The organism is Schaalia canis (assembly GCF_003858455.1).
GTDB classification, from domain to species: domain Bacteria; phylum Actinomycetota; class Actinomycetes; order Actinomycetales; family Actinomycetaceae; genus Pauljensenia; species Pauljensenia canis.
Genome location: NZ_RQZF01000003.1, coordinates 1 through 115,343 on the forward strand (window position 1 = coordinate 1; position 115,343 = coordinate 115,343).

At 58.3% G+C, this 115,343-nt stretch carries 92 protein-coding genes, 1 tRNA gene, 1 pseudogene and 1 riboswitch (1 of these 95 running past the window's edge); of the genes and pseudogenes, 29 read left to right on the forward strand and 65 right to left on the reverse strand.

The genetic code is table 11. The features are described from left to right. From EII11_RS10465 to EII11_RS04095, 6 genes and pseudogenes are all read left to right on the forward strand, one after another. A pseudogene (locus EII11_RS10465) lies at positions 1-789 on the forward strand (hypothetical protein); the annotation flags it as partial. 140 nt (positions 790-929) lie between these two features. Next, positions 930-3,596 (forward strand): YfhO family protein, encoded by a 2,667-nt coding sequence (locus EII11_RS04075; protein ID WP_165867055.1) that lies wholly within the window; start codon positions 930-932, stop codon positions 3,594-3,596. A gap of 114 nt (positions 3,597-3,710) precedes the next feature. After that, on the forward strand, positions 3,711-4,550 hold the full coding sequence (locus EII11_RS04080) for an ABC transporter permease (RefSeq protein WP_240623056.1): 840 nt from the start codon (positions 3,711-3,713) through the stop codon (positions 4,548-4,550). Positions 4,551-4,555: 5 nt separating this feature from the next. Continuing rightward, positions 4,556-5,833: an ABC transporter ATP-binding protein gene (locus tag EII11_RS04085; RefSeq protein WP_124869006.1), complete on the forward strand. Its 1,278-nt coding sequence runs from the start codon at positions 4,556-4,558 to the stop codon at positions 5,831-5,833. Between the two features lie 256 nt (positions 5,834-6,089). Beyond that, a complete protein-coding gene (locus tag EII11_RS04090) occupies positions 6,090-6,878 on the forward strand; it encodes a rhamnan synthesis F family protein (RefSeq protein ID WP_240623057.1) in 789 nt (262 codons plus the stop codon). Between the two features lie 8 nt (positions 6,879-6,886). Further along, a complete protein-coding gene (locus EII11_RS04095; protein ID WP_124869011.1) occupies positions 6,887-8,944 on the forward strand; it encodes a glycoside hydrolase family 99-like domain-containing protein in 2,058 nt (685 codons plus the stop codon). A gap of 144 nt (positions 8,945-9,088) precedes the next feature. On the opposite strand, the gene EII11_RS04100 is transcribed toward EII11_RS04095, so the two are convergent. The 10 genes from EII11_RS04100 to EII11_RS04145 form a co-directional block, all read right to left on the reverse strand. Beyond that, complete coding sequence (locus tag EII11_RS04100; protein WP_124869014.1) at positions 9,089-10,045, reverse strand: glycosyltransferase family 2 protein; 957 nt, start codon at positions 10,043-10,045, stop codon at positions 9,089-9,091. Continuing rightward, positions 10,042-11,313 carry a lipopolysaccharide biosynthesis protein gene (locus EII11_RS04105; RefSeq protein WP_124869017.1) on the reverse strand — a complete coding sequence of 424 codons (1,272 nt, stop codon included), beginning with the start codon at positions 11,311-11,313 and terminating at the stop codon, positions 10,042-10,044. The genes EII11_RS04100 and EII11_RS04105 overlap by 4 nt, the downstream gene beginning before the upstream one ends. Before the next feature lie 6 nt (positions 11,314-11,319). Further along, positions 11,320-12,321, reverse strand: a complete 1,002-nt coding sequence (locus tag EII11_RS04110; RefSeq protein WP_124869020.1) for a glycosyltransferase family 2 protein — start codon at positions 12,319-12,321, stop codon at positions 11,320-11,322. Next, positions 12,299-13,852 carry a DUF2142 domain-containing protein gene (locus tag EII11_RS04115; RefSeq protein ID WP_124869023.1) on the reverse strand — a complete coding sequence of 518 codons (1,554 nt, stop codon included), beginning with the start codon at positions 13,850-13,852 and terminating at the stop codon, positions 12,299-12,301. Before EII11_RS04115 ends, EII11_RS04110 begins: the two co-directional genes overlap by 23 nt. Next, entirely contained in the window at positions 13,821-14,918 is a 1,098-nt protein-coding gene (locus tag EII11_RS04120; protein ID WP_124869026.1) for a UDP-N-acetylglucosamine 2-epimerase, read from the reverse strand. The genes EII11_RS04115 and EII11_RS04120 overlap by 32 nt, the downstream gene beginning before the upstream one ends. Before the next feature lie 31 nt (positions 14,919-14,949). Next, complete coding sequence (locus EII11_RS04125) at positions 14,950-15,306, reverse strand: DUF2304 domain-containing protein (protein ID WP_124869030.1); 357 nt, start codon at positions 15,304-15,306, stop codon at positions 14,950-14,952. Next, entirely contained in the window at positions 15,303-16,034 is a 732-nt protein-coding gene (locus tag EII11_RS04130; protein ID WP_124869721.1) for a glycosyltransferase family 2 protein, read from the reverse strand. Before EII11_RS04130 ends, EII11_RS04125 begins: the two co-directional genes overlap by 4 nt. A gap of 12 nt (positions 16,035-16,046) precedes the next feature. After that, the gene (gene rfbA / locus EII11_RS04135; RefSeq protein WP_124869033.1) at positions 16,047-16,910 is read right to left on the reverse strand and encodes a glucose-1-phosphate thymidylyltransferase RfbA; all 864 of its coding nucleotides are present in this window, start codon (positions 16,908-16,910) and stop codon (positions 16,047-16,049) included. A 67-nt stretch (positions 16,911-16,977) separates the two neighbouring features. Continuing rightward, positions 16,978-18,288, reverse strand: coding sequence for a nucleotide sugar dehydrogenase (locus EII11_RS04140; protein ID WP_124869035.1), 1,311 nt, complete (start codon positions 18,286-18,288; stop codon positions 16,978-16,980). Between the two features lie 67 nt (positions 18,289-18,355). Further along, complete coding sequence (locus EII11_RS04145; RefSeq protein WP_124869038.1) at positions 18,356-19,624, reverse strand: glycosyltransferase; 1,269 nt, start codon at positions 19,622-19,624, stop codon at positions 18,356-18,358. Between the two features lie 284 nt (positions 19,625-19,908). Between EII11_RS04145 and wecB the strand changes: the two genes are divergently transcribed. Beyond that, a complete protein-coding gene (gene wecB, locus EII11_RS04150; protein ID WP_124869042.1) occupies positions 19,909-20,973 on the forward strand; it encodes a non-hydrolyzing UDP-N-acetylglucosamine 2-epimerase in 1,065 nt (354 codons plus the stop codon). A 43-nt stretch (positions 20,974-21,016) separates the two neighbouring features. On the opposite strand, the gene EII11_RS04155 is transcribed toward wecB, so the two are convergent. From EII11_RS04155 to EII11_RS04180, 6 genes are read right to left on the reverse strand one after another with little or no spacing between them, the layout of a single operon-like run. Continuing rightward, positions 21,017-22,237 carry a glycosyltransferase gene (locus EII11_RS04155; protein ID WP_124869045.1) on the reverse strand — a complete coding sequence of 407 codons (1,221 nt, stop codon included), beginning with the start codon at positions 22,235-22,237 and terminating at the stop codon, positions 21,017-21,019. Continuing rightward, positions 22,234-23,529: a lipopolysaccharide biosynthesis protein gene (locus EII11_RS04160; protein WP_124869048.1), complete on the reverse strand. Its 1,296-nt coding sequence runs from the start codon at positions 23,527-23,529 to the stop codon at positions 22,234-22,236. The genes EII11_RS04155 and EII11_RS04160 overlap by 4 nt, the downstream gene beginning before the upstream one ends. After that, a complete protein-coding gene (locus tag EII11_RS04165; RefSeq protein ID WP_124869052.1) occupies positions 23,526-24,722 on the reverse strand; it encodes a glycosyltransferase family protein in 1,197 nt (398 codons plus the stop codon). Before EII11_RS04165 ends, EII11_RS04160 begins: the two co-directional genes overlap by 4 nt. A 4-nt stretch (positions 24,723-24,726) precedes the next feature. Further along, positions 24,727-25,785 (reverse strand): Gfo/Idh/MocA family protein, encoded by a 1,059-nt coding sequence (locus EII11_RS04170; RefSeq protein WP_124869055.1) that lies wholly within the window; start codon positions 25,783-25,785, stop codon positions 24,727-24,729. A gap of 1 nt (position 25,786) precedes the next feature. Beyond that, a complete protein-coding gene (locus tag EII11_RS04175) occupies positions 25,787-26,995 on the reverse strand; it encodes a DegT/DnrJ/EryC1/StrS family aminotransferase (RefSeq protein ID WP_124869058.1) in 1,209 nt (402 codons plus the stop codon). After that, positions 26,992-27,681: an acyltransferase gene (locus EII11_RS04180; RefSeq protein ID WP_124869061.1), complete on the reverse strand. Its 690-nt coding sequence runs from the start codon at positions 27,679-27,681 to the stop codon at positions 26,992-26,994. Before EII11_RS04180 ends, EII11_RS04175 begins: the two co-directional genes overlap by 4 nt. Positions 27,682-27,844: 163 nt before the next feature. Between EII11_RS04180 and EII11_RS04185 the strand changes: the two genes are divergently transcribed. The 4 genes from EII11_RS04185 (at position 27,845) to EII11_RS04200 (ending at position 31,965) form a co-directional block, all read left to right on the forward strand. Then, positions 27,845-28,519, forward strand: a complete 675-nt coding sequence (locus EII11_RS04185; RefSeq protein WP_124869064.1) for a glycosyltransferase family 2 protein — start codon at positions 27,845-27,847, stop codon at positions 28,517-28,519. Between the two features lie 4 nt (positions 28,520-28,523). Beyond that, complete coding sequence (locus EII11_RS04190) at positions 28,524-28,940, forward strand: DUF2304 domain-containing protein (protein WP_124869067.1); 417 nt, start codon at positions 28,524-28,526, stop codon at positions 28,938-28,940. 139 nt (positions 28,941-29,079) lie between these two features. Further along, on the forward strand, positions 29,080-30,378 hold the full coding sequence (locus tag EII11_RS04195; protein ID WP_124869070.1) for an LCP family protein: 1,299 nt from the start codon (positions 29,080-29,082) through the stop codon (positions 30,376-30,378). A gap of 411 nt (positions 30,379-30,789) precedes the next feature. Further along, positions 30,790-31,965, forward strand: a complete 1,176-nt coding sequence (locus EII11_RS04200; RefSeq protein ID WP_240623058.1) for an LCP family protein — start codon at positions 30,790-30,792, stop codon at positions 31,963-31,965. 126 nt (positions 31,966-32,091) lie between these two features. Here the strand turns inward: EII11_RS04200 and galE are convergent, their stop codons facing one another. The 4 genes from galE to EII11_RS04220 form a co-directional block, all read right to left on the reverse strand. Then, a complete protein-coding gene (gene galE / locus EII11_RS04205) occupies positions 32,092-33,078 on the reverse strand; it encodes a UDP-glucose 4-epimerase GalE (protein ID WP_124869076.1) in 987 nt (328 codons plus the stop codon). 204 nt (positions 33,079-33,282) lie between these two features. Further along, positions 33,283-33,840: a 5-(carboxyamino)imidazole ribonucleotide mutase gene (gene purE, locus EII11_RS04210; RefSeq protein WP_124869079.1), complete on the reverse strand. Its 558-nt coding sequence runs from the start codon at positions 33,838-33,840 to the stop codon at positions 33,283-33,285. A gap of 115 nt (positions 33,841-33,955) precedes the next feature. Beyond that, entirely contained in the window at positions 33,956-35,122 is a 1,167-nt protein-coding gene (locus EII11_RS04215) for a 5-(carboxyamino)imidazole ribonucleotide synthase (RefSeq protein ID WP_124869082.1), read from the reverse strand. Positions 35,123-35,458: 336 nt separating this feature from the next. Continuing rightward, complete coding sequence (locus EII11_RS04220; protein ID WP_124869085.1) at positions 35,459-36,784, reverse strand: ATP-binding protein; 1,326 nt, start codon at positions 36,782-36,784, stop codon at positions 35,459-35,461. Positions 36,785-36,889: 105 nt separating this feature from the next. On the opposite strand from EII11_RS04220, the gene EII11_RS10470 reads away from it, so the two are divergent. After that, on the forward strand, positions 36,890-37,048 hold the full coding sequence (locus tag EII11_RS10470) for a hypothetical protein (RefSeq protein ID WP_165867057.1): 159 nt from the start codon (positions 36,890-36,892) through the stop codon (positions 37,046-37,048). Here the strand turns inward: EII11_RS10470 and EII11_RS04225 are convergent. Both EII11_RS04225 and EII11_RS04230 read right to left on the reverse strand, forming a co-directional pair. Beyond that, positions 37,045-37,725 (reverse strand): response regulator transcription factor, encoded by a 681-nt coding sequence (locus tag EII11_RS04225; RefSeq protein WP_124869088.1) that lies wholly within the window; start codon positions 37,723-37,725, stop codon positions 37,045-37,047. The genes EII11_RS10470 and EII11_RS04225 overlap by 4 nt on opposite strands. Before the next feature lie 291 nt (positions 37,726-38,016). Continuing rightward, positions 38,017-39,015 (reverse strand): adenylate/guanylate cyclase domain-containing protein, encoded by a 999-nt coding sequence (locus EII11_RS04230; protein ID WP_124869724.1) that lies wholly within the window; start codon positions 39,013-39,015, stop codon positions 38,017-38,019. Positions 39,016-39,196: 181 nt separating this feature from the next. On the opposite strand from EII11_RS04230, the gene EII11_RS04235 reads away from it, so the two are divergent. After that, the gene (locus EII11_RS04235) at positions 39,197-39,910 is read left to right on the forward strand and encodes a Maf family protein (protein WP_124869091.1); all 714 of its coding nucleotides are present in this window, start codon (positions 39,197-39,199) and stop codon (positions 39,908-39,910) included. A gap of 208 nt (positions 39,911-40,118) precedes the next feature. Beyond that, a complete protein-coding gene (gene dapD / locus EII11_RS04240; protein WP_124869094.1) occupies positions 40,119-41,102 on the forward strand; it encodes a 2,3,4,5-tetrahydropyridine-2,6-dicarboxylate N-succinyltransferase in 984 nt (327 codons plus the stop codon). 359 nt (positions 41,103-41,461) lie between these two features. Here dapD and EII11_RS04245 read toward each other — a convergent pair whose 3' ends face one another. The 3 genes from EII11_RS04245 to fdxA form a co-directional block, all read right to left on the reverse strand. After that, the gene (locus EII11_RS04245) at positions 41,462-42,886 is read right to left on the reverse strand and encodes a citrate synthase (protein ID WP_124869096.1); all 1,425 of its coding nucleotides are present in this window, start codon (positions 42,884-42,886) and stop codon (positions 41,462-41,464) included. Between the two features lie 75 nt (positions 42,887-42,961). Then, positions 42,962-44,173, reverse strand: coding sequence for a succinyldiaminopimelate transaminase (gene dapC, locus EII11_RS04250; protein ID WP_124869099.1), 1,212 nt, complete (start codon positions 44,171-44,173; stop codon positions 42,962-42,964). Positions 44,174-44,441: 268 nt separating this feature from the next. Continuing rightward, positions 44,442-44,765, reverse strand: coding sequence for a ferredoxin (gene fdxA, locus EII11_RS04255; protein ID WP_124869102.1), 324 nt, complete (start codon positions 44,763-44,765; stop codon positions 44,442-44,444). A gap of 71 nt (positions 44,766-44,836) precedes the next feature. Here fdxA and EII11_RS04260 point away from each other — a divergent pair, with 71 nt between their 5' ends. Continuing rightward, positions 44,837-45,112, forward strand: coding sequence for a putative acetyltransferase (locus EII11_RS04260; protein ID WP_240623059.1), 276 nt, complete (start codon positions 44,837-44,839; stop codon positions 45,110-45,112). A gap of 236 nt (positions 45,113-45,348) precedes the next feature. Here the strand turns inward: EII11_RS04260 and typA are convergent, their stop codons facing one another. Together typA and EII11_RS04270 are read right to left on the reverse strand one after the other, a co-directional pair. Continuing rightward, on the reverse strand, positions 45,349-47,268 hold the full coding sequence (gene typA, locus EII11_RS04265) for a translational GTPase TypA (RefSeq protein WP_124869105.1): 1,920 nt from the start codon (positions 47,266-47,268) through the stop codon (positions 45,349-45,351). 298 nt (positions 47,269-47,566) lie between these two features. Next, positions 47,567-48,835, reverse strand: a complete 1,269-nt coding sequence (locus EII11_RS04270; protein WP_124869108.1) for a type IV toxin-antitoxin system AbiEi family antitoxin domain-containing protein — start codon at positions 48,833-48,835, stop codon at positions 47,567-47,569. 238 nt (positions 48,836-49,073) lie between these two features. Between EII11_RS04270 and EII11_RS04275 the strand changes: the two genes are divergently transcribed. After that, entirely contained in the window at positions 49,074-49,982 is a 909-nt protein-coding gene (locus EII11_RS04275) for a D-hexose-6-phosphate mutarotase (protein ID WP_124869111.1), read from the forward strand. A gap of 78 nt (positions 49,983-50,060) precedes the next feature. Here the strand turns inward: EII11_RS04275 and EII11_RS04280 are convergent, their stop codons facing one another. After that, the gene (locus EII11_RS04280) at positions 50,061-50,579 is read right to left on the reverse strand and encodes a PH domain-containing protein (protein ID WP_124869114.1); all 519 of its coding nucleotides are present in this window, start codon (positions 50,577-50,579) and stop codon (positions 50,061-50,063) included. 151 nt (positions 50,580-50,730) lie between these two features. Next, entirely contained in the window at positions 50,731-51,243 is a 513-nt protein-coding gene (locus EII11_RS04285; protein ID WP_124869118.1) for a GNAT family N-acetyltransferase, read from the reverse strand. 279 nt (positions 51,244-51,522) lie between these two features. Here EII11_RS04285 and EII11_RS04290 point away from each other — a divergent pair, with 279 nt between their 5' ends. After that, positions 51,523-53,067: an endonuclease/exonuclease/phosphatase family protein gene (locus EII11_RS04290; RefSeq protein WP_124869121.1), complete on the forward strand. Its 1,545-nt coding sequence runs from the start codon at positions 51,523-51,525 to the stop codon at positions 53,065-53,067. A gap of 380 nt (positions 53,068-53,447) precedes the next feature. On the opposite strand, the gene EII11_RS04295 is transcribed toward EII11_RS04290, so the two are convergent. Further along, positions 53,448-53,834, reverse strand: coding sequence for a cytidine/deoxycytidylate deaminase family protein (locus EII11_RS04295; protein WP_205649228.1), 387 nt, complete (start codon positions 53,832-53,834; stop codon positions 53,448-53,450). Positions 53,835-54,069: 235 nt separating this feature from the next. Then, on the reverse strand, positions 54,070-54,909 hold the full coding sequence (locus EII11_RS04300) for a potassium channel family protein (protein ID WP_124869124.1): 840 nt from the start codon (positions 54,907-54,909) through the stop codon (positions 54,070-54,072). A 170-nt stretch (positions 54,910-55,079) separates the two neighbouring features. Here EII11_RS04300 and EII11_RS04305 point away from each other — a divergent pair, with 170 nt between their 5' ends. Then, positions 55,080-56,816, forward strand: coding sequence for a 1,4-alpha-glucan branching protein (locus EII11_RS04305; protein WP_124869127.1), 1,737 nt, complete (start codon positions 55,080-55,082; stop codon positions 56,814-56,816). Positions 56,817-56,975: 159 nt separating this feature from the next. Here the strand turns inward: EII11_RS04305 and EII11_RS04310 are convergent, their stop codons facing one another. The 8 genes from EII11_RS04310 to EII11_RS04345 all read right to left on the reverse strand — a co-directional run bounded on the left by EII11_RS04310 (position 56,976) and on the right by EII11_RS04345 (position 65,231). Next, the gene (locus tag EII11_RS04310; RefSeq protein ID WP_124869130.1) at positions 56,976-57,746 is read right to left on the reverse strand and encodes a cytochrome b5-like heme/steroid binding domain-containing protein; all 771 of its coding nucleotides are present in this window, start codon (positions 57,744-57,746) and stop codon (positions 56,976-56,978) included. Between the two features lie 162 nt (positions 57,747-57,908). Beyond that, positions 57,909-58,259, reverse strand: a complete 351-nt coding sequence (locus tag EII11_RS04315; RefSeq protein WP_124869133.1) for a nuclear transport factor 2 family protein — start codon at positions 58,257-58,259, stop codon at positions 57,909-57,911. Positions 58,260-58,336: 77 nt separating this feature from the next. Further along, the gene (locus EII11_RS04320; RefSeq protein WP_124869136.1) at positions 58,337-59,584 is read right to left on the reverse strand and encodes an ATP-binding protein; all 1,248 of its coding nucleotides are present in this window, start codon (positions 59,582-59,584) and stop codon (positions 58,337-58,339) included. Between the two features lie 161 nt (positions 59,585-59,745). Then, complete coding sequence (locus EII11_RS04325; RefSeq protein WP_124869138.1) at positions 59,746-60,543, reverse strand: MerR family transcriptional regulator; 798 nt, start codon at positions 60,541-60,543, stop codon at positions 59,746-59,748. 294 nt (positions 60,544-60,837) lie between these two features. Further along, the gene (locus EII11_RS04330; protein WP_205649229.1) at positions 60,838-62,082 is read right to left on the reverse strand and encodes a hypothetical protein; all 1,245 of its coding nucleotides are present in this window, start codon (positions 62,080-62,082) and stop codon (positions 60,838-60,840) included. Then, positions 62,082-62,900, reverse strand: coding sequence for a hypothetical protein (locus EII11_RS04335; protein ID WP_205649230.1), 819 nt, complete (start codon positions 62,898-62,900; stop codon positions 62,082-62,084). Before EII11_RS04335 ends, EII11_RS04330 begins: the two co-directional genes overlap by 1 nt. Next, on the reverse strand, positions 62,897-63,997 hold the full coding sequence (gene ychF, locus EII11_RS04340) for a redox-regulated ATPase YchF (RefSeq protein ID WP_124869141.1): 1,101 nt from the start codon (positions 63,995-63,997) through the stop codon (positions 62,897-62,899). Before ychF ends, EII11_RS04335 begins: the two co-directional genes overlap by 4 nt. 208 nt (positions 63,998-64,205) lie before the next feature. Further along, positions 64,206-65,231 (reverse strand): 4-hydroxy-3-methylbut-2-enyl diphosphate reductase, encoded by a 1,026-nt coding sequence (locus EII11_RS04345; RefSeq protein ID WP_124869144.1) that lies wholly within the window; start codon positions 65,229-65,231, stop codon positions 64,206-64,208. A 460-nt stretch (positions 65,232-65,691) separates the two neighbouring features. Between EII11_RS04345 and xseA the strand changes: the two genes are divergently transcribed. The 3 genes from xseA (at position 65,692) to EII11_RS04360 (ending at position 68,500) form a co-directional block, all read left to right on the forward strand. Continuing rightward, complete coding sequence (xseA, locus tag EII11_RS04350) at positions 65,692-66,969, forward strand: exodeoxyribonuclease VII large subunit (RefSeq protein WP_124869736.1); 1,278 nt, start codon at positions 65,692-65,694, stop codon at positions 66,967-66,969. Between the two features lie 145 nt (positions 66,970-67,114). Then, positions 67,115-67,339 carry an exodeoxyribonuclease VII small subunit gene (locus EII11_RS04355; RefSeq protein WP_124869147.1) on the forward strand — a complete coding sequence of 75 codons (225 nt, stop codon included), beginning with the start codon at positions 67,115-67,117 and terminating at the stop codon, positions 67,337-67,339. Positions 67,340-67,567: 228 nt separating this feature from the next. Continuing rightward, positions 67,568-68,500, forward strand: a complete 933-nt coding sequence (locus tag EII11_RS04360) for a carbohydrate kinase family protein (protein WP_124869150.1) — start codon at positions 67,568-67,570, stop codon at positions 68,498-68,500. Positions 68,501-68,708: 208 nt separating this feature from the next. Here the strand turns inward: EII11_RS04360 and EII11_RS04365 are convergent, their stop codons facing one another. Continuing rightward, a complete protein-coding gene (locus EII11_RS04365) occupies positions 68,709-69,470 on the reverse strand; it encodes an isoprenyl transferase (RefSeq protein WP_124869153.1) in 762 nt (253 codons plus the stop codon). Positions 69,471-69,901: 431 nt separating this feature from the next. Between EII11_RS04365 and trhA the strand changes: the two genes are divergently transcribed. Together trhA and greA are read left to right on the forward strand one after the other, a co-directional pair. After that, the gene (trhA, locus tag EII11_RS04370; RefSeq protein ID WP_124869156.1) at positions 69,902-70,588 is read left to right on the forward strand and encodes a PAQR family membrane homeostasis protein TrhA; all 687 of its coding nucleotides are present in this window, start codon (positions 69,902-69,904) and stop codon (positions 70,586-70,588) included. A 176-nt stretch (positions 70,589-70,764) separates the two neighbouring features. Beyond that, positions 70,765-71,244 (forward strand): transcription elongation factor GreA, encoded by a 480-nt coding sequence (greA, locus tag EII11_RS04375; protein WP_124869159.1) that lies wholly within the window; start codon positions 70,765-70,767, stop codon positions 71,242-71,244. A 137-nt stretch (positions 71,245-71,381) separates the two neighbouring features. Here greA and EII11_RS04380 read toward each other — a convergent pair whose 3' ends face one another. Further along, the gene (locus EII11_RS04380; RefSeq protein WP_240623060.1) at positions 71,382-72,968 is read right to left on the reverse strand and encodes an AI-2E family transporter; all 1,587 of its coding nucleotides are present in this window, start codon (positions 72,966-72,968) and stop codon (positions 71,382-71,384) included. Positions 72,969-73,163: 195 nt separating this feature from the next. On the opposite strand from EII11_RS04380, the gene msrA reads away from it, so the two are divergent. Then, on the forward strand, positions 73,164-73,781 hold the full coding sequence (gene msrA / locus EII11_RS04385) for a peptide-methionine (S)-S-oxide reductase MsrA (protein ID WP_124869162.1): 618 nt from the start codon (positions 73,164-73,166) through the stop codon (positions 73,779-73,781). Between the two features lie 145 nt (positions 73,782-73,926). On the opposite strand, the gene EII11_RS04390 is transcribed toward msrA, so the two are convergent. The 3 genes from EII11_RS04390 to EII11_RS04400 form a co-directional block, all read right to left on the reverse strand. After that, positions 73,927-74,325 carry an FKBP-type peptidyl-prolyl cis-trans isomerase gene (locus EII11_RS04390; RefSeq protein WP_124869166.1) on the reverse strand — a complete coding sequence of 133 codons (399 nt, stop codon included), beginning with the start codon at positions 74,323-74,325 and terminating at the stop codon, positions 73,927-73,929. A 264-nt stretch (positions 74,326-74,589) separates the two neighbouring features. Further along, positions 74,590-75,483, reverse strand: coding sequence for a Bax inhibitor-1/YccA family protein (locus tag EII11_RS04395; RefSeq protein ID WP_124869170.1), 894 nt, complete (start codon positions 75,481-75,483; stop codon positions 74,590-74,592). 304 nt (positions 75,484-75,787) lie between these two features. Continuing rightward, positions 75,788-75,864, reverse strand: a tRNA-Leu gene (locus EII11_RS04400). A gap of 217 nt (positions 75,865-76,081) precedes the next feature. Between EII11_RS04400 and nhaA the strand changes: the two genes are divergently transcribed. Next, positions 76,082-77,473, forward strand: a complete 1,392-nt coding sequence (nhaA, locus tag EII11_RS04405) for a Na+/H+ antiporter NhaA (RefSeq protein ID WP_124869173.1) — start codon at positions 76,082-76,084, stop codon at positions 77,471-77,473. A gap of 285 nt (positions 77,474-77,758) precedes the next feature. Here nhaA and EII11_RS04410 read toward each other — a convergent pair whose 3' ends face one another. The 3 genes from EII11_RS04410 to EII11_RS10475 all read right to left on the reverse strand — a co-directional run bounded on the left by EII11_RS04410 (position 77,759) and on the right by EII11_RS10475 (position 79,877). Then, positions 77,759-78,718, reverse strand: a complete 960-nt coding sequence (locus tag EII11_RS04410) for a Ppx/GppA phosphatase family protein (protein WP_124869177.1) — start codon at positions 78,716-78,718, stop codon at positions 77,759-77,761. Between the two features lie 197 nt (positions 78,719-78,915). After that, positions 78,916-79,422: a DUF501 domain-containing protein gene (locus EII11_RS04415; RefSeq protein WP_124869179.1), complete on the reverse strand. Its 507-nt coding sequence runs from the start codon at positions 79,420-79,422 to the stop codon at positions 78,916-78,918. Between the two features lie 77 nt (positions 79,423-79,499). Next, entirely contained in the window at positions 79,500-79,877 is a 378-nt protein-coding gene (locus EII11_RS10475) for an FtsB family cell division protein (RefSeq protein WP_165867058.1), read from the reverse strand. 115 nt (positions 79,878-79,992) lie between these two features. On the opposite strand from EII11_RS10475, the gene EII11_RS10480 reads away from it, so the two are divergent. Then, entirely contained in the window at positions 79,993-80,223 is a 231-nt protein-coding gene (locus tag EII11_RS10480; RefSeq protein WP_165867059.1) for a hypothetical protein, read from the forward strand. Positions 80,224-80,567: 344 nt separating this feature from the next. Here EII11_RS10480 and eno read toward each other — a convergent pair whose 3' ends face one another. The 5 genes from eno to galK all read right to left on the reverse strand — a co-directional run bounded on the left by eno (position 80,568) and on the right by galK (position 88,967). Further along, the gene (eno, locus tag EII11_RS04425) at positions 80,568-81,848 is read right to left on the reverse strand and encodes a phosphopyruvate hydratase (protein ID WP_124869185.1); all 1,281 of its coding nucleotides are present in this window, start codon (positions 81,846-81,848) and stop codon (positions 80,568-80,570) included. A gap of 226 nt (positions 81,849-82,074) precedes the next feature. Further along, complete coding sequence (locus EII11_RS04430) at positions 82,075-82,641, reverse strand: hypothetical protein (RefSeq protein WP_124869188.1); 567 nt, start codon at positions 82,639-82,641, stop codon at positions 82,075-82,077. A gap of 247 nt (positions 82,642-82,888) precedes the next feature. Next, on the reverse strand, positions 82,889-86,572 hold the full coding sequence (gene mfd, locus EII11_RS04435) for a transcription-repair coupling factor (RefSeq protein ID WP_124869191.1): 3,684 nt from the start codon (positions 86,570-86,572) through the stop codon (positions 82,889-82,891). 155 nt (positions 86,573-86,727) lie between these two features. Then, on the reverse strand, positions 86,728-87,327 hold the full coding sequence (pth, locus tag EII11_RS04440; RefSeq protein ID WP_124869193.1) for an aminoacyl-tRNA hydrolase: 600 nt from the start codon (positions 87,325-87,327) through the stop codon (positions 86,728-86,730). A 362-nt stretch (positions 87,328-87,689) separates the two neighbouring features. Then, on the reverse strand, positions 87,690-88,967 hold the full coding sequence (galK, locus tag EII11_RS04445) for a galactokinase (protein ID WP_124869196.1): 1,278 nt from the start codon (positions 88,965-88,967) through the stop codon (positions 87,690-87,692). A 359-nt stretch (positions 88,968-89,326) separates the two neighbouring features. On the opposite strand from galK, the gene EII11_RS04450 reads away from it, so the two are divergent. Together EII11_RS04450 and EII11_RS04455 are read left to right on the forward strand one after the other, a co-directional pair. After that, complete coding sequence (locus tag EII11_RS04450; protein WP_124869743.1) at positions 89,327-89,869, forward strand: 2'-5' RNA ligase family protein; 543 nt, start codon at positions 89,327-89,329, stop codon at positions 89,867-89,869. Positions 89,870-89,895: 26 nt separating this feature from the next. Next, the gene (locus EII11_RS04455; RefSeq protein ID WP_165867061.1) at positions 89,896-91,422 is read left to right on the forward strand and encodes a YihY/virulence factor BrkB family protein; all 1,527 of its coding nucleotides are present in this window, start codon (positions 89,896-89,898) and stop codon (positions 91,420-91,422) included. 60 nt (positions 91,423-91,482) lie between these two features. Here the strand turns inward: EII11_RS04455 and EII11_RS04460 are convergent, their stop codons facing one another. The 13 genes from EII11_RS04460 to glyA all read right to left on the reverse strand — a co-directional run bounded on the left by EII11_RS04460 (position 91,483) and on the right by glyA (position 114,451). Then, positions 91,483-92,319 carry an exodeoxyribonuclease III gene (locus EII11_RS04460; protein WP_124869202.1) on the reverse strand — a complete coding sequence of 279 codons (837 nt, stop codon included), beginning with the start codon at positions 92,317-92,319 and terminating at the stop codon, positions 91,483-91,485. Positions 92,320-92,439: 120 nt separating this feature from the next. Next, a complete protein-coding gene (locus tag EII11_RS04465) occupies positions 92,440-93,363 on the reverse strand; it encodes a carbamate kinase (RefSeq protein ID WP_124869205.1) in 924 nt (307 codons plus the stop codon). Positions 93,364-93,497: 134 nt separating this feature from the next. Then, the gene (gene argF, locus EII11_RS04470) at positions 93,498-94,499 is read right to left on the reverse strand and encodes an ornithine carbamoyltransferase (RefSeq protein ID WP_124869208.1); all 1,002 of its coding nucleotides are present in this window, start codon (positions 94,497-94,499) and stop codon (positions 93,498-93,500) included. 138 nt (positions 94,500-94,637) lie between these two features. Further along, positions 94,638-95,849 carry an arginine deiminase gene (locus EII11_RS04475; RefSeq protein WP_124869211.1) on the reverse strand — a complete coding sequence of 404 codons (1,212 nt, stop codon included), beginning with the start codon at positions 95,847-95,849 and terminating at the stop codon, positions 94,638-94,640. Positions 95,850-95,970: 121 nt separating this feature from the next. Further along, complete coding sequence (locus EII11_RS04480; protein ID WP_124869214.1) at positions 95,971-97,704, reverse strand: serine/threonine-protein kinase; 1,734 nt, start codon at positions 97,702-97,704, stop codon at positions 95,971-95,973. Then, positions 97,704-99,401: an FHA domain-containing protein gene (locus EII11_RS04485; protein WP_124869216.1), complete on the reverse strand. Its 1,698-nt coding sequence runs from the start codon at positions 99,399-99,401 to the stop codon at positions 97,704-97,706. The genes EII11_RS04480 and EII11_RS04485 overlap by 1 nt, the downstream gene beginning before the upstream one ends. A gap of 74 nt (positions 99,402-99,475) precedes the next feature. Continuing rightward, complete coding sequence (locus EII11_RS04490; protein ID WP_165867062.1) at positions 99,476-100,897, reverse strand: RDD family protein; 1,422 nt, start codon at positions 100,895-100,897, stop codon at positions 99,476-99,478. Continuing rightward, complete coding sequence (locus EII11_RS04495; protein ID WP_124869222.1) at positions 100,890-103,361, reverse strand: transglutaminase TgpA family protein; 2,472 nt, start codon at positions 103,359-103,361, stop codon at positions 100,890-100,892. Before EII11_RS04495 ends, EII11_RS04490 begins: the two co-directional genes overlap by 8 nt. Then, entirely contained in the window at positions 103,358-104,665 is a 1,308-nt protein-coding gene (locus tag EII11_RS04500; protein WP_124869225.1) for a DUF58 domain-containing protein, read from the reverse strand. Before EII11_RS04500 ends, EII11_RS04495 begins: the two co-directional genes overlap by 4 nt. Positions 104,666-104,667: 2 nt before the next feature. Continuing rightward, complete coding sequence (locus EII11_RS04505) at positions 104,668-105,633, reverse strand: AAA family ATPase (RefSeq protein WP_124869228.1); 966 nt, start codon at positions 105,631-105,633, stop codon at positions 104,668-104,670. A 39-nt stretch (positions 105,634-105,672) separates the two neighbouring features. Further along, entirely contained in the window at positions 105,673-111,900 is a 6,228-nt protein-coding gene (locus EII11_RS04510) for an Ig-like domain-containing protein (RefSeq protein ID WP_124869231.1), read from the reverse strand. Between the two features lie 365 nt (positions 111,901-112,265). Continuing rightward, entirely contained in the window at positions 112,266-113,165 is a 900-nt protein-coding gene (locus EII11_RS04515; protein ID WP_124869234.1) for a bifunctional methylenetetrahydrofolate dehydrogenase/methenyltetrahydrofolate cyclohydrolase, read from the reverse strand. After that, on the reverse strand, positions 113,162-114,451 hold the full coding sequence (gene glyA, locus EII11_RS04520; protein WP_124869238.1) for a serine hydroxymethyltransferase: 1,290 nt from the start codon (positions 114,449-114,451) through the stop codon (positions 113,162-113,164). The genes EII11_RS04515 and glyA overlap by 4 nt, the downstream gene beginning before the upstream one ends. Positions 114,452-114,492: 41 nt before the next feature. Beyond that, positions 114,493-114,577: riboswitch (ZMP/ZTP riboswitch) on the reverse strand. 203 nt (positions 114,578-114,780) lie between these two features. On the opposite strand from glyA, the gene EII11_RS04525 reads away from it, so the two are divergent. Beyond that, positions 114,781-115,343 carry the 5' portion of a sugar transferase gene (locus tag EII11_RS04525; RefSeq protein ID WP_165867063.1) on the forward strand. It continues 967 nt past the right edge of the window, so only the first 563 of its 1,530 coding nucleotides appear in the window; it begins with the start codon at positions 114,781-114,783; its stop codon lies off the right edge, out of view.

The window sequence follows — 115,343 nt, forward strand, 5'->3', positions numbered from 1 at the left end:
GCCCAACCCGGCACACACACCATCTGCGTCACCGCCCTCAACCAAGGCGCAGGCCACAACACCCCACTCGGATGCCGCACCACCACCCTGGGGGGTGGACACCGGTCGGGTTTTAACCCAGCTTCCATCATTAGTGACGAGCAACTTTTTTCCCCCAACACGATGAACGCTGCCAGCATTCAAAGCTTCCTTAACGACAAGGGGCGCTCTTGCCGGGCCAGATCCAACGGTGTTCCCTGCCTTAAGCACTACACCGAACGGACGCTACCCATGACTCTGCCCTACTGCGCAGCTTTTAGGGCCGGGAACTCAGATTCCGCCGCCCAAATCATTGACAAAGCATCTAAAGCCTGTGGCATTAATCCGCAAGTACTTCTTGTTATGCTGCAAAAAGAACAGGGACTCGTGACCGCTTCGGGCAGTACTCTCACCCAAAGTCGCTACGAGCGCGCGATGGGGCTCTCCTGCCCAGATAGCGGTACCTGCGACCCTTCAAAAGCGGGATTTGCCAAGCAGGTTTATGGAGCAGCCGCCCGCTTAGTCAAATATACGAAAGAACCTCACCGATATAATTTTGCGGTAGGCAGAACGTCTCGCATCCAGTTCCACCCCTCCGCATCCTGCGGCGCCTCTTCAATCACCCCACAAAATAGTGCGACCGCGGCGCTCTACAACTACACCCCCTATCAACCCAATACTGCTGCGTTAGACAATATGAACGGCGTGGGTGACTCCTGCTCCTCCTACGGCAACCGAAACCTGTGGAGGCTCATGAAGGCATGGTTCTAGATACAAGCTTCTAGTAGACTGAATTTTCTGCATCTTTTGACGTGCTGCCCACCACTAACCTCGCTGACAGGCTGACAAAGGTCACCGCAATGTTTGATTGCCAACGTTTGAAACCTCTGCTACCCATAGTCGTTTTTTGGGTGGCAATTGCGAGCATGCTTGGCATCCAACTTGCTAAGCCCCTACTCGGTTATCAAGTTCTCACTGGCTATGACATGCTTGACCGCTTCAGCCCGTGGTCTGCGCTTCCTACCGCTCAAGACGAACACTATGGAAATCCATATATCACTGACCAGTTAGATTCACAGTTACCTTCCCTCTCTGAGATTACTCATCGCATATCCGAAGGCGACTGGCCCCTACACTCCAATCTTGTCCAGGGCGGCGCCCCCCTCCTCGCAGTCCCCTCCCTGGCTTTCCTCACCCCCACTCGTTTCCTCTGGCTTGTGCTCCCGATTTCTGTCGCGCCGGCATGGGTCACACTGGTAGAAGTAGCTTTCTCCGCTGGTTTCGCTTACCTATTTGCCCGCCGCCTTCGTTTTAGTCCCCTTGCTTCCCTAGTAACAGGCTTTGCCACTGCGTTTTCAGGTTTCTCAATCGCGTGGAACGGTTGGCCTCAAAGCACCGTCGTGGCCTTCATCCCCATGCTGTTATGGTCGATTGAGCGTTTTATCCAACAACGACGCGTCCGCGATCTTGTTCCGGTGGCGTTGGCCGTTACTTTTCTCATCCTGGGGGGCTTCCCCATTGTTGCGGGGCATTCACTCATCGTTGCCGGACTCTACGCTTTAGCGAGGAGTCTTGCTCTCACTGTTATTCCGACCTTCTCATGGAGGAGCCTCGCCTCATGTGGCACACTTCTGGGCGGGCTTCTTCTGTCCGTTATCACGGGATTTGGACTTTCTGCATTCCAACTCATCCCCTTTGCGACAACAATTGTTTCCGATGCCGATCTCAACTATCGCTCTAGTTGGGCGAGCATACAGGATTTGCCCGTGTACTGGTTGACGACGGTTCTCCCTCGTGGCCTTAATATTCCCTTTGCACCCCAAGATGCAGCGGCATTCATTGGTGCTGCCGTCCTTGTCAGCGCAGTTCTTGGTTGCCTAGCTTTTTTACGTGGGGGCCTTCCCCTGTCCGTCGCCTCGGTATTCATCGGCACTTGCCTATTCGTTGTCGCTTTTGTTTCCTACCAGAGCGTATTGGACTGGGGAAGCTTCGTTCGCGATCTGCCTTTACTGGCTAATAATCCCCCCGGTCGTCTTCGAGCACAGCTTGGCCTCCCCCTTGCTGTTTTCTCAGGCCTTGGGATCATGTGGCTCGAGGGCAAGTCTCCAACAGGTCAGTGGAGAGGTTGGAGGCTCCTCCAACCCGGTTTTTCGGTGACATCCGCCGCAACCGCCACCATGACGACGCTCTTCCTCGCCTATGCCATCAGGCACGCCTCACAGAGTGCTGATATCCCTCACCCTGACTTCTATGAGCAGGACGCCGCCATTGCCTTGATTCCCCTCGCTCTAATCTCAGCGCTCATGTGGATCGCCATCCGTCTTGAATTCTTGCGTTCACTTACTTTGTCAGCCTTGCTCGCCACGATCGCATTGCAACCTCTACCTGCATTGAACTACTTCTGGCCCGTAGCCGACGCTAACGAGGTATACCCCCATTCGGAAGCTCTTGATTACCTTGCGAGTAGGGTGGGACATAACCAACTGGCAACAGTAGGCCTGGCCCTGCGCCCGAATGTGCCGAATATCTACAATATCCGCATGGTGAATGGTCACGCTTTCGTCACCCCAGAATGGAAGGCCGCCCTGCAGAAGGCTGACCCCACAGTCTTTGTCAAGGGTGGCACCTACAGTTACCTCAATGCGACTCGCGATACGGCCTTTGATAATCCCGCTCTTGACAAGCTCGGCGTGCGCTATGTCGCTGCCGCCGCAACGGAACCTATTCCAGGAGTTCCTTCCTCTGTCGTTCCTCTCCCAGGAAGCTACGATGTCCCCGAGGGCGACCACTGGGCTACCATTCCCCCCTCAGGTCTGAACCTAGCCCTCACCGAGAATCTTGAAAAGGTTAACGGCATTGTCACTATTATTAACAATTCCACCGAGGTAAATATTACCGTTGAGGTAAGCAACGATTCCGGCCAGCGCAGAGAAAACCATCTGCAAGCCTTCCCTCATGGCGAGAGGATTCACATTCCTGTAGGCATCGCTCTTAACGATTTTGCTACCGAGAATGCGAACATCAAGGTACACATCAACGCCCAGCCATCGTCTGCTGCGCATGCTCCTCAAATCCAAACTGCCCCAGATGGACAGGCATTTTTCCTCAATCACGGCGATGAGCGATTCCCCTTGGTATACGCCGGAGAGAATACTCTGATTTGGGAACGCACCACAGCTTTGCCTCGTATTCGCTTTGAGGCGACTGGAAAGCCAGCTCAGCCTGCCAGCATTGATCCTGCGCTCACAATAAAGAGTGACACCGGCGATATTATCGACCTTAATGTCCAGACTGCCTCACCAGGACATGTTGTTATCGCCCAAGCCGCTGCCCGAAACTTCATTGCTACAGTAGATTCTCAACCTGTCGACATCATTAATCGAGGCGACGGCACCGTCGGCATAGCCGTCAGCGCTGGGGAACATAGCGTCACGCTTGAATACCAACCGCGCTACCTCCACGAGGCCTTTCTCATCTCCACCCTGAGTACGATGCTGCTCCTGCTGACAACGTTCGTACCCATGATTTATGACCGTCGGCGTCGTTCTCTTCCTGACACGAAGGAACAAAGAGTGTGATTTCACGCAGGTGCCGACTACACGCAATGGAAGACACACCAATATGATGGATCAGATGACAATAGCGGGATACCCTCCCGTTTTCACACAACCGATGGCTAGGTGAATGCTTCAATGGGTACTCAGATGACCAAGGGTACGCGCACCAAGCGAACCTTTTGGCAGCAGTGGAACCTTATCCATGCCTTCGCACAGCGCGACCTAAAATCAAAGTTCAACGCCACCGCCCTGGGGTGGCTGTGGTCGTTAGTGGTTCCTCTGACAACCTTGGGGATCTACACGCTCGTCTTCGGTGGACTATTCCAGATGCAAGCCCCTCAACTTGCCTCACGCCACGAAGGCATCGCGATTTTTGCCATCTGGCTATTTGCTGGACTCACCATATGGGGCTTCTTCCAGAACTCCATTAACGCCGGAATCAATGGGCTTGTCAGTTCAGGCGGACTCCTTCAAAAAGTTTACTTCCCTGCCTATGCGCCGATTCTTGGCGCTGGTTACGCAGTAGCAATCCAGTCCTTCATCGAAGTGGGAATCCTTCTGGCTGTCCTTGCCCTCCTCATGAATATTTCGTGGACATGGCTCCTCCTCATCCCCTTCTTTATCCTGTTGCTCCTCTTCGTTGCTTCACTGGCTACAGCCCTAGCCGTGTGGAACATCCACGTACGAGACCTCGCACACCTCGTGGGAGTATTCCTCCAACTCCTTTTCTACGCCACCCCCATCATCTACCAGCTCTCTCTTGTTCCCGAGCATTTCCACGGCATCCCCCTGCGCCAGATCATGGGAGTCCTTCCCATGGCAGAGTTCATTACTCTGTTCAGGACACTTGTCTATGATCTTTCCCCCGGCACAGCCATCCAATGGCTCGCATGCTTCTTCTGGGCATTTGTCTCTGCATTACTGGCCTTTTGGGTGCATCGTCGCTTCGGGGCAGACTTGGGCGAGAGGATCTAATAGTCATGTCTGATGGACTTACCTCAACCGATAGTGACTACTCGATCATTGTTCGCAATGTGTCGAAAGTCTTTGAAGTACATGCTGATCGTCGTAGCACTTTAAAAGAACGCGTCATGCGCGGAGCGGCCCGTCAACGCTCCGTTTTCCACGCCCTTGATGACGTGTCTTTTGTCATTAAAAAAGGCTCCACCTTCGGTCTCATCGGACACAATGGCTCGGGTAAATCCACCATGCTCAAAATCCTGGCAGGTGTCTACCAGCCCTCCAGTGGTTCGGTGGAAGTCTCCGCAAAAGTCGATGCCCTCCTCGAACTTGGCGCTGGCTTCCATGGCGAACTCAGCGGACGCGAAAACATCTACCTCAACGGTGCCATCCTCGGTCGATCCCGTAAAGAGATTGACGATACCCTCGATTGGATCATTGACTACGCCGATATCGGCGACTTCATTGACGAACCTGTCAAGGTGTATTCCTCAGGTATGACCGTGAGACTCGGATTCGCCGTCGCAGTGGCGGTGCGCCCGGAGATCCTTATCGTTGACGAGATTATTGCCGTTGGTGACGAAGAGTTCCAACGCAAATGTTTTGACCTTATGCGTCAGCTCCGCGCTCAAGGCACCACCATCGCCCTCGTCACGCACTCTCTGGGCCTCGCCCAAGAAATGTGTGACGAAGCGGTGTGGCTTGACCACGGACGGGTTCGTGAAATCGGTGACGCAGGCTCTGTTATTTCGGCCTACCTCGCTGACGTGAACCTCCGCGAGAATGCTCAACGTGCAGCTGAGGAGGGAGACGGCGACTTTGATCCCACCGCAGAAGGCGCCGATAACCAAGGAACCGGTCAGTGTCGAATGACTAGCGTCGAATTCCTTGATCACACCGGCCACCCCGTTCCCTTCTTCACCACGGGGGAAGCAGCCACCATCCGTATCCACCTTCACGCCAAAGAAACACTTAATGATGTTGAGGTGGGCCTTGCTTTCGTGACCAGTGGAACGATGAGCATCGCCGGGCCGAACTCGCGCGCCTCCGGCATCACATACACCATTAATGCGGGCTCAAGTTACGTCGACTACACCATGGACCCGCTTCTCTTTCTTCCCGGACACTACCTTCTTTCCGTTGGAATTGTCAGCGAAGGAACTATCTACGACTACTCCGACCGTCGAACAGAAATGCTCGTGCGCGCCAACTCGGTGGTTCAAGAACCTGGGATCGTTGCCCTCCCACCAGGACGATGGAGCGCCACCACCGTCCCTGACACCCACAACGTGAGATAACCATGTCAAACAGTCACGAAGAAGAAATCCGCCTTCTGCGTGCCGCACTGCGACACGCACAATCTGAACGCAACAGCCTTGAAAAAGAACTCGAAGCTGCTCGTAAAGAACTTTCCCGCCAAAGGCGGCGAGCCCAGGAAGCGTGGGATCAACTCCGGCTCCTACGTAGTTCTCTCTCTTGGAAGAGCACTGCCCCTTTGCGGAGGGTGACACACCGTTGATCAAGACACGACAGCGCCGACCATTAGTTTCATATTTGGCACCCCCTTCAACCATCCAAGTGGAGCAGGGGGATCTGAGCGCAATTAGCACGGAACGGATAGCACTCATCGCGCAGTACTCCGCTGCCCCCGATCAGCCGCGTTCTCTATCCGAATACGTGGCAGCCCTCGCGCGCGCAGGATTTACGCCCATCATCATCTCGACCTGCCCATCGGAAGATCCTCTTGAGTTCCCCCACGGGCTACACCCATCAACTGTGGTTCTGCGCCGCCCCAATATCGGCTATGACTTTGGATCCTGGGCCTCCGCCCTGGCTTTTCTCCCCCAGGTAAAGACTGCCAATACGGTGCTACTTACCAACGACTCACTCCTCGGCCCCTTTAGTGATATCCAACAGATCCTTGAGTGGGCGTGTGAGCCCGGACCGGATATTCGCTCCCTCACATCGTCACACCAATACGTTCTCCATCACCAAAGCTACTTCCTTGCTTTTCGTGGGGGAATCCTGGCGGATCCAGCATGGGAAGAGTTTTTTGCCAGAATCCGCGTTGAACCTGACAAGGAACGAATTGTCCTGCGTTACGAGATTGAGCTTTCCCGGGCGGCCTTCTCTGAAGGTTACTCAGTCGAATCTTACGTCTCGGCGCCCGAGCTTGGCTGCCCCGATGACAACCCCACTATCGAGGGATGGAAGGCCATACTTGACGAGGGGATCCCTTTCGTTAAACGCACTATGCTCACCCATCCCGACCTTGACACACAAGTTCGTGAAGTTCGTGCCGAGGTTGCCGCCCGTTATCTGACCAATATCGATCTTTGGTAGGAGTGCCCATGCGTCGTATTACACGGCAAGGAGTTGCCCGTCGACTGAACCACTACTCCAATAAGGCCCGCCATGCAGCGATAAACTTGCTTGAAACAGGCAACATTAAGGGGGATACTTCCGAACATCCTGCCGACTTCGTGTCCTATTTGCGCCGTCAGGGGGGCCGCCAGGATGAAGGTTTCCCTGCCGCCTGGAGAGTGGACGATCGTTTAGTCATCGACGAGCCTGCGCGCATTGCCGTCGTGCTTAACTGTTACTACACCGATCTTCTGCCCGAGTTACTTCAGCGGCTTGAATACATTCCCATCCCCTTCGACCTTTTCGTCACCAATGTCTCAGGCCAGAAGGTCACGTTGCCTCAGACTCTCGGAAACGCTCATCATAGTGTCGTCATTGACTGTGACAACCACGGTCGAGACATATTCCCCATGGTTCAGCTCGTTAACGCTCGTCTGCTTGACCCCTACGATCTGATCCTCAAGATTCATACGAAGAAGAGCCCCTGGCGAGCCGCGCATAATGAGCTGGCTGGTTCAGGTACTCAATGGCGCGATGAATTCCTCGATGCTCTATTGCCTTCCACTGAACGTGTCGAAGAACTCATGGCAGCCTTCCGTGAGAATCCCCGTCTTGGTGTCATTACCGCACCAGGCAACATCGTCGGTAAAGAGTTCTGGGGTGGCGATCAACGTATTGTTGAACAGCTTCTGCGTCGCATTGAATTGACAATCGATCCTGATTCCCTGCATTTCCCCGCAGGTTCCATGTACTGGTGCCGCGGTTTCGTTCTGCAGGGGCTACGCGCTTTCAACCTCATTGCCGATGACTTTGATCCCGAAGCTGGGCAGGTGGATGGAACGACCGCGCACGCAATCGAGCGGATTATTGGTATTACCACTGAGGAAGCCGGGCTTACGATGGTTACCTCCGATGCCATTGAGGCTGTCGAAGACCGCGAGGCCCTCCTCCCGCTCCTTCGTGCCTACTCTCCCGATAGTGAGCCGACAGCCCGCGCGACAGTCCTACCTTTCTATCTGCCACAGTTCCACCCCTCCCCGCATAACGACCGCTGGTGGGGAACCGGTTTTACCGAATGGCACAATGTTGTTGGCGCAATTCCCGCCTATGAGGGCCACTACCAGCCTAAGCAACCCACTGATCTAGGTTTTTACGATCTGCGTTTGGACGAGGTTCGTCAAGAACAGGCGGATATGGCCAAGGCCCACGGTCTTGCTGGCTTCATGTACTACTACTACTGGTTTTCGGGCGAGCGAGTGCTCAACCTTCCCATTGAACGCCTAAAAGAGTCCTCTGTCGACTTCCCCTACTGCATTATGTGGGCCAATGAGAATTGGACGCGCCGCTGGGATGGACGCTCCCAAGACATCCTGATTGGCCAAGACTACGATCAGGTACCCGCAGAGGACTTCATTGACGACATTATGGAGTTCCTTCTGGATCCTCGATACATCCGTGTTGACGGTAAGGCCATGATTGCCGTCTACCGGCCCGGTCAGATGCCTCATTTTGGTCAGGTCGCCCGAGAATGGCGCCGCAGAGCCCGCGAGGCAGGCGCCGGTGAGCTCATGATTCTCTCGGTGGCAGTGGCACGAGATTTTGGTGCTATTGATGCTGATTCACGTTCCGAGGTTGATGGCACTCTCGAGTTCCCCCCTCACGGGCTTCCGTGGGTCGCCGGTCCTGCCAAAGAAGCCCGCCTTGATGCACGTTACGCTGGTAATTTCATGAGCTACCAAGCCAGTGCCGACGCCTCAATGCAGAATGCACGCGTAATGGACGATGACGAGTTCCCTGGTGTGATGGTGACCTTCGATAACACAGCACGACGCCAGTGGAAACCCGACATTTGGTACGGTTCAAATCCCTACACCTTCAGGCGCTGGGTAGCCTCGCATCTGGACGCCCTGATGACGCGTCCCCCCGAATCACGAATCATGTTTGTCAATGCCTGGAATGAGTGGGCAGAAAGTGCCGTACTTGAGCCGACCACGCGTTTTGGCATGACCTACTTGCTTGCCCTACGTGATGCAATTCGAGGCTAACCCTCCTTATAGACGACACTCCTCGGCCTGGGTTTTACAACCTAGCCGGGGAGTGTCTTCCAATAGCCTGGCGCATGCAAATGGTGGTGCACGAAAATAGGTGTCACAGCTCCAGCCTTCTACGCCCTCCCAAGGCTTCTCTTCTCAGCGCGGGCCTGAGCGCCCTCGTAATCCGTCTGCCACCCCGCGTATCATCTGCCTGAGGCGTTCACCCCGACGATCGGCTAAAAGCGCGTTAAACGCCATGTACTTGCACAACCACAGCACATATCCCAGTGCCCAAGGAAACGTAAAAGTTCCCTGTCGAATCAGCGCTACCGTATTTCGCACAAGATAGTATGTGCGCACCGGCGCATGAATATGAATCGGTTGAGCTCGCCACCATAGTTTTGTCGTCATATCACCCAGGCTATGCTCCATCACTACACCCGGGATGGCGTACAGAGCAAAACCGTGGGCACCCGCGCGCAGCCCCCACTCCAAATCCACGTGATCGATGAACAATGACTCGTTCATGAGCCCAACAATCCTCAGGCAACGCACGTCAATCAAGCAGCCAGAGGCGATCAAAAAAGGGACACGCAGGGCCTGCGTTGCGAGTTCATCAGGACGAGCCCGTCTGGGCCCCCAACGTCGAGAGACATAGACGAGTTGATCCCCACCTTCCTTCATTTCGCCTACCAGCGGCCCCACAGCACCAGGGGGTGGAGAAATACTCACCATCGCCGTCAGCAAGTCATCCACCATTGACTCTGTCGGCTCAGAGTCGTCATCAGAGAGAAGAATATGGGTAGCTCCGCGTGCCAACGCACGATCAATACCAATATTTTGAGCACACGCGATACCCTCATTCGCTGCTAAAGCGACACACTCCCTGTTGTTTTCTGCATCGGCCCATCGTTCCAATGCCTCCACCGTGCTCGCAGCTGAGGCGTTATCCACCACGATGACACCTGCACATTGCGTTGACAGAGCGTCCAATAGAGACAATATGCTCTCTTCAGGGTGGTAGGTCACCACCACTGCATACACTGACGCTTCTGCGACTTTGGCTTCCACGGTCCTCTCCTGGGATCCTCGTTCGACTGTATCACCCGTCATTGGGTTTCCCCCGCCACTTCAGGACGAGGATCACCCTGCACTGACCTCGACGAACGCCCCAGAGCGTAGTACAGCGCCCCACCAGACACGCATAAGGCCACAATGGAGGCAGCAACAAATCCTGCTGTCCCGGCAACAACACCGCTTCCTGGGGTGATAGCAATGACAGCGGCAGAAGCCCCGAGTGAAAGCCCCCATGTGAGAGCCAGAGTTCCATACCGCTCCAAAGAGACGAAAACAGCCGCTTGAAGCAGTGCGCCACCCAGGAAAACAGTAGCAACCGATAAGACAACCACCAACAAGGCAGATGCCTCGTAGGAGGGGCCATAGATCAGACGGATAAGCCATGGGCCGGCAAGCCATGCTCCGCCAGCAACTAGCACAGATGTGATCACAATCCCGACGAGCAAGCGACCCTGAAGCTGAAGTAAACGGCGCCACTCCCCACGCGCCAGCGCCCTCGTGGTCATGGGAATAATGACAGCTTGCACCGGCGATAGAAGTACCAGAGGCACCCTCGAAATCACGACGACAGCGAAGAAAACCGCCAATCCCTCCGAGGATCCCACAATGACTGTGACGATGGTGGGATAGCCTGTCAAAATACCGGCAAGAAAAGCGTTCGCGAGAGCAAGTAAAGACATCCGGGTGATGATAGTGGTGATACCAAAGCGCTGCCCCTCCCCCTCCAAGAGTTCACGAGTGGGTCGAATAAAGGCAAGCCATGCAAAGGAGCCTGCTGCCGTGGCCACTAACGCCCAGCGAGGTAGGGGCACAACACTCACAGCAATCAAAGCAAAGAGAACGAGGAAACGGGAGACAGCCTCTCCAATAATGACCCCTGCGTAGGCCTTCTCTCGTCCACTTCCCAGCAGCGTTCCTCGAACAAAAAACTGGAAAGAAAATCCTACGTATGCGGCCCCCATAGCCAGGGTGCTCACAACGTCGCCATCAAGCACCGTCGTTCCCAAGCGGGTGAAGGCGATAAAAGGAATGGCTACTACCGAGGCGATAACGCCTACCGCAAGATACTGAAGAGCGGCAGGCGGAGCTCCTCGCCCCTGCGTTGCCGCATGGCTTGTCAAACGGGATACTTCCTGTTCAAGCAGCGACAGGATAGACCCTCCGCCAAAAAGAAGTCCCCACAGGGCAATAAATCGTGCATTGTCATCTGGGGTGAGCCAACGTGCGGTAACACTCAAGAAGAGTACGCCCAAGATGCTCGCAATAATGAGTGCGACGCCGATCGTGCCGATACGTTTAAACATCGGCGCTTATCGAGTGAATTGCTTAGTTGCCATTGCCAGACCACGCATCAGACCCGCTCCAAAAACAATGCCAAAAGGTAGGCACAGCGCCGTCACCGATGCCGATTGATGCAGTGTGGCACCACACCAACGCGCTCCCATGCCAGCGCTGATAGCGACACCTGCAGCGCCCGCAGCCATGGCACGCGGTGCGACAAATGCTCCGACAGCGCCCACAGCGACGGCTCCACATGCGGCCGAAAGATAGTAGGCAGGATTGGCATCTTGAGGAAGGTATCCATCAACAAAGGTCGTCCCCCTGTAGAAAGATTGGCGCACCCAACCTTTTAAAGAGTCCTTCCCATAGTAACCGCATCGAATTTGTGGGGTGAGGTTGATACCGCCGTTGCGCGCAAAATATCGTAAAAGTCCCGTGTCATCAGAGCTGAAAGAGTGTCCCTCAAAACGCGTAGTGAAGGCCTCCATCGCTGCACGCATGAGGTCTGAGCGCGCAAAGAATGCCCCCGTCCCCTTAGGGTACTGATCAAAATTATCCTCCGTAAGTACACTTCGACGTGGGTTCTTAAAGTATTCTCGCCACCAGACGCAGGTAATCCCAAACCAGAAAGATGTCCACGGGGATTCAGCGTTCAAGAGATCCACATGAGCACTCCATACAGGGTGGCTGCCTTCTTGGACCATCGCCCGCAAAGTGGTGAGGGTATCAGGGTAGAGACGAACGCGAGCGTCCATTAAAAGAACATAATCGGAAACTACTTCTTCCATTCCGCGTTGACGTGCCAGGAAACGTCCCATATTTTCCTGGCGAAGCAAGTGAATTCTGCCTTCACTGGCAAGTTCGTCAAGGAACACGGCATGTTCAAAGGTGGAACCGTCATCTATAACGATCAGGCGGGTGCTCACTCCCGCGTGGGCTGCTGATTCTTCAATGCTTTCCAGAGCGGCATGAACGTTGTCCTTTTCATTCCACACTGGCATAACGATGTCAAGACTCGTCAAATCTGGCATGAGATTTTTCCTTTTCTTGCGACGTGAAGATCAGATGCAGGGCGCAGGTGATCGCGACAAAGAATGCGACAGAGGAAAACATCCACCACGCCATAGGTGTGATCGGCAATGACCACCACCATTCTTTTTGGAAATTGAGATCATAGGAGGGGATATCAATGCCTGTCACATAGCGACGCATCAGTGAATGTAGAGCCACCGCATTCACTGCAGAGAGTAGCCCTGCAAAAAAGACCTTTTGCCCTGAAGTGAGATGCAGTGCCTGACGATCTGTTGAGGACACCCATACCATGAAGAAAACCGCCAATAGCGGTAACAAGTACCGTGGCTGGTAGACGTAGGCCTTGAGATATCCTTGGCTAACCATCATCACCACAGGGATGCCCGCCAATGCGCCGACAAGCACCACGGCCGAGAGAGTTTTACGTAGATCCAGACTCCGTGCGCCAATAAACAAGCCTGCGCCGACCACGAGTAGCGAGCCAATCGTTGCTGTTGCTTGCAAGGGTACGTCAAACCATCCCGGCCCCCATTCTCGCCCATAAAAACCGGCGAAATACTCGGGCAGACTGATAATGTTGCTCATCACCAAGCGCCGGAAAGGTACACCGTAATCAACTTGACTGACACCAATAGTCCCGGACTGACCCGAGCTGCGCATGATGATGACACCAATAATGCCAGCCACGGATGACACGACAAATGGAGTAATCCTCTTTTTTGACAGGGGAACGCGCGCGTAGAACGCGACCGCCACAACAAAACAATAAAACGCGGCATCGGCGCGACTGGAGCAGGCCACCAAGGCTCCAAAAGCAGCGAGGGCACTTAATAGCCACTGCTTTTTGCCATTCGCTTGGGCGGCAGAGAACAGTGCACTGGCAAAGATCGCGATCCCCGACAGCGACCAAGAAGTCGGGTTATTCGAGGCAAGGAAATATACGCCCATCGGCATCCACGCCAGCATCAATGCCATCAGTATCTCCGAGCGTTGAGCCCGTGAGCTCAACGCTATTACGGCTGTCACTCCAAGGACTGCCACCAGCACATTGAACACACGCATCCATAACACTGAGGCATTGATCGCCGAATCGACAGCAAAGAGGTGGTGGATATCGTAGAAGCCAGGCGGATAGTCGCCGTGATCGACGCGGGCAGTGTACGCAGTCACGTCATCAGCGAAAGAGAGGGTGCATTCCGCTGACTTCTTCGCCTGCATGGCATAGCACAAAGATGCTCGCGCAATCGGCTCGGGTACAGCAACCTCAACTTTATCGTTCACCATTCGTGTCAGACACTCACCGCTAGCTCCTCCTGAGGGGCACCAAATGGACGGCAGATGATAGTCATCGTCAGGCGAGCCACCCACCGGTGAGGCGAAAGCCCAGCCCACCAGGGAAATCGTCATGAAAAAGACAGTGATCAGGGGAAGGGAACGCGCAAACAGAACACGTATAGAAGTAAGAAGCTGACGGAGTCGCCTTCGAAGGATCTGCTTCCTATTCACCGTGGGGTCCTTCTTCAAGAACATCAACGATCATCTCAGAGGGATGGAATTTATCGAGACTGGAGGGACGCCTGTAGCTTTCCCAATTGGCGATGAACTCATCAAGCACATCGACATCCATCTTGGTGAGGACAATATTCTCCCCAAGCCCCTGATGACGTTCCGTGTAGGCCCGATGGACCGCGCAAGGAATACCCAGTGCGGCGCACTCTTCCTGAAGGCCACCTGAGTCGGTAATAACCAGTTTGGCCCGTAAGAGAATCGACTGGAATGCCGAATAGGCAAGCTTGTCGATGGGGATCAAATGATCGTTGAAGATGTCCCCAAATCCGTTCTCTTCAAGAAGCACCCGTTCCGAATGTCCAATAATCATCACAAGCGGAATCTTTGTTGAGAGTTCCTGTACGCGAGCGATTACTGCCCTATAGGCATCGCGATCGTGAACAAGCTCAAAACGATGGAGTGTCACGAGGCCGAACTCGTCAGGAAGTTCAGGTGCAGGGGCGATGTTTTCTCTGGCTGAGCGTAGAGCATCAACGACGGTATTAGCCTCGGTAACGACAACCCTCACCCCGCGACGCCCGATGCGGTAGCGCAAGTTCTGAGCCTCACGGCTAGTTGGGGCGAAGTGAATATGCGCCAGGCGTCCAACAATCCGACGATTGAGTTCTTCCGGGAAAGGACTCCGCCACGAGCCGGAACGCAATCCAGCCTCAATGTGAGCAACCCTTGCACCAATAGTTCGGCCAAGAATAGCCCCGATAACCGTAGTGAAAGTGTCGCCATGAACAACAACAATCCCCTTGTCAGCTTCCTTACGCAAAGTAGACAAGGAGCGCAGGGTGGTCACAGTCAGATCTGCCAGCCAACTGGGAACCTGAGACACCGTGGCAACTCCTTTTACCCGGTGCTTACGCACCAGGTAGCGGTCCGGCTGGCGCACTCCCAGATCTGCCAATGTTTCCTCAACGCCCTGAACGTGCTGTGCGGTGCTCCAGATTCGATAGTCAATGCCGCGCTTATCCAGCTCAACGATGACCGGAGCAATCTTGATGAATTCGGCTGTGGTGCCTGCGACAAAAACAATCATTTTTCTTTCCTCATGAGGTACGTAAGAGGCGTCAGCGTGAGGAGAGTTTTTCCTCAAGTTCGTGTACGCGGTGGTCAAGTTCAGCGATCTCTTCAACCAGCCGACGTTTGTCGTCTAGGAGACGAGACAGGTCCACCGAGTATTGAAGCGTGATAAACAGCAGCGTCAATCCGGCCAGGAAGAAGGCAAGGTTGAGAGGAATAATGATGCCAATGGAGCGTGCGGCATTGGCCATTGCATCAGGGAAAATACTGACGGTGAGGACAGCAAAGGCAATAGCAACCCACCATGTGGCATAGCGCTGTTTCATCCTCGCGTTCCGTAAGCTCATGAAGATGACCACGAAAACGAGAATGGAGAAGAGTATCCCCAGAAAATAACTCGTCATGCCTTCCTTCCTCCGGTTAAGGAACGGCGGGTGAGCGAAATGAGCAATGCAAACCACGCACGGATCAGGAAACCAGCAGCTTTAATCGGGCTTTGTGAGGGTTCCCCGCCCGCACGAGGCCGCATAGCAACAGGCACTTGAGATATGCGCAGTCCTGAACGCTTCGCGATGACCAAGGCCTCAATGGTGTCACCGAGATACTCAGCGGGATATTCCCGAGCAAAAATCTCGATTGCTCGTCGAGACATGAGCTTGAAACCTGAAGTCGTGTCTGTCAACGTCGTGCTACAGACTGCCGACAACACCGCTGAGAGTACTCTCATGGCCCACCAACGCGGCCCACTGACACTGTAAGTGCCTTTCCCTGCAAAGCGAGCTCCAATCACAACGTCTGCACCGCTGTTCCTCGCGTGTTCAATGAGTGTCGCGATTTCTCGTGGGTCGTGCTGCCCGTCGGCATCAAGTTGGAGTGCCCAGTCGTACCCGTGGCGATACGCATGGAGAAACCCCGCACGCATTGCACCGCCAACCCCGAGATTAAGGGGTAGATCAAGACAGGAAACGCCGCGTTCGCGGGCGACTTTAACCGTGTCGTCGACAGATCCATCAGAAACGACAAGGATATCCGCCCCTTGAGATAAAGGACGGAGCTCATCAAGAACGTCTCCGAGGACAGCCTCTTCGTTCCAAGCGGGAATAATAATGAGAAGCTTCGACGTATCCTGCATAGGTAACACGAACTACTCGGCCAGAAGATCCAGCAGATACTGCCCGTAGCCTGACTTTACAAGCGGTTCGGCGCGCTCACGCAGACCTTCATCATCAATGAAGCCCATGCGCCACGCCACCTCTTCAGGCGCGCCGATCTTCATCCCCTGACGCGATTCGATCGTTCGAACGAAGTTTGTCGCATCCGCAAGGGAATCAAAAGTCCCGGTATCCAACCATGCGGTGCCTCGGGGAAGTACCTCGACAGCAAGCTTTCCGGCTTCAAGATACACACGGTTGACATCCGTGATTTCATACTCACCTCGGGCAGAAGGTTTGAGATCACGGGCAATACTCACTACATCGTTATCGTAGAAATACAAGCCGGGAACAGCATAATGAGATTTCGGTTTCACAGGCTTTTCTTCAATGGAGATTGCCTTAAAGTCCTCATCGAACTCAACCACCCCATACTCTGATGGATTGGAGACGTGGTAGGCGAAGACGGCGCCGCCATCTGGGTCGACGTGACGGCGCAAACGAGTACCCATGCCCGGGCCGTAGAAGATATTGTCTCCAAGTACCAGAGCTGCCGAGTCATTGCCGACATGTTCAGCGCCGAGGACGAATGCCTGGGCAAGACCGTTTGGCTGCTCTTGGACAGCGTAGGAAATATTGACACCGAGCTGATTACCATCGCCTAAAAGGCGCTCGAACGCAGGCGCATCATGCGGAGTGGTAATCACCAAAACATCCTGAATGCCGGCCAGCATCAGGGTGCTCAGGGGATAGTAGATCATCGGCTTGTCATACACAGGGACGAGCTGCTTTGAGGTTCCCAAAGTGATGGGGTTCAGGCGAGTACCAGAACCTCCTGCGAGGATAATACCCTTCATTTAGTTTCAGCCTTCCATTCGTGAGTAAGCGATTATCTACCCAGCTCTATTATGCCCTCTTTACTCCTCATTCCTCGATAGAAGTGGGGATTGGCGCACCAATGACCATCCTGACATGCCCCCGCCAGCGTGCCGGATCCGTCACACGACGCCCATCGAAAAGAAGGCGTACTCCTGGCAGATCAGCGGGACAGAGTTCTCGATACTGGGCGTGGTCAGCCTGAATAATCACAGCATCAACCTCCTCGCCCATGTGGTAGACCTCCCAACCATAGGCGGCCAGTTCTTCGTCACTGTACAAAGGGTCATGTACTACGACCCTCGCCCCGCGAGCGCGCAGAGCATCAACGGTAGCGAATACGCCCGAAAAAGCCGTTTCCTTCACCCCACCGCGATAAGCACTTCCCAATACAGCAACTGTCAGTCCAGCCAAAGATCCTAGTGTTTGTTCAACGCGCTCCACCGCATACTCGGGCATCTGAGCGTTGAATCCCCGCGCTGTACGAACAATGCTCGCGTCAGGATCAGTCGAAAGATATAGACGCGGGTAGACAGGGATGCAGTGCCCGCCCACAGCTATACCCGGTTGATGAATATGACTGAAAGGCTGAGAATTGCATGCCTCAATGACGCGTTGAATATCAATACCTGCTTCATCAGCGTAGACAGCGAATTGATTGGCTAGTCCGATATTAACGTCACGATAGGTAGTTTCGGCGAGCTTTGCCATCTCTGCTGCCTCGGCACTACCCATATCCCATACGCCATTGGGGCGAGGAAGGTCGGGGCGTTCGTCAAAGTCAAGCACTTGCTCGTAGAAGGCAAGTCCAGCAGCAGCACCTTCAGCGCTGAGAGCGCCGATAAGTTTAGGGTAGCGGCGCAGGTCAGCAAAGATACGACCTGTAAGCACTCGTTCAGGAGAAAACACTAGGTGGAAATCCACACCTTCTTGTAAGCCTGAGATCGATTCGATCATGGGAGCCCAACGGGTACGCGTTGTCCCCACAGGCAGGGTGGTCTCATAGGACACGAGGGTGCCCGGGGTGAGGTGCTCAGCCAGAGCGACAGTGGCAGCATCCATCCACGAGAAGTCGGGGGCGCCGGACTCGTCAACGAAAAGCGGAACGACGATGACAACCGCGTCTGCCGTGGGGATCGCTTCGGCATAGCTGGTGGTGGCACGCAGGCGGCCCGCAGCTACCACCTCTGCAAGTGAGGAGGCGAGGTGGGCCTCCCCGGGGAAGGGTTCTTTCCCTTTGTTAATGAGAGCGACAGTGCGCTCAGAGATATCCACGCCAATGACCTCATGGCCTTTCGTAGCGTATTGGACGGCGAGGGGGAGACCGATCTTCCCACACGCGACAAGGGCAATTCGCATGACGCTTCTTCTTTCGTATGCCTTCAATAAACTGTGATTCCCGGTGTTCAACAGCGTGGTGTCTATCTTAGGAGGCAGACGGTAGCACCATCACACTGTCGAGAAGGTCAACAACCTGGCGACCTGTCGCTTCCATTGAGCGGTGCGCACACACCCATTGGCGCAGGTGAGCACGCCGACTGTCGGCCAAAGCCGCATCTTCGCTGATCTCAAGAACCTCACACATTGCAGCAGCAATAGCACTGACCTCGTAGTCGACAGCCCAGCCGAGGCGGTGGGTGCGAATGTCTTCGACTGCTGGCCCAACGCCAGCGTAAAGGGCCGGAATGCCTGAGGCGAGCGCGGAGAGAATCTTTGTAGGATAAGCGAAATCGTAGCCTCGTCCGGGAATGATGGATACGAGGGCAGCCAGTGCGCTGACGTGGAAACGTGTTGCGCGCTCCGGAGGGACCAGGGGTAGTTGAATGACAGGCGCGTTGGTGGAGGCCCGCCCCTGCTGGGCTTCAAAGGTCATGATCTGCTTTTTGATCTGCGCGATTGTCTCCCAGGAGCTGCCCTGTCCAAGGAAAACGAGTTGGGCGTGGGGATAACGTTCGCGCACGCGTGCGATGGCGTGGGCGAAGATCTCAGCCCCCTGCCATTCTGAGGCGGTACCTGCGTAGAGGAAGAAGGGGCCGGTAATGCCAAGCTCTTCACGTTCGACAGCGGTCAGTGGGGGTGCATCTGGGGTGAAGATGTTGGTGTCGATACCGTTGGGAATAACGTGAACGCGGGCGTCGGGCGCAAGCTCACGGACACGTCGGGCGACGCCCTCGGAGACGGCAATCGTCGCTGCTGCACCTGTGATCGTACAGCGCTCCATCCGGCGCACGAGGGTGGTCACAAGGGGATGTGCTCCAGCGATAGCCGCGGCATCCGACCAGATATCCGCGGCATACCACACATAGGGGAAGCGTTTGCCACCGAGGGAGCGCAGGACGGTGGCAGCGCGAGCGATGAGACCGGTGGTGGGAGGTGGTTCGACGAGGAGGACACGCGCACGAGGTGCGAAGAGAAGGCGAGCAAAGAGAGGAAGATCAAAGCTCATATAGGGCAGGTATCCCCGGACATACCCCGAGGCATCGCGCAGGACTGGCCAGCGAGAAATACGAAGGAGTGGGGAGCGGCGGTCATCAGCAGGTGTTTGCTCACGAGCATCACAGGTGGTGAGAACATGCGTGCGGTACCCGGCGACGATGGCGGCGTTTTCAACGGCGCTGAGGCGAAAGGCAGCGGCGGCGGCTTCAGGAGCATGGATGCGCGTGGCAATCATCACATCTACTGCATCTTGGCGCATCCCCACAACAAATCCTTCCTTGATGTTTTCAGGCGCGTGACTACTCCCTTCAGCCTAGCGTGTCGCGAGTGGTCGCTTAGAAGCGACCACTCGCGTGTATGGTGCTAGGAGAGGAAGGTTGGTGAGTACCTGTTCCCTGCACCGCACGAGTTCACTGCGCCTGTTCACCGCACTGCATTTACGTTGTGCTATTTGTATTCTGCGTGCTTCGTTGTGGGGCCTGCTACTCCCAAGTTATTACCAGTGACGTCTGCCGAATGGCATTCACTTAAAGGAGAGACCTCATGCGAGTCATGTCTGTGGTGGGTGCACGCCCACAATTCGTCAAGCTCGCCCCTATCGACCGAGCTTTTCATAACGCAGGCATTGAGCACATCATTGTTCACACCGGTCAGCACTACGACCCGATGCTCTCCGATGTCTTTTTCACCGATCTTGGAATCTCTCCCCCCGATGTACACCTCGGCATTGGCTCCGGCTCACATGGCCGACAAACGGGCGCGATGCTCGCTGCCCTTGACGCAGTTCTTGAGGCCGACCGCCCTGACTGGGTTCTCGTTTACGGAGACACAAATTCGACCGTCGCGGCCGCCCTCGCCGCCGTTAAGATGCACATCCGCGTTGCTCACCTGGAGGCGGGGTTACGCTCCTTCAACCGTCGTATGCCCGAAGAACATAACCGCGTCCTCACTGACCATGCCGCCGACCTCCTTCTTGCCCCCACTCCTACGGCAATGGCTCATCTACACAACGAGGGTCTCCAAGCGCGAAGCGTGTGCGTGGGCGATGTCATGACCGATATTCTTCTGGCGATTCGTGACGAAGTCGCCCAACGCCCCTCCCCCATTGCCAACCCTGTTCCTGGGGATCAGTACCACCTGGCCACCATTCATCGCCCGGATAACACTGACACCAAAGATCGCCTCGAAGAAATCTTCGATTCTCTGGCACGCTGTGATGCTCCGGTCATCCTGCTCGCTCACCCTCGCCTCATCGCTAAGTGCGCTGAGCATGGTATCAGCATCGACCGAGGCAACCTCTTCTCTCACGCTCCACTGTCCTACCCCGATCTCGTTGCTGCCGCCTGCCACGCGCGTTCGATCATTACTGATTCGGGCGGCCTGCAAAAGGAAGCGTTTTTATTGCGCGTTCCAGCGACGACAGTGCGTCCAGAAACTGAGTGGATAGAAACAGTGGAGCTGGGTTGGAATGTCCTCGCTGAGCCTGGCCCTGAGTTACTTGACGCTATTCATCGCCCGCAGCCTGCACCAACGGATGCCACTCCCTACGGGGATGGGCATGCAGCCGCTGCCGTTGTACAGGCCCTTGTAGACGCTCACGAGGAATAACGCACCAGCGTCCCGATCTCCCGGGACGCGAGAGCAGGTCTGTCTAACGCGAGAGCAGGGGGGAATAAATCTGGTTATAGCATTCAGTGAATGCTTCTGGACTGTAGCGCTGACGAATATCCTGGCCAATCTCAGCGGCTGACAACCCTGCCGTGGCCCGTAAGACGGCTTCAACGGCGTCGGCGTAGGAAGCCGGATCCTCGCCGGAAACGAGCACCCCCGAGGGCGGGTGGACGAAGGCACGCTGCCCGCCTTGATCCCCCATGACAACGGGGCGGCCAGCACTCAATGCCTCGGCGGCGGCCAGGCAGAAAGTCTCCCATGCTGTGGGGAGGAGGAATAGATCGCTGTCAGCTAGTAATTCGCGCACCTGAGTGGGAGGACACGCCCCCGGCGTGTAGATGGGAACGCCAGCACGCTCAGCAGATGCGCGCATCGAGGGAAGCAATGGCCCCTCCCCCACCCACGTGAGCTCAACGGGCCTGCCTCGTGCAATAAGTTCAGCGCAGGCAGCGACAGCCAGGAGGGGACGTTTTCCTTCGACGGCATTAGCCACGCTAATAATGCGCAAGGGGCGGGTGTGTGCCCAGGGATCGGTATGAGGACGTGGCTCACACAGGGCCATATCCACGATATTGGGAACCGTGGTCACCTCACGTGCCGACAGATGCGCCATCTGAGCGCTCAACGTGGCTGACACCCCTACGAGGACATCAACCCTGCGCATCATGCTCCCCAGCATTCGAAGAGTCAGGCGTTTACCCACACTGGGTGAGGAGGCCTCCTGGGCAGGGGAAAACTCAGCGGGTAAGTTCTCGCCCAGTCGTACAGGGAGGGGCACATCGGCATATCCTGACCAATGATCCGTATGTACCCAGGGAATGGGCACATGCGTCGCTCCCAGAGCCAGTAGGGCAGGCGGCGTGGCGGTGTGGAGGAGGTCGACCTGAGCGAACCTACGGCGTATTCGTCTGCCTGCAGAAAGGAGCGAAAGCGGGTGCGAGGGGGTCGTCAGGACGCGCTCAACGGTGATTGTCTGGCCTGCTTCCTGCCAGGTTTCGTGGAGGTGGGCCTTGGCAGCCAGGTGGGGGGCAAGGAGGTGGATGACGTGAATGTCAGCTATGCGCGTCAAGGCTCGAATGTCGCGCTCAACAAAGATCCCCGTCGTTAACGAGGCCGGTGTAGGCAGCCATGCCGTCACATAGAGGACACGAGGCCGACGCCCTTGATCATGTCGTGTTTGCAGCGCGCCTTCAGCGATCACGAAGTTGCCCTCCCCTGACGGTCATAGAGGGTCGAGACGTGACGGGCGAGGAGAATCATGCCCCCCAGGAGGAGGGCCATCGCCGCACTCATCACACTGATGGTCGTCATGAGGTCTGCTGGTGAGAAGTAGAGGATTGTCAGAGGAACTATGCAGTAGACGATGGCGAATCCCAAGAGCCATTGCTGGCGTTCAGTGACGATAAAGACTTGGGAAATAGGAGAGGTCATCACCGTCATGGCAAGCCACGGCGTGAGTGCTCGGGCAAAGTAGCCTGCCTGATCCCACTGGGATCCAAGGATAAGGGGGAAGAGAGTGGGAGAGAGCAAGAAGATGAATGTGAAGGGGATAATAGCGGCCAGGGCTGCCCTACGGACGAGCCGCATAACCAGGGGACGCATCTGTCCAGGTTCAACGGTCGTCAACCTCCGGAAAAAGACCTGGGCGACGGCTCCGGTGACGAGTGCAACGGGGACTTGGAGAAGACGCCATGCCTGGTCAAATTGGCCGAGCTGGCTCACCGCGACCTGGGCGATCAGGATATTAATACCGTTGACACGCAGAGCATCAACCACCGCATTAGGGCCATTCAGTAGGGGCATACGCCGATAGCGGATAGCCATCTCACGCACAGTGGGGACAGGTCGTCCATCGGCAATGTCAGAGAGGTCTTGGCGAAGTTCTGGAGTGTGTGCACGCAAACGAAGCAGCGCTAAAAGCTGCCCGGTGGCCTGTCCAATCATGAGTCCCAGGGCGCTGCCCAGGCCGACGAGGCCGCATAGAAGTTGACCGATGGCAGAAGAAGCCGATTGGAGAACCCGATTCCCCGCCAACACACCGTATCGTTCTGTGCGGGTCAGCCAAAAGGTACGTGCAGCGAGGGTGGCGCTTAAGGCCACCGTCACGCCCGCCCCGAGGAATACTGTTGCCTGCCGGGGACCGATGGAGGGTAGGGCGGCGAGCCATGGGTAGCAGGCAAGGGCAAGGAGAAAGGTCAAAGCCGCGGAAAAAAGAATGATCCGAAGGGCAAGAGTCTGGATGACGCGCGCATCGACATCATGAGCGGGCAGCATGGTCGCCATCTCGTAGCGAGCGCCAGCAAGCACAATAATGACGCCGGTGGCGGAGGTATAGAGTGCAAAAACTCCAAAATCCTCTGGTGTATAGATGCGGGCTAGGAGGATGTGGATAAGCACAACCACTACCTGCGCTGCGGCCGTACCAGAGGCAAGGGTGAGAATATGAGAAGCGGTGGGGTGAGCATTACGCCAGTGCTTCCAGCGGTGGGTCATAATGCGCTCGCATCCAGAGCAGAGGAGGAAGAGCCCTCACGTTTAAGTGCCCTCAGTTCTTTGGCGACCTGCTGTGCGCGCGCTGTCCACGTGTGACGCTGTCCCTCCTCCCGGGAGCGCGCCGTCGCGGCAGCAAGCTCTTGAGCGCCCCCCTCCGTGCAGGACAAGCGCAAGAGAAGGGCACGCAGGGCACTAACCTCGTAGGGCAGCACCCACCCGCATTCGGCATTGCCAACGAGGGTGGCCGCGTGGGTCCCTGAGGTGACAATCACCGGTTTAGCGTACCCGAGGTATTCATAGAGTTTGACGGGTGAAGCGAAGCGGCGATATTCATCAGGTTTAAGGAAAAGAACGGCACAGTCAGCCTGGGCATAGAGCACGGCGAGCTCCTCCCCTCCAGCATGGACAATGTCGATATTGTCGGCAAGGAGGGGCTCATAGCGAGAGTATTGCGCTTTCCATTCACCCGCTCGCACACAGATCGTCAGATGTGCGTACGGAACTCCTGCGACGGCTCTGACGCATTCAGCCAGGTCGTAGGCATCTCCGATTCCCCCAACGTAGAGCAATCGGAGCGACGGCGTACCAGGGACATTGTGCCTGGCTGTTGCATGCGGTCGCTCGGGGACTTGCTCCTCTGAGCTGAGAGGGAAGGTCATGGCACCAGGAGGTAAAGATCCCATCCGGGTAGGATCAATGCCTGGAATATGCTCTCCCATTGCGAGTGAGGGCAAGTAGAGGCGATCCACGTATCGGCGATACCACGCCAAATCGTAGCGGTACAGAAGGCGCATGAGCGTCGCCAGAGGCTGCCTGACCTGCTGCGTATAGGTATCAAAAGCCCAGTAAATATCGCGGTAGAACAGGCCCGTAGGGATACCGTAAGTGCGCGCGAGTGCAAAAAGGCTGGGGTCAAGCAAGGGGTGGGGTGGCAGGTGGTGGGGCTCGGTGAGCATGGTCGGGATGGTCGCTGATTCCGAGTACACAAACTCAATGCCGTGATCCGGGGTTGAGACACACAAGGCGCGCACATCTGCAATGGCTTTACGTCGCTGGCGAGCATTACCGGTAATCTCAATGACCTCATAGCCGCTTTCCTCGAATGCTTGCCGCATACGCACTGGCCTGATCCCCGAGGCCGAAGTGGCCTGGGGGTTGAGGGGGAAAGGAGCATGGTAGAGCATACGAGGCATGGTGTTATCCCCGTGTCGGTCTCGCGCCTGCCGCGTTCGGGTGGGAGGTAGGCGAGCCTGTTCGCGTAATGCTGCTCAATTCAACGGATTGACCGGTGCGGGCAGAGCTGAGAATAGCGTCAACGACGGCAAGTGCTCGCTGCCCCTCCTCCATAGTGACGTGTTCGCTACTCACACCCCAGATTGCGTCACGAAACTGCTCGTGTTCAACAGCCAGAGGCTCTCGCTTGGCGAGGGCATAGCGAGTGGCGGCGCCCTCGGAAACGCCGCGGAATGCGGCCACCTGATCCCATTGCAGAGGGTGGGTGCCGTTCTCGTAGAAGGTTAGGTCGCCCAATATGGTATCGGCGACCAGGGCGCCGTTTTCACCAATGACGATAGTTGTCCGGTCTTTGTAGGGGCTCAGCCAGTTAACCAAGTGATTGACGAGAACGCCGTTACTGAGGCGTCCCGCCACTGTCACCATGTCTTCATACTCCCGTCCCGAGCGAGTCGTGGTCTGGGCGTAGACGGACTCATAAGGAGCACCCACCACCCAGGAGACAAGGTCAACGTCGTGGGTGGCGAGGTCTTTAACCACGCCCACGTCGCAGATGCGCGCGGGGAAGGGTGACTGGCGCCTTGTCGAGACCTGATAGATCTGGCCCAACTGTCCGTCGGCAATCCGGCGACGCATTTCCAGCAATGCGGGGTTGCAGCGCTCAACGTAACCCACGGCACCGACGAGTCCTCGTTCAGCGAAGGCACGGGTCACGCGCTCGCCAGAAGCGTAATCAGTGGCGAGAGGCTTTTCGACAAGGGTGTGCACCCCTGCCTGAGCCAAGCTCAGAGCAATCTGTTCATGGTAGAGAGTGGGGGTGGCTAGGATCGCGGCATCAATCCCTACCTCAATGAGGGCATCGACATCCTGCACGACGGGCAGATCTCCGGCAACATTGTGTGGATCACCAGCGGGGTCAGCCAAAGCAACGAGGCTTACGCCCTCGGTAGCTCGCGCGTTTCGGACGTGATGTCTGCCCATGGCTCCCAAGCCAATAACGCCCAGACGAATGGGAGAGTTCATGTCATGCTCCTGCTGTAGCGCAGGCCGATACAGCCTCGATGATGCGCTCAAGGTCGGCTTCGCTTAATGAAGGGTGGACAGGAAGAGAGAGACATTCCCTTGCGACCTTTTCGGTGGCGGGCAATTCGCACTCTGGTGCAAAGGAGGCCAAGGAAGTCAGCCGGTGGTTCGGAATCGGGTAGTACACGCCTGTACCAACCTGCCATTCTTCCCTCATGGTGTGGGCGATGCGGTCCCGTTCCTCGCCTGTCACCCCATCAAAACAGATGGTGTACTGGTGGTAGACGTGGCGAGCCCCTTCAGGTACGTGTGGCGTGCGCACGCCGGGCAGGGCGGACAGGCCTGCGGTGAGCACATCAGCATTGTGCTGGCGCCTCTCAGTCCAGGCCGCCACTTTCCTAAGCTGCACTCGCCCCACGGCCGCAGCCACATCCGTCATGCGGTTATTCAGGCCAACGACCTCGTTGGCGTATTGACGTTCCATCCCCTGATTGCGCAGCAAGCGGCAAACGTGAGCGAGGTCGGGATCCGTAGTAGTAATCATGCCTCCTTCGAGGCTGGTCATATTCTTGGTGGGGTAAAAGGAGAAGGATCCCCACCGGCCGAAGGTCCCCACATGTTGGCCGTTCATAGTTGCGCCGTGAGCTTGAGCGCAATCCTCGTAGACATCAAGATTGTGCTCGCGAGCGATCGCCATGATCTTGTCCATAGCGGCGGGAAGTCCATAGAGGTGGACGACCTCGATGGCGACCGTCCGCTCGGTGATTGATGCCTCAAGACTCGCTGGGTCAAGAGTAAAGGTACGTGGATCAATGTCGGCAAAAACGGGTCGTGCACCGCTGAGAGCAACGGAGTTTGCTGTGGCAGCAAAGGTGAAGGAGGGAACGATAACCTCCCTATCTGAGTAAGCAGAGACATCAGTTCTGAGCATGTGCGGGACAGGGCTCCGACGGCCGACCTGCGTTTCTATGCTGGGCTCTCCGCGTTCGAGAAGGGCAGCAGCGAGGGTAGCGATGTGCTGGGCGGAAGTGCCTGAGTTCACAGCAATTGCATGTGTGCCCGGTGCCATTGCCACGCTGAACTCATCTTCGAAGGCTTGAACCTGCGGCCCTTGAACGACCCCGCCCGAGCGCATGACCTCAGTAACAGCGGCGATTTCATCCTCTCCAATGAGGGGCTTCGCTGCTGGGATAAAGTGACGCCCGTTCATTGATTCTCCTCTGCGTTTGCCGTGTCACTCACTGTGTGATGCATGTACTCTGCGGTGTCCTTCGACGCAGAGGTGTCGCAATGCTCATTGACGCATTCTTCAAGGCTCTCTGGCTCACGCAGGTAGTAGAGCGCTTGCGTCTGCGGGCAACGGTACAGGCCTGGAGTATCAGGCTCTTCTTTAAGGCGTACTCCGGCTTTTCCAACCCACCCGATACGACGGGCAGGCATACCCGCTACGAGGGCGAAGGCGGGCACGTCAGAAGTCACCACTGCACCCGCCGCCACCAAAGCCCACGCTCCGATGCGCACAGGGGCCACACAGACTGCACGGGCACCAATGGCGGCGCCCTCGTCAATCTGAACGCCGACGGGGAGCCAATCGGAGGGGCTCTTGAGTTCCCCATCAGGGGTAATGGCGCGAGGATTATGGTCGTTGGTCAACACGACGCCGGGACCGATAAAAACCCCATCAGCCAAGTAGGCGGGTTCGTACACCAGGGCATGATTTTGGATTTTACAGTTCTTTCCTAGATGGACTCCGACGCCAATGTAGGCACCTCGGCCCACAACGCAGTCTTCTCCGATCGTGGCATCTTCTCTGACTTGAGCCAAGTGCCAGATGGTAGCGCTCGGGGCAATATCAGCCGATTCGGCCACATCAGCCGATGGGACGATTCGCGGCATAAAACTCTCCTCGATAAAGGGGATCTCCCTCATCACATTGCAGGATTCTGTCAAGGCTCCATTATTGACCACTTTATGTCCCCACAGGCAGGTTAAGGCTGCTGAAGTCCGCAATCTCGCTTTCTTTATCCTCCTGTTCAGGAAGTAATGCGATACTTAGGCTATGAGCACTTTTGATGACACCTGGCTCGTTGTCCCCATGTACAACGAGGCTTGTGTCGTGGGTGAAGTGGTGGCTGAGCTGCGCACAATCTTCCCACATGTCGTATGTGTCGATGACGCATCTGAGGACAACTCAGTGCGTGAAGCCCTCAGTGCCGGAGCGCTCGTTCTCTCCCACCCGGTCAATCTCGGGCAGGGCGCGGCCTTACAAACAGGCTTTGACTGGGCCCTCATGCATCCGCAGTGCCGTTATGTCATTACCTTCGATGCAGATGGGCAGCACTGCCTCTCAGACGCCCTTGCGATGCGTGAACGAGCCGAGGCATGCGACCTTGCTTTTGTTTTTGGCTCTCGTTTCCTTGACCACACCGCAGATACTGGGCTGCTCAAACAATGGGTGCTCAAGACTGCAGCAACATTTACTCGATGGCGGACTGGACTGGATGTGACAGATGCCCACAACGGACTGCGCCTCATTCGCCGTGATGCTCTCGAATCAGTCCGACTCAGCCAGGCACGGATGGCACACGCATCACAAATAGTGGCTCAATTGGCGGCGACAGGCCTGCCCTGGGAAGAACTCTCGGTCACTATCCACTACACCGACTATTCTCGGTCAAAGGGTCAGCCGCTTCTCAACTCCGTAAACATTCTCGTTGACTTGGCAATGAGGTGAAGTCATGACCCCCTACTGGCTCATCAAGCTTTTGCTGATTGGAAGTTTTATTTTCGTGACCATTATGCTGATGCGCCCTATTCAATCCTCACGTGGTCTTGCCCTGAGGCGCCTTGGGGTTCTCATCATGCTGCTGGCATCGGTGTATGTGGTGATGGTTCCGAGCACACTGACTAAGCTCGCGCATCTCCTTGGAGTCGAGAAAGGAATCAACCTGCTGGTCTATGCTCTCGTCGTTGGATTCTTCGCCCTCATTGCTTCGTCCTATCGCAGAGAAGCCGCCCAGCAACGCCGTATAGAAGATCTTGCACGAGCCTTCGCATTACACACCCCCCGTTTCCCGTCAACTGATAGCCATTGCACATCGCAGAGCGCGGATCGGCCACACCTGGAAAATGAGCAGAGTAACTCCTCGACATAACGTTCTTCTTCTGTCCTCTTTCGTCACGATCATCACACGGCGACGAAAAGAGCTTCCACGCTCAGAATATGGCCAATCGACTGCGTACTGAGGGCAATGTCTCTGCACTAAACGTCACCGATTTGTTACACTTCCAGCGATGAGCACTCACGAGGTATCCCGTCACCTTCCTGTCACCCATGCGGCCACCCCTTATGGCCGTTTTGGTGCGCTGCATTCTGTCACCGCTTTTTTCATGTCTGTCGGACTATTCGTTTCGTCGACTGCGGGTTTCATCTACCGCGACATTTCGATGCAGATTGCGGGCAACTCGATCGACGCTTCAGCCTTCCTGAAGGATTCTCCTGACAGCTCCACTGCTCCAGAACTTCCTTCCGACGCCTTTGAAGGACGCGCAATCAACATTTTGATTGCCAATATTGATTCCCGCTACGACCAAGGAACAGATGAGTACGGGGACGTTGACGAAATCGATACAATCCACAGCGATGCCACAATGGTCGCCCACATCTCGGCAGACCGCACGCGTATCCAATTTGTCTCAATTCCACGCGATCTCGTCACTGACATCCCTTCGTGCATTAATGCCAATAATATCGAGACCTCTCCCTACACAGGTATGTTCAACTCATCCTTCACCACGGGCGCGGTCACCGATAATACGGCCGCGGGTATCGCCTGCACCCAACGGGCAACTGAATACCTGACAGGTCTGAGCATCGATGCATTTGTTTTGACAGACTTCCGTGGCTTTACCGGCATGGTTAATGCTCTTGGTGGAATCTGGTACTACTTCGACGAGCCCGTCAATGACGATGCTCTTGAACTGTACATCCCTGAGGGCTGCATGAAACTTAACGGCCCCACGGCATTGGCCTTCTCTCGTGCGCGTTACGGAGTGGGGGACGGTTCCGACCTTAGCCGTATTGGACGCCAACAAAAGCTGGTGGCTGCAATGCTTCGAGAGCTCTTCTCGAAGAATTTCGTCACCGAGTTTCCCTCCGTTCTTAGTTTCGTCAAATCCTCGCTTGAGGCCGTGAAAACCTCACCTAACCTCTCAGATCTCAACACAGACATGGGTTTGTTGTTATCACTGTCGAAGCTCGAACGCGCCAATATCCAGCTCATGACCATGCCGATCATGCAGCATCCCGACGATCTCAACCGTGTCCTCGCCTCTGAATATGAGGCTGAAAACATTTGGCGCGCTCTACGTAACGATGAGCCATTCCCTGCAGGGGCAACCTATACTGATGGGAATGGTCAAGAGGTCACGGTCCCAGAGACTTTGCCTTCTCAATCCTCCGCTTCTGCAGAGGGGACAACATCTTCCGCCGAAGAAACGCCAGAAGCTCCCCTCGAGAATCCGGTTGAGGAGTCTCTAACAACTGAAACTGAACCTTCTGTTCCAATTCCCGAGTGCCCCCCAAAGTCCTGACTGGAATGCAGAATGACGCATTTTGATCCCCCTTCTTTCCCGCCGCCGGGCGGAAAACGAGCGACTGCGCGTCCTTCTGCTGAATCGGAGGGCTCACCAGGATTATCTGACTCCTCATCGGTGTCACGTTCGGCCTCATCTTCCCGAAGTTACCCTCCAAGAGAATCAGGCGCTCGTCGTTTGTCCCAACGAGGCTTCGCACCGGACCTTCAACAGGAGGAGCGCGACCTTTCGGAACATTCCGATTACGCGGTTTTTCTTCCCATTTATCCCCCACGTCAACAGCGCCCCCAAGGCCCTTCTGCGAGTGTCTCTCCCTCCCATACACGCAATGCCAACCTTGCTGACTCTCCTCACACCCCTGAGCGCCGATCTCTACTACGCGGGCCAGAACCTCAAGGTGCAGGAAGGTTGACGGAGCACCCGCAGCAGCCACGGCCCCAACAACCCCCCAGTTTCCTTCCTCAGGGCCGTCTCGAAGAGTTGAACGCCCGGCCGCGTGGAAGGCCTTCGTCGCCTGCTTCCTCGGGGGCTGATGCACACCGGATAGCACGTTCATCGGAAACTGCTCATTTTCGGCCAGTTGCACCGAGCAGCGAGGGTTTCCAACCTCCTCGTCGCGGCTTCGGTGCTACCGCGCGTGAACCACGGCCTCGCCGCCGACGCTTCCGCTTTTCCTTCCCTATCCTTCTCCTCCTCGCAGCCCTCATTGCCTGGCCGCTGTTCCTCATCATCGACGCGAACAATAACCTCCGACGCATTGATGCTCTGAGCGGAAACGCTGATACTCCCGGCACGACCTATCTGCTTGCTGGCTCCGACTCACGTGAAGACGGCGCTGTACTAGACGGTGCTGAAGGCAAGCGATCTGACTCCATCATGCTCGTGCACGTCGCCGAGAATGGGCAGGCCAGCATGGTGTCGATTCCTCGCGATACCTGGGTGGAAATTCCCGGATACGGCAGCAATAAGATCAACGCTGCCTACTCGTTCGAAGGTCCTTCACTGCTTGTGGCAACCGTTGAGCAGCTCGCCGGGCTGACCATTGACCACTATCTCGAGATCGGCATGGGCGGGGTTGGCAACATCGTTGACGCCCTCGGAGGTGTCGAGCTCTGTTTGGATATGGACGTCCATGACGACTACTCCGGCCTCGTGTGGACATCCGGGTGCCATGTATCGGATGGCCCCACCGCCTTAGCTTTTGCCCGTATGCGTTACTCTGATCCCCTTGGTGACATTGGGCGAGCCGAGCGTCAACGGCAGGTTGTGTCCAAGACGGTCAAAAGTGCACTGTCTCCGGCAACACTCATTAACCCTCTTTCTGCCTTTAGGCTCGAGCGAGCAGGGGCTAGTGCTCTCACTGTCGATCCAGATACCTCGTCAGTGGATATTGCTCGCCTTGCCTCGGCCTTCCGCCAAGCAAATACTGAAGATCGCACAGGAACACCGCCTATTGCCTCCCTCGCCTATGAGACAGAGGCTGGGGTTGCGGTTCTTCTCGTGGATGATACGGCGCCCAGCTTCTTTGAATCCCTGAGAAATGGAACACTCACTCCTGCGGATTTCAAGCAGGAGTTCTTGTAGTCCCCTGTTATCAACAGGTGTGGCGGTAGTCTCCGGGGAATACCAGGGCTACCGCCGCACTTATTGTCTTAGCGATCCTCATGTCTGACGGCACGTTCTACCGACCAGATCGTTAGACTCGTGTTTTTAAGGCACGTCAATTGCGCGTGGGCCTTTCTGCCAGGCGTCCCATGCTGATTCGAGGATTTCATCAACGCCGAAGTTTGCCTTCCATCCGAGGTCAACGGCAATGCTCATGGGGTCGCCGATGAGTTGGGGCGGGTCGCCGGCGCGGCGTTCGAGTTCTTCTGCGGGGAAGTCCCATCCGGAGACGCGGCGTAGGCCGTCGATGATTTCACGGACTGAGGTGCCAATGCCGGTGCCGACGTTGAAGGAGCGATGCTCGGGCTTTCCCTTGTCGAGGGCGTCCATGGCGAAGATGTGGGCTTCTGCGAGGTCCATGACGTGGATGTAGTCGCGGATGCAGGTGCCGTCGGGGGTGTCGTAGTCGGTGCCGAAGATCTTGGGGGATTCGCCGCGCGCCAGGCGATCGAGCACCATGGGCACGAGGTTCAAGGTGGCGGGGTCGGCGAGGTCAGGCCAACCGGCACCGGCGACGTTGAAGTAGCGTAGGCCGATCCAGTTCAGTCCCCAGGCGCGCTCGCAGTCGGCCATCATCCACTCTCCGATGAGTTTGGTTTCGCCGTAGGGGTTGATGGGGTGTTTTTCGATGTCTTCAGAGACGACTTCGACAGGAGGCATGCCGTAGACGGCGGCGGAGGATGAGAAGATCATCTTGTCAACGCCGGTTTCTCCCATGGCCATAAGAACGTTGGCGAGGCCGCCGACGTTTTGCTGGTAGTACCAGGCGGGGCGTTCGACGGATTCGCCTACCTGTTTGCGTGCGGCGAAGTGGATGACGGCTTCGACGTCCTCGTCGACCATAGCGTTTGCCAGGAGGGTGCGGGCTTCGTCGGCGGCAACGTCAACGTTGACGAGGATAGCGTCTCCGATGCGGTCGGCGCGTCCAGTGGAGAGGTTGTCGGCGACGATGACCTTGTCGCCGCGCTGTTGGAGGAGTCGGACTACGTGTGCGCCGATGTAGCCGGCGCCGCCTGTGACAAGAATGCTCATGGTCACAACTTTACGCTCTTTTGATGGGCGTGGTCATCCCGCGTTCCGCCCTCTCCGTCCTATTTTTCGCGAGTGGTCGCTTCGAACTGACCACTCGCGATAAATACTCAGGGGACGGCAAGGAAACATTCAGCTAAGAGGGCCCCGCAGGCCCGCCCTCTCCCTCAGAAAAAGAACACGCAAGGCGCGACACAAAGGCGTCTCTCAGGAGGAAAGCTGTGCCGCGAGCGCTGCTCTCTTGTCCATCGCCGCCTGGCGCAGCTCGCTTTGGAAGGCGCGCATCTTTTCGCGTAGCTTCTCGGCGGCCTCGCCCTCGCCGGCTGCGAGGATACGCGCGGCCAGCAGACCCGCATTGCGCGCGCCCCCGACCGATACCGTCGCTACGGGCACTCCGGCGGGCATCTGCACAATGGAAAGCAGCGAATCCATGCCGTCGAGGTATTTCAGCGGGACAGGCACACCAATCACCGGCAGTTCGGTGAGCGAAGCGAGCATGCCGGGCAGGTGGGCGGCGCCGCCAGCGCCGGCGATGATGACGCGTAGCCCGCGGGCTGCGGCCTCGCGGCCGTAGGCGACCATGTCTTCAGGCATCCGGTGGGCGGAAATGACGCCAATCTCTGCGTCAATGCCGAATTCGGCGAGGGCTTCGGCGGCAGCTTTCATGGTGGGCCAGTCAGAATCTGACCCCATGACGATGCCGACCAGTGGCTGTGAGCCAGTCGCTGTGAGTTCAGGTTCAACAAAGCTGGGGCTGGTGGTCATCGTTTCTCCTATTGGGACGGCCAAAGGGGGGGTTGGCGGGTTTAGAAGAGGTCATATCCAGTGTGATGCTTGGTGGAATGCGCTGCTGGATGAAGCGCGCATGGTCCAGGGGCGGTTAGGGCCTTTCCTGTACCCCTGCGAGGGCGTCAAGCGCCGAGTGGGCGGTTGTACGCGACCACTCGAGGGAATCAGAGCAGACGGTGACGTGGCCGAGCTTGCGGCCGGGGCGCACTTCCTTGCCGTACAGGTGGATCTTCGCTGCGGGAGCGGCTTGCATGGCTGCGGCAAGGCCACAGGAGGGGTCTTCGTGGGCGCTGCCTAAGAGGTTGACCATGACGGCCACGGGAGTTCGCATGGCGGTGTCCCCTAGTGGCAGGTCGAGGACGGCTCGCAGGTGCTGCTCGAATTGGCTGGTGACAGCTCCGTCAATGGTCCAGTGTCCGGAGTTGTGGGGGCGCATAGCGAGCTCATTGACGAGCAGGCGTGGTTGCCCATCCTCGCCGGGAGCGACGAACATTTCAACGGCGAGAACGCCGGTAACGTCAAGCTTGCGAGCGATAGTGGCGGCGATGTCTTGAGCCTGCTGAGCCAGTTCTTCGGTGAGGTTAGGAGCTGGGGCTGTCACGACGGCACAGACGCCGTCTTTCTGTTCGGTTTGTGCGACGGGCCATGAGCGAACCTCACCGGAGGGGCGTCGGGCAAGGAGTGCTGCGACCTCGCCGGTGAAGGGGACGCGGGCTTCCGCAAGAAGCGGGCCGCCAACGGCAAGCCAGTCATTGGCGCCGGTGGCGTCATTGACGAGGCGCACGCCGCGCCCGTCGTAGCCGCCGCGCGGGGTTTTCACGATGATGGGCCAGCCGTGAGTCTCACCGAAGGCGTGGAGATCTTCGGGGGTGTCGATGCGGGCCCATGCGGGGCATGGGATGTCGAGCTCGGTCAGTCGGGCGCGCATAGCGAGTTTGTCTTGAGCGTAAAGGAGGGCGTCCCGATGGGGATGGATGGGGAGTTGTTCGGCGCAGGCGTCAAAAGTTTCGCCTGGGATGTGTTCGTGTTCGAAGGTGAGGACGTCGGCTTCTGCGATGATCTGGGCGAGTGTGTTGATGTCGGTGGGGGCGCCTGCGGGGGCATTGACGATGACTTGTCCAGCTGATCCATTCGTTGCTTCAACGAGTGCGCGCAATTCAATGCCGAGGGCGATCGCGCTTTCTTGCATCATGCGGGCAAGTTGGCCGCCTCCGATGACGGCGACAACAGGGCGGGGGCTGGGTTTTGCGGCATCCACCCTTTAAACCTAGCTGCAGCGCGCATGCTCACGCACGCATGTTCACCGAGTGGAAACCGGGCGGAAGGGCGAAACGCACTTTGAGGCGCCAGCATGCCTACGCTGCTGCTTCCTTCCGTCTCCCCTGCGGCCGCGCCCAAACCCAAGCCCACAAAATTTGTCTGACACGCGAGTGGTCAGTTCAAACTGACCACTCGCGAAAAATACTCAGGGAACGTACAGCTGACGGTGAAGAAATGGCCTCTCAGAACTATGAGATGAAGTCCCAATCATCGAAGGGCAAGCTGGTGTCAGAATCCACCTCTGCTGCGCAGGAGAGTTGCCCCTACGCTCTGTTTAGAAACGGCGACTGCGCCGCCCCGTGGAAACGAGTGGGCCCTCAGGCATCACTCGATCGGGACGCAACGATGCTGGAATCGCCGCAAGGGAGATCGTAAAGATCGGCGGTGAGTTCTGCGCGAGCTCCAGGCGCCCACCCATTCCAGAGGTGAGGTCGCGCGCAAGGGCTAAGCCAATACCGCTGGAGCCGTGCCCCGATACCCCATACTCAAATAGTTCAGCCACCAGATTTTCAGCAACGCCTTCACCCTCGTCAGAGACGTCGATCATCACGCCCCGCTTGTTGGCACTTCGGCGCGCCACCACACGGGTTGTACCGGCGCCGTATCGCAGGGAGTTTTCTATAAGGGTTGCCAGGACCTGCCCCAGCTTGGGAGCGTCAGCGAGGACGGGAAGATCGGCCTCGTCGGTGAAGATTAATTCGCGTCCAGCGCGTTCGAAAGCCTCCTCCCATTCTTCACGTTGAGCGTTCAGAATCTCAATAATGTGGATGGCTTCGGTGTTACCGCCCGTGCGCGCTGACGCATCCAAAAGCTCAGTAACAACGGTAGTGAGACGCTCAACCTGTTCAAGACAACTAGCTGCTTCGGTGCGCACTTCCTCTTCTGAGCTGATCATTTCGATCTCTTCAAGCCGCATCGACAGTGCCGTCAACGGCGTGCGCAATTGATGGGAGGCGTCGGCAGCAAATTGGCGTTCGGCAGCAAGCCTGCCAGCCATACGTTCAGCTGTTCGAGCGAGCTCTTCTTGAACAAGGTCAATCTCTTCAATGCCGCAGGGTTTGACGCGCGCGCGTACCTGCCCTGAGCCGATCTGCTCGGCCTGAGCGGCCAGGTAGATGAGTGGGGCGGACAGGCGTCGCGCCAAGCGTGAAGCCATCAGCCATCCCACGCCAAGAGAAGTCGCCATACCGCCAAGGAACATTCCAAAGACCATCAGTACCTTACTGATGGACTTTTGCGCCGAAACCTCCATATGAACGGCGGTCCCACTTGCCGAGGAGGTAAATGCAATGAGTTTTCGGCCAGTTACTTCACTTCCCACGGCGTAGACCCGCCCGCCGGGGATAGAAACGCGGGCGTGTGCCTCGGCTTGGTTTTTAGAAAACGGCGTTGCCCATGCGTCAATCAGGCTGATGGGTACGTCAGTGGAGTTTTGGAGGCGGCGATCAACGGCGCGTAGGAGGGATTCTGCGCGTGCTTCGAGTGCGGCTTGATCGTTGTGCCATACGACGATCGAGGCAGCGATTGCGCCGGGCACACCCAGAAGGAGCGCAACGACTGTGACGGTCGTGAGGATCATGTGGACGGCGCGTTTACGCACGTTGGTCACCTCCGATAGTGGGGCGAGGCCATTGCCGGCCAAGATTAGCAGTCAGCAAAGAGCGCAAGAGCGAGGGATGGTTTCTCTGCATGCTTGCCACCAGTGGTGCGCGCGACGCTCTGGGAAGGTGGGGGTGATTCCCAACGTGTGGCGGGCATCGTTGCTGACGAGAATCCCCCGGTTGGAGGCGCAGTGCCTCTGCCGGGGGATGTCTCAGGTGCGGATACATCGCGTGGAGTGGTTGTCGTTGCTGGTATCCGTTAGTTGCTGGTGTTCTCGAAACGGAAGCCCATGCCTCGCACGGTGGTGATGTAGCGAGGGTCAGCGGCGTCGTCGCCAAGCTTTCTGCGTAGCCAGGACACATGCATGTCGAGGGTTTTGGTGGATCCGGTTGGGTCGGATCCCCATACTTCACGCATGAGGGCATCACGTTCGACGACGGAGCCTGCTTCACGGACGAGGACGCGCAGGAGGTCGAATTCCTTTGCTGTCAGTTGAAGTTCGCGTTCCTTGACGAAGGCGCGGTGGGCTGCGACCTCGACGCGCACGTCCTGAGCGATGAGGTCACCGTCGGAGTGGTCGGATCCGGTGCGACGAAGGAGGGCGCGAACGCGGGCGAGGAGTTCGGCCAGGCGGAAAGGCTTGGTGACGTAGTCGTCGGCGCCTGCGTCGAGGCCAACGACCATGTCGACCTCGTCGGTTCGCGCGGTGAGGATGAGGATTGGAACGCTTCGTCCGGAGGATCTGATTTCCCTGGCAACGTCGAGGCCGTCGATGTCTGGAAGGCCAAGATCGAGAACGACGAGGTCGCAGCCGTCGACTTCAGCGAGGGCGCCGCGCCCGGTTCCGTGGGCGCGCACTTCGTAGCCTTCTCGGCCGAGGGCGCGAGCAAGGGGTTCAGAGATTGCGGGGTCATCTTCGACGAGGAGAACTGTAGTCACGCCACGATCATACCCTAATGAGATATTTTCTTGCACAGTTGTTGACCAAGTAAAGACTATTTCAACTCTCGCATTACTTTTCCTGTGGCAGCGCCCCTGCATCATTTCTCCGCGAGTGGTCGCTTCGAAGCGACCACTCGCGGAGAACACTCAGGCATGAAGCAGCGAACGCACAGGAAAACCCATGAGCACACACGCCAAGAAGGCTCGCCACAATCGGCGAGCCTCCACAACACTCACGCCACCCTTAACGTCCCCCTTCCACAAGAGGAAGACCGGGCGGCAACCTCGTCAATCAAAACGACGCGACACCAAATACGGCAACACCGTACCAACCCCACGCAACTCAGCGGGTGGGAACTCATCAACCATGTACCCCGCTCCCCCTTTACCTGCCCCAATAGCGGCAGCGGTAGACGCATCCGTCAAAATCTTCCCCTCCGGCGCAATCCCCACCAAACGAGCTGCAAGGTTCACCGTCGGACCAAACACATCGCCCGAACGAGAAAACACATCGCCCCGCACGAAAGAGGCGCGCACGGGCAAGATTTCATCATCAGCCTGCAAGCGGTCAATCAGCGAAGTCACCACTTCCAGCCCAGTCTCCAGATCATCAGCAATAAACAAGACCGCATCGCCAATCATCTTCACCACGCGCCCGCCCGCTTCTGTCACAGCGAAACGGCACGCATCTTCGAACCGTCCAATCAGATCAGGCAGTCGCCCACCCAGGATCGTCGACGTGGACGTGTAGGAAACCATGTCAACAAACCCCAGCGAGCGCGTGAGGGGAAAACGCTTCTTCGCATCCACATGACCACGCCGGGAAACCTCATTAAATGTGCGAGTAAGCAGAGCCTCAAGCTGACGCTGCCAGGCATGTGTGAAAGCCTCTTGCAGGATTTCCACGCGTTCACGCATATGGTCAAGGACATAGATGCGCGCGGTCGTATCATCCAAACCATGGCGGCGCATTGCATCCTCCACCAGAGCCTCCACCTGCCACAATCCCAGCCGGTCAGCAAGGTGCGAGTGCGCGCGCAAAAGGGAGCGCGAGGTGGCCTCGTCAATATCACCCGATTCCACCAGAGCGCTCCAGCGCTGGTAGGCATCTAAATCACGGACGGTGAAAGCCTTTTCGTCAGGTGCGACGGTACGAAAACCCATGGCGGACCAAAAATCATTGACCATCTGGACAGTGGTGGAGGTGCGCGCAGCCAGGTCCTGTGCACTTAAGTTCACAGGGCCCCCAAGCAAACAATCCTCGTAGTCGCTGATCGTGCTGGGCATCTGGGGATGCTCATTCGAGGAAACCAGAGTCAGATGTGTGTCCGTCATCACCATTAGAGTGTAGTCACGCGGGCGCCAAAATGCGATCCCAACCCCGCCCCAAGCCACTTCACACTCGCGAGTGGTCGCATCAAACTGACCACTCGCGAACTCTGCATCTCAAATCAGCGACAATAAGACCATGCGTCTCCTTCTTGCCTCCAAGTCCCCCGCTCGCCGCCAAACCCTCATTAACGCCGGAATTACGCCCCTCGTCGTCGTCTCCGAAGTCAACGAGGACGCCGTCCTCACCACCCTTCCAGGCGGACGCGCCTTCTCAGGCGGCACCACAACCCCAGCCGATGAAGTTCTCGCGCTAGCAACAGCAAAATGCCAGGCAGTTGCCACAGGCCTGCTGACCACCACCGGCACCGACCAGCTCACTGGACAGCCACTCCCCTCCAACGAAAATCTCATCATCATCGGCTGCGATTCAATGCTCGAACTCGATGGGCGCATGCTCGGCAAGCCGCACTCACCCGAAGTCGCCGTCGAACGCATCAAAGAAATGCGCGAACGCGACGCCATCTTGTGGACCGGACACTACGCCATGCGCCTCACCCCCACCCAAACAGAGAACGACTCCCTCCGAAGTGTCCAGGCAGAAGCAGGCGCTTCTGCGTCCACAACCGTCCATTTTGGAGCGATGACTGATGAAGAAATCGAGGCCTACGTTGCCTCAGGAGAACCCCTCAAAGTCGCCGGTTCCTTCACGATTGACTCACTGGGTGGGCCATTCATTACTGGTGTCACAGGAGACCACCACTCCGTGGTTGGTATCTCCCTGCCTCTGACGCGCTCACTCTTCACCACCCTGGGAGTATTTTGGCCCGACCTGTGGGACCACAGGCGCTAACCCAGCCACGCTGCTACCCCACTTCTCCTTAGGCGAGTGGTCGCTTCTATGCGACCACTCGCAGTCACAGGGGTGCACGAACTGCACACCCTGACCTCCCTCGCCTCCTATCCTTCCCCTCATCTACTCTGAGAATCTTCACCCGGTGGCATCTTCACTAGGTGGACTGAGCGCGCATCCTTTCGCCCGCCACCATAAAGTAAAGAACATGGAAAATAGGAAAGCATGGGGCATCGGCCTCGCCACTGTGACCACCAGCGGCCAAACCCTTGACGTGTGGTACCCCGAGCCTCACCTCGGCGAGCGCGCCGAAGGCGACGGAAACGAACTGCTTGACACTCTCACCACCCTGCAAACCAGCGACGAAGCCCGCGGGGTCCGCACAACCGTTGTCACCTGCAGCTGCGACCTTGATGACCAGCCGCAGTCCACCGCAGACGCTTACCTGCGCCTCCATCTGCTCTCCCACCGCCTGGTCACCCCCAATTCCATTAACCTTGACGGGATATTCTCGCGACTACCAAATGTCGTGTGGACCACTGTTGGCCCCTGCGCCGTTGAGGATTTCGAAACCACACGCATGCGGCTGCGCGCGAAGTACGGTTTTGGGGTGACGGTCATCGGAGTCGACAAGTTCCCGCCGATGGTCAACTACGTTGTCCCCTCAGGCGTGCGTATCGCTGACGGCGCGAAAGTGCGCCTGGGCGCCCACCTGGCCGAGGGCACAACTGTCATGCATGCGGCATTCGTGAACTTCAACGCCGGAACCCTTGGCCGTTCGATGGTTGAAGGCCGTATTTCTCAAGGGGTTGTCATTGACGATGGCTCCGATGTCGGCGGCGGAGCTTCCACAATGGGCACGCTTTCTGGTGGCGGTCGCGAGCGCGTACGCCTGGGGAAGCGCTGCCTCTTGGGCGCCAACTCGGGTCTGGGAATTCCCCTTGGTGATGATTGTGTTGTCGAGGCCGGTTTGTACCTCACTGCCGGCACAAAGGTGACGATCATGCCCTCCGGAGGCGTTATTCCAGGACGCCACGGCTTGTTCGCTGAGCCTCGTACGGTTGCGGCGCATGAGCTCGCTGGGGCATCGAACGTTCTGTTCCGCCGTAACTCCCTGTCGGGTCGGGTCGAGGCTCTTGCTCGGGGTGGCGTCGGCATCGAACTCAACGATGCGCTCCACGCCACGAACTAGGCGCTAAAACACGAGGGCGGCCACCAGGTGTTCTTCCCGGTGGCCGCTTGTGTTTCGCTCGCATTGGGGCAGCATGTGCGAGCTTTTCCTGTCTTCTCCACTCCCCTATGTCCGCGAGTGGTCGCTTCGAAGCGACCACTCGCGGAAATATCCAGGTGAGGCCCAGGGGCCCTCATCCTTCTGCGCGGGATCGCGCGCTTCTCGCCACCTCAAGATTCTCCTTAATCACGGGCCTGCCGCCACACGCCCGCGGCACTTCATGCAATTCTCTTGACGCCCCGCGCAAACGAAAACCCGCCCCGATGCACTGTGGCACCGAGGCGGGTTCCCTCGTCAAACGATGATGCGAAAGTGAAGACTCACTTCTCCATGAGGCGCGGGCCGCGTTGACGCAGCGGCACATAGTCGCGTTCGACCTCGCCGACGTACACCTGGCGCGGGCGGCCGATCTTGGTGGCGGGGTCTTCTGTCATTTCCTTGTACTGGGCGATCCAGCCGGGCAGACGGCCCAGCGCAAACAGCGGGGTGAACATCTTGGTGGGGAAACCCATGGCTGAGTAGATCAGACCCGTGTAGAAGTCGACGTTCGGGTAGAGCTTGCGTGCCTTGAAGTAATCATCCGAGAGGGCGATTTCTTCGAGCTCCATAGCGATGTCAAGTAGTTCGTCGCGACGGCCCAGGCGGGAGAGGACGTCGTGGGCGGTGTCCTTGACGATGGCGGCGCGCGGGTCGTAGTTCTTGTAGACGCGGTGGCCAAAGCCCATCAGGCGCACGCCGTCTTCCTTGTTCTTGACCTTGTCAACGAAGGTCTGAACGCTCATACCCTCGTCACGAATCTGGTGGAGCATGCGCAGCACTGCTTCGTTTGCGCCGCCATGCAGTGGCCCTGCGAGGGCGCCCACGCCTGCTGCTACCGAGGCGTAGAGGTTCGCCTGAGAGGAGCCGACGAGGCGCACGGTGGAGGTTGAGCAGTTTTGTTCATGGTCGGCGTGGAGGATCAGGAGCATGTCGAGTGCGCGCACGAGTGCGGGGTCGATGTCGTACTCCTGGTAGGGCATGCCGAAGGTCAGGCGAATGAAATCTTCGGTATAGCCGCGTTGAGCGTCTGGGTAAAGCAGGGGCAGACCGGCTGCGCGCTTAGCGATGTAGCTGATCATGGTGGGGACCTTGGCGATCAGCAGGACAAGGGCGTCGTTAAGCTGTTGGGGATCGCGAGGGTCAAGGGTGTGCTCGTAGTAGGTGGCGAGGCCTGCGATACCTGCTTGGAGGATCGACATGGGGTGGCCCTTGTGGGGGAAAGCAGTGAAGAAGGCTTTGAAATCCTCGTGGAGGAGACGATGTTTCTGGACGCGGCGATTGAAAGCCTCCAGGGTAGCGGCGTCAGGGAGTTCGCCGTAGATGAGGAGGTAGGCGACCTCAAGGAAGGTGGAGTTTTTGGCGAGCTGCTCAATGGGGTAGCCGCGGTAGCGGAGGATGCCTGCGTCACCGTCAATGTAGGTGATGGAGGATTCGCAGGATGCGGTGTTGGTGAAACCCGTGTCGAGGGTGACGATGTCGGCTGCGCTCATGAGTGTGCCGATGCGTACGCCGTCGCAGCCGATGGTTGCGGGGACGCGTGGGAGGTCGACGACGGTCTCCCCGACGGTGAGGGTTGCTGAGGCGGGCACCTGTTCGGGCGTTACTGCGTCCTCGGGGGTGGTGGCATTGTCAGTCGTGGGGGTTGGGTCGACTGTGGGCGTTGCGTCAGCTTCTTTGCTGGCTGCTGGGGACGCCTTGGGGGTCATTCGTGCTCCTTGGGCATGTAGGGTCTTCTCGACAATGAAATAGGACTCTCGTCCTAACTGTAGTACGTCGCACACTCAGGCGCGAAAATAGTCCGCACCTAGTTCCATGATTCGGGCAGAAGCCGCATCAATACGCTCATCCGTGGCAGTCAGGGCGATACGCACATGATCGCGGGCCGCATCACCGTAGAAGGCACCCGGGGCGACAAGGATTCCAGCCTTCGCAAACAGGTCCACAAGAGCCCACGAATCCCCTTCAACTTCTTCCTCATTTTCGCGAGTGGTCGGTTCGAAGCGACCACTCGCGGAAAAAACTGCACCATCGACGCTAGGACGCCTCACCCACAGGTACAAGCCCGCCGCGGACACCTCGTCAATCAGCAAGCCCGCCGACAGTACAGCCTCTTTCAAAACCTCACGGCGGCGCGCGTACAAACGGTACTGCTCGGCCACTTGGGCCTCGTCCCGCAATGCCACTGCCATCGCGTGCTGCACGGGCGCGGGCACCATCATTCCCGCATGCTTGCGGACCTCAACAACCGCGCTAATCAAAGCCGGATCTCCATACATCAACGCCGCGCGGTAGCCCGCCAGATTGGACTGCTTCGACAAGGAATACAAAACGATGATGCCGCTTGGGTCCTCGCCGCACACGCGCCGATCCAGCACGGACGGCACGCCCCCGGTCACATACGGCTCCTCCCAAGGTAAAGCCGCGTAGCACTCATCCGAGACAATAACCGCCTTATGAGCGCGCGCCCACTCCACAGCGGCTACGAGTTCGTCAATGGTGAGCACATGCCCGTCAGGGTTACCCGGCGAGTTCAAGTACACGAGGCTTGCGTCGGGCCACGTGCCGGGACGTGTGGGGTCAACCGGGATGGGGGTGGCACCAGCCAAGCGCGCCCCCACATCGTAGGTTGGGTAGGCGACGTGGGGGACGAGGACGCTCTGGCCGGGTTGGACTCCCAGGAGAAGCGGCAGCCATGCGACGGCTTCTTTAGAGCCGATTGTGGGGATCACACCTTTGTCGCCAACGTCAACCATGTTGCGGCGGGCACCCCACGCACGGATAGCGTCGCGCACTTCCTGCGTTCCAACGACTGTTGGGTAGCCGGGAGCGTCGGAGGCATCTTTGAGGGCTTCTTGAATGAGCGCAGGCGTTGGGTCAACGGGGGTGCCAACCGAAAGGTCGCAGATACCATCTGGATGCGCGCTCGCCTGAGCTTTAGCGGGCGCGAGTTTATCCCAGGGAAAGTCAGGCAGGCCAAGAGTGGTGGGGAGCATCGCTTGTGTCGCTTCCTGTCGGGCGCTTCATCGCCGCAGCTGCGTTTGGTTGAAAACGGGCAGCAGTCGCTGAAGCGAAGTGGGCGGGCGGTCATGGATTAGAACTCGACTCTAGCGGGAAGGAAGGCGTTTCACTCCCCGATTTCATCGAGTGGTCGCTTCTATGCGACCACTCGCGATAACACACGATAAAAAGAGCCACGCGGGCGGGCGATAAGCGCGAAAAACCCGGGCCACCTTCCGGCGCCCGGGTTAGCTCGCACATCAATCAGTCTTGATTTTGGGGAGGCAATGCAGCAATCATCGGCGGGTCAAAATCCTGGACGCCCGCGCGCTGAGCACCACCAGGAGAGCCCAGATCGTTGAAGAAGTCGACATTCGCTTGGTAGTAGTCGGACCATTCTTCCGGCAGGTCGTCCTCGTAGAAGATTGCCTCCGTGGGGCAGACGGGTTCGCACGCTCCACAGTCCACGCATTCTTCGGGGTGAATGTAGAGGGAGCGGGCGCCCTCGTAGATGCAGTCCACCGGGCATTCGTCAACGCACGCGCGGTCCTTGACATCAACGCAAGGCTGCGCGATCACGTACGTCATTTCTTCTCCTTCACTTGAACTGCCGTAGCAGACGCTACAGCTTTTCTTCGAGGCACTCTATTATCACTCAGATGAGCGAAAAAGTAGGTGTAGGCGAACCTCAACTGAACACTCCCCCAGCGTCCCCACCCCCTCCTCGCCTTCCCTGGTTGGAGTGGAAACCTGGTGATCGCGTGGTATTACGTTACCGGCTTGAGGATGGTTTGCACGACGCCCTCGGGGACGTCATCGAATCCACAGTGGACCATGTCACGATCAATACGCGGCGTGGCCCAGTCCGAGTCGAGGCTCCAACAATGGTCACCGGCAAGAAAGTCCCTCCCCCACCTGCGTTCCCAGTAAAGTAAGCCCCCGGTGAGAGAAAAAGGGGCGCGCCTTGGGGCAGCGTTTCCCCTAATTGGCGAGGCCACCATCGCAGGCACGTTTCGCGAGCAATCGAAGATTCGGGGTGGAGAGTTTTTCGTGCCTACACCAGGCTTTTGCGCGCCTCCCATGTTTCCTATTTCCGCGAGTGGTCAGTTCTAACTGGCCACTCGCGGAAAAAGACAACGCGAGACGGCAGGCTCTCTCTTTCCCCCTAACTTCAACGGTTAGCGCGACGCTCGCGGGCAGCAATCTTGAAGCGCTCTTGGGAGTCAAGCACAACCTTGCGCACGCGCACGGCCTCGGGGGTCACCTCAACACACTCGTCATTCGAGGCAAACTCCAGGGATTCTTCCAAGGTCAAGCGACGTGAGGGGGTCAGTGACTCGTACACGTCAGCGGTGGCCGAACGCGTATTGGTCTGCTTCTTCTCACGGGTGATATTGACATCCATATCCTCACCGCGCGAATTCTCCCCCACAACCTGCCCTTCGTACACCTCCGAACCGGCCTCAACAATGAACGAGCCGCGTTCTTGCAGGTTAATCATGGCGTAGGGGGTGGCCTGTCCTGCACGGTCGGCCACCAGCGAACCGGTCAGTCGCTGCTCAATAGCACCCATCCACGGCGCGTATCCGTCAGAAATCGACGAAGCAATACCAGTGCCACGCGTCTCGGTGAGGAAACGCGTGCGGAATCCAATGAGACCGCGTGCGGGCACCACGAACTCCAGACGGATCCAGCCACTGCCATGGTTGGCCATGGTTTCCATACGGCCCTTGCGTTGAGCCATGAGCTGGGTGACGGCACCCAAATATTCTTCAGGGATGTCGATGGTCATGCGCTCCATCGGCTCGCAGGTCTTACCGTCGATGTCCTTGGTGACAACCTGAGGTTTGCCGACGGTGAGCTCGAAACCTTCGCGGCGCATTTGCTCAACGAGGATGGCCAAGGCGAGTTCGCCTCGTCCTTGAACCTCCCAAGCGTCGGGGCGTTCGGTGGGCAGGACGCGCAAAGAAACATTACCCACGAGCTCCTTATCAAGACGATCCTTGACCTGACGGGCCGTCACCTTGGCGCCCTTAACTCGGCCTGCCATTGGGGAGGTGTTAATGCCGATGGTCATGGAGATCGCCGGATCATCCACCTTAATGAGGGGAAGGGGGCGGGGATCGTCGAGGTCAACGAGGGATTCGCCGATGGTGATGTCCTCGATACCAGCCACGGCCACGATGTCGCCGGGATGGGCCTCTTCGGCGGGCACACGCTCAAGGCCTTCAGTGCGCAGTAGCTCGGTGATGCGCACGGATTTGGTGGTGCCGTCGTGGCGGGCGAGGCCCACGCTTTGGCCCTTGCGTAGGACACCGTTGTGAATGCGTAGGAGCGCCAGGCGGCCGAGGAAGGGCGAGGCGTCCAGGTTGGTGACGTGCGCCTGAAGGGGGGCAGTTTCGTCGTAGGTGGGGCCGGGGATGCGCTTGAGGATCGTTTCGAAAAGGGGTTCGAGGTTCTCGGTGGGGAGCTGTCCGTCACCGGGGTTCGTCAGGGAGGACACGCCGGCCTTAGCTGAGGCGTAGATGACGGGGACGTCAAGGATGGCGTCCACGTCGGCGTCGACGCCCTCGTTCATCAGGTCTTCAGCCAGGGAGAGCAGAAGGTCGGTGGTTTCGGAGACGACCTCTTCGATGCGGGAGTCGGGACGGTCAACCTTGTTGACGACGACCACGACGGGCAGGTGAGACTGGAGGGCTTTGCGCAGGACAAAGCGGGTTTGAGGCAGGGGACCTTCGGAGGCGTCCACGAGGAGGACGACGCCGTCAACCATGGACAGGCCGCGTTCGACCTCGCCGCCAAAGTCGGCGTGGCCGGGGGTGTCGATAACGTTGATGATCACCCCATCTTCGAGGCCGAGGGCGGTGGCGGAGGGGCCGCGGTAGTGGACGGCGGTGTTTTTGGCGAGGATGGTGATGCCTTTTTCGCGTTCAAGGTCGCCTGAGTCCATGACGCGTTCGCCGGTTTTTTCGACGGTGTCGCGTTCGGAGAATGCGCCGGATTGCCAGAGCATTGCGTCAACAAGCGTGGTTTTGCCGTGGTCAACGTGGGCGACGATTGCGACGTTACGCAGGTTGTGGCGCAGCGACATTGTTCCTCCTCGGGTTTCTCTTTTTCCGCGAGTGGTCAGTTCTATGTGACCACTCGCGGAGAAAAGGAAAGAAAAAGCGCAGGGTGCTGGCAGATACTGCCAGTTTTTCTGCGCAATCCAGAGTATCGGTTTTTACCCTTTGTTGACATCCGAGGTTGTTGCGACATGCAACACGTCAACACACACTGAAGCTACCCCGACGCAACATCCTTCTCCCGGTTCAGCAAGCTTCCTCCCTCCCACAGGCCTCCCCCGTATTCGTATTCGCCTATCACCCCACATCAACGACCTCATTCTTTTACGCCTTCGAATGGGAAGCCCCCTCCCTTCTTCTGCCTCGCCAGAGAATCCACCCCACTTCGTCTGCGCGACTCCACGCATTCCGCACACGGTTCGTCCTCGTCAAACGCCATTTCTCCCTCAAACCCACGCGAAAACGACGGCCTGTTCGCACCCGTAACGCATCAGCCACAGCACGCTCAAAAACAGGCTCGATTCCCGCCATGTCGTCAGCCCGCACCACAATCGCCTGCCACCCAACCTCGGCAAGCTCCACTAAACGCTGCTCATCCGACTCGGCTTTCACTCCGCTCGCAGGATGATAGGCCTGGCCGTAATACTCCACAGCTACTCCACCATCACCACACACCCACCCCAGATCCATCCGAAATTTACGACCACACCCACGCTTCACCTCGATCTGCGTCTTCGGTTCAGGAAGGCCCGCTTCCTTCAGACGAAGACGAACAGCAGTTTCCTGAGCAGACTCCGAGGACGGGTCAGCCTCTTGAACTGCTCGACGCAGAATCTTCACCCCGCGTCGACCTCGTCGCTCCCGGATCGCCGACCACAGCTCCTGGACCGTCACCAGATGCTTGCGCAAAAAGTCTTCGACCACCGCCGTCGCACGATCAATTCGTTCCGACATCACAATGTCACACAACGTACGAAGCGGTGAGGTGATACGGATCCCCGGGCCAGCCTCGACTACTTCCTCATCCTCAAGCATCATCGAACGGCACCGTTCGCCGGGCCGCCGAAGAGCACGCTGCCCACGCGGGCGCAACATACACAGACGAAAGGAGTCATCAGGGCGTTTGTGGCTTCGCGTATCAATGCCGTAGAAGAGGGCCGCTGTCTCTCCAGCGAAAATGACGTCTTTGGGGAGGACCTTTTGGAGTTCCCACAAAAACTCGATGCCTGAGAGAGGTTCTGTTGCATACCAGCCTCGCGCAATCTGGATGAGTTTTCCTGAACGAACTTTGCGTCGAATGCTCGCGGAGGTTTCGCCTTGGGCGATGAGATCGGCGCGGTAGAAAATCCGCCTACCCTGGAGGGTTTCGTTTGCTATTACTGGCTCTGCTTGAATATTGGTGCCGTTCTCTGCGTGCTGTTCGTTTGACGAGGCCGACGCCGCTGACACGGAGGGCGCTGCGGTTTCGGTTCTGTGGGGATGAGAGAGGAATTCTTCGAGGCTACGCGAGTGTAGTGTCAGCACGGGGCTTGACGGAGCGCTTGCACGTTGGCTTTTGAATGCTGAGAGCGTGATGTTAAGTGGAGAGTTCATAGTCTCAGTTTCGCCACCTGTCGAGCCAGAGAAAAAGGAAAGCTGGGGCGTTGTGGATAGACCCTTTTGTCATGAAAGCCTGTGGATAAGTTCGTTCCTCGCCAAGGTCTTGGCAGTACTTGCGCTTTTTCGCGAGTGGTCAGTTCTATGCGACCACTCGCGAAAAGGAACAGGCACAGTCCCTTAAAACTCACCTTAAGTTGTATGTCTTTGTCTGTGGAGGCATTATCCTCACCTTATGTCCCACTCATCCATCCAGAGTGTTCAAACACCAGACTCCACCCTTGTTGTCCGCGATTTCGGCGCACAAGTTCTTTCCTGGCGGCCACGCGCGTCAGAAGAAGTCCTGTGGGTATCTCCACTTGCGACAATCACTAGGGCTTCTCCTCTTCGGGGCGGCATTCCTGTGTGCTTTCCGTGGTTTGACAATGCCTCTCGCTCTTCTGCAGTCGAGGCGACACAGGCCCCCACACATGGATTTGCGCGAAATACCCTGTGGGAACGCAAGAAGAGCACAGAAGGCGACTCGCTCTGTTTCAGTCTCACCCACGCTCCCTTCGCGAGTGGTCAGCTAGAAGCGACCACTCGCGAACTAGCGGAGGCAGAATATTGGGACCTCTACCCGCATTCTTTCGACGCTGACCTCTCCGTCCGGACTCGTGAGACGCTTGAGATCACTCTGACAGTCACGAACACCGACAATCATTCATACGTCTTTGAAGCTGCATTCCACACGTACTTTCGCGTCTCAGATATACGAAATATCAACTTGAAAGGTCTTGAAGGAGCCTGCTATATCGATGCTTTGAACGGCTTCACTGCGGGGGTAGGCGATTCCCTTGACACTTTCAGCGAGGCAGTTGACCGCGTGTACACAAGCAAGTCTCCGGTGACAATTTCTGACCCTGGCTTGTCTCGAGAGATTCATATCGCGACCGAGGGTTTTGGGAGTTGGATCGTGTGGACGCCGTGGAGCGAAGGGGCTCTCAGCATCGAAGATATCCCCGACGAGGCTTGGGCCGACTTTTTATGCCTTGAAGCTGGCAACGTTTTGGGAGACGCACAGCAGATTTACCCTGGCGAAACACTCGAGATGACTATGCGAGTAAGCGTCTCTGACCTGACCTCATTCCCACCCCAGAGTTAATAATTCGCGAGTGGTCGCTTCGAAGCGACCACTCGCGAATTATTAAAAATCAGCAAGCATGTCATGCAGACGGGAACACTACTCTTCGCGAAGAAGCTCTGGCTCCCCGTCTGTGTCAGCGTCGGTGAAGAGAATCTCTGTAATCTGAACGTGGACTCTTTCGACGTGTGGAACGTCGTGGAGGACAAGAGGTTCTTCGGCAGCCGTTTCGAGGACGAGGGTGCCGCAACCAAGAAGCCGGTCAAGAAGATCGCGCTCATATTGGACGTTATTTACTCGACGAAGGGGAAGATCGTGTCCCTTGCGGTTGATAACTCCAGCCCGAGTGATGATGCGACGGTTTGTAATGGTGTAGGTCTGCATACGCCATGTAATGATCGGCCACACCACCCACAGGAGCATCAAAAGCGCCCAAATAATAGCGGCGGCGATAAGTCCGTAAGGATGCCAGCTTTCAGGTTCGACGTAGTATGCGCCCCCCAATGCTGCCGTCAGAACAACTCCAAGCAGGATCTGACCGAATACTGCTTTCATATGGGTGCGTAAATGGAGGACGACGTATTCGCCTGTACCCAGGTGGCTTTGCGGGATGCCCATTTTTCCTCCGGTGGACTGAAGCGACTTCCTTGTAGCATAGCCGCCTCTTCACTCCCGTTGGGTCTTCATCACCCACAGAGATTCCGCGAGTGGTCGCTTCGAAGCGACCACTCGCGGAATAGAACGGAAAAGACCGACCAGACAGGAACCCTCACGCTTCGTCGTCGCCAGCGGCTTCCCACAGCATCACGCCGTCTTTCTCACGCCCCACAACCGCCACAAACCCCTCACTCTCGTAAAGCGTGCGAGCGAAATTGCCTTCCTCCACCGATAAGCTCACGCGCAACACACCCCGCGCGAGTGCCTCGTCTTTCACAGCGCGCAAAAGAGCCCGCCCTAATCCTCGCCCACGGTAGCCCTCACGAACCCACAGCCCTAACTCCGGCGTCGCCTCGTCAATAAACCCATACCCCGCCTGAGCGACGCTGAAATACTGAACCCAAACCGCGCCAACGGCTTCTCCCTCCCATGCTGAATCATCGACGTGTGCGGCAAAACCGAAATCGCCACGCGAGCTGACAAGAGAGGCATAGCGGGCAAACTCGGGCATTTCATTCACGTCGGCAGCAGTAAAGCGCGGACCACACCAGTTGATATTTCCAAGAACCGCTTCAGCAAGAAGATCCTTGTCACCATCGACAAGTGGACGAAAAACAGCGTTCATGGGCTTCACCCTAACAGTTACCGTCCCCCAATTAAGAGGGGAGGGAAGAGAAGGCGACGGCGGCACTTTCTTTATCAGCAGCGCAGCAAAAACCAGGAGACAGCGTTAGACTTTCCCGTGAAGTGATGCATGACCAGCATGAACATCACCTCTCGCACCCCATCACATCACGCAGGCCTCTCTTAGGAGAAATGCCGGCCACCATCTTCACACAGCGCATCCCTGCCTCGATCGCCCCTTGCTAACACCCTGTACCCGGATCCAGGAAAGGACACACGCATGACATTTCGCTCTCTCGTAGCGGGCGCAGGCAGCGCAGCGCTTTGCCTGAGCCTGCTACCCGCCGGCGCCGCCCTCGCTGCCGACCCCTCAGCGGGTCCCCACACCGACGCGATTACCGTCGCTACTTTTAATGCCAGCCTTAACCGATCCCGCGAGGGCGAGCTCCTTGAACACCTCGCCACTGGCGACAATGTGCAGGCGCAAAACGCCGCGGAAACCATCCAGCGTATTAACCCTGACATCATCCTCATCAATGAGTTTGATTACGACGCTGAGCACAAAGCAGCCGACCTCTTCCGCAAAAACTACCTTGAGGTGGGGCACAACGGTGCTGCGCCTGTCACCTACCCCTACATGTGGACCGGGCCGGTCAACACGGGCGTCCCGTCGGGTTTCGATCTTGATAACGACGGACAGATTAAGCCCGGCAATGATGCGTGGGGCTTTGGCCTGTTCCCCGGGCAGTACGGCATGGTGGTGTACTCGAAGTTCCCCATCAAGGCCGAGCAGGTGCGCACCTTCCAGAATTTCTTGTGGAAGGACATGCCCGGCGCGGTGCTGCCAGTGAACGCCGACGGCACCCCCTGGTATTCGCCAGAGGAGTTGGCGAGCTTCCCGCTCTCATCTAAGACGCACGCTGATATTCCTGTTGATGTCAACGGCACGATCGTGCACGTGCTGGCTGCCCACCCCACTCCTCCGGCTTTTGACGGGCCTGAGATGCGTAATCAGAAGCGCAATCATGATGAGATCCGCATGTGGGCGGACTACATTTCGGGCGCAGGCACCTACTTGTACGACGATAAGGGAGGAACAGGCACGCTGGCGCCAGATGCGAATTTTGTCATTCTGGGCGACTACAACGCTGACCCGGCCGACGGTAGCTCCTACCAGAACGCCATTATGCAGCTACTCGGGAACGACCGCGTCCTCGATACTCTGCCCACTTCTGAGGGTGGCCCTCAAGAGCACGCTTTGCAGGGTGAAGCGAATACCACCCATGCGGGTGACCCAAAGTACGACACTGCTGATTTCAGTGACGGTCGCACAGGTAACCTGCGGGTTGATTACGTGCTGCCCAACCGTGGGGCTGTGGTCGAGGAAGCGCGCGTGTTCTGGCCAACTCGTGAGGATGAGCTTTTCCGCCTGACCGGCCTGGATAAGAATCCTCAGACGGGTGAGCGTCAGCCCTTCCCAACCTCGGACCACCGCGCGGTGTGGGTGCGGATGACCTTCCCCGCGAGCGCCGACCAGACGGCACCTCCGACCCAGCCTGTGCCGCCTGTTACTCCCCCAAAGCAGCCGACGCCTCCCGCTCAGCCGACCCCGCCGACCACGGTTGTGCCGCCAAAGGCAGATGGTCCTGCGTCCTCGAAGACTCCTTCCACACCGAAGGGCACCGCTAAGCAAGCCCCTTCCAAGAAGACCTCTGAGAAGTTGGCAGCGACGGGCGCGTCTGGCCTGACCTGGGTGCTTGTGGGAGGTGGCGCGCTGGTGATTGTGGGCGCGTTGCTGGTGTTTCTGAAGCGACGCGGCCAGTAGGTGACATTTTACGTCTGACGAGGCTGGAGCCGCCGCTTAGTGTGGCGGGGAGAGAACGTTTGACGTATGAAGCCTGTCAAGGGTGGTGGGGCTGGACAATCCGGCCCCACCACCTTTTGTCTGCGTTGGTGTGTCTGGCGGGGAACGAGCGTGGGCGTTTCCGTAGTCACAGGTAAATCGGGGAGGGAGCCAGCGCTAGAGTTGGGAAGGTGGGGCTTCCCTTCCTACATATCCCGGTCTTTCTCCTGAGGATTTTCGCTAAGGGTTTTCCGCGAGTGGTCGGTTAGAAGCGACCACTCGCGGAATAGGAGGTCAGTTCTCAGTAGTGACCGCAGTATTCACGCGGTATGCCCCCGGGATGAGGTCGGTGGCGAGGACACTCACCTCCCCATCCGAACCGGGCAGGATGACACGCAGGTGGGGATAGTAGTCAATGAAAACTTGTCGGTCCCCCCCCCGCACGGTGCGCATACTCCTCGTCCGTGGTTACCGACGGCCACAATGTGCGTGATCTCGAAGGCGCAGGCCGCGCGCGCAGATCCGAGTGCAACCAGCTCGGCACAGGGGCCGCCGGTGAAGTGGTAGAGGTTCACGCCGGTGAAGATTCGTCCGTCAGCACTGCGAACAGCGGCACCCATGGTGTGAATGCCATCCTCGTTGAGGTGTGCGGTGTCGGTGGCGGCGTCAATCGTCTGTCGTGCGCTTTCGATAAGGGCTTTTTCTTCCTCGTTCACGGGTCGCGCCGATGGGTACAGGGTTTCGGTCATGGTGTGGCGCTCCTTCTTTGTTTCCAGCGCTTCGAGCAATGGCCAGTTCCGTGGCCAGATTTGGGATTGGTGCCAGACTCTGGATCAAGTTCTGGCGCACGTCCAGGGGTCGAGTCTACCTGCGAGGTTCGGCAGCGGGATAAAAGAGGGGGCTGTCATCATCGGCGAGTCTGTGACCTCCTCATTTTCGCGAGTGGTCAGTTCTAAGTGACCACTCGCGAAAATAGGGCGGGGATCAGTCCAAATCCTTTAGACGCAGGATCTCATCTCGGAGCCGCTCGATGTCCCTCCGCAAGGCTTCAACATCAGCCTTGGTCGCCGCGCATTCTCCGGTGCAACCCGCAGCTTGTCGCCCACGCTCGCCCTCCCCCTGAGGATCGGCGGCGGGCGCCTCGTCCATCATTCCTCCGTCAGCTCCCTCAAGAGCAGATTCCTCGTCGCTTGCCTGTGCCACCACCCACGAGGCCAACGTTGCCGTCACAATGCCGATGAGCGAGATCCCGGCAAGCATCAAGATGACAGCAACCATGCGCCCCTCATCAGTAACCGGGGCGATATCGCCGTAGCCAACAGTTGTGACGGTAACGAATGCCCACCACAGAGCCTCACTCATAGTCGTCAGGGACGAGCCCTCCACACCCCGCTCAAGATCGAGGACAGTCAGCGCTGACAGCCAGACGAGGAGGGCCGATCCAACTGTCGTGTAGGCCGCGATCCTCCCATGCAAGTGGAGGTTCGCACTGCGTTGAATCACGCCGAGGATCATGAGGACGCGCAAAACTCTCAGGGGACGAAGAATAGGAAGGATAACAACGACGAAGTCGAATAGATGCCGTGTAAACCAAGTGCGACGGTCGTGGGCGAGGTAAAGGCGCACAAGATACTCCACGAGAAAGAACACCCAGATGGCCATGAGGATGACCTCACTGATCTGGAGTGCACGCCCTGTGGGTTGGCTAATGATTTGCCAGGAGTAGATGACAAGGTAGGCCAGGGCAGCAAGAGTGAGAATCCACTCCATGAGAAGGAAGTACTTCGGGGTGTGGTGTTCTTTGAGCGCAGCATGATTCAGCACATCGCCATGCTATCGGCTTTCCCCTCATATCCCCACGTTCCTCCCAGCTTCCCTTTCCTTTCTGAGAGTTCCCCGCGAGTGGTCAGTTAGAAGCGACCACTCGCGGAAAACACGGTGATGGCTGTACGCCAGCCTCGATCAGGAAACAGAGAGCACGCTACTCTGAGCGTATGGAGACAGGACACGACACTGTTGCCACGCGCCTTCCCACACGCGCCGCCTCATGGCCGAGCGACGCTGAGATTCTCACGGCTTTGGGGCCGTGGATGTATGAGCGCCGCTGGTATCCGCTCAAGGATGGCGGTGCTCCCACGCCAGAGTCGATGACGGTCATTGCCGATGTCGAACTCGCTCCTCACGTGCGTGATCTGCTCATTGCTGTCACGCGCCTGCCCTCGCCTGCGGTAGACGGGAGGGAAGATAGCGCAGCCGCGTCGGCCCCCGTCCTCGTCCATGTCCCCCTTGTTCTCGAAAACGCCGACGCGCTAGCCAGCTTTGCTCTGCCCGGCGAGGCTGCCGCAGCGGCCGGGTTCATCCTCCCCTCTCCCCCACCTGCAGGCGTCATCACTCCCGCTGAGGCAGGCCGCGGGGTCGCCCTCGTCGATGGCGCCCGCCACCCCGCATTCTGGGCGGCCTGGGCTGAGGGCGCGCTCCGTTCCGGAAACGCGCTAAACGAGGCCGACGCGCGTGCGATCCTTGAGCGCAGCGGCGCGGCGCGGGTGATGACCGGCGAGCAGTCGAATACGAACGTCGTTATGCGAGCCCCTGCCGAGTCTGAGACGCCTGACCTGGTGGCCAAGCTCTTCCGTGTGCTCTCCCCCGGCCCTAATCCCGACGTGGAGGTCTCACGAGCCCTCGCAGCCCACGGGTGGGATCGGGTGCGTAGGCCGGTGGCGTGGTCAACGCTGTCGTGGGTGGATCCCAGCACCGGCGAGGAAGTACACACCCATTCGGCGGTAGCAACCACCTTCATTCCTGAAGCGCATGATGGATTCGAGCTCTTCTGTGCTCTGGCAGCCGAAGATGCGGCGGAGAAAACGATCGCGGAAAAGGCCAGTAGCGCTGCAGCCTCGGGTACTGGGCGTTCAGGTACTGGGCGTTCAGGTACTGGGCGTTCAGGTACTGGATCTGACACGCCCAGTGGAGAAGAAGTCGGCTCGGCTCGCCACCGCGCGACTACTCTTGCCCGCGACTTGGGTGCAACGACCGCGCAGATGCACAAGATTCTTGCCCTCGCCTGCGGTGAGCACCAGCCTGACTCACCCGCTCGCTTTGTCGATACTCTGCGGCAACGGGCAGCCTGGGCGTTGGAAGAGGTTCCCGCGTTACATGAGCAGATTCCTGGACTGGCAGGCAAAATCGCCCATGTCTACGCCCGCATTGATGCTTGTGATGTGCTTGAGCCCGCAACACGGATCCATGGCGACTACCATCTGGGCCAGGTCCTGCGAGAAAAGATTGCCGGTGAGGATGCCGGGTCTGACTCGGATTCTGGCCGCTGGTTCGTCCTGGATTTCGAGGGTGAACCATTGCGACCACTCGCGCAGCGTTTGTTGCCTGATCAGCCTCTACGTGATGTCGCCGGGATGCTGCGCTCCTTTGATTATGCTGCGGCAGTTGGGGCTTCTGCAGACAGCATTGCAGGAAGCCACACGGCTTCCGATTGGCTCGCAGCTGTTCGCGCTGCCTTCCTTGAAGGCTACGAGGCAGAATTGAATGCCGACCTTGAGGGAGCATCGGCTTCCCGTATCCACGGTAACGACGCATTGACGCCAGCTGAACGCCGCCGTGCGCTTTTGACCGCCTTGGAACTGGACAAAGCACTCTATGAGGCTGTGTACGAGGCACGCAACCGGCCTGATTGGCTGGAGATTCCGCTGCGCGGCGTTAAGACATTGGTGAAATAGCAGCGCTGGAGGCCCCCTTCAACGCACTGGCTCAGGCAAGGGGTCACAATCCAGCGTATGAGCCCCTCCACGGGAATATTCCCGTGGAGGGGCTCACTACCGAGTGTCATCCATCCTCTGCATCAGGTTTTACTCCGGCAGGGAATAGGCTGATCGGGCTTACTTCGCGAGGGTCCCGACTGCGAATTGTTCGAGTGCGTGCTCAGCCTTCTCGTTGCCGCCATGGACGCCACCAAATGCTTCGGTTGCATCAGTGCCGCAGAGTTTCTCAATTGCGCCAGCACCGCCGGGGTGCTTCGCGATCCAGTCCGTCAGATCATAGACAGTGCCCTCAACGACTGCGTAGCAGCTTTCGGCGGTGTTGTGGGAGGCGACTTCATCCATGGTGAGGGAAACCGCTGCGCCTGCGGCGGCGGAAGGGGCGTCTGCGGAGGAAGCGGGGGCATCTGCCGTGGCGGCCGGGGCTTCTGTGGCGGTAGCCTCGCCGTTGTTGGCTGCGGTGTTTAGGGTGCCCCACACGGACTCAGCTCCGGTGTGACCAGCAAGCATGGTCATCACCATTGCAACACCTGCCGCGGCAACGCTCAGCCAGCCAAGAACAGTGTTGGCGGGGGCATCCTTCTCTTTACGGATCATGAAGAACCACAAGAGAGCGAGGGCTGCGGTCGCCAACGCCGCGTACATGAGGAGATTTCCCCAGAAAGCGTGTCCGGAAGGAACTCCGCCTGCCATGGAAGCAAGCTGGCCGCCGGAGAATCGTGCAATCACTGCAAACAGAGCCGCAGCGACAGTAAGGACAAGGGCAAGGTGTGCGTAACGCTCACGCCAGCGCTTGACGGCGGCCACTGCGAGTAGCGCAACAAACGCCAATGGCACAAGCACAACGGCGAAATGAACCACCAGCGGGTGGAGCGGCAATCCCATGATCATCTCGGTTTCCTTCAGGTCAGGGAACAACTGACAAAGTGCTCCAAGTCTAAGTTGGGCGACTTCAGCTCTCCCGTTGAAAGCCTGTGATTCATCTTAAGATTCTGACGACCTGTCTGAATCTTTGAGCTACATAAAACCGATCTTGACCTGCGAAAAGATGGGTTACTTCTCGAGAGCCCATCCGTCGCCCGGCCCCATAAGGAACTCCCACTCCCTACGGATCAGCCCGTCCTCGAACTCGAAAATATCAAGGGAGCGGTTACCGTCCTCGTCAATCAACAGGGTGGCGACAATGTTTGCACTGGCGGACTCAAGCACTTGATGCGTGCGGAAGGTGATGGAGGAGTTGCCATAGGCCTGGGTGATGAGCTGCATGTAGGCCTCGCGGCCGTAAATGGTGTTGCCGTGAAGTTCCCATTCGACCTCCGGGTGAAGGAACTCCATGTAACGCTCCCAATCCCGCTGGTTCTCAGCTTCAAAGAACGCGGCGAGGGTGTCGCGCAGCGCGCTCATGGTGTCTGCCCTCCTTATCACGTGGCCTGATGCTCACGTCGCATCATCCTCATTATCACACTGTGCTGCACGCTGTTTTAGGCGCCAAGCAGAGCCAGAGGAACAACGGCAACGCCGTCAGCTCGACGATAGGCCACCTGACCGGTATTAACGACCACGAGGTTGACCACTCGATTTGGGATTTGCTCGCGAAGCCATAGCAAATGACGCACATCATAATCAGTGACTTCCGCAGACAGTTTGACTTCAATAGCAAGCACCTGCCCCTCTGGTCCTTCGACGATCAGATCCACCTCTCGCTCTCCACCATTCATACGCAGATGACTTACTCGAGCTTCTGCAGCCTGTGCAGCGACACGAACACTTAGGACGACAAGAGATTCAAATAGTGGTCCGAGCATATGCGCGCCAGCCTCTCCGATGAGACTTCTTTCTGTGAGCCCCAGCAAACGCGCTGCCAGTGCCGGATCAGCAAGCTGATGTTTCGGTGCCTGCTGGAGCCTCTTGAGAGAATTGTTAGCTGGTAGCCAGCCCGGCACAGGATCAAGAAGCCACAAACGTGTGAGATGCTCTCGATAGGTAACGGTTGTCGCTTTAGCGGGCTGTCCCCCATCACCACCGGTGGTGGAATCAAGAATCTTTGAGTACGACGTTGTTGTGGACGACGCTGCAGCATAAGCAGCTAACCAACGACGCAGTGTCTCTGGGCGCCGAACTTCAAAGCCATGATCAGGGAGTTCTCGATCAATGACGCGTTGCAGATAAGAGTCGAGCATCATACGACGGATGCGAGGAGAGGCAGACATAATCCCTGGAAAACCGCTTGAAACTATGGATTCAACATAGTTCTCCAGCACACAATCAGTCGCACCTGACACTGCCGACTCCCCCTCTAATAACGCGGCCAAGGAAACCGATGGCGCCGCTACGCCGCGCTCATATAGCGCCATTGGACGCATACGGAGGGAGAGAATTCGACCGGCACCCGTATGGGTGCCCGCTGCATGATGCGGGGTAGCCGATCCTGTCAGGAGGAAACGTCCAGATGGCGCGCCCTCGTCAACTTTCCGACGGACTGCGTCCCACACCTGCGGCACATGCTGCCATTCATCAATGAGCAAAAGACCTTCTGGCGCCGTTGATAGCGCAAAGTCAGCTTTGACGACATCTCTTTGAGCAGGATCATCAAGTTTCCAGGTGAAGTCTGCTCGACGGGATGCAGTGCCTGTCTTTCCAACGCCTTTGGGCCCATCAAGAGCGATTGCGGGGACATGAGGCAGCAATTCGTCAAGCTCACGGTCAACCGTACGTTCCAAGTAGGCCATACCTCTACAGTAGCACTACTAGCCCATTTACAGAACAAATACTAGTCTATTTTCTGATGCATTAGTGGTCGATTTACAGATAATGAGGTCAATGCTGATAGACATACCTCTGAGCGAGAAGACTGCATGAACAGTCGAGATGTTGACCCAAATCGCTTCATCTAGACTTGGTTGACAACGGCCAGTTCGAGGAGGATCTGTCCATCCTGGTGGCGATAGATCTGTCGAACCTCACCCTGAGGGTCAATCCCAGCAGCGAGAAGGGCAATGAGTTCTGGCGAGGCTGGAACGAAGTCTCCGTGTTGAGAAGGAGCCTCTGCGGCTCTCACAAATGTTTCTTCATGTTCTGGATCGACGCCCACGGTCAGCGAAAACCCTGCGCCAGAATCAACGGGCAGGTCTGCGTGGGGCAGACTCTGCACTGGAATCGCCCACGTCATTGCTACCGCCCCAGCGTCAGCCTGCATGAAACTCAGCCACCAATAATCGAGGGGCTCACACCCGGCGTCGTGGACGGCCTGAAGAAGTCCGGCGAAGGCCTCGTTCATCGAATCTTCCACGTCGTCCGTCAGGGACAGTGTGCAGCGGAGCGAGACGATCTTTTGTTCTGGCACTGTCCGGACTGCGGTAGACGGGAGTTCTGCGTAACCACGTAAGAGATCCTGAACGGTGCGCGCAATAGCGTCCTCAGCGTCACGTTGCTTCGCGCTCTCATCGAGGAAGGCTTCTACTGCCTGAGTTGCTCCATCATTGAGGGCCGCCTGAATTGTTGGAAGGCCCATGCCCAGCGCTCGTAAAGCGCTAATAGTAGCGGCATCGCGTGCTTGTTCCGCTGCATAATAGCGGTAGCCAGTGACGGGATCTGTCGTTTGCGGCGCGAGAAGCCCGATCGAGTCATAGTGGTGCAGCGCCTTCACGCTCAGCCCGGTGAGCTGAGAAAAAATCCCGATGGTGAACATAGTCAGAGCCCTTTCTCACGTTGACGGTGACGTGTGTCCAACCATTCTGGGGCCTCCTGTAAGAGGAGGGTCAAGGGGGAAAGGAGGGGCTGCCCAAGAGCTAGGTTCACAGCTACTTAACCCGTAGTTTTAACACTCGCTTGAGGTGTGCCCACCCGTTTCGCACGCCCCAGAAAAAGGGGAGTTACAGGACAAAAGGTTGAAGGCGCGTCTACCGACACGCCTCCAACCTTCACAGGGCACAGTCAGACATTAAACCTGAACTCCACTCCAGCCCCAATCTAGTTTTACGGCCTAGGAAGACTTTACGCCAGAAACATCGTATTCAAATAAAGCCTTGTTGCTATTACGCTTCCTGATCACATCCACTGTTACTGATTGATAGCCGAGGGCTCGAAGCATGTCCGCATACCACTCATGAGCAGGGACTTCATGGTTGTAGAAAGTTGAGTTCCCGATGATATAAGAAACCTCACCTCCTGGCTTCACTTGCGGGGTTATGGACTCGAAATGCTGCCACATGTCATGGTGATACTTTCTAACATAAGTTGCCAGCAATGGGCCGTTCTTTCCACCATCGCGGGAAATTAGTTCTGCCACTGCCGATACTTCAGCATCCACCGGCGTTTCCACTGACGGCTCCCACGACTTGAGCTTGCTAGTGGCAGTCCCCCATGTACCACCAATCGCTCGCCAATCAAGGTCCCCAGCATCACTCGCCTGATCGAGATAGCGCAACCAGTACATATACGGGCGGAGCTCGCGGATATACGACATCCGGTTAACATACGGTGGGGATGTAAGCACGAGATCTGCCAATTGAAGATCCTTCACTCCCTCCCGAGAATCACCTTCAAATACACGCGCTTTACCAAGCAGATCAAAGCGAGCCGAATCTATCAGGCTTGCTGTCTCAGAACGGAAAAGGTCGTATGCCCGTATTGCATCATCTATCTCAAAACGTCCCGCTGAGGGGTCGACCTCTTTGAACGACATGCTTTGATGGTTGAATGCGGCGTTCGAACAACCGATAAGTGTACGACAAAATGCGATATCTAGCAGATTCCGCACCCGCCCGCCATAGTTGTCAATGTTGAATCTCAGCGCCTTCAGGGCATGAAGTGAACCCTGCGACCACCATTTTTCAATCTTGAAAAGGCTTGGTTGCCATAGGTCGCTTGCATCAGAGACATTCTTGGATGCAGCTAGCGCCTGCTGTACGGCGTCCTCTAACTCGCACAGCACATCGCTCGAATAGGCGTCCGTTTTTACATTTCCAAGCCAAACTAGGAACGGATTCACATCGATGCTTTGACCGAAGTGTCCCAACTCTGCCGCTGCAAGTGGGGTCGTGCCGGTACCCGAAAAGGGGTCGATGACAACAGAGCCGGGAGCAAGTTCCTCAATCTTCGTGCGAACAAGTTTTACCCCGTAAGCAGGCGTAAGACGCAACCAACCATGCCTACCGACACCCATATTGGCTCGAAAAGTCAGGTGTTCGTTTCGCCCCATGCGCGCATGGGCCCTCTCAAGCGCCACTACTTCGCCTCCAGAAGAGCCTTCAAAATCTCTTCTGTTCCAGAGCGCAGACGCGCTGTATTGCGCTCAAAAAACTGCACAAGGTCATACCCAACCACCTCGCGCAGAAAATCGAAGGTGCTATGCGAAGCGTCTTCGCTCCCAACTTCACCCATTAGTACGCACCAATTACCTGTGGTGTAACGTGCGCGGACAATCTCGTTAATCTGAGTTGACATGATAGTTAGCACCGGCAAGTAACCATGGCCGAGGGCTTGTGCAGCATTTGCTAGGTCTGCATTTTGCCGCTTACTGTCAGCCGATTTGTAACCCTGACGAACCTCGAAGACTGCCCCTTTCAAGGGCACACTGATATTGAGACGTCCACGTTGCTCGTCGACCCACTCCTCAAGTCGGTTTCGAGCTGTCGGGTCATCTACATCCTCAAACTCAACTCTTCCGTCTAGAGAGAGGATGCGAGGTTTGACAGCATCGCGCTTCGACGCCATGTCAACATCTGGAAGAACTTCATATGACCAAACGACCTGTTCAGCCGCTAACTCAAGTTCATCGCGCAGAATCTGACGGAACAGTCGCTCAGCTCCAATCCCCAACTGGCGGTAGATGGAAGTCATCCCCCCAGCAGCCTTGTGCGCCGCAAACATGAGGGGTGAGTCCAATCCCATCCAGTGGTAAAGAGGGTCTGCGCCGTATAGCTCAGTAAAACCTTCCAAGTCGACTTCGCCGGACTTGCCCATCTTCGGCAAGTAGTCGGCAGACTTCTCCAAGGGGCTTAGAAGCGTCCGGACATAAAGATCATCCCGATCGACAGTGCTCACTTCTTACCCCCAGACGTAAGCCCGCTACGGAACTCGACCACGTCCCCGTCGGCCATGACGTAGTCCTTGCCTTCCATGCGCACGCGGCCAGCCGCGCGAGCCTCGGCAACAGAACCGTAGGTCACCAGGTCCTCGTAGGACACGATTTCGGCCTTAATGAAGCCCTTCTGGAAGTCCGTGTGGATGACGCCGGCGGCCACAGGAGCGGTATCGCCTTTGTGGATGGTCCAGGCGCGCGCCTCCTTGGGGCCGGCGGTCAGGTAGGTCTGCAGGCCAAGGGTGTCAAAGCCGACGCGAGCCAGCTTATCCAGGCCTGACTCGGACTGGCCGGATTCTTCGAGCATCTCGCGGGCGTCGTCCTCGTCCAGTTCGACAAGCTCTGCCTCGAACTGGGCGTCCAGGAAGATCGCGTCTGCGGGGGCCACCAGTGCGCGCAGTTCATCCTGCTTGGCCTGGTCAGCCATGCCGTCAGCATCCATGTTGAACACGTAGATGAAGGGCTTGGTGGTCATGAGCTGGAAGGACTTGAGGGCGTCCTGGTCCAGGGGCGCACCCTCGGGGCCGGAGAGGACGTGACCCTTTTCAAGGATTTCCAGGGCGGCGCGGGCGGTGTCGAGGACGATCGGGTCGGTCTTCTTGCCGCGCACTTCCTTTTCCAGACGCGGGATGGCCTTCTCCAGGGTCTGCATGTCGGCCAGGATCAGCTCGGTGGCGATAGTCTCAATATCGTTGGCGGGCTCGACCTTGCCATCAACGTGGATGACGTCGGGGTCGGTGAATGCGCGCGTAACTTGGCAGATAGCGTCGGCCTCGCGAATGTTCGCGAGGAACTGGTTGCCCAGGCCTTCGCCTTCGGAGGCACCGCGGACGATACCGGCAATGTCAACGAAGGACACGGTGGCGGGCAGGATGCGTTCGGAGCCGAAAATGTCGGCCAGGCCCTGTAGGCGCGGGTCGGGCAGGGGTACCACGCCGACGTTGGGTTCGATGGTGGCGAAGGGGTAGTTCGCGGCCAGAACGGTGGCGCGGGTCAGGGCATTGAACAGGGTCGACTTGCCGACGTTGGGCAGTCCCACGATTCCGATAGTAAGAGACACGCCCTCCATTGTAGGCGCTCTGCTTTGTTTGACGAGGCACCCGCAGTGTGGCCTTCGGCGCTCAGGTGGCACTCAGCCCTCGCTCGGTTCGCCTCCACACAAGCGGCCTGTTCCTGAAAGAACACCGCGAGTGGTCGCATCAAAGCGACCACTCGCGGTATCAGCCAACAATCAGGAGACTCACAAGGGGGATTCGCCCCTAGGAACTTCAGCTCGTGTGATTCGGCCCGGACTTGCGCCTGGCGTGCGGACGCGCATCCTCCATGCCCTGCGCCGACAGCTCAGAACGTAGATTCCTCGGCAGGGCGAAAGTAATGGTCTCAGTCTCTGTGCGGACCTCTTCAACCGTGGGGAAACCACGCTCACCCAACCACTCAATCACGTCCTTGACCAGGATCTCAGGCACCGACGCGCCCGAGGTCAGGCCAACGGTTCGTGCGCCCTCAAACCAGGCCGGATCCAACTCAGAGGCCATATCCACCCGATACGCAGACGGCGTACCAGCTTCCAGCGCCACCTCCACCAGGCGCACCGAGTTCGACGAGTTTGCCGAACCGACCACCACCATCACATCCACCTGCGGCGCAATGTGCTTCACCGCAACCTGGCGGTTTTGCGTCGCGTAACAAATATCATCCGAGGGCGGGTCAATGAGCGCGGGGAAACGCTCACGCAAACGATCCACCGTCATCTTCGTCTCGTCCACCGACAGGGTGGTCTGCGAAATCCACACGACACGCTCCGGGTCACGTACCACGACGTTATCGACCTCGTCAGGCGAGCCCACCACTTGAATATGCGAGGGCGCCTCACCGTAGGTGCCCTCCACTTCCTCGTGGCCTTCATGGCCGACGAGGATAATGTCGTAGTCCTCTTTGGCGAAACGCACGGCCTCGCGGTGAACCTTGGTCACCAGCGGGCAGGTGGCGTCAATGGACAAAAGGTTGCGCGCGTCTGCGGCCTCGCGAACCTGCGGGGAGACGCCGTGCGCGGAAAAGACCACGCGCGCTCCTTCGGGCACCTCGTCCGTTTCGTTGACGAAAATGGCGCCACGGCGGCTGAGGGATTCCACCACGTATTTGTTGTGGACGATCTCCTTGCGCACGTACACGGGCGGCCCGTACAGGTCGAGGGCTTTTTCAACCACGTCAACAGCGCGGTCAACGCCCGCGCAGTAGCCGCGAGGGGCAGCAAGAAGGATCGTGCCGTCAGTCGCGGCGGAAGTTTCAGTCATGGACAAAACTCTATCGTTCTGACTCCTGGGATGCCGCTTCTGCCCGCACCACACCGCAAACATCACATTCCGCGCCCCACCCGCTGTGTCCTTTTTCGCGAGTGGTCAGTTCGATGCGACCACTCGCGAAAAATACACCCCAGGTTGCGCCCTGGTCATATTTCGCGATGTCTCGGCCCGCTCGCACTCCCCTCCGCGCCTGTACCCTCGTTTCTCTCCCCCTTCAATCCCCCACCGTTGCCCTTTGTGCCACGACTTTGTCTCACCACGGACCTGCCTCCCTGCACCAGGCTCCTTGAGGTGGAATGCTGGCAGGGTGCCTGACTACCCCACCTCACACGCCCCCGGCTACGAACCACCCACCAGCGCGCCCTATCCGCCCGGCCCGGCCACGGCTCCGACCTCGCCAAACATCCGCGGCGGACAGCCCCCACAATCGATCCAGCCACCGCACCAAACCATGCCTCCACAGGGCGCCCCCGCTCCCGCAGCACGCGCCGCCGACACCACCCGCGAAAACCCCTGGCCACTGCGCCGCCTGAGCGAAAACATCAAGATCTACGTCGATAAGATGTCCACCCTGTGGGTTGAGGGGCAGGTCGTCGAGTACAAGCCGCGCCCCGGCACACGCATGGCCTTCTTTGTTTTGCGCGACATTGAGACCGACATGTCGATGACTGTCTCCACCTACCCTGGGGTGCTGGATGCGGCCGGTCCCGCTTTTGAAGAGGGCGCGCGAGTGGTCACTCGCGTCAAACCCGTCTTTTGGGAGCGGCGGGGCACCCTCAATCTGCGCGCCGATGAAGTGCACCTGCAAGGCATTGGTGACCTGCTGGCCCACATTGAGCAGCTACGCCGACGCCTCGCCGCTGAGGGACTTTTTGCCGATGAGCGCAAGGTTCCGCTCCCCTTCCTGCCGCGAGTGGTCGGCTTGGTCTGTGGACGCAACGCTAAAGCCAAGGATGACGTGATCGTCAACGCTTCTGCCCGTTGGCCCGCTGTTCGTTTCGAGATCCGCGAGGTCGCCGTCCAGGGTGAGCATGCGGTACGCGAGGTCAGTGCTGCGATGGCGGAGCTAGATGCGATCGACGAGGTTGACGTTATCGTGGTGGCTCGCGGAGGCGGCTCAGTTGAAGACCTGCTGCCCTTTTCTGAGGAGGTTCTGGTCCGTGCGGCGGCTGCGGTGCGCACGCCCCTGGTGTCGGCGATTGGTCACGAGGGCGACGCGCCCCTGCTGGATTTGGTCGCTGACTACCGGGCGTCCACGCCGACAGACGCGGCGCGGCGGATCGTGCCGGATCGCGCACAAGAATTGCAGGGGCTCGATCATGCGATGTCGCAGGCGAGGGCCGCGCTTGGACGTCGCTTGGGGCGCGAAGCTGAGGCCTTGACTCTCCTGGCATCTCGACCAGTGCTCACCCACCCGGATGCGGTGGTGGAGGGACATCGCAATCTGCTGACCACTTTGGAGATGCAACTGCGTCAGGGTGTTTCTGCTGTTGTGAGTCGCCATTCGCGTGAACTTGCCACCGCCCAGGCGACGCTAACGGCACTGTCCCCTCAGGCGACGCTGGACCGGGGCTATTCACTTCTGCGTCTGCCTTCTGGGGAGGTCATTCGCAGTTCGGAGCAGCTGAGCAAGGGGGTGCTCATTGAGGGCATTCTTGCGCAGGGTCGGATGGTTGCCCAGGTTGTGGGTTCCACGCCTGCCACCCCCAAACAGCCTCCCGCTTCTTAGCCTCTTTTTCCGCGAGTGGTCGCTTCGAGCTGACCACTCGCGCAAACCTCAAGGGGATTGCCAGACTGCTTTGAGTTTTTCTGAGGCCCTGTCTCTCCTTCCCCGCCCGTCTCTCGCTCCATTCACGACCAGTTAAAGGAAGATCATGACTGACATCCCCACTACCGACCCCCAGACCATGGGCTACGAGGCTGCCCGCGATGAGCTTGTCAGCATCGTGCGCCAGCTCGAAAGTGGCCAAGCCCCCCTCGAGGACACTATCGCCCTGTGGGAACGCGGCGAGGCCCTTGCTGCTCGGTGCCGCACCATCCTTAACGATGCCCAGTCTCGCCTTGAGAAGGCTGCCGCACCTGCCAATGACGCGGGTTAAGTCGTTCAAATAATCCAAGTAAAGGACTGAAGCCCCTTCTGTCGCAGCGGAAGCGGGCGAGAGCCTCGTCAAACATTTGTCTGACACGCGAGTGGTCGCTTCGAACCGACCACTCGTGAAAGAAGGCAACGTACCATTGAGACTGTGCCCTGCCGGGCACTTCCCGCGAGCGATCGTGGCACGTCGCCGCGCCACCCGCCATCGCCCCCATCGGATTTGGAGCGCCACATGGACCTGACCACCACTCCCCATATCCTCGCCATCGGCGAAGCTCTGATTGACGTCGTCACGCCAGCCAACGACCCCAGCAACCGCAAGGAAATCCCCGGAGGTTCTCCAGCGAATGTTGCCATGACCCTGGGGCGCCTGGGCCGCGCTGTGGCCCTGCAAACGTGGATCGGCAATGACCCTTACGGGGATATGATTGCTGAGCACTTTGCAGCCTCCAATGTCTACATCACCCCCGAATCGCGTGGTGCCACCCGCACGACCACGGCCAACGCCCTCTTGGATGAGAGGGGTGCTGCCACCTACACCTTCGACATGGAGTGGGCGCCCACCAGTCCTATTACTGTCAGCCCGCAGGCACGCATCGTGGAAGCCGGTTCTATTTCTGCGGTTGTCGAGCCTGGCGCTCACGCCGTCCTCGATGCGCTCGTTTCTGCGCGCCAGCATGCGCTCATCACCTACGATCCCAACGCTCGCCCTTCCATCATGGGTACGCCGGAGGAGGCGTGGCGTATTGTCAGCCGTTTCGTTGCTGTTTCGGATGTGGTGAAGGTGTCGGATGAGGATATTGCCTGGCTGACGAATAATCGCCCGCTTGACGAGGTCGTCACCGAGTGGCTGAATATGGGGCCGCAGCTTGTGATTGTTACTCGGGGAGGTAAGGGCGCGATTGCACGTACCTCCTCGGGTGTGGTGTGCGAATCTTCCCCTAATGATGTGAAGGTCGTTGACACGGTGGGCGCGGGTGATTCTTTTATGGGCGCGATCCTGGATGCGATGTGGGCGCTCGGCTTCCACGGCGCCGAGGCTCGTCATGCTCTGCGTTCTCTGAGTGAGGAGCAGGTGCGCGCGATTTTGGCGAGGGCGACTGAGGTGTCGGAGGTGACGATTTCGCGCGCGGGTGCGAACCCGCCGTGGGCGCACGAGCTCTGAGACGGTAGCTTCATCTTGAAGATATCCTGAGCATTTTCTGAATACGCGAGTGGTCGGTTAGAACTGACCACTCGCGTATTTTTGCAGGTGGGAGCCTTCGTCTGTGTATGCACTTCGCGAGTGGTCGCATAGAGGCGACCACTCGCGTTCACAGGAAACATACAGAACATAGGGGGCATGAAGAGCATGCGCCCTGCAGATTCACGGCTTACTTACCGAGGCGGCGTTCCCGCTGGGCGTAGGAGCGCAGCGCGCGCAGGAAGTCCACGCGTCGGAAGTCTGGCCAGTAGGCTTCACAGAAGTAGAATTCGGAATGTACCGACTGCCAGAGCATAAAGCCCGATAGTCGCTGTTCCCCGGAGGTGCGAATCACCAGGTCAGGGTCAGGCTGGCCCTTCGTGTAGAGGTGGTCGGTAATGTCCTCATCTGTCAGGGTCTTCGCCAGTTCTTCAAGTGTGCGTCCTTGCGCTGCGGCCTCCTCCATGAGGGAGCGAACCGCGGCGGCAATCTCGTGGCGGCCACCGTATGACACTGCGATATTGACTGTCATTCCCGACACCGTTGCGGTTGACTCAACGTGTCGTTGGATCTCCTCGGCGATCTCAGCGGGCAGGAGTCCCAGGTCACCGACGATGCTTAACCGCCAGCGCTTGGTTGCTGCAAGGGAGGCCACCGCGTCAGAAATAATGCGGAGAAGTTCGGTGAGTTCTCCCTCGTCGCGGCCAAGGTTGTCGGTGGAAAGCATCCAGAGGGTGACGATCTCGACGCCGACTTCGTCTGCCCATTGGAGGAATTCTGAAATCTTGCCAGCGCCCGCGCGATGCCCGTGGGAGGCGGTGGTGCCAATAGATTTTGCCCAGCGCCGGTTTCCGTCGAGGATGACCCCGACGTGTCGGGGGATAGCGGCAGCGTCAAGGTCTGCTCGGATTCGACGCTCATAGAGGTCGTATAGGAGGTTCCACTGTCCCATATCGTTTCCTCCAGAGTTCTTCGGTAAGGGGGGCGGGCTGTGTTGGTGGATTGCGGTGGACGAGGTCGGCGCGGCTTGCCAGCCTCAGAAGATAAGGCTACTTGGAGAGGGGGTGTGTTGTCTGTTTCTTGGGCCCACTTGTCGCTTTCTCAGTCCCGTTTGTGTCCGTTTATATCGCGAGTGGCCACCTGTATGCGACCACTCGCGGCATGTATTGCTATTCCTTGGCTTGAGGAGGGCAATTGTGGATGGGCAGAACATGTTGAGGCGGACGATCGTGCCCTCCAGGTGCGATCATCCTTTCTGTCACGCGCAATGTGACCGATCAGGACAAGATCCTGACAGGACTGAGGTCCTGACGTGCCTTAGTCTGTAGACAGTGCCGCACTCGACAACGAGTGTTCCACCTTCCCCCACATGAGGAGACCTTGGTGAAGATTGCTTCGATACGCCCCACCCAGTGGGTTCCTGATCAGCTTGTCGCTATCAAACCTCACCTGCGTGGTTGGCTTCACCTGATTGCTGCCCCGCTCTCTCTTGCGGCCGCCATTGTGCTTCTCGTTCTGGCGCCCACGACGGCGACGAAGTGGGCATCGGCCGTTTACTTGGCGGCCTCGCTTGTCCTCTTTGGGATTTCCGCCCTCTATCACCGCTTTTATTGGGCTCCCAAGTGGGAAACTTTCTGGCGTCGCCTCGACCACTCCAATATTTTTCTTCTCATTGCCGGGACCTATACCCCGTTGTGTGTAGCGCTACTGTCGCCCTGGGATCAGAAGGTCATTTTGTTGATTGTGTGGATTGGCGCTGCGGCAGGTGTCATTCTTAGCCTTTTTTGGCCAAACGCTCCCCGGTGGCTCATTACCATCATTTACATCACTTTGGGCTGGGTGGCGGTCGCCTATCTTCCTCAACTTTGGGCAGCAGGCGGTCCTGCGATCGTGATACTGGTGATTGCCGGTGGCGTCCTGTACACGATTGGCGCCGTGTTTTATGCGTTGAAGCGGCCTAATCCCTCGCCCAAGTGGTTTGGTTTCCACGAGCTTTTCCACCTTTTCACTGTTTTCGCCTGGGCTTGCCAGTGCGTGGCGGTCTACCTGGCGGTTCTTAACGCTTCCTGACCCGCATTCCCGTTATTTTCCGTAATCTGACACCGCCAGTTGTGCTGCCCTGCCGGCTTTTCGCGAGTGGTCGCTTGGAACTGACCACTCGCGAAAAACAATTGGGTTGCTATGCTATTTGAGGAAACGCCGCCGGTCCTTCGATGGGCCGGCTCAAATCTTTTTGGAGGACACCAATGTCTGACACTCAGTGGCTCACCCAAGCCCAATACGATGCTCTTAAGGCAGAGCTTGAGGAACGTATCGATGTTAAGCGCCCTCATATCGCTAAACTCATCGACGCCGCCCGTCAAGAAGGCGACCTCAAAGAAAACGGCGGCTACCACGCTGCCCGTAACGAGCAGTCCATGAACGAGACGCGTATTAAAGCTCTTCAAGAGATGCTCGCCAACGCTGAGGTTGGCGCCACCCCCGCTGATGATGGCATTGTCGAGCCTGGCATGGTTGTCACCGCCCTGGTTGCTGGCCGCGAACAAAAGTTCCTTCTTGGCTCGCGTGAGGCCGGCGGCGACCTGGGTATTCAGGTCTTTTCCGCTGACGCTCCTCTTGGCGCGGCAGTGATTGGCCATCGCCCTGGCGATGTCCTTTCTTACGAGGCTCCTAACGGTCGTGAGATTGAAGTCAAGATCCTTGAGGCCACGCCCTTCGCTGGCTGAGCCTGTCCTGCGGCCGTCCTCGTTTACGAGGTTTCCGCGCCGCTAGGTTGTGACGCTCATGGTGATGCCCGTGGGTGGATCCTTTTCGGGATCCGCCCACGGGCATCACGCTTTTACATGCTGGCTTTGCCGTCTGGTTAAGAGGCGTCCGTCGCCCCAGGGTGCGTGGGAGGCTGAGGTTGCGTTTGAGTGTCGTGCGAGGAGTGCTCTTCGTTGCCTTCAGCTTTTGTGTGTTCGTCGTAGGGGGCGGGTTTGCTCCCCTGGTCAGCGTTCCTCTGCGTGGCTCCTGCCTCGCTTGAGGATGGCGACTTCACGACTGGTGTGGGAGGCTGTGCGGCACCAGCAGGGGCTCCGTTACTGTTCGTAGAAGTCTCCTGAGCGGCTGCCAGGTCACAGTCCATGTCTTCTTCCACGAAGGCCGATCCCTTATCGGAGTATGTTGCAACGATCATTTCGTTGAGCATGCCAGGGGGGCCTCCTGGCCGATCTTTATCTGTACGCAATGCCGGAATGGGGTCATATCCGTGGAGGTAGAGGAAGGTGGAGTTCAAGAATGCAGCAATCGGCACGCCGAAGAGTGCGCCAGGAATACCTGCGACAGAACCCGCCCCCGCGACCACTAGCAGCACCGCCAGGGGATGAAGGGAGACAGCTGAGGACATCAGCCAAGGTTGGAGCACGTTACCTTCAAACTGTTGGACGCCCAAAATGATGGCCATCATAATGAGGCCGGCGGTGGGGCCCTGGTCAACGATGGCAACGAATACGGCGATCGCACCTGAAGTCATGGCACCAACGATGGGGATGAAGGAGCCGAAGAAGACAACCACCGTAATCGGCAGGGCCATAGGGACGCCGAGTAGGAAGGCGCCGACGCCAATACCGACAGCGTCAATGGCAGCCACTTTAATCTGCGTGCGCACATAACCCCCCAGAGTCACCCATCCTCGGATCGCTGACTCGTGGAGAGGTTCGCGGGCAGGTGCTGGGAGAAGGCGAACGACCCACAGCCAGATCGTGCGACCATCTTTGAGGAAGAAGAACAGACAGAAGAGCATAATCAAGGTCGATGCTGCAACCGACAGTACGGAGGTCGTGACCGATAGCGCGCCAGAGGCAAGCGTGGTCGAATTACGTTGCAGCCAGGATGTGACCTCGGTCTGAAGCATTTGGATTGTCTGCTCGGCTCCTGACATGTCGATGCCGAAGGGGTTGGTGGTCAGCCACTGCGTGAAGCGTTGGAGACCATCATTGGCTTCCGATAGCAGCGTGGGAACCTGTTTGATGATCCCGCTAAGCGCCTGGGAAAGAACGAGCACAACAAAGAGAAGCGACAGGATTAAGCCAAGAGCTGCCGACATCGTCCGACCGATGTGGAGCCGCCGGTGGAACCACCCGACGAGCGGATCAAGGAGGACAGCGATGAGGAGAGCGACGGCGACGGGCATGATAATCATGGATAGCTGCATGGCAATCCATGTCAGGCCTGCGGCGGCTGCGGCAACGACGATCATGCGCCAGGAAATTGCGGCTGAGACTCGCAGTGCCCACGGGACAGCGGCCTCGGCGTGTGCTTTGGGGCGCAGGCCTTCTCCTTCACGGAAGTGAACGACGCCCATGTCGGGGGTCTCAACGGGCATTGCCAGCTGCGTGGGAGCGAGCTTTTTCAACGCTCGTAGAGCAGCAACAGGGTTGAATGACCGGCGGGAGTTTTTCTTCTCCATGTCACCTCCATGAAAAGTTCTGCTTTGAAGGGTACCGCTTGCACCTCGTGTTTGCTTTGTCATCCACCACTGTTTTTCGCGAGTGGTCGCATCTAAGCGTCCACTCGCGAAAACTCTCGGGAAGTAGGAAACTATTTCCCAGTGTCTGCAACACGCTCATGCACCCATGAGTGACTCGACGTAAAGGAACAGCCAGTGTTTAATCTTCACAATGTTCTTCAGCCGCGCTCTGGCGACCCTCGTCTACACGTCGTCCTCGGCGCCCCTATTGACGCCGAACCACAGGAAGGCGAGGAGGTCATCTTCTTTGCTGCCGGCTGCTTCTGGGGGGTTGAAAAGATCTTCTGGAGCACTCCTGGCGTTGTTACCACGGCGACCGGCTACATGGGTGGCCACACGCCAACGCCGTCCTACCGTGAGGTCTGTACCAAAACCACTGGTCACGCTGAAACCGTCCGTGTTGTTTTCGACACCTCCCGCACCAGCGCCGCCGAACTCATCGCTCTTTTCTTTGAGATCCACGACCCCACCCAGGGCGATCGTCAGGGTAATGACATTGGTCCTCAGTACCGTAGCGCTATCTGGACCACCACGCCCGAGCAGTACGAGGTTGCCGCTGCGACCCTGACCGCCTATCAAGAGCGTCTCGCTCAGGAGGGGTTCCCACCGATTACAACGGGCCTCGCTGACGCCGAGGGCGTGACCTTCTGGGAGGCTGAGGACTACCACCAGGGCTATCTCTTTAAGAACCCTGACGGCTATCAATGCCATTCACGCACGGGTGTTGCCTGCCCTGTTGTGAAGGGGGCCTGAGTCGTTTTTCGCGAGTGGTCGCTTAGATGCGACCACTCGCGATCCATACATATTGCATAGTCATAGGGGTGGGGTGCTCGCCGTTTCGGCGAGCACCCCACCCCTACAGTCACGTTGATTACACCTTCAGATGCGTCAACAGTTTTCAGCGGACACCAAGAATATCTGTCACGAAGACGAGGGTGTCACCGCCGCCGATACCGGCCTGCGGCACGCCAAAGTCACCGTAGCCGTACTCTGAAGGGATAGACAGCAGCACGCGCGAGCCAACCTTTTGCCCGACCAAGCCGTCATCCCAACCACGGATGACCATGCCAACACCAATCTGGAAGGCAAGGGCCTGGCCGCGGTCGTAGGAGTTATCGAAGACATTGCCATTCCACACCTGGCCCAAGTAGTGGCATTGGATCTGGTCGCCGGGCTCGACCTCGGGGCCGTCTCCTTCACGCAAGACCTCAACAAGCAGTTCGGGGCTTGGTTCAGCGCCGGTGAACTCCAGGGAGGGCTTACGGCCAAAATCGCCAGTGACAGTGATGTTCTCCATCGTCACTCCTTCTTCTATCAGCGTCGAGTGGGTCATCCCTTCGTGGAACACCCATTACCTTTTAAAGCCTACAGTGCACGCCAAGGTCTGACGCTTGCGATCCCACATGCTGTAGCGCGAGGCGCGGCCCTCGCCAATCGACAGTCTTGCCACCGACAGACAGGCATGCGCCCAGCAGGAAGCGCGTCCTGTCCCCTGCCCATCGCGGGCATACAAATACGCGAGTGGTCAGCTCGAAGCGACCACTCGCGTATCCGCAAAAAATCAGTCACGCAAGATTGCCAGCAGGCGCAGCATCTCGGTGTACATCCAGATGATGGTCACCATCAGGCCAAACGCACACGCCCACGCGAACTTTGCGGGGGCGCCAGCGCGAACGCCCTGCTGAATCTGGTCAAAGTCGCCAATCAGCGAGATAGCCCCCAGGATGACGGCGAAAACGCCCACGGCCAGGCCAAGAGGAATACCCATGATTCGCATGTTATCGATGCTGGTCGACAGCACGCCCGTCCACACAAGCACCATGTTCAGCAAACGGTACACGATCAGGCCAATCAGACCAATGAGCATGAAACGCATGAGCTTGGGTGAGTTGCGCACCTTCCCCGAGGTGAAGAGCACCAGGGTGACGGTGAAGACCGCAGCGGTCGCCAGAAGTGCCTGGATGACCACGCCGGGGTAGGACAGCTCCATGAACGCCGACAGGGCACCAAGTGCCAGGCCTTCAACAAGGGCGTAGGCAAGCACCAGAGCAGGTCGGATGGTCCGGGAGAAGATGTTGACCATCGCTAGGACGAAACCGCCTAGGAAACCAATTGCCATCGCGCCCAGGCCGAAAACGGGATTCAGAGCGAAAAGGAACCAGCCCAGTGCCGCGCCAAGAATCACGACGCCCAGCGAGAGCGCAGTCTTTACGATGACATCGTCGTAGGTCATCTGCCCGCGATCTACGGCGTCTGCTGAAGCGCCTGCGTACGCGCGTTCCATCCCCTCCATATCTGAGGCGGTGTAGCCGCGCTGTTCAAAAGAGGGAACCTGCGAGGGCGGAGGCAGGGGCTGGGAACCGCGACCGACCTCGTAGCCGGGCATGGTCGGGTAGCCGGCAGGGGTGGTGGCGTTCCACTGATCCTGCATGCGGTTAAGAACGGGGTTGGACATTGTCCCTCCAGCTTCGTTGGGCCAGATTATTCGGGCAGCCGACGCGAAATTGCGTCAAGCTCTACAGTAAATGTCCCATGTTTACTCACTGGCCGCCACCTGATTCCACCTTTTTCGCACGTATTCGGGGACAAATCAGGGGATTGCGGTGCACGCCACTTTCCACGGGACACAGTGGTGTTCTAGCCGAGTGTGCTTCCTCCACGAGCGCGCAACGACGTTTCCGGGGGCACTATTTCCATTTGACGAGGCCAAAGCCGCCGCTAGTTTTGTGGGTCTGACGATGTTTCGTGTAAGAGCACCGTGGTACCCCCAGTCGGACTCGAACCGACAACACACCGATTTTAAGTCGGTTGCCTCTGCCAATTGGGCCATGGGGGCCTGGACACTGCGCGGCGTGCCCGCCTGCCATACTACCCGATTCATTCAGCTCCGCAGATATCTCACCCAGACTGTGACTCTTCCCTGAAAGGCTACTCGTCCCCTTCCTCGCCCGATATTTCGCCTAAAATGGACCCTGGTTTACTCCATTTTCACGAGTGGTCACTTTAATCCGACCACTCACGGCATCGACACGAGGCGAAGGATTCTGCTTCCCATGACTACTGCAGAGCGTACCCCCCGCTCACCCGCGAAGAGCCGTATCGCGCACCGCGGCCAGGGCGTTATTCGCCGGTCAGTTCACAATCTGCCCGGCCAGCGGGGCCTTCAACGTCCCATCGCGCTTTCCTCCGCAACGCCTACGCGCCGAGCTTCAGCATTGGGTGCTGGGGCTCAGGCCCACCCGGTCCTGCATCTGCGCCGTTCTATCACGCGTTTCCTTGCCAATGAAACGAAGGCAGGCTTGCTCCTGATTGCGGTGGCGGTTGCCGCCCTCGTTATTGCTAATACGCCCCTCAATGAGGCCTACCAGGACCTCGCGCACCTGCACTTTGGCCCTGAGGTTTTGGGTTTGAATCTGTCGGTTCATGCGTGGGCTGCTGACGGTATTTTGACCGTGTTCTTCTTCGTGGTCGGTCTTGAGTTGAAGACGGAGTTCGTCACCGGCGCGCTGCGTGACATGCGTGAGGCGGCGCTCCCGATGATCGCTGCCGCTTTCGGCATGCTTGGCCCGGCTATCGTGTATGTCGTCATTCAGAGCGTGACATCCACTCATGCCTACCACGGTTGGGCGGTTCCTACGGCAACGGATATCGCTTTTGCGGTTGCTCTGCTGGGTATTTTCGGCCGAGGCCTTCCCCCGGCAGCCCGCACTTTCTTGCTGACTCTGGCCGTGGTGGATGATCTGCTGGCCATTATTGTCATTGCGGTGTTTTACTCGGGCACGCTGAATTTCTTGGCTCTGGCTGCTTCTCTTGTGACTGTGGCGGTCTTTGCTGTGCTTGTTAACCGCAATGTTACGTCCCCGTGGTTGCTTATTCCTCTGGGGGTGGTTGCGTGGGGACTCATGTTCAATTCTGGTGTGCATGCAACGATTGCTGGTGTGGCTCTTGGCCTTGTTGTGCCCGCTCGCCGTGATGCGCACGGACATCAGATGACCCATGCTTTCGTTGAGAAGGTTGGTCCGTGGTCGGCTGGTTTGGCTCTGCCGATCTTCGCTTTCTTCGCTGCTGGCGTCCCTGTTCTGGGTGCTGAGGGTGGTCTGGCGGGTGCCTTGGCCGATCCTGTGACCTTCTCTATTGCCCTGGCTTTGCCTTTGGGTAAGCTCCTGGGTATCTGGGGGTCGGTCGCTGTCCTGGTGCGATTCACGAAGTTGCGTCTTGGCAACGGTGTTGATCTGCCTGATGTTGCTGCTATTGCTTTGTTGGCCGGTATTGGTTTCACTGTGGCAATGTTGATCGCTGGCTTGGCGTTCAAGGGGGATGAGGTTGAGACCTTCCACGCTTCTTTTGGCGTGATTCTAGGGACTTTCTCGTCAGCTTTGTTGGGTGCCGTTGCCCTTCACCGTCGCACGCGAGTACGTGCCCGTGGCGCGTCATCTGCGAAGTAACGGCGTCGTTTCTTCCGGGGCGGCTCACCTGTGGTGGGCCGCCCTTTTTGTCTGACGAGGCTCCCGTTGGGCGAGGTTGTATGCTGCTGCCCGTTGGCGGGATTCGACGTTGTAGCGCTGCTTCAGCATCTTCGCTCTGTCTGAAAGCATGCCACGAGTGGTCACCTCGTACTGAGTGTTCCCTGCATGTCCACCTGACTTTCCTGAAAAAACACCGCGAGTGGTCGGTGAGAAGCGACCACTCGCGGTAAACACTCAGGATTGGGTGATCAGATCACCAACACCTCACAGCTGGGAAAGTGCAATCCCGTCAAGGATGTCGTGCTCGGAAGTCACGATCATTCCAAGCTCCCGCCCGTCCTCAGCTACTCGGGTGGCAACACGGCGGATAATCCGCTCCCATATCAGCGCGCCAGCGGCAATAACATCCTCACGGCCTGCCGGCATGAAACCAAGCGCAGCCTTCACGGCGACAGGTTGCTCAACCATAAAGTCGATTGCCGTTTGATGTTCTTCGACGCTCAGTGCAGCCCCGTCTATCCGTTCGGGCTGGTACATCTCCAGTCCCAGCGCCTGAGCGGTCACGGTTGTCACCGTCCCCGCGACCCCCACGAGGGTGCCCACGCGGCGCAGGTTAATAGAGGCTTCGGCCTCGTCAAGCTGAGCGTCGATCCACGCGCAGGCTGCCTCACGCGAGGCGGCGTCAATTCCCCTCGCGGGATCACAATGCGCAAGGAACTTTTCTGTCACGCGCACCGACCCCATATTGATAGAAATCGACTGTTCAACTCTGGAATCCCCAAGTACCAGCTCTGAAGAGCCTCCACCAATGTCCACCACCAGCATCGGGCGGGCAGCCTCCACAGGTACAGAGCGGCCAGCACCGGCAAAAGAAAGAGCGGCTTCTTCACTGCCCGGGATCACCTCAGGTTCAATGCCTAGCAGGTCACGCACGCCGTCAACGAAAATCTGCCGATTGGCAGCATCACGGCTGGCCGAGGTCGCAACAAAACGCAGGTGATCAGCCCCTAGACGCCCAATCATTTCTCGGTATTCGCGGGTAGCTTCAAGAGTGCGTTCAATGGCCTCAGGGTCTAAAAGGCCGGTCTTGTCGACGCCTTGGCCTAGGCGCACGATGCGCATCTGGCGAGTCAGGTCATTCAAATGTCCAGTCTCGGGGTCAGTTTCAGCCACAAGAAGGCGAATGGAGTTTGTCCCACAATCGATTGCTGCTACTCGAGTCACCCGCCAATCCTTCCATACCTGATGGCCCGTCTCACGCAGGCGTCACTGTGACCTTCCCCCTGTCATCTTCCCATCTGCCTTTTTTCAGTGCGTATAAAGGCCCATAGGGCAGAGCGGCTGAAAGAATCCGCGAGTGGTCGGATCTAAGCGACCACTCGCGGATTCAAAAGGAGACTAGAGGACGTCGACGCGAGGAATCAGCAGGAGCAGCGTTCCGCGTTCCACAGGCCACGTTCGGCCATCATGTCCAGCGCCCGATCACCCACAACATTCACTCCCCTACCCGCCACAAGGGCATGACCGACAAGGGCGTGCAGGCACTTAACGCGGGTAGGCATACCGCCTGCCGAAATGCCAGCGATCTCAGGCACCTCGCCAAGTTCGTCACGCATGGCAATGTAGGCTTCGTGAGCTCGGGCGTGGGCGGCGGCGGCATCTTCATCCTCCGCCAACCAAGCGTTGAGTTCTTCCATGACTTTTTCGGCCTCAAGCACTGAGCAGCCGTGGACAATGGGAGGGCTGGTCAGGTAGAAGGTCGTGGGGAAGGGCTCACCGTTCTCCAAACGAGGGGCAGTGACAACGACCGTGGGGCGACCGCAGACGCAGCGTGCGCCAATACCAACGACGCCACGAGGGACTCGATCAAGTTGTTCGCGTAGAACCTCTAGGTCTGTGTCAGTGGCGGCATCAAAGTGTGCGCACATGGCGGTTCCTCTCGGTGAGATAGCTGGCACTACGCCGCTCACCAGCGGTAGGTGGTGATTGCGGGCGCTAAATAGCTTCAGGGGGTTGTGGGCTCGTTTTCAGCAGGAGCATCAGCCTCGCTGGTGAGCAAGGCGAACATGTGGACCCAGGGGCGTGCGGGGCCACGCGGAGCCGCTGCTGCTACAGCGGCTTGGTCTTGGTATCCAGGGCCCGGGTCAACGACAGAGTACTGTGTTTCTCCGGGCATGACATACCCTAGACGCTCGCGCGCTTGGGAGGCAATGAACTCGGGGGTATTCCACAGTTCTAGCTCTCGTTCAAGCTCCGCATTGCGTTCCCGCGCCGCTTCAACGCGGGCTTGAATATCGCGGTAGTCCTGTTCTTGTCGCCACCATTGGTACAGGGAAGGCATCAGCATCACGGCCAGTAGCGCACCAATGATCACAACGAACATGAACTTCAGGGAGATTTCAACTCCGCCAATGTTGAAGCTGTGAGCTGGTTGTGTGACAGCCGCAGTCCGGGAAGTATTCCTGTGACGCCTGCGTTCCTTAGAGCGCGTGTTCCGCGTGGGGCTTGGGTGGGTCAGTGATGATGCCGCTGCTCGGGAAGTCTTAGAGGTCGATCGTCGTTCGCTTGACGAGGTGACGGCCGATGCTTCTGGCGCTTGCTCGCGAGCGAGCGCTTCAGAGGGATTCTCAGGAGTGCCCGAGGGACGAGCCTGGGTGGATCCTCTGCGGCTGCGACGCGCGGAGGTCGCGTGGGGGGAAGCGGGTACGCCTCGCCGGCGGGGGCTGTGAGGCCTCTTGGGGCGGGGAGTCTGTTCCATATTCTTATGGTGCCCTGCCGTGTGGAAAGGTGCACTTGCGGCGCGCGGGGAACGACGACTCTGCCGTTTTCACCACAGCCCGACACAGCACCCCTGCCTCTCCCTCAGCTCTCTCCTGCCTCTCCCCTATCGCCCGCTTCCTGAAAATTTCCGCGAGTGGTCGCTTTGATGCGACCACTCGCGGCTAAAAGTTCAGGGCGGGAAAAGGTGGGGGCGCGTACCTCTTAAGAGATACGCGCCCCCCACCTGCTGCCCTCCGTTAAATCAGGAGAGGAGCGAAGCGGTTTTCCGTGCGCTTAGCAGCCGAGACGAGGCTCAGGCGGAGAAGCGGGGGAAGGCGTCGCGGCCAGCGTAGACAGCTGCATCGCCGAGTTCTTCTTCAATGCGCAGAAGCTGGTTGTACTTGGCAACGCGCTCGGAGCGGGCGGGGGCACCGGTCTTGATCTGGCCGGAGTTGGTAGCAACGGCGAGATCAGCGATGGTGGTGTCCTCGGTTTCACCGGAGCGGTGCGAGGTCATGGAGCGGTATCCGCTGCGGTGTGCGAGCTCAATGGCGTCGAGGGTCTCGGTCAGGGAGCCAATCTGGTTCACCTTCACGAGCAGAGCGTTAGCGGCAGCCATGTCGATGCCCTTGCGCAGACGCTCGGGGTTGGTGACGAAGAGGTCGTCGCCGACGAGCTGGCAGCGGCCACCGATCTGAGCGGTGAGGGCCTTCCAGGCATCCCATTCGTCCTCGGAGAGCGGATCTTCGATGGAGACGAGGGGGTAGTCCGAGATGAGCTTCTCATAGTAGGAGACCATGTAGTCGGTGGGACGGCCTTCGCCTTCGAACTGGTAGAGGCCGTCCTTGAAGAACTCGGTGGAGGCGACGTCCAGAGCCAGGGCCACGTCGGCGCCGGGCTTGTAGCCTGCGCGCTCGATGGCCTCGATGATGAGGTCGAGAGCAGCGGCGTTGGAGTCGAGGTTGGGGGCGAAGCCGCCCTCGTCACCCAGGCCGGTGGACAGGCCACGTTCCTTGATGACGGACTTGAGGGTGTGGTAGACCTCTGCGCCCCAGCGGAGGGCATCGCGGAAGGTGGGAGCGCCGATGGGGGCGATCATGAATTCCTGGATGTCCACGTTGGTGTCGGCGTGGGAGCCACCGTTGAGGATGTTCATCATCGGGACGGGCAGAACGTGAGCGTTCGGGCCGCCGATGTAGCGGTAGAGGGGCAGGCCTGCGGATTCAGCAGCGGCCTTGGCAACGGCGAGGGAGACGCCGAGGATGGCGTTGGCGCCGAGCTTGCCCTTGTTGTCGGTGCCGTCGAGGGCAATCATTGCCTCGTCGATCTGACGCTGGTCGGCGGCGTCCTCGTCGATGAGTTCGGGGGCGATGACTTCGATCACGGCGTCAACGGCGTCCTGAACGCCCTTGCCGAGGTAGCGATCCTTGTCACCGTCGCGGCGCTCTACAGCTTCGAAAGCGCCGGTGGATGCGCCGGAGGGAACAGCAGCGCGCGAAACAGTGCCGTCCTCAAGCAGAACCTCAACCTCAACGGTGGGGTTACCGCGGGAGTCCAGGATCTCGCGTGCTCCGATAGCCTCAATCCTTGCCACGTCATTCTCCAATCGATCGTCTGCGTGGGCAGTCAGGTTCCACCGTAGCCCCGGTGGTGGGGTTTCAGTACCCCCTGGGTGGGAGTACGAAGTCTGTTTGGCCCTTGAAGGGGCCTTTTTGTGGGGCGAGGGCGACAATGGTCCCATCCTTGTGAACGGAAGGAGCGTTCACGTAGGAGGGGTGCGTCACACTCGCCTCTGAAGGCGTCGAGGTGCCTTCAGAAAACTAGCGGGCGCCGTGAGTATGGGAACTCACGACATCACCAAAGGTGGAGGGGGCCAGGAGGTCAGTTTCCTCGTCGAAGGTGCCGTATCGAGGGTTCACCTCAATGTCAGTGTTTTGGACAAGCTCAGCGTATTGAGCGTTTGCTGCCTCAATCTGAGCAGGGTCCGTGATCACTGCGCTCAACTTGTCAGTGAGCATCTGCAGTCGCAGGAAATCACGGGTCACGGCGGACAATTCCCCTTCGGGGAAGGCTGCAAAAGCCCCCGCTGCGACCTGTGCCTTGGCGAAGTCCTCAATTTCCGAGTCAGCAACGGTGATGTTGTTTTGCTTCGCAAACTCGGTGATAAGTGAGGCTCGTGATATGGCGTTCACGAGGACGGGGGTGTCAACGGGGCGGCCAGCTATTTCACTGATTTGGGCAACGCCTGTGGAAATGTCCGTGTTGCTGTAGGTGGTGTCGCCGACGCTCATTGCGGTGCCAGGATTTCCTGCGCAAGCGCTCAGGGTGAAGACTGCGGCCAGCCCTGCGGCCAAGGTGGCGAAACGTGCCTTGCGGTTGAGATTCACTGTTGTCCTCTCCTTGCGGCCCTCGGTGGGCCTTTACCTATTTTAGCGGTCTCGCGCGACTTTTGGCACACGGGCCCACTCAGGTGTTGACCGGTATCTTCGCCTTTTTCCGCGAGTGGTCGCTTCAATGCGACCACTCGCGAAAAATAGACAAGACATTCAAAGGACACCTGCACGTCATCCCATAAGTCAGCGGCAACAAAACACCTGATCAGCGCACTACTGGCTGCGATCCTTCAGCCGTCAACTATTGGCTAAACGGAACCAGGATTTTCATGACGAGGTTCTCCACCCACTCCAGCAGTGCCTCGTCAGTAACAGGCTCCCCACCAATACGAGCGGTCAGCGGCAAGGGCACCAGCACCTGGCGCACCGCCGCCTTAATGACAGCCCCAGGGTGCAGACGCTTCAAACGCATGACCTGCGAATCGGCCAACTCAACGGGGGCCACTCGTAGGTACTTGCCCTGTGTGGCGACCTCGGCAATCCCCGCCCCTCGCAGCATCTCGCGCATGCGCGCAACAGCAAAAAGCAGCTCCACCTCGCGAGGCAGCGGCCCATAGCGGTCGGCCAACTCCTCGCGCACGTCGGCCTCGTGTTCGAGCGTCGAGCAGGCAGCGATCTTGGCGTACACCTCCAAGCGAAGGCGCTCAGAATCCACATAATCCACCGGAATGTGGGCATCCACCGCCAGATCCATCTTGACCTCAGCCTTCTCAGCGGGCTTTTCCCCCTTGAAGGCAGCCACGGCGTCAGCAACCATACGCACATACATATCAAAGCCCACGCCCTCGATGTGCCCTGACTGCGCGCCACCCAGCAGGTTTCCGGCACCGCGAATCTCCAGGTCCTTTTGGGCCACAGCCAAACCCGAGCCCAGGTCTGAGTGGATGGCAATAGTCTTGAGACGCTCATGCGCTGTCTCGGTCAGTGTCTTATCGCCGGGGTAGAAGAAGTAGGCGTAGGCGCGTTCGCGGCCTCGTCCCACGCGGCCGCGCAACTGGTGGAGCTGGGACAACCCAAAAGCATCAGCACGGTCGACAATGAGCGTATTCGCATTGGAGATATCCAGGCCGGTTTCAACAATGGTTGTACACACGAGCACGTCGAAGTCGTGGTTCCAGAAGTCCACAATGACCCGTTCAAGCTGTTGCTCAGAGAGCTTCCCGTGAGCCACGCGCACACGCGCCTCTGGCACCAGCTCTTGAATATGTGCGGCCACCTTATTAATGCTCTCGACACGATTGTGGACGAAGAACACCTGCCCGTCACGCAAGAGCTCACGGCGGATTGCCGCACTGACCTGTGCATCCGTGTAGCTGCCAACGAAGGTCAGCACAGGCTGACGCTCTTCGGGTGGGGTCTGCAGGATCGACATTTCGCGAATCCCCGACACCGCCATTTCCAGGGTGCGTGGGATGGGTGTGGCCGACATGGAGAGCACATCAACGTCCGTGCGCAGGGCCTTGAGTGTTTCCTTGTGCTCAACGCCAAAGCGCTGTTCCTCGTCAATAATGACCAGCCCCAGGTCCTTGAAACGTACGGTGCCCGTCAGCAGGGAGTGCGTGCCAATGACCAGGTCAACCCGCCCCGAGGTCAGGCCCTCTTTGATGTCTTCGGCCTCCTTGGCGGTGGTGAAGCGTGAGAGGGAGCCGATCGTGACCGGGAAACCCGCGTAGCGTTCAGTGAAGGTCTCGACGTGTTGTTGGACGAGTAGCGTGGTGGGCACGAGGACGGCCACCTGCTTGCCATCCTGGATGGCTTTGAAGGCGGCACGCACAGCGATCTCCGTCTTGCCGTAACCCACGTCGCCGGTGAGGAGGCGATCCATCGGCACGGACTTTTCCATGTCGGCCTTGACCTCGTCGATGGTGACGAGCTGGTCGGGCGTTTCGACGTAGGGGAAGGCGTCTTCGAGTTCTCGCTGCCAGGGGGTGTCTGGGGCGAAGGCGTGTCCGCGTGTCGATTGGCGTGCGGCGTAGAGGCGGATGAGTTCCTTGGCGACCTCGTTGACCGCTTTTTTCGCCTTCGCTTTGGCTTTAGCCCATTCGGCGCCCCCCATCTTCGTCAGGGCTGGCTGATCTGAACCGGTGTACTTCGAGATCTGATCGAGGGAGTCGGTAGGGACGAACAGGCGGTCGCCGGGCTGGCCTCGTTTAGAGGGCGCGTACTCGATGACGAGGTAGTCGCGAGTGACTGCTCCGTCGCCACGGCCCACCGTGCGTGACACCATCTCAATGAAGCGTCCGATGCCGTGCTGCTCGTGGACGATGTAGTCGCCGGGCTGCAGGGTAAGGGGGTCAACGCCTTTGCGTCGGCGTGAGGGCATACGGCGCATGTCGCGGGTGGTCGCCCCGACGCGACCACTGAGGTCAGATTCGGTGAGGACCGCGAGTTTGAGGTCTGCAGCGACGAAGCCCTTCCCTGCGCCTGCCGACGTGACGTAGACGAGGCCTTCGTCAGGGGTGTGAGTCAGGTCATCAACGAGGCGTGCACCCACTCCTGCCTCGCCAAGGATGCTGGCGATACGGCGGGCGGGGCCAGGGCCTTCGGAGGTGACGAGGATGCGCCAGCGGGCTCTGGCCAGGTCGGCAAGGTCGGCGGAGGCTTTGGCGAAGTCACCACGGTAGGGGCGCACGTCGCGGGCGCCAATGGCCATGAGGGTGGGTGAGGCGATGGCAGCGTGGGTCTCGCGGGTAAGGAGGGCGCCGGAGGAGGCAAGGACGTCGTCCTCGACGCTCGCACTGTCTGCGGCGCTGGCGGTAAAAGCGGAGGCGTCAAAAGCGCTGTCACCATAAGTGTCAGTACCACCGATTGCGTCAGCGAGGGCGGCGGGCGGGAGATCGGTGAGTTCCCACCATGCGCGCTCGGCGGTGGGGGCCGCTCCCCCGCCCCAAATGTCGTCGAGTTCGAGGAAGGAGGCGCTACCGGCCTCGAGGGGGACGTCTCCCCCGCCAGCCGCCACAGACCATGCTGCGGCGAGGAATTCGTCGGTGGTGGCCACCAGGTCTGCGGCGCGGGCTCGCACACGCTCCGGGTCAGACATGAGGAAGACAGCGTCGGCCGGTAGAAGATCTGCGAGGGAGTCCATGCCGCCCACGAGGATGGGGGCGAGGGATTCGAGGCCGGGTGCTGCAATGCCTTCGGAGGCGAGGGCGAGGATTTCGGCGGCACCGGGCAGTTGGCTGGCGGCTTGGGCGGCGCGGGTGCGGACCTCGCGAGTGAGGAGGAGCTCACGGCAGGCCGGAGCCCACAGTCCGTCGGGGGCGGTGCCGAGGGTGCGTTGGTCTTGGACGGAGAAGGCGCGGATTTCGTCGACTTCGTCGCCCCAGAGTTCGATGCGTAGGGGGTGGGCTTCTTGTGGGGGGAAGACGTCGAGGATGCCGCCCCTGTGGGAGATCTGGCCGCGGGATTCAACCATGTCGACGCGCTGGTAGCCCAGGGCGGTCAGGCGCGCAACGAGGCCCGGCAGGTCGACGATGTCGCGGGGGCGGACGCGCACGGGTTCGAGGTCGCCTAGTCCGGTGATGATGGGTTGAAGGAGGGCGCGCACGGGGACGACGAGGACGTTGATGGGGCCCGCATGGGGGTCGCCTGGGGTGGGGTGGGCAAGGCGGCGGAGCACGGCGATGCGTGTGGCCATGGTGTCCACTTGGGGTGAGAGGCGCTCGTGGGGCAGGGTTTCCCAGGCGGGGAAGATGGCGACGTTGTCGGTCCATGCGCGTAGGGCTTCGGCGGCGATGTGGGCGTCGCGTCCGGTGGCGGTGAGGTAGACGATGAAGGTGCCTTGGTTGGCGACTGCTCCGGCGAGGGCGGGGCGGATGCCGCTGGGGGCGACGAGGGTGCCGTCGTGGCGGGCCCGCATGGAGGACAGGGCTTCGCTGAAGGCGGGGTCACTGGCGAGGATGGGGGCCAGGCCTGTGATCTTCATGCGGGGGTCCTTTCGCTGCTGGCCGCTGGCGGGCAGTTGGCCTCAGTGCTGACTGAATCTGCTGACGATCTGTGCCCCACACCGGGGCGCAAAACCTGAATGTATGCTGATAACGCGAGTGGTCGCTTCGAAGCGACCACTCGCGAAATGAGGGCTTAAGTGCGGGAGTGGAGGCGCTGCTGGGCTTCACTAAAGCCCACAGTCACTACTTCTTCTACGACGTCGGCGGCTTCCTCGTAGAACACCTCCCAGTCGGGGCGTTCTCTCACGGGAAGGGGCGCGAGGACGAAGTCAGCGGCATCCTGACGCCCTGGCGGTCGCCCGATGCCCATACGCAGACGGTGGTAGTCCTTCGTGCCGAAGTGTTGGGAGAGGGACTTGAGGCCGTTATGTCCGCCCTCGCCCCCACCGAGCTTGAGGCGCATCTGGTGTGGAGGCAGGTCAAGCTCGTCGTGGATGACTAGGAGCTGGTCAGGGCCCACGCCCAGGAATTTTGCCAGGGCGGAAATGGGGCCGCCCGAGGTGTTCATGTAGCTGTCGGATTTGGCGATGATAACGCGCGGTCCGGGGTTGCCTCCGGGGAGCACGCCCAGGCGGATGTCAGCCATGTGGGTGCGGCTACGGTGGCGTACCAGGGAGGTCCCGGCGCGGCGGGCCAGCACATCAATGACCTGGTGTCCGACATTGTGGCGGGTTTGTGCGTATTGCTCTCCGGGATTGCCCAGTCCAACGATGAGCCACGGCTGCGAAGTCATATGCTCGATTCTGCCATTGCCCGCGGGGGTGGGCACAATTGCCCAGCTTGTGATCTTGGCCCCCTCTTCCTTTCGCGCCTCCCTATTCTCCTCTCTGTCTGACTTATCTCGCGCCTCGTATCTCGTGTCTCGTCGGCTGAGCCTCAGACTCCTCATCAAACCTGAACTTTTCCCGCGAGTGGTCACCTGTACCTGAGAGTTCACCGCGAGTGGTCATCTCCATGCGACCACTCGCGGGAAATTTACAGGAACAGTCCAGTAACTAACCGGGAACAGGCGAGGCGGAAACAAAGGACACAAGAAAGGGGTGAGGCCCCAACCGGGAAGCCTCACCCCCATCTTGCGACGAAGAAAAGTCAGCCTTATTCGACGCGGCCAGCCCCGTCAGCCGGGGTTGCCACGAACACATGCGGCTGAGCAAACCCACGCTCCGCGAAAGCCTCGGTCACAGCGCGAGCAATCTCTTCAGCCTGTTCCGTCTTCACCAGGGCGATCACGCTACCGCCAAAGCCGCCGCCTGTCATGCGCGCTCCGTAGGCGCCGCGAGCGCGTGCGACGTCAACGGCTACATCCAGTTCGGGGACGGTGACCTCGTAATCGTCGCGTAGGGAGTCGTGCGAATCATTCATCAGACCACCCAGGACCTGCAGTTTCTCTTCGCTGAGCAGCGGTTCGGATTCAAGGATGTCGATGAATGCTTTGGTGCGGGCAATCTCAGATAGGACGTGGCGGGTGCGGGCTTGCAAACGTTCACGGTCTTCTTCTGGGGCGTTGTCGGCCAGTGCCGTCATGGCGGCCTCGTAGTCCTCGACGTCAACCAGCAGGTTAACGCCGAGGATAGCGGCGGCGGCTTCGCAGTCTGCGCGGCGCTGTCCGTATTGGCCGTCGACTAGCTGGTGGGGGGCTCGGGTGTCGATGACCAGCAGTTCGCAGCCGCTGGCGGCGATGTCGAAGGGGGTTTGGCGCACGCTCATGTCGCGCGAATCCAGGACGAGGGCGTGTCCGTGGGTGCAGTGCATGGATGCGCTCTGGTCGAGGCCGCCGGTGTTGGCTCCGGCGATGTCGTTTTCTGCGCGGCGGGATGCGGTGACGAGGATTCCGCGGCCTTCCTTATTGGGGGCCTCAACGGTGCCTGCCAGGCCGAGTCCGGCTAGGTCGTCGAGGGCGACGGCGGTGGCGCATTCCAGTGCTGCTGAGGAGGAGAGGCCTGCTCCCAGTGGCACGCAGGACCACAGGGCGATGTCGAAGCCAGTGAGCGGCCCGTAGCCTGCTTGTTCGAGGGCCCATGCGACGCCAACGAGGTAGGCGGCCCAGCCTTTGACTTCACCTTCGCTGCCCGCGGGGCCGATGGTGTCGAGGTTGAGTTCGTCGACGGCGTCAACGGTTTGTGGGGAGACGAGGCGTACGCGTCGGTCTGGTCGGGGGCGGACGGCGACGTAGGCGGCGTGGGGCAGGGCGATGGGAAGGCAGGGGCCGCCGTTGTAGTCGACGTGTTCACCGATGATGTTGACGCGTCCGGGGGCGCGCCATACGCCCTCGGCCTCGCCGCCGAAGATGCGGGTGAAGAGTTCGCGGGCGTTGCGTGCGCCTTCTTCGGTGGAGGCTGCGGGGGTCCAGATGATGTCGGGGGTGTTCGTCATGGTCACCACACTTCTTTTGATGTCGCTCTGCTTCGAGTGTTCTTGAGCTTTTATTGTCGCAAAGGGGGCGATCTACAGGATCAGCGTTTGTCACATGCACAGCCTGTAATGAGAGTATCTCCACAAGGTCATGTAATAACAAAATGCCTCTAATCTGCGAATTCGCTCACTTTAGATCAAGTTTAGGGCATTTATTGCTGCTCTTCAGCCATCTGCGCGGCTTGGCTTGCTGTTAAACTCTCCAAATCGGCCCCGACAGGCGGCTGCGCTTTGTACACTCATAAAGTTAACGATTCATCGTCTCCGCCTTGATGTTCACTGAGAGCCTCTATGTGGAAACCCGATCAGAAAAGGTCGCTATGTATCTTCCTCCCCTTGCCGACGGGCAGGAGTGGATCGGCATTATCATCGCGATCCCTGAACCCTGGGTGACACACTTGACAGAGTTGCGCCGTTCTTTAGGGGATGAGCAGGCAAATCGGGTGCCCGCACATATCACGCTCCTACCGCCAACAGCGGTGAATACACGTGACCGCGAGGCCCTCATCCACCACCTGTCCACCATCGCCCAACGCCATCAAGCTTTCACGGTGACTTTGCGCGGTTCTGATTCCTTCCGGCCAGTCTCACCCGTTGCCTTCGTCAAGGTTGACGGTGGCGCACAGGAATGTACCGAGCTTGCTGAGGATATTCGCAGTGGCATCCTCGACATTGATCTGCGTTTCCCGTACCACCCTCATGTGACCTTGGCTCACGGTCTTGATGACGCATCTCTCGATGCTGCACTAGACGCCACCACGGATTTTGAAGCATCCTGGAAGGTACCCGGTTTTCGACTTGATCGCGTTGATGCCTCCGGCCATTACTCATCAATGGCCCTCTTTGATTTCGAGGTCAACTGACCTCCCCTACTGTGAAGGAGCGCCCTTTGGACACTCCCGCCACCCCCATTGTTCGTACCCCTCCGGCCACCGCTTCCCATCTGGTTGCCCCCTCCTTGCGTGAAGCTCTGAGCGCGCCCACCTTGGGTGAGAAGCTTCAAAAGCTCCTCCAATGGTGGCCAACAACCCGCCTGGCGCGCACACTTGAGCGCTATTTCGGTGTTGACGGAGATCTCATTGCTTCTGGCCTTGCCCTGACGATCTTGATCTCCCTGACGGCAGCCTTAACCGTTGCGTGGACGATTTTTATGGCCGTCTTGGGCACCTACGATGAGATCCGCACAGGAACCCTGGAAGCGATTGCGTCCAACTTCCCCGGCCTCATTGACACCCCCTCTTCGCCCGGCCTCGTTAACCCTGATGACCTGGTGACCTCAACCGCGTGGACACCAACCTCGATCGTTGCTTTCCTTGTTATGGCATGGACTGGCATGGGTCTTGTTGGACGCCTGGGACGTTCGCTGCGCACGATCTTTGGCCTGGTAGTACTCCCTGAAAGCATTGTGAAGTTCTACCTGCGTAACCTTGTGGGCGCGCTGGGCCTTGCCCTGTCTCTCCTCCTGGGTGTGGGCGTGGGCCTGATCGTTGATGTTGCGCGCGACTGGCTTTTTAGCGTGTTCTCCATTGACCCCACCCCTGTTAGTAGCGCGGTGGTGTGGTTGCTGTCGTTGCTGGTGCCTTTCCTTGTGTACATGGGAGTGGGTTTTATCCTGCTGCAGGTGGTCGCTGGGATTCGCCCACCCAAGAAGGATCTTGTGTGGGGCCTGGTGCTCATGGCAACGGCCTCGACACTTCTGCGTGTGGCGGGTACGAGCGTCGTCTCGTCGGTGTCGGGACCTCTGCTGACTACTGCCACAACACTGATCACGCTGGTCTTGTGGATCAACCTTCAAATGCGAGTGACGCTCATGGTTGCGGCGTGGATTGCCAACCCTCCGCGCGCTTTGCCGATTAGCGATCCGGAGCATATGCGTTTTGAGGAGCGCCCCAATTACGTGACCATGTCGGTGCCGACCACTCTGGAGTGGCCTCGCCACATGATTACTGGCGCCCTAGCACCGGCACCGATCCCGCCTTCCCTGCCTGCTTCTCCCCTGCCTTTCTTTGACATCCCGCCGAAGCGCACGCTACGTTCGTGGCTCTTTGGCCCTTCAGAGATCGCCCAGCGTAACGAGGCTCGTGCCCGGCAGCAGACCAAAGCGGCAGATAACCTCACCGCCGATGATGCGACCACTGCCGATCATTCTGTCGTTTCGACCCTGCCCGGCCTGCCCGCAGAACACGACATTCCTGAGCAAGCGCCACACCGCGAGGACGCTGCTACGCCTACCACCGGCGAGGATTCCCATACTGCGGGAGAGCAAAGCGGCGGCACCGAGCCCACTGATGAGGAGCGCGAGGCCGATGCGGCGCCCTCCCCTGCCGATGAGGAACTCAGTGAGGCTGAGCTTCGAGAGCGCGCAGGCGTCAAAGAGCAGGACGCAAACTTTGAGGGGCAGGCTCCATCTGCGTAGCCCTCTCAACAATGAAACGCCCTCGCAAGCATTATCTTGCGAGGGCGTTTGTTTTGTCTGTCAGTCAAGCGCGTAATCGATGGTCAGGGGCGCATGATCGGAGAAACGCAGATCGTAGCTGTCAGGACGGTCAATGCGGAATGCTTGGGCACGGGCGGCCAGGGCTGGGGTGGCGTAGTGGTAGTCGATGCGCCAGCCAGCATTGTTGTCGAAGGCTTGGCCGCGCCAGGACCACCAGGTGTAGGGACCTTGGATGTCACCGGCAAGGTCACGCGTGACGTCATGCCAGCCTTCGTCAACCCACTGGTCAAGGAAGGTGATTTCCTCATCAAGCACGCCTGAACGCTTATTGTGGTTGGGCTTCCAGTTTTTAATGTCTTTCTCGGAGCGCACGACATTGTAGTCGCCACCCACAACAACCTCGGGTCCGCCATTGGCTGCTTCGGCGTGCAGTTGCGCCAGACGGGCACCGATGCGGGGCAGGTGGGCCATTTTGGCTTCCTGCTTGGGGGTGTCTTTTTCGCCGGAGTGGAAGTAAGCGGAGATGACGCGAACCGTGCCTCCACCAGCGAAGTGAACAGTTGCTTCAACCCAGCGTCCTGAGTCGGCATCGGTTTCGTCCTCGTCCAGGATCGTTCGAAGGGAGTCGTGGTCGATGCTTGCGCGTTCCTTGTGCGCGGCGATAGCAACGCCGGCGCGGCCTTTAATACGGCAGGGAACGGTGATTGTGTCCCATTCTTCGCCCATCAGTTCGGCAGCGATATCTTCGGGGGCGCGCACTTCCTGCATGAGAACAACAGCGGGTGCCTCGCGTTCGAGCCATTCGTGGAGGCCCTTTTTTGCGGCGGCTCGGATGCCGTTGAGGTTGACAGTGGCGATAGATGCGGTTGAAGTCATTTCCTCATCCTAACGGCAGCGTCCCCTTTTCGGCTCCCACTGCTCGCGAGAGGTCGCATAGAACTGACCACTCGCGAAAATATGCAGGGCGCGTTGGGGGAATATTCAGAAAGAACGAGGTTACCTGTCGTTGTCCGTTGAGGGCACCACAAGAGTTCCGCCCCGCCCTTCTACCAGCGCCGTCACCTCATGGAGGGAACCAATAACCGCACGCTTACCGGTAGCCTCCACGAAGGCACAGGCGGCCTCGACCTTGGGGCCCATTGACCCAGCAGGCAACTGAAGGGCACGTAACTGCCGTGGTGTTGCTTGTTGAACGCGAGTAGCCGCATCCGTGCCATAGTCCAGGTACACGCCATCAACGTCAGTGACAATAATGAGCATATCGGCCTCAAGTTCGCGGGCAAGCAAGGCTGCACTGAGATCCTTGTCGACAACAGCCTCAACCCCCATCATGAGGCCGCGCTCGTCACGGACGACGGGAATCCCTCCCCCACCTGAGCACACCACCACGAAACCGCCGTTGACAAGCATACGGATCGCGGGGGCCTCGACAATAGCGTGAGGAGTCGGAGAGGGCACCACGCGACGCATGTACTGGCCGTCGGCAGCGAACACCCAGCCTTTCTCCTGCGCAAGCGCCTGAGCCTCATCGGCGCTCAGGACTTCGCCAATAAACTTCGTTGGCGCGCTAAAAGCTGGATCATCGGCGCGTACTTCCGTGCGTCCAGCCAGGGCAACAACATTGCGATGCGGCAAGGCCTCCTGCAGGCCCTGCACCAACCAGTGGCCGATCATGCCTTGGGTCTGCGCCACAAGAGTGTCAAAAGGATAGGGTTCACTCAAACGCGGGTCAGCCGATGACTCAGCCGCCAAAACCCCCACCTGCGGGCCGTTACCGTGGGTCACCACCAGGTCGTGCTGGCGGGCAATCTGGGCAAGCTGTTCGGCAGCAATGCGGGCGTTCTCTACCTGGGGCGCATGATCGGATGACTGGCCTCGTTGAAGCAGGGCGTTGCCTCCCAAAGCTGCCACGATACGCATGTCCTGTGTCCTTCACTTGTTGACCAACCCAGCAGGCTGGCATCGACGGTCAGTAGTAACGAGAGAAAAGTGAATGCAGGGTGCCGGCCTCACCCAGCACCCTGCATAGGGCACGATCCCTGAAATATCGGGGATCAGCGACCCAGGGTAGCCACCATCACAGCCTTGATGGTGTGCATACGGTTCTCCGCCTGGTCAAACACGATCGACGCCTCCGATTCGAAGACCTCATTAGTGACCTCAACCCCATCCATGCCCGTAGCCTGGTAAAGCTGCTCACCAATGACGGTATTGCGATCGTGGTAGGCCGGCAGACAGTGCATGAACTTCGCCTGCGGACCAGCCTTCGCCATCAGCGCAGCGTTCACTTGATAGTCACGCAGCATGGCAATACGTTCATCCCACACTTCCTTGGGCTCACCCATGGACACCCAAATGTCGGTGTGGACAAAGTCCACCCCCGCGACGCCCTCGTCAACCGACTCCGTCAACGTCACCCGTGCACCAGTTTCCTCAGCGACACGGTGAGCTTGGGCGATACATTCCTCATCGGGCCACAGCGCCTTCGGGGCAACGATACGCACATCAGCACCAATCAACGCGCCGTTAATCAGCAGCGAGCGGCCCATGTTAAAGCGAGCATCACCAACGTACGCGTAGGAGATCTCAGAAAGGTCGCGTCCACCCGCATGCTCAAGCATGGTCAGCGAGTCGCACAGCATCTGCGTGGGGTGCCAGTCGTCGGTCAGCCCATTCCACACGGGCACGCCCGACAATTCAGCGAGGATATCGACATTGGACTGCAGGTCCCCACGGTATTCAATGCCGTCAAACATGCGGCCCAGGACGCGGGCGGTATCAGCAACGGATTCCTTATGGCCGATCTGCGAGGCAGACGGGTCAAGGTAGGTGACGTTCGCCCCCTGATCGTAGGCGGCGACCTCGAAAGAACAGCGCGTGCGGGTGGAGGTCTTTTCAAAGATGAGGGCGATATTCATGCCCTTCATCGTCTGCTCTTCGCGGCCCGCTTTCTTCGCGGCTTTCAGCTCAGCAGCCAAGTCGATGAGGGAGCGCCATTCTGCGGGGGTGAAGTCGAGTTCGCGCAGGAAGTGGCGGCCGTGAAGTGCGTGGGGCATGGAGTGTCCTTTCCCAGAAGTCGAGGGGATGCTGGGGTGCCAGCGAGGCATTTCGCTGGTATCGTATCGCGTTCCCATAGTGTCGAGGGCGAGGCCGCCTTCCCAGCGTGGCGGTCTTGAGCGGCAGGCAGCCGGAAGTTAGTTGTTGTCCGAGGCCCGAGCGATCGGACAACTCATGCAGCGCGGGCCGCCTCTGCCTCGACCAAGCTCATTGCCGGGTACGGGAACAACGGTCAGCCCCTGACTTTCCAGGTAGTCATTGGTGACAGTATTGCGTTCGTAGGCGATTACCACGCCGGGGGCAATAGCAAGCAGGTTCGAGCCGTCGTTCCACTGCTCTCGTTCTGCTGCAAGAGTATCCATCGGAGGGTGAAGAACACGGATGGAATCAATGCCCAGTGCGCCGGCGATGACCTGATGCATGTCCTCCCCAGGGTTGTCGGTGACAGACACTGTTCCTGGCGTCATGCCGGGGCGAATTGTGTGCGAGCGGAGCATGCCCAGGCCCGCGTACTTGACGAAGGTTCCTTCATCAGCCATGGTCATGGCGGTGTCAAAGTGCATGAGGGCGCGTGCCTTGGGCATTTCCATGGCGATTACTTGGGCGATGGTGCCGCCCTCGAAAAGCTTAAGCGCGAGGCGTTCAACGCCCTGTGCGTTGGTGCGTTCCCCCATGCCGACGATCACGGTGTCGTTACCAAGAACCATAATGTCGCCGCCTTCGACGGTGGCGGTGCCTGCCCTGCCGTCATCCCACTGCAGGGTGTCGGAAAAACGCGGGTGGTGAGAGTAGATGATGCGCGCATTCACTGATTCACGCAGGCGGGCGCGCTTGCACATTGAGCCAATGAATACCCCATCGTGAATCCACGCGGAAGTATCACGGGTGAACAGGTGGTTAGGTAAGGGGGTGAGGATGAAGTCGTCAGCGTTCATGGCGCCAATGACTGTCGAGGCCGGTACCGACACGCGGTCAAGCAATTCACGCTTCGTGATGCCTGCGATGAGGAGTTCAGCAAGGTCTTCAGGGCTGAGGCTTTCGGCATAGGAGCGGATCGCGTCAAGGGCGGCGCACCCAAAAGCCTCGCTTGTGACAACTTCTGTCAGGGCTTGTTCGCGCGCCTGGGGCGAGTGGAGCGCTTGGGCGAGCAGCTCCTCGAAGTAGAGAACCTCAGCGCCGCGGCTACCGAGGGCCTTTGCAAAGGCGTCGTGTTCTTCTTGGGCGCGCTCAAGCCACAGGAGGTCATCAAAGAGTAATTCGTCCTTATTTGACGGTGTCAGTCGAAGCATTTCCTTGCCGGGGCGGTGCACAATAACTTGGGTGAGGGGTGCAAGATCAGAGACGATCATGGGCAAGGTCCTTTCCGGAGTCGCGTGGGCGTTCGCAAGCAAACGCCTTGCTCAACCGTACAACGATGTTGCGGCACAGGTGTAGCCGCGCTTCTGATGTGGCACTCCGCGTCGAGCCAATCTAGGGCGTCTCAACACATCCAACAACGGGAGCGGAGTTCTTTCCAGCACCCTTTGCAGGCACCACGACAACTTCCAGACAGGTTCGTCCCTTTACCGGATCCACGGTCGCTTCAGGGCTTCGTGTGCGCCGCACCTGATGCTCTTCAAGGGGGTCACTCACGCGGAAGAGATAGATCACTTCACCATCTTGACGGTCCCACGTAAAGCGCACGCCTGTGTCAGTGACTTCACCGCGAAGCCCCGTCACAGGCGTCGCCGTTTCTTCCACAGGCAGTTCAAAGGAGGGCTCTTGGTCGGTAGGGCCCGAGGGCGTGAGAGTTCCTTGGATCGTCGCCCAGATACCCCAGCCAGCAAGTGCGCTCAAAGCAATAAGCAAGGCACCGACGAGGCCTCGTGAAAGATAGGAGAGTTTGCGGGGTTCCACGTTCCCGCGCGTGCTGAAGACGAGGCTTTCGTCGGGCAGGGTGCCCGTTTGGGTGCTCCAGATCTGGCTCGTGTCCTCACCTGACCGTGAGGCACTGGTGACTTCCTCGACCTGTGCGCCAAGGTGAGGGATGGCGGGCGGGGAGGCGTAGTGTCGTCTATCGCTTGTCGTCTCGACAGGTGCGGGAGAGGTCCCACTGGTCGGCTTCTGCGTGCTAGCCGGCGGGGCCTGTGGGACGTCGTAAACACCCGCTTGAGGTTTCTCCTCGTGCGGTTCCGCCAGCGGTGGAGGCGCTGCAGGTGGCGTTGCTGGCGAGGTTGCCGCCTCGGGTGTTGGGGTCGGGTCGTGACGTTCGGCTGCCTTTTGGCGCAGGTCAATAGCGAGCAGAGGGCGTGCCCGAGTACGGTCCTCGTCGTCGATAGTGACCGACAGGACCGATTCAGTTTCAAGGACGTCGAAATGTGTGGGACGTTGGTGCATATCCGCTTGGACATGCTGGAGGGCGATCGCCAGATCCATCGCTGAAGGGTAGCGATGGCTAGGATCCTTAGACATCCCAATAGAGAGGACGCGTTCAAGTTCCTCGGGAACGTCCTGTCGGCCAATGCTGGGAACCGGCGAGCGGAGCACTCGTGAAAGCAGTGCAACCTCGCTGTTGTCTCCGCCGGGAATTTCAAAGGGAGAGCGTCCCGTGAGCATCGTGTAGATCGTCGCTGACAGCGAGTACACGTCCATAGCGGGGCTGAAAGGACCAACGCCGTTTTGTTGTTCGGGCGATGCCCAAGGAATGGAGAACCCTCCCCCGCCGAGGCGTTTCGTTTGATCCGTTGCCACGGCAACACCAAAGTCGGTGAGGACGGGGTGCCCGAATTGAGTGATGAGGATATTGGAGGGTTTGATGTCTCGGTGGAGGATATTTGCCCGGTGGAGGGTTTCCACTGCGCCGGCAATTCTGATGCCCATGTCCAGCACTCGTGGAACGGGCAGAGGACGTTTCCTGGCACGCTGCCCGAGGTTGGGTGGCGGGCAGTACTCCATCATGAGGTAGGGGCGACCGTCTGAGCTGACTCCTGCTCCATAGACAGACAGGATCGATGGGTGCGCGGACATGCTTGCCATAAGGTTCGCTTCGGCTTCAAAGGCAACATTTTGTTCCGACGTTGCCTCGTGTCGAAGAACCTTGACAGCGATGTTGCGCTGAGGAATGTCCTGTTTGTAAAGGAATACGTCAGCGAAGCCGCCACTACCCAAGTGGCTCATGTAGGCAGCATTGGGTAGTGGCGGCGGGTCCAGACGGCGTCGAGCCATCAGTACTCCAATCGAATGGTGATGGATTCTCCTAAGTCAATAGTGTCACCATTACGGAGGATCACTGGGAATGCCTCGCCCACACGCAGAGGTTCTTGGCCCTCGCGGGTGAGGAAGGTGCCGTTGTTGGATCCCAGGTCACGGATGCGGATGTCCCACCCATCAACGCGGATCTCACAGTGGTTGCGTGAGATTTCGCGGTTGGGGCTTGGCAGGGTCACCAGACGTGGTTCAAGACGTCCCTCTTGGTGTTTGGCTGAGGGGCGGCGTCCGACCACCACATCACGATCCAGTGAAACCACTTCACCTGTCGAGAAGATCAACGAGCCAAGCGGGGGGCGCGGTACGCGCACCAGATTGCGGCTCATCGGCTTTTCGCAGACGCGACATTGTTTGACGTGGGTGGGGTTCGGATGCCCGTCTTCACAGAGGATGGCGAGGATCTGAGGAACCTCGTCAGTGCTGTGAGGATCGCTCACGGTTGCTCCCGTAACCATGACGGTGTCACCTGCATGATCCCCGAAATCACCATTGTCCTCGGGCGAGGACTGGGTATCAGCAGGAATGAACTCCTGCGGAACCGAATCGATGAAGAACTTCCCGGAGGTGAACTCTGCTGGGTACTCCTCTGAAATATTCGTCGGTGTCGCGCCGAAGGCAGACTCCTCATGAACAGCGTCTTCTGTCGTGGCTGAAACGTCGGCTCCCGTGATCATTTCGGGGACTTCTTCACCCTCAACGCGTGCTTCGTCGGCGTGGTCGCCTGTCGCGTCAACGATCTCAACGGCTTCAGCGGACTCAACGACGGCGGGTTCCTCGTCAAAAATAGCGACGTGGTCGATCACCTCGGCAACGGGAGGCGGCGCATGAGACTGCTCTTCATTAGTGGCGTCAACCTCAAGCGAGGGTACGACCTCTTCCCCGACAGAGGCGTCCTCCGTAGGGGCGGCTTCCTCAACAGGCGTTTCGACGGCAGGAAGAGGCTCAGGCTCTGGTGGTGTCTCCAGGGCTTCAGGCTCTGGGAGAGCAGCTTCCTCCCTACGGTCTTCCGTTGGCGTCACGTCAAGCAGTTCACCTGACGGGAGTCCGTCAACGGGAGTGATCGGGTCGGTGTCACCGATGAGATCAACAGGCTCTGCATCGTGTTCTTCCGAAACGATGTGCGGCGCATCGGCGGCGTTGTTGGAAATATCAGGGAGAATATCAGCGGATAACTCCGCTGTGTCTCCCTCCTTATCTGAAGAGCCGGAGCTCTCGGTGCCGAAGCTCAGCGTGTGCACAGGAAGCACGCCGCTGCTTGCTGCCCACTCGGTTGCTACCGGGTCAATGGCAGCAAGGGTGGAACGAATGCGCCAGCCTTCAGCACGAATGTCGCGCTGTTCGGACCAGGTAATCAGCGAGGCGCCCGAGATCGTCTGCGAGTGTCCTCCCATGTGCAGGTCAATGTCGAAGCTACCGCGGACAGCAATGTGTTCCGAATCCCCATTGTGAATCATCACGACGAAGCTGGGCAGCGACTCAAGGTCTGCGTTAGAGGCTGCGGTGATCTCTTGCAGGATGCGGCCCAGTCCAGCATCGGAGTTCAGCATCTCCCACAAACGGTGGGCGAGCTGTTCGTAGCCATTTTCGAGGACAACAACGCCACCGGGCGCAATTGCCGCCGGCGCCGAGCCGATGGTCCATTTCCAGTTCTTCATGTCTACCTTCCTAGGGTTGGTGGGCGTGTGAGCCCGATAGTGGTCTGTATTGTCCGCAGCTTCGCGGATGAGTTCTACCCGCCAATCACAAAGGTGCGGCGGCCGAATATGACAGAGGATCCTGCTTCAGCTAGTTCAGGTGTTCCCGGTGTGAGCGCACGCGATTCTCCTGTTGGAGGCGCAATGCGTGTGCCGTTGGTTGAGTGGAGGTCTTCCACCATCACAGCATCGCCTTGAACGGCGACCTTCAAATGAGTCTTTGACACTGAGCGACTGGGATCCATAACAGAGAGGCGACGCACATGCGTTTCCTCTTCTGGAAGTACGGGGTCACGGCCGATGATGGCTTCACCCACGAGATCAATACTGGTTCCATCGTCAAAAACAAGACGGATCGAACCTACCGGACGGAAACCAAGAGTCCTTTCGAGAACTCCAAACCCTTCATCGCCCTCTTGTGCGGCAACTGCGGCCATCAAAGGCACGCCGCGTACCGTCGTCAGGTCAATATCAGGTTCAAGTTCAACCTCGAAGGAGGCTGGCGTGCTCTTCTCCTCCTCAGGAGCAGAGGGGGCGAAGGTGGGAACAACAGGCTCAAACGAGGACGAATCGTTATTTACCTGTGCGGGCGCGTCTACCTCCGAAGGCATTGCGCTACTGAGCAGGGAGGACACATCCCGATCCTCAACGATCTTTTGAGCCTGCTCGAGAGAATGACGAATGTCGTCATAGTCTCGGGACATTTCAATGGGGATGGATGTCACCGGCGCTGGATCTGTCCCCATCTCTTCAGCGGGTGCGCCAATTGCCGGCACGTCACCAATGACGCTGACGTCCTGGGCGACGACCTCATGAGGGCGGGCACTCAGGGCGTAGCGGCGATCGTTGCTTTGATCTGTCGGGCTTCCTTGAGAGCGATCGTAGCGGCGACGCCTGTGCGCCGCATTGCGTCCCAAGGTCGCTGACGGGTCAGTCCCCTCTCCAAGATGGATGGTGAGGGTTCCGCAGACGCGGTCAAACCATGTCCGATTGACCTCCCCCTGAGAGGTCAGCCACACGACGAGGGGGAAAAGACCTGCGCTGAGAAGACCACTGACGAGTTCAAAGGCGAACTTTCGGATGGAGCTACTTCCACCGCGAGTACCATCATCAAGACGGATCCAACGGATCGAAGCAATCTTCATTCCGGGTGTTTGTCCCTCACGGCTCACCCAGTACAGGCTCGTGAAGGCGTATGCGCCAACGAGGATGATACCGAAGATCGGCCAAAAGACGACAAGTACCGCGTTCCATCCCTGGTCGGGCATCGAGGCAATGCCCGGGTGAACAGTCAGCAGGATTCTCGGAATACCGAAGATGATGACGAAGCCGACAACGTACACAAGGATGTCAACGAGCTTTGCTTTCACTCGGGGGCTGTTGCCTGCTGCGACTGCTCCATCCAGGTGCTCGGGGACCACGACGGGAATGCGGCCTTGGACCTTCATTTCAGCCATTGTGGTTCCTCCTGCGGGATGTGGTGACGGCAGAGACACTACCATTCCCGCCGCGTTTGTGTGCGGCTTTGAGTTGAGCAATCAATTTTTTCTCTCGCCGTCTGCGGTTGCGCCGACGTCCTGCACGCATACGCAAGGCTTTTGTTGAGAAGGTTCCTCCGAGGCGTTGACGCCAGGATGCGCGCTTACGCAAAGATTTAATAACTTCGATGCTGCGTGCCCACATGTCATCACACTGGTTGCTACTCACTCGGGGCGCACTGAATACAGCGCGATCAAGTTCGTCTGCGAGTGTTTCCAACTCAGAGCGCTGCGCGTCATAGGCAACGAAAGTCAGCTCAGGATCCTTCGTCGTCTCATCGTGAGCTTCAGCAGTAAGCTGACGCTCAATCCACTGAGCCTGACGAGGGCGGGAAACCCCCATTGAGACTTCGATACCAAGGTCGGTGACTCGGTCCACCACTTCATCCCAAGCGGCAGCGGCACGTAGGTCTTCCCTCTTGCGACGGCGACGCACAAGCCTCATAACGCTCTTGATAAGCACAATGACGATGAAGGGTAGCAGCACTATCGAGATGCCCGCACCAATCTTGACGATGAGAAGCAGAAGTTCTCCCCATCCGTTGTCTTCGGGTTCGTCGTCATCCTCCGGATCTTCGACGGACTCCGGGGGAACCTCAGCAGGTTCCTCAGGCGGCTCTGGAGGCTGAATGACCAGGGGACGGGGATTTGGCTTGGGCTTGGGCACTTCTGTTTGCGGCACTTGATCCTTGGGAGGGGTCGGATCGAAAGGCACCCATCCAGCGCCGCGGAAAGGAACCTCAACCCACACGTGGGTGTCTTTACCCGTTATAGGGATGGGGCCGTCGGTGTAGGTCTCAGGATAAAAACCCATCACCACTCGAGAAGGAATACCCAAGGAGCGCAACATTAACGCCATAGCTGGCGCGTATTGGTCGTCGTCACCCACCATCTGCGGTGCTTCGAGGAAGGCTGCAAGCCGATCAGAACGATGTCCTGGGAGTGAGTTTCCTGACAGTCCATCGGAATAGAAGCCATCGTCATGCAGGCGCTGTTGCAGAGCGCGTACCTGCTCAATTCCGGCGTTCTTTCCTTCAGTCAGTAGTTGCGCTGTGTCATGAACGCTTTCGGGGACATAGAGGTCGTCAGGAAGAGGAACCTTCTCAAAGGGCTTGTCTTGCAGTTTGGCATCGGCCCATGGCTTGGGTAGAACGCTTACTGAACGGTAGGCGACACCATCACCAAGAGGGCGGACGCTCAAGGCCGTGGCCAGTTCTTCAGAGTAGAACAGTGCTGACGCGAGCGAGTCAATGTCTCCGGCCGTGTACTCAAGCGAGCGCACCTGGCCTCCGGTGGGCAGCCAATTTCCCTCGTAGTTGGCAAGGGCGAAGGTCAGGGTTCGCGTTTCGCTTCCCTCTGGCAGTGCAACATCAGTGAAGTCGCGGCCCACATGACGGAAACTCTTTGCACCTTCCTCACCGCTCGTTTTAAAGATCGTGCCATCGTAGAAGTCGAGGGTGGCTATGCGAATGCGCTCATCCTTCCCGAGGCCTTCAACGGTGAAAAGCGCGGTATCGGCCTCCTGGGTATTCCACGCCCGGAAGAACGCCAAAGGAGAATGGTATTCGTGCAGGTCCAGCGGCGGATCAACGTAGTCTCGAAGCACCAGCCTGTGGTCCGTAGGCAGTAGTGGAACGACTAGGGCGGCCGTCACGGCAGCGAGGATCACGACCACCGCGCCGCGGGTGCGCTGCAAGTGGGCGGACTGGTTGGCGTTGTTCACGAAGGTGACGGAACTGTGATCGTCCGCGTGACGGCGACGGTTGCTGATTTCAACCGTCCACACCCAGGCAATAATGCTGCCCACAATACCTATAGCGAGGGCGTAACTCGCGCGCTGTGAGCCCCACAGAATCCCAATGGTGGCAAAAACAACGATGGGCAGTATCGCCCATGAACGTTTCTGGGTGCGCACCACGATCGTGACGCTAACAAAGGCAGCTACGAGTCCCGACAGGTAAGGGACGACCGTCATGCCGGAGAATGCTTCAGCCGGTGGCTGGATGGTCAGGAGGTCTTTCCAGGCTGTGACCGAACCAGTGACCAGCGCGCGGATGGAAGCGAGTGTGGGGAAAACGCCTCGCGTAAGAGTGTCAGGTAGAGCGATATATGGCCCCGCAGCAAGGTATCCAGCGATGAGAACCAGGGTGCTCATGGCGGGACCGAATTGAGCGCGGGCAGCGATCAGGGCGCATAGGAAGCCAACTCCGACACCGCCTGATGCCGCAATATACCCGGAGCTGTCCCCGAATACATCCCCGTGCGTTACTCCGGCAATGAGAAGAAGGACAAGGACTAACGCCAGGTCTATGACAAGGTATCGACGATGTTGTTTCTTGTCAGTTCCCGATGTTGTCAGGTAGAAGGTTGGGACTGTGTTCATCCTGCTACCTTCCTCATTGCGGTTTCGAGCGCATCAAGATCGGGTAGTCCTAAAACGGGGACACCCGCGATCGTTCGAGATTCCAGCTCAGTGTTGGGGGTGATCCGCAACGCTGCTATCAAGAGGGATACGGGGAGCTTCACCAGGGCCGAATGCAAGTCGGAGATCGATGTGCGCGATCCTGTCACAATAATGACGACTGAGGCTTGCGGAACTTCAGTAAGCGCACGGTGGGTGAAACTCACAAGGCGTTCAGCCACACTGAGCCGTTCAATACCGGCAAGCGCGTCTAGGGCGTGGACGGCGGTCGGTGTTTTGAGGCGGCCGCCTTGGGTGACGATGGAGGTTTCTTTCGAGTCTCCCATGGTGACACGCACGAGGGAGGCCACTGCGGAGACTCCTAATTCAAATTCGTAGTCGTCTTCCCAGGCTTCCTCATCAAGGTCAAAGACAATAAGTAGGTGCGCACGGCGGGTTTCTTCGAACTGACGGACCATCAGTGTGTTGGTACGCGCCGTTGTCTTCCAGTGAATGTTGCGCCGGTCATCGCCGGGCGCGTAGTCACGCAAGGCGTGGAAGGAGACATCCGTTGAGGACAGATCCTGAGTGGTTGCTCCTTCGACGTCTCGGATGAAACCAACAGCGGACGAGGATATGCGCACAGTTCGTGGGTGGACAAAAAGGTCAAGCACTTCTGATGAGGCCTTGGCGTGTAGAAGCAAGCCGAGGGCGTCACCTCGTACACAGCGAGCGGGTCCGACAGTGACGACACCGCGACGATAGGTGGAGATAGCGAAAGCTTCACGATGCTCTTCACCTGCAGCAAGGCGGGGGGCAGTGAAGGAGGCGATCGCCTCTCCGACTCTCAGGTCAATGCGGGTCGTACCAAACGCACGATTAGTGGGGTTAATGACGGTGACCTCTCCAAGGGCGTGTTCTCCTGCAACGACGCGTTGCCGTTCCAGGGAGACCTCGACTTGTTGACCTCCGCGACCAACGGAAGAAAGGACGCCCAAGAGGAAGATCATGAGGGAGAGGACACCCGTGGCGATGGCCTCGGTCCACGACAGGTACAGTCCGATACTGAGGCTCAAAAGCGCGGACCACCAGACTGCCCATCCCAGACGTGTAATCGCCACACCAATGGGTCGCAGTCGGCCAACGACAGGGATGCGTTCGAAAGACTGCCCTGCGGCAGACCATGCGCGCGCCAGTCTATCCTTCTGTGCCTGCGCCTTCAGGCGCATGCGAGCACGGAAGGAGAGATCATCACGACGATGGCGAGCAAGACTCGAACGCGTCACTATTAGCCCCTTGCAGTGGGTGCGTCGACGGCCTTCAAGGCCGCCGCAATCACAGCTTCACGAGTGGCACCGCCAAATTCGGCGTCGGGATCAAGGACCAGACGGTGTGCCCATACTCGTTGGGCGAGGCTTTGAACATCGTCGGGAGTAACGTAGTTGCGCCCCTGGGCCATTGCCCACACGCGAGCCGCACGCATCATGCCAATCGCACCACGAGTGGACACACCAATACGGACTGTGGGATCCATGCGGGTTACTTCGCACAGGCTTTGCACATAGCTGGCAATAGCGGGGTCGACATGGTTTCCGGCGGCCAAATCAGCCATTTCTGAAACGGCTTGCGTTGAGACGACTGGCTTCAAGCGGGTAGATCGATCGGGTGCAGCAGAGCCGAGAATGATGGATACGCCTGCATCGTGATCGGGGTATCCCAGTTCGGTTTTCATGAGGAAACGGTCAAGCTGAGCTTCAGGCAACTTATAGGTACCCGCCTGCTCCACCGGGTTCTGGGTAGCGATCACCATGAAGGGCCGACCCGTCTCATGACGCACACCATCAACAGTCACCCGGGACTCTTCCATCACCTCCAGCAAAGCCGACTGGGTCTTCGGCGAGGCACGGTTAATCTCATCGGCCAGCACGATCGACGCAAAGATCGGGCCCTTATGGAAATTCCAAGCCCCGCTTCTTTGGTCGTAGATGGTCACGCCCGTAATGTCTGAGGGCAACAGGTCAGGGGTGAACTGGATACGAGCATGCGTGCCTTGAACGGTGGCAGCAATGGCCCGCGCAAGAGCAGTCTTACCCGTGCCAGGGGCATCTTCAAGCAGCAGGTGCCCCTCTGCGAACATACAGGTCAAGGCCAGCCGAATAACTTCTTCCTTACCCAGAACCGCCTGGGAGACGTTCTTGGTGATACGGGTGAAGGAGTCAGCAAACCACTGTGCTTTTTCCACTGTTGTTGTCATGGACCTTACTTTCTCTCTATCTGGGAAGACCACTGCACGTTAGTGGACCCAGATATGCGGTTGGCCGTCGATGGAGTAGAGCTGGACGGAGAAATTCTCGTTGGGCGCCTGGTATTGATACGGGTTACCTGGGCAGTAGAAGTTGAAGCCTCCTAATCCGGAAAATTGAACCAGTAGCGGATGGCTGGGGAATCGCGGATGGGGAGCCATCCCAAGGAAGTTACCAGGATTGTGGAACGATTCACCCCAGTTGGCCTGGTCCTCGGATGCGGCATTCCAGCAGTAAATCTTGTACTGACCTGACGGAAGGTTATCTCCGCTGTAGGTAAGCCTTGCGTAGGGCCAGCGCACGCTGAGGTTGAAGGCCAAATTCCCGTCACCAGGCGGATTAGCCCCACCCGGGGGATTTTCACCGCCGGGAGGATTGCCACCACCCGGGGGATCCGGTGTCGGACCAGGCGGTTCAGGCTCAGGCTCTGGTTCTGGCGGCGGAGGCGGTGGCGGAGCATCCGAGGTTGCCGATGCACAGTTGTGTACAGCTTGGTTCACCGAGTCTCTCTGCGTGAACTCAATGCACAGGCGCACAGGAGTTGAGGGTTCAACTGGGAAGTTCTGCTCGCCTTGTGCGGCTACTTCTCGCGTGGCATGACCGAGCAAACGGTAGGTTCCTGAGCGTCCGTTCTCGTTTCCGCCCTGCCACTTACAGTAGACATGCTTGTCGCCACCCCTACAGCTGATGTTAGGAGCTTGAGGAGGGCCGTAGGGTGTCGCTGAATTGGACGTTACGGTTTCCGAAGCTACCGCTTGCCCATTTCTCGTGCCGACAGCTCGCAGGGAGACCGTCTGAGCTGTTCCGTTTGTCCACGAATGGCTTTTAAGAACATCCTCCGTGTAGGGGAGCCAGTTTTGCCCGTTATTCCATTCATAGTTCAACTCATCCGGTTTCCAGCCGGCACCGCCGGGGCTTCTCTCCCAGCTCAGTCGTAGCTCATTGTCTCTTCCCGTTGGAGCAAGGGACAAAATCTTGGGCGGAGCAGGGCGACCGTACACCCAGATCGATACCGATGCGGCTGTTGACGTCGATTCGTCGGGTTTTGATCGGTTATTCGTCGCCGTGACTGTGAAGGAGACTTGCTGTGTTGGGAAGCCCGGCAATTCGATTGTGGTCGACACTGCCGGGGCGTCGACGGTCTTGACGATATCGCCAGAACGGACAGTGTAGTACTCAACGGCGCGACCGTTGTTAGACGAGGGACGCCAGCTCACAGAGATTACCGGCTTATCACTTGGCGCCGCTGCGCCAAGATTGGCATAGGTCGCTTCCAATCCCTCAACCGGACTCGGACGCCCGTAGGGAGTTGCCTTCACGCTGGCAGGCGAAGCAACGGATGTGCCCTGCGCGTTGGTGGCTGTGACTGTGGCAACGTACTCAATGCCATTCGTCAATCCGCTGAACACCGCTGTTTGAGGGCCGTGTCCGGGGCTAACTTGAATAGTCTGGCTACCGTGCGGCGAAAGCGTCACCTCGTAGGACTGGATGGCAGATCCTTCGTTGCGTGGCGGCGACCACGTCACCGTTACTTCGCGATCTCCTGCTTTCACAGACGGCTGAGCGGGAGCTTCTGGCACGACATCAAGTTTGATGCTGACCTGCGCAGACGGATCGGAAGGACCGACCTTATTGTGTGCAACGACCGAGAAAACGTGTTCTTGACCTGGGCGTCGATTCTGAAGGACGCAGGTAGTGACGACTCCACAGTCGATGGTGTCACCCTGGGTGTGGTCGGTGACGACGAAGTGAGTGATCGGCAAGCCTCGTGTGTCTCCTGTCTCCCAGGTGAGACGCACGGCATTTGATGCGGCTGCTTCGGCACGCAGGTTCCTTGGTGCTTCAGGAACGCTTTGAACTGAAACAGAGATCGTGCCCGTAGCCTCGCGAGAGGGATCCTTGGTGGCGTCTCCAACGCGGTAGGTGACAACAAACTTTCCAAAGTAATTGGGAGCAGCTTTAACAGTAATGCGCGTCCCGCTCGCCGTGGCTACGCCACCTTCGCTTGCCTGCGGCTGTCCGATGAGGCTAAGGGGGCCCTTTTCTGGCATTGGATTAACGGCATATTCGGCAATGTCGATCTGCTCGCTTGCATCGCCTTCAAGGACAATCTGTGCAGGTGAGATTTGAATCGGGGGCAAGCTTGTTGCCAGAACCGTAATGGGGAACTGGCCACTTGCCGATGCTCCTTGTCCGTCGGTGACAGTGACGGTAAGGGTTCCGATAGGACCTTTTCGCTGTTCGATACCGGTGCTCAGGGTCAGGGTACTACCTGAAAGCTGAGCATTGATTCCGGTCGGAATGTCTGCCAGGTTGTAGGTGAAGGTAGTGGGGCTCTCGCCATCGGGGTCAGAAACCGTTGGCGCGAGATCAACTGTTATGGGGTCTTCACCTGCGCCAACACGCAGGGGCACAGGGCGAATTGTCGGTGGACGGTTCTGTTTTCCAATGACGCGGATTGGCAGGGTGATGAATGCTGTTGCACCCTCGGAGTCATTGATATCAATGCCATCAGTGACTTCAAACGAGATGGAGGTCATTCCAGCGAAGTCAGGTAGAGAGGTGAATGTCAGCGTAGTGGGCGACTTCACGAGGCGCTCACCATTGGCACCGATACCTGCACGAACCTTGTCTTCAGAGGTCAGACGTACACTTCGCCCTTCTCGGGTCACCACGTAGTCATTGATGGAGATGTCAATAGTCTCTCCAGCCTTGACTTCCAGGGTTCGGGGGCGAGTGTCAAGGGTAGGACGTTCATAGGTGAGTCCAGGTACACGGACTACGGCAGAGGCAGTCAGCTTGTCAGCGTCGGTGATGCTGTAGATGAGGAGCTGTTCCTTATCGGTCACCGTCACAGTCACAGTCCGGTCAGAGTTGACTCTGAGATTCCTGTCATTGCTGGCCAGTTCAACGTCGTCAATGAGCCCATCGGGATCCTCATCGTTCAAGAGGACTGGAATGGTGACGGTGCTACCTTCGGCTGCCTGCACCTGCTCAATGGTGACAGTATCGTCTCGCGCGATGGGCACGAGTAGAGGCGCGTCGGGCGTGACTAGGAGAGTCAGTACTCCCTCTGCCTTGCCCCCCACTCCATCAGCGATGCCATAGAGCACGGTATGTCGGGATTCTTGCTGCGGGGCTTTAAGGACAATCCTGCCCGAATGGATCTTCGGGTTGATGAGGTCTGCTGTTGGACTACTCACCGAACCATCAACGAGACGGACGGTGTCTCCGTCAGGATCTGTGTCATTTCCTAAAACATCGACCGCGACCTTCGCTCCCGGCCGGACTCGTACAAGATCTGGCAGAGCAACAGGGTTCTGGTTCAGGGGGGAGCGCTGGACGATACCCACGCGGATGCGCCCAACTGCCGCTAAACCAAGTCGGTCACGCACGCTGTAACTGAAGGTGTCGGTTCCAATAGCATCGGGGCTGGCCTCGTAGTGAATGGTCGTACCTTCAAGGCGTGCTGTCCCTAAGCGTGGTGAACTTGCGAGGCCTTCGATGGTAACGGAATCGCCTTCGGGGTCGATACCATCAAGAGGAATCTTGATGCTTGTCGTTGATCCGGCAAGCGCACGCACGATGATGTCCCGAGGCTTGGGTGCGGTGTTGTCGCCCTCGTCAGTGTCTCGGACGATAAGGTGAACAACCGAGGTGTGGAACTGACCGAAACTATCGACCACGGTGTAGTGGATATCTGCTGCACCAGGGGTGTTGCCACCACGCACTCGCACGACATTGTCAGAAAGGAAAACGGTGGCCATCTCGGGCGGCACATTGTGGTCGAGGACGGGCACAACGCTCAGTTTGAGTCCCGCAGGCGATCGATCATTATCCAGAACGGCAACGCTTCCAACGTCACCAACGCGGACGACGAGGTGGTCGGGTGCGGCCTGAGGTCCTTCGGGAGCTTCGTCTGCCGGGCGGGGGATGACAGTGACCGTTGCAACTGCAAAGGAAGTGCCATTGGATACCGTATAGTCAAAGGTCTGGGGGCCGTCAAGACTGTGCGGGGCTGAGATGCGCACAACGTGATGATTGAGTAGTGCAACTGACAGCGGCGATGTTGCTGGAAGATCGATTTTTTGGACTGCGAGGATACCGCCCGCAGGATCTGAGTCATTCGCAAGAAGATCAACGAGTACATAGCCGCCGGTGGGTAAGACACCGAAATCATCCTCAGCGGAGATACGCAGATCAGATGAGCCGTCAATAACATCAACACGTACGATTCCTGTTGCGGTTGAAGGCCCATCACTCACGATATAGGTGAGGTAGTACGTACCGAGGCGCTCTCCTCCGATGGTGAGAGTACCTTCGTTGCCATCCCAGTCGAGGCTAATGCCGAAGGGAGGTGACGAAACTTGAACAATACGTAGGGGGTCACCATTGGCGTCCGTGTCATTGTCGAGCACTCGGGCGATTGCCGTCTCTCCCTGGCGAACGACCAGATGGTCCACGTTTGCGACAGGGGGAACGTTGTTTTCGCCGCTGACATTCAGGGTAATTTCACCCTTACCAACGTCGCGTCCGTCAGAGACGGAAAGCTCGACGACGGCTTTACCGGGACCATGACCTGCTTCGGTCATATCGATAGTCCCGGTTTCGCGCTGTCGAACGCTAATTCCTTGAGGGGCTACCGCAGACTCAAGGTAGAAAGGGTCTCCGTCAGGGTCGTACCAATTCGCCAGCGCGTTGAAGGTAGCCGTACTCGCAGTGCCGAGGTCAACGGAGGGAACGACCATCTGGACTGGTGCGTGGTTCTCACTATTCTCACGAACGATGAGTTTGACGGTCGCGCGGGCAACTCCACCACGTCCATCATTAACTTCGTAGTCGAAGCTGAGGGTTCCGGTGACTCCGTCGTTAAGTTTGACTTGAAGCGCTGCACCGTATCGGGCGATAGAGACTTCTGCCCCTTCAGGCTGGGTGACCGGTGATGCGGTGAGGAAATCTCCATCCGGATCCGAGTCGTTAAGAATCACCGGCAAGATGTTGGTGCGACCCGGACGAACACCGAACTCATCATTCTCAGCGATGGGAACAGTGTTTTCCTCGGCACGTTCGGGAAGGATAGTCTCCTTCGTGGTATCAACAGAGTCTTCCTCGGACTCTTCTTCGTTCTCGACCTGGGAGTGCACCTGGTCCCAATCTTGAATGAGGATCATGTTGTGGTCAGGAAGCCACAGTGAACCGGACTTGATGTCATTGAGGACAATGACATCGCGGTTCGTGCGGAAGCGCGCTTCTTGGACGCCACTAAGGGAATCGACGAGACTGTGTGAGTCGGCTTCGTCTTTAAGACAGTCGCGGCTGAAGCTTCCAGCTCCTGTCCATGCACCGTAGGCGCAACCTTGGTGCACAACGGGCCTTACGGGGTTGCCGGGAGATTCGTGTTTGTGTGAGAAGGTGATCTCTCCGCCTGCAAGAGGGACGCTCAGGAGACGAGTCGTGTCAGCGAGGATCACGCTGTCAGATTCAGGGCCGGGTTCTTGCAGCGCATAGGTGGATGGCTCCAAAACGCGCTGCTCGCCGTTGGGGAGGTAAAGGGTCGAACGCGCGTGATCGAAAACAACCGGCGTGGAACCGACTGCGGTGAGCGCAAGGTTGGCTTTCTCTCCAAGCTGAGGAAGTTCTCGCACGATGGCGCTGCTTGAGTCACGCCCTGCTGGTACGGAGACGAGCTTCTTGGTCTGGGGAGAGACTGCGTGGACAGCACCGTCAGCGCCAACGAGGGTAACGGCGTTGGGAACGTTATCGATAACGGGAGTGACGTCATCGGGTGAAAACTCGGTAGCGGAAGTGAGCGATTGGGTCCACACCCGTCCAGTGCCTCTATCACTGAGAGCGACGGTACGGCCTCCAGCATTGACATTGAGGTCAGGGAAGGACACCGGGTGAACAATGGAAGAGGTGGCAACGTCAATGGGTGCGAAGGTGTCGTTTTCGGCATCGACAAGGTGAACGCTCTCGCCATTTTGGACGACGTCGAACTCGCTGCTGCTGGTGCGCATAGCGGAGTCAAGAGTGCGGGCGCGGTAGTTCAGGTGCCCGACGAGGTTGAGACTGCTGTTGGTCACCCACACGCCGCCATCGTGGAGGTTCACTTCGGCTGTGTACTGTCCGGGGTTAAGGAGGGCAGCAAAGACGACACTGGTGACACCGATCACGGTCGTCAAGCTCGTCATTTTCTGGATGAGGCGATTTTTCCTCATACCACCCGCCTCCTTCCTCGCACTTTGACAATCAACTCACTATCTCCAAGCACTTTTAATATATGCATACCCAGGAACTAGCCTAGGCGGTTTTAGCAGGCCATGAAAGACAAATGGCTCAGCAATTTCTCAGCTATTTATATACCCTCTTGGAAAGTAATGCATTGCTCCTTTGGTGGGGGCAGCGATCAAAATGGCGAGAATGTGCCGATGATGGCGGGTTCGAGAAGAGCCTCGAGAGAGTTGAGACAGAGTCCTACAAGCGATTACTAAGTATTTTAATTTGTCTGAATGGTTGCCGACTTCACAACAGCGAACGGCAGCCGGGAGCCCTCCACCCCCAGCTGCCGTTCATTCAGCCTTCGCTACTTTTCGAGGCTCCTTTCAGCGGCCTCAACGACGTTTGTCACGAGCAGCGCTCGCGTCATCGGCCCGACGCCACCAGGATTTGGCGACAGCCACGAGGCAACCTCGTCAACTCCATCAGCGACATCACCCTGCAGGCGCGCTTTGCCATCCTCTCCAAGGACTCGGCTAACACCCACATCACAAACAATGGCACCTGGGGCACACATCTGCGGGGTAATGAGGCCGGCGCTACCAGCGGCAGCAACGACAACATCGGCTTGTCGAACCTTTGCTGCCAGATCGCGCGTACCTGTATGGCATAGGGTGACAGTCGCATTGACGCCACGACGAGTCAGCAATAGACCAATCGAGCGCCCCACGGTGACCCCTCGACCAACCACACACACTTCCTTACCGTTGAGATCAATACCGTGGCGTTCCATGAGCTCAATGACTGCGCGGGGTGTGCACGGCAGCGGAGTGTCAATCGGTCCCGACCCACGCAGTACAAGGCGTCCCAGATTCATGGGATGGAGGCCATCAGCGTCCTTCGCCGGATCGATGCGTTCAAGGACAGCATTGGTGTCGATACCTTGAGGCAGGGGAAGCTGGACAATGTATCCGGTGCAGGCAGGGTCGGCGTTAAGTCGATCGATGGCTGCTTCAATGTCGGCTTGGGTTGCGTCGGCTGGTAGGTCGACGCGGATCGATTCAATTCCAACCTCGGCGCAGTCCCGGTGTTTACCGGCGACGTAAGCAATCGAGCCGGGATCTTCACCAACAAGCACTGTGCCCAGGCCAGGAATCACGCCTTGAGCCCGCAGAGCAGCAGTGCGCTCCCGCAGCTCGTTCTTAATGGTGGCAGCCGTCGCTGCGCCGTCAAGAACGCGGGCCGGTCCTTGCCAGGGGGCTTTCACTGGAGCCCCGCGTAGAGGGGGTGTGCGTCCGTGAGCGCCTTCACGCGCGCGCGCAGGCCATCAATGTCGACGTTATTACCTGATGCTCCCTGGACGAGTGCGGTGCCGATAATGTCAGCGACCTCCGCGAAATCAGCAGCGTCAAAGCCTCGCGAGGCGAGCGCGGGCGTTCCAATACGCAGGCCGGAAGTCACTGCCGGCGGACGCGGATCGAAGGGGACAGCGTTGCGGTTAACGGTGATCCCCACTTCATGGAGGAGGTCCTCGGCCTGTTGACCGTTGAGTTCAGAGTTCACCAGATCAACAAGGACAAGGTGAACGTCGGTCCCTCCGGTGACCAGAGTGATCCCGGCCTTCTTCGCATCGTCCGCTCCGAGACGTTCAGCGAGGAGTTGTGCGCCCTCAAGGGTACGACGCTGACGGTCCTTGAAGTCGTCGGTTTGGGCGACCTTCATTGCAATAGCCTTCGCCGCAATGGCGTGCATGAGAGGGCCACCTTGCTGGCCGGGGAAAACGGCCGAGTTCAGTTTCTTCCCCCATTGCTCACCGCGCGCTGACAGAATCATGCCCGAGCGCGGCCCACCTAAAGTCTTATGGACGGTGGTGGTGACAACGTCTGCGTGAGGCAGAGGGTTGGGGTGAAGACCGGCAGCTACCAGGCCAGCAAAGTGTGCCATGTCTACCCAAAGGGCTGCGCCTACTTCGTCGGCAATTTCTCGGAAGGCAGCGAAATCAAGGTGTCGGGGGTAGGCAGACCAGCCGGCAATGATGACCTTGGGGCGTTCGCGCAGGGCCGCTTCGCGTACTGCCTCGGGTTCGATACGCATGGTCTCGCGGTCAACTTCATAGGCCACGGCGTTGTAGTTTTTGCCGGAGAAGTTGATGCGCATACCGTGGGTGAGGTGGCCGCCGTGGGCAAGAGAGAGGCCCAAGATGGTGTCACCAATATTGGCCATTGCCATCAGGGCAGCGGCATTAGCTTGGGCTCCAGCATGGGGTTGGACGTTCACATAGTCGCCACCAAAAACCTGCTTCGCGCGCTCAATGGCGAGGTTTTCTGCTACATCGACATGCTCACAGCCACCGTAGTAGCGGCGGCCAGGGTAACCTTCGGCGTACTTGTTGGTCAGCACCGAACCTTGTGCTTCAAGGACAGCGCGCGGAACGAAGTTCTCCGAGGCAATCATCTCGAGGGTATCGCGCTGGCGACCAAGCTCAGCGTCGAGTACGGCTTGAATTTCTGGATCGAGTTCCGCGAGGGTCATGTCGTTAAGGGCATCGCTCATGTGTGGCTCCTGATGTCATTGTCTACCGGTTTCCCGGTCGAGTTCATGGCCCAGGCGGGCGGCCACAAACCCATTCCTTCGCTCCCCGGTGGTCCCCCACCTAAATCGCCAGTCACGACCTTCTTAGGGTAGCGCAATCTCAAGTCCTTCAGCATGAAAGTATTCACTTGTGAGATGATGTGTTTTTTATATATACGCAGGCGACACGGATTTTCTACCCCCTGGTTGATTTTCGAAGCGGCCCCGAATTTGAAATCGGATGACTAAACTGAACACTGACGAGATAATCATCCAATAAAATCGCATTAATCAGTTCTTTAAGGAGATCCGTGGCATTGAGTGACGCCCCCGTTGAGCGTTCTCCACAGGCTTTACGCATTGCGCGCCTGCTGAAGCGCCCGCGACTTCGTCGTACTCTGATTGTCGTCCTCGATACAATCACCATTGCCGTTTGCCTGGTCTACGCCACGCTTCCTACAGAACCCTCGTTCACACCGGTTGAGAACGGCAACGCCTTCTCCTACCCCTTCGAACTCCTCGCCCAAGCCCTCAGCTCCAATGCCTTCCTTACCGTTCTTCTTGGCACTGCGCTATGGCTAACGGCCTTGAGCCTTGGGGGAATGTACGCTCGCCCGCATCCCGTAGCGCTGTCAACCTCACCTGCGAAGGTCATCACCACCGGCATCACTGCAGTCGGCCTCTTCTGCCTTGCACATTGGCTCCTTCCTGATTTCATTCCCGTCTTTCCCCCCTTGGGAGCGAGTCTGATCATCCCGGCATTGCTCATTGAACGTGAGCTCTGGGCAGGAACCTTCCAGTATTCTCAGCGTTACTTCGAGCGGACCATGCTCCTTGCTCCTAAGTCAGAATCCGCTCCACTACGCCAGCACAT

Excerpts from the sequence above, each read along its gene's own strand:
- EII11_RS04080 (WP_240623056.1), top strand. The coding sequence starts at position 3,711 with ATGGGTACTCAGATGACCAAGGGTACGCGCACCAAGCGAACCTTTTGG.
- EII11_RS04085 (WP_124869006.1), top strand. The coding sequence starts at position 4,556 with ATGTCTGATGGACTTACCTCAACCGATAGTGACTACTCGATCATTGTT.
- EII11_RS04095 (WP_124869011.1), top strand. The coding sequence starts at position 6,887 with ATGCGTCGTATTACACGGCAAGGAGTTGCCCGTCGACTGAACCACTAC.
- EII11_RS04100 (WP_124869014.1), bottom strand. The coding sequence starts at position 10,045 with ATGACGGGTGATACAGTCGAACGAGGATCCCAGGAGAGGACCGTGGAA.
- EII11_RS04105 (WP_124869017.1), bottom strand. The coding sequence starts at position 11,313 with ATGTTTAAACGTATCGGCACGATCGGCGTCGCACTCATTATTGCGAGC.
- EII11_RS04110 (WP_124869020.1), bottom strand. The coding sequence starts at position 12,321 with ATGCCAGATTTGACGAGTCTTGACATCGTTATGCCAGTGTGGAATGAA.
- EII11_RS04115 (WP_124869023.1), bottom strand. The coding sequence starts at position 13,852 with ATGTTCTTGAAGAAGGACCCCACGGTGAATAGGAAGCAGATCCTTCGA.
- EII11_RS04120 (WP_124869026.1), bottom strand. The coding sequence starts at position 14,918 with ATGATTGTTTTTGTCGCAGGCACCACAGCCGAATTCATCAAGATTGCT.
- EII11_RS04125 (WP_124869030.1), bottom strand. The coding sequence starts at position 15,306 with ATGACGAGTTATTTTCTGGGGATACTCTTCTCCATTCTCGTTTTCGTG.
- EII11_RS04130 (WP_124869721.1), bottom strand. The coding sequence starts at position 16,034 with ATGCAGGATACGTCGAAGCTTCTCATTATTATTCCCGCTTGGAACGAA.
- rfbA (WP_124869033.1), bottom strand. The coding sequence starts at position 16,910 with ATGAAGGGTATTATCCTCGCAGGAGGTTCTGGTACTCGCCTGAACCCC.
- EII11_RS04140 (WP_124869035.1), bottom strand. The coding sequence starts at position 18,288 with ATGCGAATTGCCCTTGTCGCGTGTGGGAAGATCGGTCTCCCCCTCGCC.
- EII11_RS04145 (WP_124869038.1), bottom strand. The coding sequence starts at position 19,624 with ATGCGCCAAGATGCAGTAGATGTGATGATTGCCACGCGCATCCATGCT.
- wecB (WP_124869042.1), top strand. The coding sequence starts at position 19,909 with ATGCGAGTCATGTCTGTGGTGGGTGCACGCCCACAATTCGTCAAGCTC.
- EII11_RS04160 (WP_124869048.1), bottom strand. The coding sequence starts at position 23,529 with ATGACCCACCGCTGGAAGCACTGGCGTAATGCTCACCCCACCGCTTCT.
- EII11_RS04165 (WP_124869052.1), bottom strand. The coding sequence starts at position 24,722 with ATGCCTCGTATGCTCTACCATGCTCCTTTCCCCCTCAACCCCCAGGCC.
- EII11_RS04170 (WP_124869055.1), bottom strand. The coding sequence starts at position 25,785 with ATGAACTCTCCCATTCGTCTGGGCGTTATTGGCTTGGGAGCCATGGGC.
- EII11_RS04175 (WP_124869058.1), bottom strand. The coding sequence starts at position 26,995 with ATGAACGGGCGTCACTTTATCCCAGCAGCGAAGCCCCTCATTGGAGAG.
- EII11_RS04180 (WP_124869061.1), bottom strand. The coding sequence starts at position 27,681 with ATGCCGCGAATCGTCCCATCGGCTGATGTGGCCGAATCGGCTGATATT.
- EII11_RS04185 (WP_124869064.1), top strand. The coding sequence starts at position 27,845 with ATGAGCACTTTTGATGACACCTGGCTCGTTGTCCCCATGTACAACGAG.
- EII11_RS04190 (WP_124869067.1), top strand. The coding sequence starts at position 28,524 with ATGACCCCCTACTGGCTCATCAAGCTTTTGCTGATTGGAAGTTTTATT.
- EII11_RS04195 (WP_124869070.1), top strand. The coding sequence starts at position 29,080 with ATGAGCACTCACGAGGTATCCCGTCACCTTCCTGTCACCCATGCGGCC.
- galE (WP_124869076.1), bottom strand. The coding sequence starts at position 33,078 with ATGAGCATTCTTGTCACAGGCGGCGCCGGCTACATCGGCGCACACGTA.
- purE (WP_124869079.1), bottom strand. The coding sequence starts at position 33,840 with ATGACCACCAGCCCCAGCTTTGTTGAACCTGAACTCACAGCGACTGGC.
- EII11_RS04230 (WP_124869724.1), bottom strand. The coding sequence starts at position 39,015 with ATGCCCAGCACGATCAGCGACTACGAGGATTGTTTGCTTGGGGGCCCT.
- EII11_RS04235 (WP_124869091.1), top strand. The coding sequence starts at position 39,197 with ATGCGTCTCCTTCTTGCCTCCAAGTCCCCCGCTCGCCGCCAAACCCTC.
- dapD (WP_124869094.1), top strand. The coding sequence starts at position 40,119 with ATGGAAAATAGGAAAGCATGGGGCATCGGCCTCGCCACTGTGACCACC.
- EII11_RS04245 (WP_124869096.1), bottom strand. The coding sequence starts at position 42,886 with ATGACCCCCAAGGCGTCCCCAGCAGCCAGCAAAGAAGCTGACGCAACG.
- dapC (WP_124869099.1), bottom strand. The coding sequence starts at position 44,173 with ATGCTCCCCACCACTCTTGGCCTGCCTGACTTTCCCTGGGATAAACTC.
- fdxA (WP_124869102.1), bottom strand. The coding sequence starts at position 44,765 with ATGACGTACGTGATCGCGCAGCCTTGCGTTGATGTCAAGGACCGCGCG.
- EII11_RS04260 (WP_240623059.1), top strand. The coding sequence starts at position 44,837 with ATGAGCGAAAAAGTAGGTGTAGGCGAACCTCAACTGAACACTCCCCCA.
- typA (WP_124869105.1), bottom strand. The coding sequence starts at position 47,268 with ATGTCGCTGCGCCACAACCTGCGTAACGTCGCAATCGTCGCCCACGTT.
- EII11_RS04270 (WP_124869108.1), bottom strand. The coding sequence starts at position 48,835 with ATGAACTCTCCACTTAACATCACGCTCTCAGCATTCAAAAGCCAACGT.
- EII11_RS04275 (WP_124869111.1), top strand. The coding sequence starts at position 49,074 with ATGTCCCACTCATCCATCCAGAGTGTTCAAACACCAGACTCCACCCTT.
- EII11_RS04280 (WP_124869114.1), bottom strand. The coding sequence starts at position 50,579 with ATGGGCATCCCGCAAAGCCACCTGGGTACAGGCGAATACGTCGTCCTC.
- EII11_RS04285 (WP_124869118.1), bottom strand. The coding sequence starts at position 51,243 with ATGAACGCTGTTTTTCGTCCACTTGTCGATGGTGACAAGGATCTTCTT.
- EII11_RS04290 (WP_124869121.1), top strand. The coding sequence starts at position 51,523 with ATGACATTTCGCTCTCTCGTAGCGGGCGCAGGCAGCGCAGCGCTTTGC.
- EII11_RS04295 (WP_205649228.1), bottom strand. The coding sequence starts at position 53,834 with ATGACCGAAACCCTGTACCCATCGGCGCGACCCGTGAACGAGGAAGAA.
- EII11_RS04305 (WP_124869127.1), top strand. The coding sequence starts at position 55,080 with ATGGAGACAGGACACGACACTGTTGCCACGCGCCTTCCCACACGCGCC.
- EII11_RS04310 (WP_124869130.1), bottom strand. The coding sequence starts at position 57,746 with ATGATCATGGGATTGCCGCTCCACCCGCTGGTGGTTCATTTCGCCGTT.
- EII11_RS04315 (WP_124869133.1), bottom strand. The coding sequence starts at position 58,259 with ATGAGCGCGCTGCGCGACACCCTCGCCGCGTTCTTTGAAGCTGAGAAC.
- EII11_RS04320 (WP_124869136.1), bottom strand. The coding sequence starts at position 59,584 with ATGGCCTACTTGGAACGTACGGTTGACCGTGAGCTTGACGAATTGCTG.
- EII11_RS04325 (WP_124869138.1), bottom strand. The coding sequence starts at position 60,543 with ATGTTCACCATCGGGATTTTTTCTCAGCTCACCGGGCTGAGCGTGAAG.
- EII11_RS04345 (WP_124869144.1), bottom strand. The coding sequence starts at position 65,231 with ATGACTGAAACTTCCGCCGCGACTGACGGCACGATCCTTCTTGCTGCC.
- xseA (WP_124869736.1), top strand. The coding sequence starts at position 65,692 with ATGCCTCCACAGGGCGCCCCCGCTCCCGCAGCACGCGCCGCCGACACC.
- EII11_RS04355 (WP_124869147.1), top strand. The coding sequence starts at position 67,115 with ATGACTGACATCCCCACTACCGACCCCCAGACCATGGGCTACGAGGCT.
- EII11_RS04360 (WP_124869150.1), top strand. The coding sequence starts at position 67,568 with ATGGACCTGACCACCACTCCCCATATCCTCGCCATCGGCGAAGCTCTG.
- EII11_RS04365 (WP_124869153.1), bottom strand. The coding sequence starts at position 69,470 with ATGGGACAGTGGAACCTCCTATACGACCTCTATGAGCGTCGAATCCGA.
- greA (WP_124869159.1), top strand. The coding sequence starts at position 70,765 with ATGTCTGACACTCAGTGGCTCACCCAAGCCCAATACGATGCTCTTAAG.
- EII11_RS04380 (WP_240623060.1), bottom strand. The coding sequence starts at position 72,968 with ATGGAGAAGAAAAACTCCCGCCGGTCATTCAACCCTGTTGCTGCTCTA.
- EII11_RS04390 (WP_124869166.1), bottom strand. The coding sequence starts at position 74,325 with ATGGAGAACATCACTGTCACTGGCGATTTTGGCCGTAAGCCCTCCCTG.
- EII11_RS04395 (WP_124869170.1), bottom strand. The coding sequence starts at position 75,483 with ATGTCCAACCCCGTTCTTAACCGCATGCAGGATCAGTGGAACGCCACC.
- nhaA (WP_124869173.1), top strand. The coding sequence starts at position 76,082 with ATGACTACTGCAGAGCGTACCCCCCGCTCACCCGCGAAGAGCCGTATC.
- EII11_RS04415 (WP_124869179.1), bottom strand. The coding sequence starts at position 79,422 with ATGTGCGCACACTTTGATGCCGCCACTGACACAGACCTAGAGGTTCTA.
- EII11_RS10475 (WP_165867058.1), bottom strand. The coding sequence starts at position 79,877 with ATGTTCGTTGTGATCATTGGTGCGCTACTGGCCGTGATGCTGATGCCT.
- mfd (WP_124869191.1), bottom strand. The coding sequence starts at position 86,572 with ATGAAGATCACAGGCCTGGCCCCCATCCTCGCCAGTGACCCCGCCTTC.
- pth (WP_124869193.1), bottom strand. The coding sequence starts at position 87,327 with ATGACTTCGCAGCCGTGGCTCATCGTTGGACTGGGCAATCCCGGAGAG.
- galK (WP_124869196.1), bottom strand. The coding sequence starts at position 88,967 with ATGACGAACACCCCCGACATCATCTGGACCCCCGCAGCCTCCACCGAA.
- EII11_RS04450 (WP_124869743.1), top strand. The coding sequence starts at position 89,327 with ATGTATCTTCCTCCCCTTGCCGACGGGCAGGAGTGGATCGGCATTATC.
- EII11_RS04460 (WP_124869202.1), bottom strand. The coding sequence starts at position 92,319 with ATGACTTCAACCGCATCTATCGCCACTGTCAACCTCAACGGCATCCGA.
- EII11_RS04465 (WP_124869205.1), bottom strand. The coding sequence starts at position 93,363 with ATGCGTATCGTGGCAGCTTTGGGAGGCAACGCCCTGCTTCAACGAGGC.
- argF (WP_124869208.1), bottom strand. The coding sequence starts at position 94,499 with ATGCCCCACGCACTTCACGGCCGCCACTTCCTGCGCGAACTCGACTTC.
- EII11_RS04475 (WP_124869211.1), bottom strand. The coding sequence starts at position 95,849 with ATGATCGTCTCTGATCTTGCACCCCTCACCCAAGTTATTGTGCACCGC.
- EII11_RS04480 (WP_124869214.1), bottom strand. The coding sequence starts at position 97,704 with ATGGCTCGACGCCGTCTGGACCCGCCGCCACTACCCAATGCTGCCTAC.
- EII11_RS04485 (WP_124869216.1), bottom strand. The coding sequence starts at position 99,401 with ATGAAGAACTGGAAATGGACCATCGGCTCGGCGCCGGCGGCAATTGCG.
- EII11_RS04490 (WP_165867062.1), bottom strand. The coding sequence starts at position 100,897 with ATGGCTGAAATGAAGGTCCAAGGCCGCATTCCCGTCGTGGTCCCCGAG.
- EII11_RS04495 (WP_124869222.1), bottom strand. The coding sequence starts at position 103,361 with ATGAACACAGTCCCAACCTTCTACCTGACAACATCGGGAACTGACAAG.
- EII11_RS04505 (WP_124869228.1), bottom strand. The coding sequence starts at position 105,633 with ATGACAACAACAGTGGAAAAAGCACAGTGGTTTGCTGACTCCTTCACC.
- EII11_RS04510 (WP_124869231.1), bottom strand. The coding sequence starts at position 111,900 with ATGAGGAAAAATCGCCTCATCCAGAAAATGACGAGCTTGACGACCGTG.
- glyA (WP_124869238.1), bottom strand. The coding sequence starts at position 114,451 with ATGAGCGATGCCCTTAACGACATGACCCTCGCGGAACTCGATCCAGAA.